Genomic DNA, 115,080 nt, shown 5'->3' on the forward strand with positions numbered 1-115,080 from the left:
TGGGACAATAAGACCTCGACGGCCTTGTTCGTCTTTGACAGGGTGGTCAGTTTACGTTTCTCACTGAATTGCAGAATGTACTGATCCCGCATCGCCAGAAGAGAAGGGCAAGCCTGCACTTGAGCGGGGAAGTTCAATTGTGTGGGCGGTGTGTCCTTTGCTTGTTTGCCAATACCTCGAAGTTCATCAAGGATCTGCTCAACCCGTGAACCTGAACGTACTGGTTTAAGCTGATCGCGCAGCTTGTACCATTCCAACGCTATGGCATCCCTGAATAGACGCGCCTGACGAATATCGCGAGTCGCAGTTGACCTCATGAAGTATGTTTTATTGCCAAAGTGTGCCGCCATGTATGCCGGGACAGCTATGCGTACCATGTACACACCGCACGGATCGAGAATCAGATAACGATCGCGTTTGTCCTTCGGCTTTGCCCTCTTGTGATCCATGTAAACCCCTGCTATTTTGCTGGGGCAATCTGTTGGCGAAATTGGCTGTACGAACCGTAGGTGCGTAACAAGTTAGTGATGATAATCAATGACTTGTTAGACGCAGTTGATTCAAAATCAACCGTAGAAATACGTGCCGGTTCGAGTCCGGCCTTCGGCACCATAAGATGTGAAAAAAGTCGCTTAAGGCGGCTTTTTTTGTGTCTATTTTTCATGAGTAAATTCCGTGAGCAACATATTGTTAACGGGATTTTTCGCTTAGTGAACGCAATGATAATAGATTTGTGATGTGAGATGGTGTAGAAATAGTCCTGCGAAATGTTGAGTATCGGTAATGAACGAACTATCGAAGAGGACTAAGAACAGCGGTAAAGACGAACGCTGCCAATAAAGATATGATTGGTATAATCAAATGGCTAATAGCCTATTGATTTGAAAACATAACTTCTGGTGCAGTTTTCTAGTTTAAGGTCGCTTTCACTATCTGTTCGCAACATTTTCCTCATGGTTATTTTTTAATTTTGTACTTGTATAAAAATATCACTATTTTATATTTTAAAACAAGGGTTGCGGCTAATAATTTATATTTATAATAAAGGTTTTATTTATGCAGCTTGAAACTTATAATAAACATTTCTATATGTCCTTGTGTGGTAAGGATGAAATTGAACGTATATTTGATGTTAAAAATGAAAAGGATTATCTTTTAAAACTCCGTGCTAATGCGACTATCGAAAATATAAGAATACATAGGGTTTTCCTCGCAAGAATGAGAGAGGGCGAAGATAAGTGGTCTTTCGAGGCAAGTTTTAATTATAATGTTTTTGATAGATATTTAGATAGTATTAGAGATGAAGATAGAGAAAAGGTTGCGAACATAGCTTCTGGCTTAGTGTTTTGTAATGACCCCAACGGTAGGATAATAAGCACACCCTACGGCAATATAATTACGCTATCAGAATCTCTGCGATATTTTTTATATTTTATGAATTTATCTTTTTTAAGCTTTAATAGCGAGGCTGTAATACCGGACAACGTTAGGTACTCTGCTTTAAAAATAGCATTAAGAATAATGTTAAAATCTGAAGCACTTGATTTCGATATTGATCCCAGAGGTATTATACCTGAAGAGATAGATAGGGAATTATCCCGGTACGTTGATGATCAGATGTTATTTCTAATAGCTCATGAATATTCGCATTATTTATTAGGGCATATGGATGATCCAAATTTAATTGATGACACGATGCACCATGCTATAGAAAATATTGATGGTAAGACACCTAAGTATTTCACACATAGCCAACATCAAGAGCTGGATGCAGATATAGATGCAATAAATCGACAAGATTTAACTGATGCTTCATTACATCGTATAGTTACGGCTGCTATCTTTTTCTTTGCTTATATTGATATTCTTAAAAACGTAAGAGAACAGATTTCGCCATCTTTTACACTTATAAAGACGCATCCAGAACCAATTGACAGATTAAATAATCTGATAGAATTCTTTGAAGAAAAATGTGGGCTTGATAAAGAAAATGTTAATATTCTTCTTAAGAGTGTTGAGGTAATTAAAAATATATTACAAGATGATATAGCAACTGACTTTGATAATTGGGAACAATATGGATCTGTATATTTAGGTGAGTGGCGAGGAAAGCCATTAGTTGATAGAATTGATTATTGAAAGCAGTAAGTGTTCGACTAATGCTGATTTGAGCTAATAAAGACTTGGGTCATATACTAACATAATATTCAAGATGAAATAATCAACTATCTAAGATAATATTACTGGGATTACTCCCAGTAATGTTTTTTAGTGAGTTATGCAATTTTCCATAAATGAATCAAGGAATTGATCTGTAATTCCTTGAGGTTTACGGCGTTCGCATAAAGAATATAATTCTTCAACCGCAGAATAAGGAAAGAATTTTGTATCTAACTCTCTGAATTGTGGCATATTTGCGAATTCAATAACTTTTTCACGATATTCATCTGGGGCTACGATTGTCCACCTGATATCTTGAAGGCGAGGTGCATAATCGCAAAAGTTTTTCATTCGAGTTAAACCACTTTTAATACCGGTACTATGCTCAATTTCCAACACAGCAGGCATAAGCCTTCCATTCCTAAACCAGATACAATCTATCATTTTCGCTCCGTTGATTGCATCACTGTAAGAACTTAAAACTTTTTCATTTGAAAGACTATCAATTACTCCATCCATTTGCGCAATCGCTTGACCATTATATATTAAGCCGCGATCATTAGCTGCTACCCAGGTTCTATATCCTAAATAATGGCCGATCTTGACAAGCGCTATTTGTATTTGTGCATGTCTTCTTGTCTCTTCAATTGACATACCTTCAACTGGACGGATAGTGTCAAGATCAATACTCTGATAAACAACCTCAGTATTCATTTCTGAAATAACCATATTGGATTGGTATTCAGACAGGATTCCATTTTCATGTGGTGAATTTGGTAAATAAATAAGGTGTTTGTGACCTTTCCTGATAGTTTGGCGAGTATTTATGACTTCTAAACGATCGAGTTTACACCAGTAGAATTGTGGTGTGTGTGCAAGTAAACTTTCAATCACTGAACGCGTATTATAGCTGGCACCTAACACTCTATCCAAATTTATGGGAGCATCTTCGCGAATTGCATTAGCAAGGCGCCAGAGCATCTGTCTAGAGATGCTCACGGTTTCGGATTTATCGAGCGATTTTCCTTTGACAGGGTTAAATCTTTTGATACGTATAGGTCCTTCAGGCAATGTAATTGAATCGATAACGATCTTTCCTGCGTTACGCTCATTTACATAGTCAAACTGCCTGTTTTTGGGTAGATTTGCTATCGCATTCACAAGATTCATTGCTGTTAAATTCATCTTTTATACCTAAATGCTTTAAAATGGATTTTGCTATACCAAAAGCTGCGAGGTAAGGAACACCATTACCAACTGTTTTAAACATATTTGACAAGGTCATATTTTCTGGCAATTCAAAATTTTTGGGTAAAGATTGGATTGCTAATGCTTCAGCTACTGTTATACGCCGAGGTTTATACGGATGAAGATGTACTTCATTATTACCATATGCTGCCGTAGGTGAGTACCTCCAGCGATGAAGTCTTTTATATGATTTTTTGCTGTCATCGCCTTCTTCTACAGATTGGAACCTAGCCAGACCCGCCCTAGCTGTAAATACATGCTTAGCATTTGCATGATTACTTACGTCATTTTTTTCAAACCAATGCTCAATAGTAAGCTCCATAGGAATGTCTTCTGGACATTCAACGGTTGAATTTTCTTTAACTATGTTTGTCGTAGGCCATGGATACTGAAAAGCTTCCTTGTTAGGAAATACTTGTTCACTCCAGTTGAATGTTTTCGCAAGATTTTTATTAAGAAATCCAACCAAAATAATTCTTTCTCGGTCTTGTGGTGCTCCATACTCGATGGAGTTTATTAGTCTTTCATGCAAAATATATCCAACGGCAGCTAACTCCCGCTTAATTTGCTCAAAAAATGCGCGGTGTTTTAGAGTTCGATACAAACCCTTTACGTTCTCGAAAAGGAAAAAATCAGGCATCATTTCAATTATCATATCCACGTAGCTTTTTGATAATTTACCGTTTTCTCCATCTTTGCCTTTATTTTTACCGGCAATTGAAAAATCAGGGCAAGGTGGGCCACCAATGAAGCCAACAAGACGGCCTTCATTCTTAAGAGTTTCCATACTATGCTTGATTACAGAATGCTCAATATTTTCAATGCTTTTCTGGGCATAGCCAAAACGTGGTGGTTCCTTTCCAAGTTTCTCTCTTGAATATTTATATGCTTCCATAAAAGGAGGATGGAATTCATTGACGAACACCACCTCGTACCCAGCATTTTCGAAACCTAAGTCCAGAAAACCTGATCCTGAAAAGAACGAAAATAAAGCGGGCTTCATTATGGACATTTTATACCTATAAGTTATCTTTAATTTTCAAAAAAAATATCCCGATCGTTGCGGGATATTTTTTTACAGGAACTTTACCTAATTTTCAATCATCTTTTTAGGTATGATCTATAATATTTCTGCATAAACTCAGTTTTATACTATCCTAATACTTTTGAGATTAATTTCATATTATTTATGAGTGAGTCATTAATAAATCCATAATATAATAGGAATAAATATGCCTAATATGAAACTATTTAAGTCGAAGAACACTAAAATTGAAGTGAAAATTAGGAAGCCTTTGTTTGCTAGAGGATTCCGCTACCGATTGCATAACCGTGATTTACCTGGTAAGCCTGACTTGTATTTCCCAAAATACCATGCTGTAATTTTTGTTCATGGTTGTTTTTGGCATGGTCATGATAATTGTCCCATTTCACATATACCTCGTAACAATGCTTCATATTGGATGCAAAAAATAATTAAAAACAAAGAAAGAGATTGTCGGGACCAGAAGATTATCTCGGCGAAAGGTTTACGTATATTGATTATATGGGAATGTGCGATAAAACGAAAGGACATTGATTTTGTGGATTTCATTGACTATATTGATGAGTGGCTTAAAGGTGGTGTGCAGTCGACAGAAATGAGTGCAAATGAACCGATGCCAATTTTTAAATTCACCGTTTAGTATTGATTACAGAATCAATTATATAAAAATTTAATGATTAATTTATTCTATGGGCTTCTTCAATGCTAATAAATAGAATCATCATTGAAAAGTGGTATATATTATACAGATGTAAATTGGTATTCATCTGCCTTGATTGCGAAGGATTGCAGATTATTTCTTTTAATTTAACAACGTTCGGACTTAATTTTCAAATTTTCGTTGTATTGCATTCAGCCATAGCTCATTTCTTGATGGGCGCTTATCTTGTGTAGTCCATAGTTTGTTAAAATTAATGCCCTCTAATCTCTTCACTAATGTTTCCAACCCCTCCTCATCCATATCCGTAAACCTCCGTCCATCAACCTCCCGCTCTCCCTCCCCATACTTAAACGACACATACCAAACCCCACCCGGCTTAAGCGCATCCGCAAGCTTCCGCATCACCTCCGGCAACTCCACAGCCGGAACATGCAACAGCGAAGCACAGCACCAAATCCCATCAAACTCTTCCTTCCAGTCCACATCCGCAAAGGTCATCAGCTGAACCGGCAATCCGGTATACTCCCGCGCCAGCTCAACCATCGCAGAAGACGCATCAAACGCCTCCACCCGATATCCCATTTCCAGAAACGCCTTCGCATCACGCCCTGAACCACACCCCGCATCCAGCACCCGAGCCCCAGGCGCAAGATATTTGGTAAACGTCTCGTAGAGCGAGGACATATCGACATTCACCGTTCCGTCGAAGAAGGTCTGTGCATTGTCCTGATAGTATTTAAGCGTCATTAGAATGTGGCCTCGCCTTCGGCTTTCGGTTCCCAGGTATGGAATAGCCTCACTTTGGCAGCGTTCCAGTTATTTTCAAGAAAGTTTTTCCGCGCGGCGGGTTGCTTTCCGGTCTGCTGGACAATGGTTTCATGCAGCGGAAGTTTGCTCTGGATAAAATACTCGTTGCGGGCATTCAGCCGTTCCAGGAGTCTGCTTCCCGGCAGGCGAGCAGATTTGCCCTCAACGCCGCGATTGCAGCATTTGCAGGCTAGGACCAGATTCCACACGCCATTGATATTGGCGACTTCATCGCGTGCCGCCCATGGAATAAAGTGGTCAACGTCGGCAAGGTCAGGATCGCCCGGTATCAGGCTGATGGGTTTGAAGCAGTAGAAGCAGCGTCCTTTCTGGTAGCCGTTCAAACTGTCGCGACAGCTGGTGATATTTACCCGACGTGCGTTCACATGGCTGAACAGCAACTGATTATCTTCGTCGAACTCAACGCCAACAAGGTTGCGGGACACGCCCATCGCCCAGGCCTGCTCGACAAGGTTCCAGCGCGCAGTGGTTTCAAAAGCCAGGTTCTGGTACTGCTGGCGTTCGCCCAGATGAAAGAAGTTATCCGTCAGGCGGATGCCGTTATGGGTTTTACGCTCATCAATGAAAAAGCGTTTTTCGATCTCGCCGCCATTCACATTGTGAAAGGCATCAATCACGTTGGCAAAACCACGCCGTACCGTGGTTTCAATCAGTTGGTCATGAGAAACCTCGTTGTTATTAAACTGCGCGCAGGTATCCAGAAACTGGCTGCGGCTCGAAGTGATCTGCTTCGGAGCGTGTTTCAGATGTTCGCAAAGATGGCGGCTGAACGGCACGGCGAGTTCGTCGAGGGTGATGATGTCGCTGCCCGTTTTATCAATCTCATACAGGGCATGGGCAAGCGCAAACTTGTACGATGCGACGTTCTTTCCAAAAAGAATCACCCCGCGCCAGTAGTTCTCCAGCGTAGGGTCAGCCTGGTAAAAATCCATCAATGAAATCCTGTTACGGTGGGTGAGGTAGCTAACTACAGAAACCTGTAACAGGATCACACAATAAATGAATGGTGATGTAAACGGTGAATCTATGTATTTGATGAATTTGTGACGTTTTACAGTTGAAGGGCGGACCCCAACATCTTTAATCAGGTGACCAAATTTACTCTGCTATTCCCATCACCTATATTTTAAGGCTCTGCAAGCCGCTCACAGGGAAGGAAAAATGACGCAATACTGGTGGAAAGATTTATTGGATCGGAACAATCGCTGGCAGGGACTGGAGCTGACGGTCCGGGCCGAGCAGCATCCCGGTCATGCCATGGAGATGCTCAGCGGCCACCATGGGCGCATGGCATTGCAGTTTCAGGGCGAGACGCTGTTCTGGGCCACAATGCTGAAAGATCATTCCGGCGTCTGGCTGGTCTTTAACGCCGACCATCCCGGTCAGCAGGCGCTATTACCGTCAGTGACCTCGGCAGAGGTGGAGTCGGTTAAAGCGCAGGGCGCGCAGGCATGGACAGGCGAATGGTGTCGCTACTTTGCCCGGCGGCTGATGGATTCGCCAGCGCCATTGCTGACTGCGGGCCGTTGGCTGTTAAGGCCTATGGCACCGGTAAGTCGCACTGCGCAGCCCTCTGTACCCATCGCAGACTGGCGTTTTGATTCCCCTGCCAGCGCCGGAAACATGGGCTGCAACTGGGTGCTCTATGGCGAGGACTTCCCTGATTTAGCGGACCCGCAAAAAGTCAGGCACGTGGACTGGTGGTGGGGCGGCAATTTGCTGTTGGGACGTTACCCGATAAACACCGATGCGGGGCGGCTGAAATGGTGGCGTAAAAAATGCCGTGAAGGCGCACTGCCGCCGGTGTTGGTCCGGCACATTGCCGGGCTGGCGTCTTTTGTGATCCTTGATGGTCATTATCGTCTGCAGGCGGCAATGGCAGAAGGGATCCCTCCGCAGTTTTTAGTGCTCAGTGAACTGCATGAGAGAGAGTTTCCCTCCGATCCGCAGCATCAGGAGCGTATTGTCCGTGCGCTGGAGCTACAGCAACGTAAAAACCCCGCATGCAGCGTTGAAGGGATAAATCAGACGCTGATTAATCTCTATGATACCCGCTATCTCTATGCTGCTACCCATAGTCGCGCCCTGCTTGGCGACGGAGAAAACTGGGCGCGGGAGATTGAAGCTTATTTGCATAAACATCAGCTTGAGGAATATCTAAGAAGGATCCTTGAACGGGTGGAGGTTTAGAATCTCCGGGAAGGTGCAATCCTGGGCATTGAGCCTCAAAGTGAAATTCCAGAAGAAAAAGCTATCTTCAAATCGAAGACAAAGATTTCCCATCTTGTCGCATACCAGACGGGACAATCATGGTGACACCTGAAAGGGTGTTCGTGGGCGATCATGAAGCGAAGAATACAGGCCTTCACCAGCGGGTGAACGTAGGGTTCAGTGTCGATTATGAAATCACATAACCTTTGCAGGTAGCTGTGCTGAGTCTAAGAGCGCTGGCTCCGGCTTCAGTCCATCAGCAACCTTCAAAAAATGAGGTTATGAGTTTTTCAGGACTTTCGGGCGTGGGATGATATTTAATAAAAGTGTATTAATTATTGGTTTTACGCGAGGCGTTAATTCAGTTCGATTTCCACGCGCTTTGTTTTATATACGCAAGATGCGTCATGCTTAATATCCTCAACTCCGTTTATTAGTAGTTGCCTGACCCAGGCAAAGCCATATCATTCTGCCGATAACAACTCTCAATTCAGGTAATAAAGATGAAAGACGCGTGGCTGGGTACGTGCTCTACCACCATCCAAAACTTCGTGGAGCGTTCTACGAGGCTACAGCCAGATAATCTTGACCTGGAACTGGTCGAAAAAATTGATTTCGACTACCAGATTAACTTAAGTCTCCATTTTCGCATTGAGACGACAGATCACACGCAGGTAGGGAGAGTCAGCGCCGGGAACGGCACCCGCGTTTTCACCAGTACTTTCCAGTACGCCGAGGCGCTTCAGGCTGAAACCAGCGCGGTCTTGTCCCGGGCAGAAACACTCCGTGAAGCACAGGCGCTGGTGCTTTCCCAGCCTTACGGGGCACTTGAAAAAGAGCAGGAAATCTATTCCCACCCAACGCGTCTCTGTTTAACTGAAAACTGCACTAACTGTCATGGCCGCGGACAGGTCAACTGCTCCTGGTGCTATGGTACTGGACGCGTGAGCTGCACAACCTGTGGAGGAAGTGGGCAGGTACTGGAACAGCGCAGCCATTTCGATCACTATACCAATCAGTACCGCACGGAGAGCCACTACCGGATGTGTTACACCTGCACAGGCGGTAAGGTGAACTGCGGCCACTGTAGCGGATCGGGAAACCAGCGCTGTTCACCCTGTGAGGGAACAGGCGAAACAACCCGCATTACCCGGCTTTCCAGCGTTGCCGTGCCCCAATACCAACTGATCTACCATCGTGAGGATGTGCCGAGGTTCATCAAAGATGGTCTCTACAAAGCGGGCATCCCGGAACTGGCGAGTTATGGTGCCGTTGAGCTGGCAGATTCCAGTATTGATGAGGGCTTGCGTAACGTTAATTTTATCTACAACGCCAGCGTACCCTTTGCCCGGTTTACGAGCCAGCTACGCCAGGCTCAGCTTGCTGCGCAGCCTGTTAACTGGATCGTTTACGGTCGTCGTCCGCAGATACTGGATGCGGGACATGTCGTTGAGTTGATGCTGAAAAACGATCTTAACGAGCTTGTCTATCGAACCACCAGAGGGAAGTTGCTGAATCCGCTTGTTGCGGCATGTAGCCGTAAAACGGTGGCCACCTTTATGGAATCGGAAGCCCATCAGGAGATGCTGGATGCGAACCGCAAGGGTAAATCCGGGGAGATGCTCCGCGAAGCGATGAATCGTGGGGTCACGACGACCTATATTGATGAAGCCCTGACCAGCCTGCAAGCCATTACGAAGGCTGTGCAAAACTGGTCGGTGGTGAAGTGGGCAATCTTCAGCGCTGTCATTATTTATCTGTTGATGCCGCTTTATACCGCCTATAGCAACATCTGGTTCAACGACATGACAGGACGGGTTTATCTTACGCCGTTCCTGCGCTGGGATAATCAGCATAATTTACTCGCTTCCCTGGAGGTACTGGCGCGTTACTGTGGCCTGTTTATTGCCATCGCTGCCGTTGTTATCTCTTTCCTGGGGTATTTATGGCGCAGGGGCTGGGTCCGCTGGCGAATGGGCCAGCATCTGGCTAAGTGGGCGGTTAATCAGAAGATTTTACGTAGCGGTTGGTTTATGAGCCTTCTTCTCACCAGCCTGCTTACTGTTTGCCTGTTGCTGTTTTTCCCGATCTGGGTAACAAATGAGGGAGAACTCTTCGGGCACTATTCCTTAATCGAATTACTTCGCTGGATTGCTCAGTTCCTGAGATAATACATTCAGGGCTCCCGGTATGTTTTCAGGGAGCACCTGGCAGCCTTTCGTAACCAATAAAAAAGGCGCCCACCGGCGCCTTTCTCATTCATTCGCTGTCTTAAGCCTTTCGAAGCTTCCCGGAGATCACCCCAACAAAGTCCATCACCTGCTGTTGCTTCTGGTCCGACAGTTGACTCACCTCACGCATCAGCGTCTCTATCTCTGGCTCTCCCTGCCGGGAGGTCAGAATCATGCAGCCCTTCATCACCTTCACATCTACTTTCGTTCCGGTACTGAACCCCGCTTCATTGAGCCACAGGCCTTTCATAATAAACGCCGGGATGCGGGTATAATCTCCATACCGCGTCGCATAACTTACGGTAAATACCCGGTCGTCAGCGGCAAAGACTTCTGGTTGCAGTGATTCTGCAATACAATCGATATCAGTCATGGTTACTATTCTCTTTCAATAGTGATTGTGATGAGCGATACGGGCATGTTGGCGCATGCCCGTATTGCGTTAAATAACACCTGTAAATCTAACCAGTAAATAAAAATAAGTCCAGAGTAATATAAAACGTAATAAGCGTTATTCGGCTGCTTTCGAATATCCATTAAATATATAAATTCGCTGTGATTTATAATTTTACGCATAAGGAAATGATAAGTTATGATCGGGAATATCGAACAACGTATCTATGCGCTTGCCAGACGCTATAACGGCGTGTACCTCATCAATAACGAGAAAAACCAGGAATTACTCAATGCCAGTACAGACCTCGATACGGATATGTTGCTGGATGTCGACGAAGCAGAAGAACTCATGGAGGAATTTTTTAGAGAATTTAACGTTGATAGAGGAAGCTTTAATATAAAGATCTATTATCCCGACGAGTTTTTTTCCTGGAATCCATTTAAGAAAACTGCCCCTGTTCCTGTTCCCGATTTTACGATTAGCATGTTGATCGAATCAGCCAGGGCTGGGAAATGGTTGTTCGACTAATCACAACCCAAAGGTATCGCTAAAGCAAAGAAGTTTTATTGTTCCATAAACGGATTATAATTGCCTTATATGACCTGTTAATGGAACAAAGAGGCCTGTGATGGCAAAACCCTCTACCCGAACTTATTCCCGCCATAGCCGCGACGCTGCACGACTGCTGGGGTTAATGCTTCGTACTGCGCGTATTGAACGTCAACTTACCGTTGAAGAGCTGGCTGAGCGTGCGGGTGTTTCACGCGGGCTTGTTTATCGTGCTGAAGAGGGAGACATGGGGTGTGCAATTGGCGCGGTATTCGAACTGGCGACCATTTTAGGCGTTCCCCTTTTTACCCCTGACCCGGCATCGATGGCATTACATACGGCAAACGCAGAGAAAACCTTATCGCTGATGCCACGTTCAGTGCATCGCTCAAGGAAGGTGATAAATGATGACTTCTGATAACCATCATGACCGGGCATACGTGTGGGCCTGGTTGCCTGGCGCAACAGAGCCAGTTGTTGCAGGCGTGCTAAACCGGGATGGTAAGCGGTATATATTCAACTACGGGCGCAGTTATCTGGAGCGGGAAGATGCGATCCCTCTCTATGAACCGGAACTTCCGCTGATCCGGGGCGCGATTTATCCGGCACCGGGTCTGCAACAGGCGAGTGCATTACGTGATGCAGCGCCGGATGCCTGGGGGCGTAGGGTGATCCTGAACAGGTTGATGGGCGCTCAGGGAAGGGATGTTGATCCGGACAGGCTGGATGAGCTGACCTATTTGCTTGAATCTGGCTCAGACAGAATTGGAGGGCTCGACTTCCAGCTATCAGCCACGGAGTACGTGCCGCGAGCGTCTCAAAGCGCCTCTCTTGAAGAGTTGATGCAGGCGGCATCAATGGTTGAAAGTGGCAGGCCCTTAACCCCGGAGCTGGAACAAGCGTTATTTCATGGGAGTTCCCTGGGAGGAGCGCGGCCAAAGGCAATGATAGAAGCCGGGGAGCGTAAATTTATCGCAAAGTTCTCCTCTTCCACTGATACTTATAACGTTGTTAAAGCTGAATATGTCGCTATGCGCCTGGCTGATTGTGCCGGGTTAAACGTTGCGCCTGTTCTTCTTCGCCACACGACGGGTAAAGACGTCATACTGGTTGAACGCTTCGATCGTATAAGAAGCCATACAGGATGGCAGCGCCGCATGATGGTCTCTGCGCTGACCATTTTTGGTCTTGATGAGATGATGGCAAGATACGCGAGCTATGAGGATCTGACGGATATTATTCGTCAGCGCTTCGATGCACCAAAAGAGACGTTACGGGAATTATTTGGTCGTCTGGTTTTTAATATTATTTGCGGTAACACGGACGATCACGCCCGAAATCATGCCGCTTTTTGGGATGGTAAAACGCTGAGCCTGACGCCAGCTTATGATATTTGCCCGCAGGGTCGTTCTGGTAATGAAGCAACCCAGGCAATGCTGATTAGCGGTGAAAATCGAATGAGCAATCTGGCGGTTTGTCTGTCGGCGGCGGCTAAATTTCTGCTGAGTGAGCAGGAAGCTGTTGAACTGATCACACACTGTATCAGGGCGGTTCGCGAGAACTGGGAAGCGATATGTAAGGAGGCCTCATTGAGTGAAGTGGATCGCAGGTTTTTGTGGGGGCGAGCGTTCCTCAACCCATTTATATTTGAAGGGGCTCCAGAAGCGATCATGGAGATGCGTTGATTCATGTTTTCTGTTGTTGATAGAAAAAGGCCGACATATGGGGCCAGGGCCAATGTTGTAACCCACTAGCCCATCGCCCCCCGAATAATCGGAATCGGCGTCAACAAGTGCTGATACATCAGCTCCCCCGCCTTATCCGCATCGCGCGCCAGCACCGCGTCCATCAGCTTCTGATGCTCCACATTCTTCTCCTCCAGCATCGCAACAGACAAAACAGTCTTCCGCAGCCACACATACCGGTACCGCGCCGCCAGGTCAAACAGCCGCTCCCGCATCTGCATCAAATACCGCGACCCACACCCCGCCACAATGGCGGTATGAAACGCCTGATGCCGCTGGTCCCACTCGTCCAGCATCGTCTCGCTGGCATCGCGGGATTCCAGCTTGTTCAGCAGGTGCACCCGGGCGAGCAGCTCCGCTTCCCACTCTTCGCCACCGCGTTCGATGGCAAGGCGGACCAGCATCGCTTCCATGTTGGCGCGTGCATCAAAGATATCGAGCAGCTCCTGTTCGGACATGGGTGCCACCCGGTAGCCTTTCTGGTTGATGACCGTCACCAGCCCTTCGGCAACCAGCTGCGACAGCGCTTCGCGCAGCGGGCCGACGCCCAGCTCATACCGGGAGGTCAGCAGGCTCATGCGCAGCTTCTCATCCGGGTGATAGACGCCGCGGATAATGTCGTTCTTCAGCCAGCGGTAGCCGTCGATGGCCGTCGCCTGGGAAATGATGGTCATGGTCCTGCTCCTTGAAGACTGCCCGGCCTGCACCGGGCATAAAGATTAACCCTGTTTCGCCTCGTCAAAACACTCGGCGATAATCGCCAGCCCCTGCTGAAGCTGCGCCTCTTCCACGGTCAGCGGCACCAGGATGCGCAGCACGTTATGGTACGGGCCGCAGGAGAGCAGGATCAACCCCTTGTCCCGCGCCCGGGCCACAATCTGCGCCGTCAGCGCAGCGTCCGGTTTATGGTGGTCGCCCTCTTCAAATAGCTCGATAGCGATCATCGCCCCCAGGCCGCGAACGTCGCCGATCTCCCGGTGTTTTTCAGCGATAGCCAGCAGCCCTTCACGCAGGGTGTTGCCCAGCTTATTGGCTTTGCCCAGCAGATCTTCCTGCTCGAACACCTTCATCACCGCCAGCGCGGCGGCGCAGGCGATGGGGCTTCCGGCGTAGGTGCCGCCCAGCCCGCCCGGGGCGATGGCGTCCATCACCTCGGCGCGGCCGGTAACGCCCGCCAGCGGGAAGCCGCCGGCAATCGATTTGGCGAAGGTGGTGATATCCGCCGCCACGCCCATCTGCTCCATGGCGAAGAAGGTGCCGGTGCGGCCTGCGCCGCTCTGCACTTCATCGGCAATCAGCATGATGCCGTGCTCGTCGCACAAGGTGCGCAGACGCTGCATAAAGGCAGGGGAGGTGGCGTAGAAGCCGCCTTCACCCTGGACGGGCTCGATCACGATGGCGGCGATATCTTCCGGGGCGGCATCGTTCTTGAAGATGCGATGGATGCTGGCGATGGCGTCATCATCGCTCACGCCGTGCAGGGCGCAGGGATAGAGGGCGCGATAGACGTGGCCCGGCATCAGCCCCATTCCCGCCGAGTAAGGGTTCACTTTCCCGGTCAGCGACAGGGTATAGTGGGTGCGGCCATGGTAGGCCCCGGTAAAGGCGATGGTGCCGTTGCGCTTCGTGGCGGCGCGGGCGATTTTCACCGCGTTCTCCACCGCTTCGGAGCCGGTGGTCACCAGCAGGGTCTTTTTCGGGAAATCCCCCGGCACTTTCTGGTTCAGGGTTTCGCAAAGCTCCAGATAGGGTTCATAGGCCAGCACCTGGAAGCAGGTGTGCGACAGCTTTTTCAGCTGTTCTTCCACGGCGCTCACCACCTCCGGGTGCAGATGCCCGGTGTTCAGCACCGCAATCCCCCCGGCGAAATCAAGATACTCACGGCCTTCGACGTCCCACACCCGGCAGTTCTCGGCGCGGGCGGCAAAGATCGGGTGGATCTGGCCCACGCCGCGGGGGATGGCATTGCTACGACGCTGCATTAACGCTTTATTGCTGCTCATTGAAATCTCCTGAAAGATTAAAGGCCGATGCACATATATTTGATTTCTAAGTAATCTTCGATGCCGTATTTGGAACCTTCCCGACCCAGGCCAGAGGCTTTAATGCCGCCGAACGGGGCCACTTCGTTAGAGATAATGCCGGTGTTGATCCCGACGATGCCGTACTCCAGCGCCTCGCCGACGCGGAACACGCGGCTTAAATCGCGGGCGTAGAAGTAGGCGGCGAGGCCGAACTCGGTGTCGTTAGCCATATGGATCACGTCCGCCTCATCCTTAAAGCGGAACAGCGGGGCCAGCGGGCCGAAGGTCTCCTCTCTGGCGACTTTCGCATCACCGGACACATCTACAAGAATAGTCGGCTGGAAGAAGTTGCCGCCGAGTTTATGCTGCGATCCGCCGGTGATAATCCGCGCGCCTTTCTCCACCGCGTCGGCAATGTGTTCTTCGACTTTCTCCACCGCCTTGCCGTCAATCAGCGGCCCGATGGTGACGCCCTGGGTCAGGCCGTCGCCAATCTGCATTTTTTCCACCGCCTGCTGGAGTTTTTCGGCAAAGCGATCGTACACGCCCTCCTGCACGTACAGGCGGTTGGCGCAGACGCAGGTCTGCCCGGCGTTGCGGAACTTGGAGGCCAGCGCCCCTTCCACGGCCTTATCCAGGTCGGCATCGTCAAAGACAATAAAGGGGGCGTTGCCGCCCAGCTCCAGCGAGACCTTTTTAATGTCCTTCGCGCACTGGGCCATCAGCTGGCGGCCAATCTCGGTCGAGCCGGTAAAGGAGAGCTTGCGCACCAGCGGGTTGCCGGTCAGCTCGTTGCCGATATCGGATGCCGAACCGGTGACGACGTTAAACACGCCTGTCGGGATCCCGGCCCGGTGCGCCAGTTCGGCCAGCGCCAGGGCGGAGTAGGGGGTCTGGCTGGCGGGTTTGAGGACCATGGTGCAGCCTGCCGCCAGCGCCGGGCCCGCCTTGCGGGTGATCATCGCCGCCGGGAAGTTCCACGGGGTGATGGCGGCAGTGACGCCAATCGGCTGCTTAATCACAATCAACCGCTTGTCCGCCTGATGGCCCGGGATGGTGTCACCGTAAACGCGTTTCCCCTCTTCGGCGAACCACTCTATAAAGGAGGCGGCATAGCCGATCTCGCCTTTCGCTTCCGCCAGCGGTTTGCCCTGTTCGAGCGTCATCAGCTGGGCCAGATCGTCCTGGTTCGCCATCATCAAATCGAACCAGCGGCGCAGAATGTTGGCGCGCGCTTTGGCGGTGAGCGCGCGCCAGGCGGGCAGGGCGCGGTTCGCCGCCTCAATCGCCTCGCGGGTCTCACCGGCGCCCATTTTCGGCACGCTGCCCAGGGTCTGGCCGTTCGCCGGGTTGGTCACGGCAATCGTCTCGCCGCTGTGGGCGTCGCACCACTCTCCTTCTATATATGCCTGCTGGCGGAATAAGCTGGGATCGTTGAGTTGCATGATGGCTTCCTGTCTCAGAATGATTAACGGGTATACGCGGCGTGTAGTGGCTCTGCGCGACTGGCTGCCCGCAGTGAACGCCCGGGGTTGTGCTGGCTGGCGAGCAGGGTGTGCACCTTGCTGACAATATGCGCCCCGATGGGGATCGCCGAGGTCGCCGCCGGTGAGGGCGCATTACAGGTATGGATGGTGCGCGGCGTGGTGACAAATAAAAAGTCGTCGATCAGCTTCCCTTCTGGCGAAACTGCCTGCGCCCTCACACCCGCAGGCCAGGGGTGCAGATCCTTCAGGGTCAGGCTCGGGCAGTATTTTTGCACCTGGCGCAGGTAGCCGCTTCTGCACAGGGAGTTTTTCATCTCGCTTAAACCCGAGAGAAGGTTGTTTTGCAGCACCCGGCGGATGCCCGTTGAACCCAGAATTTCCAGTATATCGGTGAAGGAGAGATCGCTCTTGCGATAGCCTTCGCGCTTAAAGGCGAGCACCGCGTTGGGCCCCACCGTGACGCTGCCGTCGATCATCCGGGTGAGATGCACGCCCAGGAACGGCATGGCCGGATCGGGGATCGGATAGATAAGGTGGTTCACGATCTGATTGTGCTCCGGCGCCAGGCGGAAATATTCTCCGCGGAACGGACAGATAATAAAGCCGGGGTCGATGCCAAGCATTTTCACCAGCCGGTCGGCCATCAGCCCGGCGCAGCCAATCAGGGTAAGGGCTTCAAACTCGCGCCCGTCGCGGGTATGAATGACAACGCCGCTGGCGTGCTCCTTCAGGGCGCTGACCTCGGCGTTGAAAATCACCTCCCCGCCTTGTTGCTGGAAGCGTTTTGCCATCGCCGCTGCCACCTCGCGATAGCTGACGATCCCGCTGGAGGGGACAAAAATCCCGCCCAGCCCGATGATATTGGGTTCGCGCTCGCGCAGTTCGGCACCGCTCAGCCACTCGCGCTCGATCCCGTTGGCGGCGGTGCGATCCCACAGGGCCTGCATCCGTTCCATCTCCAGCGGGGAGGTGGCGACCAGCATCTTGCCGCAGGTGTCATAGCGAATAGCGTTCTCATCGCAGAAGGCTTTGGTGGCCCGGTTCCCCGCCAGGCAGAACTGCGCCTTCAGGCTGCCGGGGGTGTAATAGACCCCGGCGTGGATCACCCCGCTGTTGCGTCCGGTCTGGTGGCAGGCCGGGCCCGCCTCCTTCTCCAGCAGGGCGATGCGGGCATCCGGGTAGAGCGCAATCAGCTGCATGGCGGTCGACATGCCGATAATGCCGCCGCCGGTAATCACGAAGTCATACATCCGCGCCATCCCTACTGATGAGTCTGATAGTGGGTGGTGGCATAGCTGATATACCCGCGCTGACGCATCAGCTCCCGACGCAGATCCGGGTGCGGGGTAAAGCGATCCCGGCCATGCAGCCAGAACATATTGTTAATCAGCAGGAACTTACCCACCGGGACCGGAATGGAGATGATGTGCCTGCTGCTCTCCAGCGCGTCTGAAAGTTCGCTCAGCCAGACGCCCTCTTCAAAATCTTTCGGCTGGACGAACTGGTCGATATAGCGCATCACCGGACGGCCCTGCTGGTCAACATCGAACACCGGGTGGAAGACATCCTGAGAGACGTTTTTGCTCGGCGGCGCCGTCCAGCGCAGCGGGCGACGGGCCAGCGGATGGCTGAAGAATTTATCCAGCGCTTCCCAGTCGTCAAGATGCAGCAGCAGGGAGTTGCCGCCCTGCATGTTCTGCTCGTCGATCTTCATCATCAGCACGTAGTCGGTCACTTCATCCACGAAGGTGCCGTCGTTGTGCAGCTCCAGCACGCGGTGGGGCTGGCGCAGGTAGCTGTCTGAGTTATCGACGTTTTTCACCGTAAAACGGGCGTAGTACTGGCCGCTCATGGCGTCGTAATTGGAGCGTCCGATCAGGTGCGCCACGGCGGTGGCGATCTTCACCATCTCGTCGGCCTGGGCGACGTTATCCACCCCGTCGGCGGAGATCAGCAGGGCACCCTGGTCACGGCTGAGAAGGGTGTTCAGCAGCAGAGGCTGAAGCTGGTTGCCGCACAGGTCGTCGAGGATCTTCGCCACCCGAAAGCGCAGGAAGGATTTGTACTCCAGGGCCTGGATGGGCCACTGCTCCACCTCCCGCAGGAACTGCTGCGTGACCTCCGCGGAGAACGTCAGCTCCAGCAGGCGCGGAGACTGCGCGGAGGGCGCAATGCTAAAACCGGTGATGGTCCGGGCTAACGCCTCGTCGGGCTGTTGTACGGCGGTCAGTGCATTCATCAGAATCAATCCTCTCAGAAAGTATTCAGGGAACGGGGTGTTTCGTAGCCATAAATTAAAAATATCTACGTTTTGGCAAAATGGATTTATTCAGGGGGGATTGTTTGAATTCTGTGATGCAGGCAGGAAAAACAGGCGAAATAGTCGGCAAAAAGCGCGCTCAGGTCGCGATCTCACCGCGCAGGCGTGATGCGCCTCACGGAAAATGCGGGTTAACCATAACAAAAACGTGACATATCCATACAAATCTTAACAAATCGCGAGAGTGGTGCTGTACGGCTTTCAGGCGCTCTTCTATACCTTGATTCGTGTTACCTGCGGCCTAATCACTACACAGAGAAAAACGTATGGAACAGACTTCTGGCAAGAAAAATGAAGCAATTCATAGCGATAATACACAGCAATTTCACCGCTCCATCGGCCTTATCTCTAACTTTTCGCTCGGATTCACCTACCTCTCGCCGCTGACGGCGGTCTACTCCCTCTTTGCCCTGGCGGTGACGCTGGCGGGGCCACCGGCTATCTGGTGGATCCCAATTGTCGCCTGCGGACAGCTGCTGGTGGCGCTGGTATTTGGCGAGGTGGCGTCGCAGTATCCCATTACTGGCGGGCTGTACCCGTGGGCCAGACGCCTGTGGGGCAAAAAATATGCGTGGATCGCCGCCTGGATCTACCTCTGGGCACTGGTGGTGACCATCACCTCGGTAGCGGAATATACCGCCACCTTCGTCGGGTCACTGTTCGGCTTTGCGATCTCCGCCGGCAACATGCTGATCACCTCGGTGGTGCTGCTCCTGATGATGATGGCGGTGAACATGTCGGGCACCAAAAATCTCGCCCGGGTGGCCCGAATTGGCTTCTGGTGCGAGATCGTCAGCGTGATTGCGCTCGGGATCTACCTGCTGATATTCCATCGCGCGCAGCCCTTCTCGGTGGTCTTCGACTCGATGGGCGTGATCGCCAAAGATGGCAGCTACCAGCCGGCGTTTATGGCGGCGGCGCTGATCGGCCTGTTTATGTTCTTCGGCTTTGAAGCCTGCGGCAACGTGGCGGAAGAGGTGAAAAACCCGAGCAAGAAGATCCCGGTGGCGATGATCCTGAGCATCGTCTTTGGTGCCATCTCGGCGCTGATCTCGATCCTCGGCTACCTGCTCGCCTCCCCGAATCTGATGAACATCGTCAACGGCCAGATTGCCGATCCGATCCCGGCGATCCTCAACGAAGCCCTGGGAGAAACCGGCGCCACGGTATTTATCATCATCGCGGTGATCGCCATGCTGTCGTGCATCCTGTCGCTACAGGCCGCGCTGAGCCGCCTGATCTTCTCCTTCTCCCGCGACCAGATGCTACCGGGTAGCGCCTGGATGTCGAAGCTGTCGAAAAACAGCGTCCCGGACAACGCGATGATCGTCAGCTGCCTGCTGCCGGTGCTCATCTGCGTGTGGGTTTACTTCCAGCCGGATAACCTGGCGCGCATCACCGCCTTTGCGGTTATCGGTATCTACATTTCGTTCCAGATGGTGGTGCTGGCGGCGCTGCGCCAGCGGCTGAAAGGCTGGAAACCCGCCGGGGAGTGGAGCGTCGGCGGCTGGGGAATGCTGGTCAATATCCTGGCGCTGGCCTACGGCCTGTGCGGCATCTGGTTGCTGGCCCAGCCTGCCGAGAGCGCAAGTTTTATCGACCGCTGGACGGTGCTGGTGGGGCTGTCGGTGGTGGTGATTTCGGGGCTGGTGTACATGGCGCTGGCCCGACCGTTTGGCCGCTCAAACGCGCCGGAAAACGACGCGATCGAGCACGCAAAACGCCTTAACGCGGGACAATCTCTGTAATTCACTCAGACCATAAAAACAATGGAGTCGGCTATGCAACACAACTTACTGATTAATGGCGAACTGGTTGCGGGTTCAGGTGAGATGCAACCCGTGTACAACCCGGCCACCGGCGAGGTCCTGCTGGAGATAGCCGAAGCCAGCCCGGAGCAGGTGGATGCCGCAGTGCAGGCGGCCGATCGTGCCTTCCGTACCTGGGGCCAGACCACGCCGAAAGCGCGCGCTGAATGTTTGCTGAAGCTGGCGGAGGTGATTGAGCAGAACGCCGACACCTTTGCCCGTCTGGAGTCGCAGAACTGCGGCAAGCCGCTGCACTGCGTGCTGAACGACGAGATCCCGGCCATTGTCGACGTGTTCCGCTTCTTTGCAGGTGCCACCCGCTGCCTGAATGGCCTGGCCGCCGGGGAGTATATGGAGGGGCACACCTCGATGATCCGTCGCGATCCGGTGGGCGTTGTCGCCTCCATCGCCCCGTGGAACTATCCTCTGATGATGGCGGCCTGGAAGCTGGGCCCGGCGCTGGCGGCGGGCAACTGCGTGGTGCTTAAACCCTCTGAGATCACCCCGCTCACCGCCCTGAAGCTGGCCGAGCTGGCAAAAGATATCTTCCCGGCCGGGGTGATTAACGTCCTGTTTGGCCGGGGGAAAACCGTGGGCGACCCGCTGACCGGCCACGACAAGGTGCGCATGGTCTCCCTGACCGGCTCCATCGCCACCGGGGAGCACATTATTTCCCATACCGCGCCGTCGATTAAGCGCACCCATATGGAGCTCGGCGGCAAATCGCCGGTGATCGTCTTTAACGACGCCGATATCGATGCGGTGGTGGAGGGGGTACGCACCTTCGGGTTCTATAACGCCGGGCAGGACTGCACCGCCGCCTGCCGTATCTATGCGCAAAAAGAGGTCTATAACACGCTGGTGGAAAAACTGGGCGTCGCCGTCGCCAGCCTGAAAATGGGCGCCCCGGACGATGAAACCACCGAGCTGGGCCCGGTCAGTTCCGCCGCCCATCTGACCCGCGTCAGCGAGGCGGTAGAGCGCGCCAAAGCCCTGCCGCACATTCACGTGGTCACCGGCGGCAATGTGGCGGGCGGCAGCGGGTATTACTACCAGCCCACCCTGCTGGCCGGTGCGAAACAGGAGGATGAGATCGTCCAGCGCGAGGTCTTCGGCCCGGTGGTGAGCGTGAGCATGTTTGACGACGAAGAGCAGGTGCTGGAGTGGGCCAATGACTCCCGGTATGGCCTGGCCTCATCGGTCTGGACCCAGGACGTGGGTCGCGCGCACCGCATGAGCGCCCGCCTGCAATACGGCTGCACCTGGGTGAACACCCACTTTATGCTGGTCAGCGAGATGCCGCACGGCGGGCAGAAGCTCTCCGGTTACGGCAAGGATATGTCGATGTACGGGCTGGAAGATTACACCGTGGTGCGGCACGTAATGGTGAAGCACTAACCGGCATTGCCCGGCGGCGCTGCGCTTGTACGGGCCTGGGGTGTTGTAGGCCGGGTAAGCGCAGCGCCACCCGGCGTAAATGTGCCCACGCTTGCTTTATGGCTGCGCGCAGTCGTAAGCCAAATCCAGGAGCTGATTTTTTATCGATCGTGCATCCGCCGCCATATCGACTGTCGCAAAATGGATCTTATGCCCTTGGGTGACAATGTATTCATTCATCATGTACCCAACAGCAGGGTGCAACAGCATGCCTGCGGCGTGAAGGGATAACGGATCGGCATCGCTCTCCTGCGTGCGCAGATAGGTATACAGCTGATAAATATAGCCGCTGCGCAGAGTCGTATCACGATGCCAGCCCTTAGTGACGATCGCATTAAATTTAGTATCAATAATGATGCGCTTCGCATTCACCCGATGTTCAAGAATGATATCTGACTGCATCGTCGGGAAGATATCAGCACTGCCTGGGCTTTGATCGCTCAATGCCCATTTCAGCTCTTTCCCGGCAGATACCTGCCAGATCCCTTTTTTGAGGTGGACGCGATAAAAACCGGCAATGCCTTTCTCAAACAGCTTTCGCATCCAGGAGAGATTATCTGAAGGGGCGGGTAACAGATGATGACCTTTATCCTGAGTGGGTAACAGCAACTGAAAGGCCAGTTGCGCAGCATCCACCATCGGTTTATCGGCCGCATCATGGCGGCCAAAGCGTGTCACCGAGGGCAGTTCGCGGTTGTCAGGGAACTCGCCGTTAATGCCCTCACGACGCAGCGCCATTGCCGCATAGCGGCACTCTGCGGCCAGTGCAGGTTTAGTGATGAGCGAGGTGAGGCGTTCTAACGCACAGCGAACGTAGCGATTTCGCGGCGTATCGAGAGTCATCTCCTGGAACTGGCAGGCAACCCGGCCCCGATCCAGCAGCTGATGGCTGGCGGTATGCAGAATATCAATTCTTCCCCGTACCCGGTTCAGACTGGCATGCCGGGTTTGATAGCCCATGCTTAAATTGCGACGGCGGCGCAGCGCAATCTCATGGAGCAGGATCTTCGCCACCAGATCGGGGATCTCATCCGGATTATCTTCCACGGCAACGTAGCTCCGCCCCAGCTCGCGAAACAGATCGGAAGCGTACAGCATCAATAACCAGAGATTGCGCACGGGAATGCGCGACGTCTTAAGTTGCTCTTCGCCGGAAGTCATTGTGCTAATAACACTTTTCTTGCGTCGTTGACTTTGTTCGGGGCATCGAACCAGTATTCGGCGAGCAGCGGACAAATTTCCGTTTCGACAACCTGTTCATACCAGGCAATAGCCTCGCCAATCTGCTGGCCGGCTGCTGGGGTGACATAGCTGTGCCCGACGCAGAACTGCGGCCCCAGGGCGAGGTCATTTGCCAGCATCTCATTCAGTGCCGTCAGACGCGATTCGATTAAATTCAGAACATCCGGATCGACCGCAAATTTTTGGTTCACCCAGTTTTTCCACGCCTCATTAAATACCGGCTTCAGGTCGATAAACGCGAAACGGCGGCGCAGGGCTAAGTCGAGGAGCGCCAGGGAACGGTCGGCAATATTCATGGTGCCGATGATGTATAAGTTCTCGGGGATATAGATTTTTTCATCCGGAGCCGTGCGATAGGAGAGTTCCAGCGCCTCAGTCGGGGTGCGTTTATCAGCTTCCATCAGCGTAAGCGTTTCACCAAAAATTTGCGCCGGATTGCCACGGTTGATCTCTTCAATAATCACCACATATTTCGCGGCGGGGTTATTAAGCGCTTTGTTGATGGCATTTACGAATGGCCCGTCGATAAGCTCTAAACGTCCCTCTTTGCCGGGGCGCCAGCCACGAATAAAGTCTTCATAAGAGAGGTTCGGGTGGAACTGTACCGCGCTGATCCGCTCAGGGGCTTTTTCACCCGTCAGGCAGTAAGCCAGACGGCGCGCCAGCCAGGTTTTGCCGGTGCCGGGGGGGCCCTGAAGGATCAGGTTCTTTTTGTCTTTTAGCCGCTGAAGGATGAAGTGAATCTTCTCTTCATCCAGGAAGCAGCCTTCTTCAATCAGATGGCTAAGAGTGTAAGAGGCGTTATTTTTGCCGGGCACGGCAGCATTATTGAAGTGAATATATTGATATTTTCCATTACCATGGAACGTTAGGGAAGGTGCGAACAAGTTCCTGATATGAGATCATCATATTCATCCGGAGCGCATCCCAGAGGGACATCATGAGCCATCAACTCACCTTCGCCGATAGTGAATTCAGCACTAAGCGCCGTCAGACCCGAAAAGAGATTTTCCTCTCCCGCATGGAGCAGATTCTGCCATGGCAGAATATGACCGCTGTCATCGAGCCGTTTTATCCCAAGGCGGGCAATGGCCGACGGCCCTATCCGCTGGAGACCATGCTGCGTATTCACTGCATGCAGCATTGGTACAACCTGAGCGACGGTGCCATGGAAGATGCCCTGTACGAAATCGCCTCCATGCGCCTGTTTGCCCGATTATCCCTGGATAGCGCCCTGCCGGATCGCACCACCATCATGAATTTCCGCCACCTGCTCGAGCAGCATCAACTGGCCCGTCAATTGTTCAAGACCATCAATCGCTGGCTGGCCGAAGCAGGCGTCATGATGACCCAAGGCACTTTGGTGGATGCCACCATCATTGAGGCACCCAGCTCTACCAAGAACAAAGAGCAGCAACGCGATCCGGAGATGCATCAGACCAAGAAAGGCAATCAGTGGCACTTTGGCATGAAGGCCCACATTGGTGTCGATGCCAAGAGTGGCCTGACCCACAGCCTAGTCACCACCGCGGCCAACGAGCATGACCTCAATCAGCTGGGTAATCTGCTTCATGGAGAGGAGCAATTTGTCTCAGCCGATGCCGGCTACCAAGGAGCGCCACAGCGCGAGGAGCTGGCCGAGGTGGATGTGGACTGGCTGATCGCCGAGCGTCCCGGCAAGGTAAAAACCTTGAAGCAGCATCCGCGCAAGAACAAAACGGCCATCAACATCGAATACATGAAAGCCAGCATCCGTGCCAAGGTGGAGCACCCGTTTCGCATCATCAAGCGGCAGTTCGGCTTCGTGAAAGCCAGATACAAGGGGCTGCTGAAAAACGATAACCAACTGGCGATGTTATTCACCCTGGCCAACCTGTTTCGGGTGGACCAAATGATACGTCAGTGGGAGAGATCTCAGTAAAAACCGGAAATAACGCCAGAAATGGTGGAAAAAATAGCCTAAATAGGCTGATTCGATGTGTTTGCGGGAAAAAAATCGGCCCAGATCCGCGAAATTTTAATCAGCGAGTCAGCTTGGGAAGAAATGACCTGCTTATTCGCACCTTCCTTAGCTCTCCATCCTTACGTAATTTCTGCAGGTAATGAGAAATGGTATGTTCAATCGTATTATTATCAGGATGCTCGGCCTGAATTTCTTCCCGGTAGGTTTCAATAAACTCAGTGCGTGTTAAGTGAGGACTGTTTTTCGCCAGACATAATTTTTTTACTTTGTCCAAAAGGGATACTTTCCACCCCTTTTGTTCCTTATCATCGGCCCTGTTCCATGCCATCAGAGAAAGTTCAGGAAAAGAATGAACAGGGCAGTCTGGTTGACTGAATAGATTATTAATATCGGATCTGATATTCAGGTAGTTTCGCCCACTGCTGCGACCTTTTTTTCCATCCCGTAGAATCGTAATATTGAGCACATTCTGAATATAAGATTTCGACTGGCTATCCAGGGTGGGGTAAAACCACGGGCAACACCAGTACAGCCCGATGGTCAGATTCCAGCCTACATTACGCACACCAGATGCGTTATCGTAGCTATAAATGAAATTTGCCGAATTTGTTGGGTTATCCGCATAATTCAGGGCCTGAGCGAACATCTCCCACAGCTTATCGATGTCAGCGGTATGACGTTTTCCTTCACTACTAAAAAACCATGATTTCTGGTTGTTAAGAACTGGAACTCCGGCAAACGAATCGGGCACGGTTTCGCTAACGCCTATTAATTTCGCCAGATGACCGGCGATATTGCTCCGATTGGCGTCCGTGAGAGTGCGATTGAATAAACCTATTGTCGTAAATGGACAAATATCTTTTAACGGGTAAGGCTCGCCCTGGGCTGGTTTGTCTTGCAGATGAGACATCCCGGCGACCTCGGTGGTGATCTGATGAATGCCTGCGACCAGTTCATCTCGCCTGCTTCGCCATGTTAGTAGCTGTTTGGCAAAAGCCTGATAAAAATTCGCCCACACAAATCTGCCATCTTTTTCAGCCGCGTCCATATGTTCTCCAGTCAAGATTTTCAGTTAGTTATCCTTCTTTTGCTGGCATTTTACGGGAACATCAAGTGCAATGCCTAACTACCTAAAACAAGGATCACCGAAAGGTGTATATACTTTCTATATGGATCATATTTATCTCTCCCTATATACTTTGCATATAGTTTTATAGAGAGGTTAATCATGCCCACCCCAACACGTACTCCTCCGAAAAAATTCCTGTTCCAGCTTCGTTCTGTCGATAACGAATTTGGCGTCAGCGAGGAGACTTTTGCCCGTCTGATGGCGGAGCTCTCGCTGAATCAGACCGAGTTAGTCCATAAGGCGTTACGCAACCTTGCTAAAGAGGTGCTTCCCGCTTACGAACAGGACGACGGCCCGCTGACCGACGCGCAACATGCCGCCGTTAAGAAACTGTCAGGCCTCGACATCTCAGAGGACGATCTGGACTCTCCATTATTTAAATAAGCAGGATGCTTATGGCTAATAATTACAACCCGTTACCTGCAATCGGTGACATTATCTGGTGCAAGTTTCCTCAACATGAGGATCTGGGCCATCCGGGGCCGAAAGCGCGTCCCGGGCTGATTCTGAACGTCTTCCCGGATCTTCATGCCGTCCTGATCGTCTATGGAACCTCACGGACGGACCACGTTTATCAGGGCGAGTTCGTCATCGACGATCAGCTTGATACGGCAGGGCTAAGCTGGCCGACAAAGTTTGATCTTAATCGCCTGCAAAAATTGCCGTTTAATACGGAGTGGTTCGCGGTTGCGCCGGGCGTGGAGATCAATACGCCGTTACCCAAAATGGGGGTAATTCCACCAGTGTTTATTCCTGTGATGCGTGCCGCCTGGGCTAAAAGAGAACAGTAGGCATTGCCCGGCGGCGCTGCGCTTGCACGGGCCTACAACACCGTAAGCCGGGTAAGCGCAGCGCCACCCGGCGTAAAGGTTAATGAGTAGGGAAAATATATTCCATCCCCTTCTTAATTCCAGAACAATTAAGTAATACATTACAATAAATTCCGAATAATTAAGTCTGATATAGACAACGATAAAATATCTTACTTACTATCAGAGCTTTACTCATATAAGGATATATATTGTGAGCTCAAGACAAGATATCAGGGATGGTGCTGACTTCGAACATTCATTAAGAGGGCTTATTTATACCGATGTGCTGGGTTGGATAGATATGGGCCATGCCCGTGGCGATGATGTCGAAGAACTCAGAAGACAGTTTGTGCAGGGTGAGGGAAGTGGGCGGAATTACTATGTCGTTATGTATCGTCAGGATATGAGCGTAGCAAAAGTTAGCTCTCGACTGGGTATTGGACGGTTTGCCAAATGGGAAATCAGACGTGGCCGTGATACGCACGAAATTAATCGTATGATGTTGGCGATGATGATGAGTACCGCATTCAATTTCGAAGATTTACAAAGCCTTCGGCTATTTACCTGGTATACAGATAGCGGCTTTAGCGGAGAAGATTTAGTTTCTGATTTGTTTGGATTCTATCGTGCTATCAGACCCGGCTTCTATGCTGACCTGGTGAAGCCTGTAAGCTATGAATCTGCATTACGGCGATGGGATTATTATGGAGCTATTGGCTCTTTTAAAAATAGTGGCTTTAAACCCATCATTTTTCCTGATCCAGACGACCCTTGTATTAAGCATGAGCCTTACATCGCTGAGCTTCCCATGTTTATGAGATGGTTGTATCCCTGGGATGATTTTACTTCTGGCGTCGTTAATGTTCTTACCGAAAATGGCACAGCATTTGGATATACAGGGGTTAGATGATGCGCTTTACCTTTATCAGATACCTCATTGTTTTTTTCCTCACAGTCTTAATTCTCTGCTCGCTGTTTATCTACCTCATCGCATCTGACATAAACGAGATGACGGTCTACAAAGAAACCGATCGCTATCGTTATTACACTCTCACCTATAATAAAATTCAAAACGCGCCGAGAATTTCCCAAAGTTACTACTTTGAATCTCAACCCGGTGACGGATATCCTCCTTCGAATGCCATCATTTTCAAAGATACGACTAATGCCGAACCGCTTCGGGTCTACCTCGCCGATTTAGGCTATATCAAAGAAAAGCGAACACAGCGTGAAATGGAAATGTGGTGCCAGCCCAAAAAAGCGTGCAAGGATCGCTTCTATTTATACGTCGATAAACATGCTAAAGAAGTGAGGTTAACCTCTATCCAGGAGTGAACCTCATGATCAACGCCCTCAACCACCTGACCCTCGCCGTCAGCAACCTGCCTGCCAGCATCACCTTCTGGCGCGATCTCCTTGGCCTGCGCCTGCACGCCGAATGGCACACCGGGGCGTATCTCACCTGCGGCGATCTCTGGCTCTGTCTGTCCTATGACGATACGCGCAAATTTATTCCGCCGCAGGAGAGCGACTACACCCACTACGCGTTCTCTGTCGCACCAGAACAATTCGGCACCTTCACGCAAAAGCTTAAAGACGCAGGCGTTACCGTCTGGAAAGAGAACAAAAGCGAAGGGGCGTCGTTCTATTTTCTCGACCCGGACGGGCACAAGCTGGAACTGCACGTGGGGGATTTGGCCGCCCGGCTGGCGGCATGTCGGGAGAAGCCTTACGCGGGGATGGTTTTTACCTCAGAAGAAACGTAATCTGCCCGGCGGCGCTGCGCTTGCACGGGCCTACAAACCATGTAGGCCGGGTAAGCGAAGCGCCACCCGGCAACAAACTTAACTCTTACAGCGATTTCACAAACGTCAGCAGGTCTTCATTCAGCTGGTCCTGATGCGTCAGCGCAAAGCCGTGCGGCGCGTTGTCATACACCTTCAGCTGGGCATTGCCGATCAGCTCCGCCGCCACTTTACCGGTGGTTTCAAACGGTACGATCTGGTCGTTGCTGCCGTGGATCACCAGTGTCGGGACGTCGACTTTTGCCATATCCGGGCGGAAGTCGGTCTCGGCAAACGCGGTTACGCAGTCCAGGGTCCCTTTCAGCGAGGCCAGCAGAGCGATGTTCAGGGTCTGGGTCAGGGCGCCCTCAGAGACGGTCTGCCCGGCGTTAAGGCCGTAGAACGGGGTGGCGAAATCGCTGATGAACTGGGCGCGATCTTTCAGCAGGCCGTCACGAATGCCGTCGAAGACCGACTGATCCACACCCTGCGGGTAAGAGTCAGACTTGCCGAAGATCGGCGTTACCGCCCCAAGCAGCGCCAGGCCAGCCACGCGATCGGTGCCGTAGGTGCCGATATAACGGCTCACGTCGCCGCCGCCCATGGAGAAGCCCACCAGGGTCACGTCGCGCAGATCCAGGGCGGTGATCAGGTCGTTGATGTCGGAGGCAAAGGTGTCGTAGTCGTAGCCGTTCCACGGCTGATCCGAACGGCCAAAGCCGCGACGGTCGAAGGCGATAGCGTGAAAGCCGCGCTCGGCCAGATAGTTAAGCTGGTTGTCCCACATGTCGGCATCCAGCGGCCAGCCGTGGCTGAACAGCACCGGCTTACCTGCACCCCAGTCTTTGTAGTAAATCTGCGTGCCGTCTTTCGCTTTGATCGTAGCCATAGTCTCTTCCTCAAAAGGTTGTTTCAGGTTTTAAACCGGCGCCACCAGATAGCGGGTTGCCGGGGGTGCATCGCCCTGATGAAAAGCCAGGACGCGGCTTTGCAGCAGGTGGTCATTCATGGTGTGCCGCTCCTGCAGGCGCAGGTGTTCCACCCACGATCCCAGCAGGAAGGTCTCGATATACAGGCCCGGCCGGTCGATATCTTCATACACCGCCCAGCTCATGGCTCCCGCCCGGCGACGTACCCGGCGCAGCTCGTGTACCGCCTGCAGAAAATCGGGTACCGCTTCGGGATCGACAAGGTACTCGCAGGAGACCAGCACCGGGCCGCGTTCGTTGGGGATGTTCTCCCGGGCGTCGTCGGCGATAAGCCCGCTGGTGTCGAGGTTCAGATTGGGATCTTTCTCCAGCTTCCAGCGCAGCACCGTGGCGCTCGCCAGTAGCATCCCGATCGTCGCCACGCAGAGCGAGGTGGCGGTGTTGACGTGCGAGGCGATCTGCCCCCACAGGGCGCTGCCCGCGGTCATCGAGCCGAAGAAGACCGTCAGATAGACCGCCAGCGCCCGGGCCTTCACCCAGCGTGCGGCGCTGCGTTGCGCCCCCAGGTTGAGGGTGGAGAGCACCGCGATCCACGCAAAGCCGGTGAAAAACTCAAACAGGTTCAGCAGCCAGAAGTGACGCACAAAGGCCAGGGCCAGCATGGTGATGGCGAAGACCAGGCTTGCCGCCACCATCAGTTGGTCTGCATTGAGGCGCTGGCGCAGACGCGGCAGCAGCACCGCCCCGGCAATCGCCCCCAGCCCGATGCAGGCCAGCATGATGCCGTACCCCGCCGGACCGAGGCCCAGCTCCCGGCGCGCCACCAGCGGCAGCAGCGCCCAGCCCGCGCTGGCGAAGAGAAAGAACGCCACGGTGCGGATCAGTACATTACGCAGCACCGGGGCGGCGTGCACATAGCGCACCCCGGCACGTACCGCCGAGAAGAAGTGCTCCGGCGGCAGGCGATGCACCGATGCCGCAGGTTTCCAGCGCCACAGCACCCAGGCCACGCCCAGCACCGACAGGGCGTTGAGCAGGAATACCATCCACGGCCCCGCCAGCGAGAGCAAAAAGCCCCCCAGCGCCGGGCCGATGGCGCGGCTGATGTTGACCCCCAGCGAGTTGAGGGCAATCGCCGGGCCCAGCTCCGCCTTGCTCACCAGATCCGGCACCACCGCCTGGAACGGCGGCGAACTCATGGCGCTGCCCACGCTCAGCAGAAAGGCCGCCACCAGCAGCACCGTCGGGGTCACCTGGCCGGTAAATGACAGCACCGTCAGCCCCGCCGCGGCGATAAACACCCACAGCTGGGAGAAGAGCAGGTACTTGCGCCGGTCGACGATGTCCGCCATCACCCCGGAGGGCAGGGCGAAGAGGAACATCGGCAGGCTGCTTGCCGCCTGCACCAGGGCGATATCCAGCGGATCGGCGCTGAGCGTCAGCATGCTCCAGTTCACGCCGACGTCGCTCATCCACGAGCCGACGTTGGAGACCACCGTGGCGATCCACAGCATGCGGAATACCCGCTGGTGCAGCGGCTGCCACGTTGAGATCGCCGGGGCAGGGGGGTGTTCGATGTGCGCGTCGGTCACCTGGGTCATGCGAATCTCTCCGTAGCACGTGTACGCAGCCGCCAGCCACCGGGGCCGGTGATGGCCAGGGTGGTGAAGATGATCAGCAGCAGCCAGCCAAACTGGCCTTCGGCGATCGACCAGCCCGGATGCACTACCAGCATCGCCACCAGCAGCACGGCGATGATTGGCACGCAGGCCAGCCGGGTCGCCACGCCGAACAGGATCAGGATCGGGCAGATCACTTCCGCCACGATCGCCGGGATCAGGCTGAAGTACGGCCCGAAGCCAAAGGGATCTTCGATCCGCGTCAGCTCTTCGCTGAAGTGCAGCACTTTCGGCAGGCCATGCACGTAGAGCAACAGCAGGCTGCCGGTGATGCGCAGGAAGAACAGCCCCAGGTCAATCCGGGGCAGGTTGGGTTGGGATGAGTTCATCATGATCAGAACGCGAAGCAGCTGCAGCCCAGCGCTCCCCAGAAGGCGTTATCATCGGCCACCGGCATCTCTGCCGTGCGGGCAAAGTCGTGCGAATGGTTGTGCACCCCGCACGGACCGCTACAGTGGTGCGCAGGCTGCATCCCCACGCGGGCGGCCTGCGGTGGCGCGCTGCGGTAGTGACCCGGCACCTTGACCACCGGGGACCACTCCGGCAGGACCGGGATGGCAGGCGGCGCCAGCGGACCGAAGGCACCCGCGGCGTAAACGATATCGCCATCCACCACCGTCAGCACCGACTCGATGCCCTTGATCTCCTCTTCCGGCACGCGGAAGTAGTCTTTGCTCAGCACCGCCAGATCCGCCAGCTGGCCCTTTTTGATCTGGCCTTTCTGGCTCTGCTCGTTGGAGAACCACGCGCTGCCCTGGGTCCAGAGCATCAGGGCAGTGTCGCGATCCAGACGGGCGCTGTGATCGTACATCTGCATTCCGCCGACGGTACGGCCAGAGACCAGCCAGTAGAGGGCGGTCCAGGGGTTGTAGCTCGCCACGTGGGTGGCGTCGGTCCCGAGTCCTACCGGCACGCCGGTCTCAAGCATACGGGTGACCGGCGGAGTGTGGCGCACCGCCTCCATCCCGTAACGCTCGGCAAAGTACTCGCCCTGGAAGGCCATGCGGTGCTGCACAGCGATGCCGCCGCCCAGCGCCTTGATGCGGTCGATGTTGCGCTGGGTCACCGTCTCAGCATGGTCGAAGAACCAGTGCAGGCCGTCGAACGGGATCTCGCGGTTCACCTTCTCAAAGACATCCAGCATCCGGCTGATGGACTCGTCGTAGGTGGCGTGCAGGCGGAACGGCCAGCGGTGCTCCACCAGATGGCGCACCACGCGCTCCAGTTCGTCCTGGTCACCTCCGGCGCGGCGGTGATGTGTGTGCCGATGTTCAAGCAGGCGCGGCTGGTGGGGGTCCTCTACCTGGAGAACCGCCTGATGCCGGAGGTCTTTACCGTCGAGCACTCCCGGGTGGTGAGCCTGCTGGGGGCGCACGCCGCCATCTCGCTGGAGACCGCCCGGCTCTATGCCGAGCTGCTGGAGGAGAACCAGCAGCGGCGTCGGGTGGAGAAAGAGCTGCGGGCCAGCCAGACCTCGCTGATGCTGGGGGAGCAGATCAGCCATACCGGCAGCTGGCGCTGGGAGCTGCAACAGGATCTGATGTTTATGTCGGAGGAGTATGCCCGCATTCTGGGCCTGCCGGAGAAGCAGAAGATGATCTCGATGGCGGAGTTTCTCACCTTTGTGCACCAGGATGACTATCCGCGCATCAGCACTCTGGTGACCGAGAGCGTGCGCGATGGCCTGACCATGCGCGCCGAGTTCCGCATTATCCGCGCCGACGGCGCCGTGCGCACCATTCTGGGGATTGGCGATCCGGTCGGCGTGGGCAGCGAAGTGAACGAGTATTACGGCATCATCACCGACATCACCACCCAGCGGACGGCGGAAGATGCCATGCGGGTGGCGCAGGCCGAGCTGGCCCGCGTCTCCCGGGCGACCACCGTCGGCCAGTTAACCTCGTCCATCGCCCACGAGATCAACCAGCCGCTGATGTCGATTGTCGCGAATGCCGGGGCCAGCCTGCGCTGGCTGAACCGCGATCCGGCCCGGCTGGATAAGGCCAGGCTCGGGCTGGAGGAGATTGTCTCCGAGGGGGAGCGGGCAGGGGAGATCATTCGCAGCCTGCAGTCCCTCACCCGCAAACAGGATCCGGCCTTTGCCCGTATCGATCTGCACTATCTGGTGCGGCACATCATCACTCTTTCGCGCAGCGAGCTGGAGCGGCGGAACATCAGCGTCAGCTATGCCCTGGCGGCGGCGAACAGTTTTATTGTGGCTGATAGCGTACAGATCCAGCAGGTGCTGCTGAATCTGGTGATGAACGCGGTGGAGGCGATGGCCGAGATCAAAACGCGGCCCGGTACGCTGCTACTCTCCACCTCGAACCCGGAAGGGGGCGGGATCACATTTGAAATCGCCGACAGCGGTACCGGCATCGCCCAGGGGCAGACCGAGCGTATCTTTGACTCGTTCTACTCCACTAAAGCCCAGGGGATGGGGGTGGGGCTGACCATCAGCTACAGCATTATCGAGCGCCATCGCGGCAAGCTGACGGCCCGCAACCGCGAGCCGCACGGCTCTGTCTTTGCCTTTACCCTGCCGCTGGCGGAGGGCGAGACGTCACTCTGAGGGCTGGCTTCTGGTCAGGCGCTCCGCGGCCCTGACCAGATCCGCCAGCGAGCGGGCCTGCATCTTCTCCATTACCCGTCGGCGGTGGACTTTGACGGTAATTTCACTTACCCCCAGTTCGGCGGCGATCTGCTTGTTCAGCATCCCGCTGATCGCCAGCTGCAACACCTCCTGCTCCCGCGGCGTCAGCGAGAGATGGCGCTGCTTCAGAGAGTACTGCTCCCGCAACTGCAGGGCGTTCTCTTCCGCCAGCTTCAGCGCGTCGCCAATGGAGTTCAGCAGATCGTTCGACGCCACCGGCTTGGTGAGAAACTCATACGCACCGCCCTTCATCGCCTTCACCGTCATCGGAATGGTGCCGTGGCCGGTAAGATAGATTATCGGGATCTCGCGCCCGCTGGCCTTCAGGGAGTCCGCCACTTCAAACCCGCTGATGGTGGGCATCTGCATATCGAGGATCACGCAGGAGGGCACATCTTCAAAGGTGTGTTGCAGAAAAGATTCTGCCGAGGAGAAGTCGAGGGCGTTCAGCCCGGCAGACTCCAGCAGCCCGACCACGGACCGCCTGACAGCGTGATCATCATCAACGACATAGACAATGTGTTCCATTAATAGCCCCAATGTTTCAGCCTGACAAAGATGAGAGGATTTTCGCTCAGCGTAAAAACCGCCCCCTCTGTTCATGCGTTTCAGGTGGCAGTTTTATGAACATGTCAATTTTAACACATTAATTATCATTATCATTTAACAATATGATAACTATATGAAAGGTGCATAGCGGAATAGGTGAATCTGCGTTTCTTATCGGGTAAGCGTAGGCCAGAATGGATTACATTGTCGTCATGGGACAGCGGGCCAGAGTAGCAATCGATATTTTTTCCAGCTCAGTCACGGTTTTCGGCAGTCCCAGCCTACGGGTTTTGTAGGCCGGGTAAGGCGTAGCCGCCACCCGGCAATGCCTGATGCTCTCTCACGAGGGGTAAAATATTGGCAGATTATTCCCCCACCAGCTCAATACGGTTCCCGTCCGGGTCCGCAATTACCGCTTCATAATAGCCATCTCCCGTCATCCTTGGAGCGCTCAGCAGCGTATTGCTCAACCGCGCCTGCTCCGCCATCCGATCCACATCCGCCCTGCTACCCACGTTCAGGGCAATATGCGCCCAGCCGACAAACTCCGGGTGCGAAGGGCGATCGGGCAGATCCGGCACCGTCATTAGCTCGATAGTCGGTCCGTCGGACAGCGTGATAAAGTGCGATTCAAAGCCCGGACGGTTTTTGCTGAGGTAGCGTTCGTTACGCTGGCCGCCAAAAACCGTCTGCCAGAAGTGGACCTGTGCGTCCAGGTTACGGGTCCAGAGTGCCACATGTGCAATATTCATCTTATCCCTCGCTGCGGGCGGGTTGAGAGGCGGTGACGGTCACGGAGAGCAGGGCGACGACCAGCATCAGCACCATAATGACCATAAACGCCTGGGTTAAAGAGGTGGCGTGCGCCACGAAACCGATAATTGCGGGCCCGGCGAGCACGCCGAGATAGCCCAGGGTGGTGATAGCCGGGACGGCAACTGCCTGCGGCATGCGGGTCTGGCGGCCAACGGCGGAGAACATCACCGGCACGATATTGGCGCAACCGGCGCCCACCAGCACGTAGCCCAGCAATGACAGCTGCCACTGCGGGACAAAGGTCACCAGCGCAAACCCTGCGGCGGCCACGATGGCGCCCCCCACCACGGCGCGCAGGGCACCGGTGCGGGCGATCAGTTTATCGCCGGTTAAGCGGAAAAAGGTCATCGCCACCGAGAAGCAGGTGAAGCCCAGCCCACCCAGGGATTCAGGCACGCCGCGCACCTCGGTCAGGAACACCGCGCTCCAGTCCAGCACCGTGCCTTCGGCGAGAAACACCGCAAAGCAGATGAGGCCGATCAGCAGCACCACGCCGCGCGGCACGGCAAAGGCCGGGCCAGAGGCGGGATTGGCCCAGGGCAGCAGCCCTTTCAGGCTGAAAGCGAGCATGAGCGCGACGCTCAGAATGATGATCAGGCAGGCGATAAAAGCGCTGGCCCCGAGGGTCAGCAGCAGGGTCATCGCCCCCGCGCCGGCAATGCCGCCCACGCTGTACATGCCGTGAAAACCAGACATCACCGGCCCGGGGGCGTCGCGCTCAACGATGATCGCCTGAATATTCATGGCGCAGTCCGTCACGCCGACCCCCACACCAAACAGCAGCAATGCGGCGGCGAGCAGGCGCGGATCCGGGATGATGGCAAGCAGCGGGGTAGTGAGCAGGACGATCGCCATCGCGGTGATAATCACCCGGCGGCAGCCGTAGCGGCTGGTGAGTATCCCGGTAAGTGGCATCGCAATCAGCGCCCCCATCCCCAGACAGAGCAGCAGCGAGCCAAGCGTGGCCTCGTTAACGCCGGTATTGGCTTTGGCGAAAGGCACCAGCACCGCCCAGGTGGCGGTGACATAACCGGCAATGAAAAAGACGATCCGGGTGGCAAGCCGCTGGACGGCTCCGGTGGTCTGAGAGGTCATTTCACATCCTTATCAGGTTTCAGTAACGGGGAGGCAGGCGTCTTGCGCTGCACCTTTTCCCCGGCGCGCGCATCTGCGTTCACAGGTTCAAACAGGAAGCCGTCATGGGGCTGGGTGGCGGGCACCTGCTGGTGGTAATCATCATCGCGCTTCATCGTGACGCTCCGGTTGTGATGGCATGGATTGACAGAGCAGGCGTTCATGCAACATTATGCGCATTGTTGCTCGATTCAAATCCAGAGAAGATAATTTATGCTCGATTATGCAGCTTTCCCGGAACAACGACAAGATCGGATCCGCCAGATCCTGCAAGAAAATGGCCGGGTGATCTGCGCTGACCTGGCGATCCGCATGCAGGTATCGGAACACACGATTCGCCGTGATTTACATGAGCTTAGCAAAGAAGGGTTCTGTAAGAAGGTCTATGGCGGGGCGGTGTTACAGCTGGCCGATGCCGGGAACTTCTACAGCCGCGAGCAGCAAAACCACGCAAAAAAAGTCACGATCGCGCAGAAAGCGGCAACCCTGATCAAGCCGGGTAGCTGTATCTTTATCGATACCGGCACCACCAACCTCGCGCTGGCGAAGGCGCTCCCCCCGGATCTGGCCGTCACTGTGGTGACTAACTCCCCGGCCATCGCCGCAGAGCTGCTGCGTCACCCCCTGTGCGAGGTGATCATCACCGGTGGGCAGATCCAGCGCAGCTCCGGCGGGGCCGTGGGGGCGACGGCGGCCAGCCAGATCCAGGGGATGATTTTCGATCAGGCGTTTATCGGCGGCTGCGCCATGGATCCCGGCATGGGGCTGACCGGTTTCGACTTTGCTGACTGCGAGTTCAAGAAAGCGGTGATCGGCCAGAGTAGCCAGACCATCGTGGCGCTCACCACCGACAAAATCCCCGGCGTGGCGCGCTTTGTGGTGGCGAAAAGCCGCGATATTGACGTGCTGGTGGTGGAGGCGAGCCTGGATCAGGAGGCGATCGCGGCGTTTACGGCAGAGGAGGTGCGGGTTATCAGCGCCTAACGCACCGCAAATACCACCGCCGTCCAGTTAACGCGCGTAGCAGGCGGAAATTCGGGACAGGGCTGGATCGGCGTGCAGGCGCCCGCCCAGATAAAGGTCTCTTCATCAATCCGGTACCAGTGAGGATTGCCCTGCACCGCATCACCCACCACCGCCGCCTGAATGCGAACCACGCTTCCTTCAGGCAGCTCACCGGCCACAGGTGCGAAAACGGATGGGTTCTCCTTACGGGTATATACCCCCATCAGGGTCTTTACGCTGGCGGAAACCGGCAGTTCAATAAACGGGCTCATCGCAGGCCTCATGACAATACGCTCTTAGTGATTAACGATATAAGTCGCTCTGTAACTTGCGCTCACGATAAAGCGTGAAACTGTCACCCTGTGTCATGCGAATGGCTGAATGCGGCAGGTTTTCATTCCCCCTTGACCCACGACAAGGCAGCGCGGCCCCACCTCTTCCTATAATCACACCCGTTTGTCTTTTTAACTGGTGCTAACCATGGCGTATCAACTCAACCTGAACTGGCCGGAATTTTTAGAAAAATACTGGCAAAAGAAACCCGTTGTCCTCAAAAACGCACTGCCAAATTTTGTCGATCCTATCAGCCCCGATGAGCTGGCAGGGCTGGCGATGGAGCCGGAGGTGGACAGTCGCCTGGTGAGCCATAAAGAGGGCAAATGGCACGCCAGCAACGGTCCGTTCGAGCACTTCGATGGCTTAGGCGAAACCGGCTGGTCGCTGCTGGCGCAGGCGGTTAACCACTGGCACGCCCCTGCCGCCGAGCTGGTGCGTCCGTTCCGCGTCCTGCCGGACTGGCGTCTGGACGATCTGATGATCTCCTTCTCGGTGCCGGGCGGCGGCGTGGGTCCGCATATCGATCAGTACGATGTGTTTATCATCCAGGGGATGGGCAGCCGTCGCTGGCGCGTGGGTGACAAACTGCCGATGCGTCAGTTCTGCCCGCATCCGGCGCTGCTTCATGTCGATCCTTTTGAGCCGATCATCGACGAAGATCTGGCCCCGGGCGACATTCTCTATATTCCGCCTGGATTCCCCCACGACGGCTTCACCCACGAGACGGCGCTCAACTACTCCGTAGGTTTCCGCGGGCCGAATGGCCGGGATCTGATCAGCAGCTTTGCCGATTACGCGCTGGAGAACGATCTGGGCGGAGAGCACTACAGCGATCCGGATCTCACCTGCCGCGACCATCCGGGCCGGGTTGAGGCCTATGAGCTTGAGCGCCTGCGCAAGATGATGATCGACATGATCAGCAAACCAGACGATTTTACACAGTGGTTTGGCAGCTTCATCTCCACGCCGCGCCACGAGCTGGATATTGCCCCGGCGGAACCGGAGTACACCCCGGAAGAGGTGCTCGACGCGCTGACGGGCGGCGAAACGCTGACTCGCCTGAGCGGGTTACGGGTCCTGAATGTCGGGGGCAGCTTCTTTATCAACAGCGAGCGGCTGGAGGTGTCGGATGCAAACGCAGCAGATGCACTGTGTCGCTACACCGAGCTTAGCCGTGCGGAGCTGGGCGATGCCCTGCGAAATCCGGCATTTGTGGACGAACTGACCGGGCTGATTAACCAGGGTTACTGGTACTTCGACGAGTGATCGCAAAGGCGGCGCGGGGCACAGGCTCCACGCCGCCACCTTTAAGCGGCAAGGATATGACAGGCTTTCCAGTAATCAAGAAGGCGCTCGTCATCAGGTTCTCGCTCCGCTTTACTTTTCATGGCCCGTGCCAGATTCTCTCTCGACACCTCCTGGCCTTTTTGGACGATATCTAAAACCGCTTCACCAAGAGCCAGGGATATTTCGGTACGATTGGTTTCTACCATATATGCCTCCATGTTGAGTGCGTGAAGATAATTATGCGACATAATAACGTGCCTGGAATATTTCTCAGTCGATTCTTATATATTTCGTGCGAACCTAAAACGCGGCGGGAAATAATGTTTCGAAATGCTAATGAGGCGGTCGAAACGTTATTTATGGACTACAGTTAGTTTCGTGTCACACCCGTAGAAACCAAATGAGGAGAATTAATTATGGTAAACCAGAGTGAAATCAAGGACCATGCTCAGGTAATGGCAAGCTGCGGTACCCACGTTGGCACCGTTGACCATCTTGACGGCAACCGCATTAAGCTCGCAAAAAATGACTCCGAGTCTGGCGGTAAACACCATTATATTCCGCTTGAGTGGGTCGATAAAATCGACGGGAATAATGTGGTTCTGACCAAAGACCATAAAGAAGTGTTTGCTGGCTGGCAAGAAGCGTAATAATCGCCAGCACCAGGCGGATATATTTGAGCTCCGGCATTTTGTCGGAGCTTAATATTTATTAAATTTGCCTGCATTGCCGCCGCGTTAAAGGAGTGATACTGTTTTATTTTTAATATGCTTTTCCAGGCGCAGGTATGTCCGACTCAATGCTCCCTCACCCGGCCCCCACAGCGAAAAAAACCTTTTCCGTTGCTGACTTTAAGGTCTTTGGCGAGCGCTACGGCATTGACTACCGTTTTCCGCTGCTCACTGATACATGCGCCAGCAGCAGCCCGGTTCTGCACGGCGATGTCGAAGAGATGATTCTGCCGTCCGGCATCTCATTAACCCACTCCGATGTCCGCGTTCTGCAACCCTATGAAACCACCTCCCGCCACAGCAGCCCGCTCTATGTGCTGGTGGTGCTGGAAGGCTGCGTGACCCTGACCCTCAGCGGCAACGTTTATGTGGTGCGCCCGGGCATGGCTTTCAGCGCCAGGCTGAGCGAACAGCAGGCGATGTCTGCCCGTCATGACGCTGATATCGCATTGAAAACCCTCTCTTTTGGGGTTTACCCTGACGATGCCCGTCGTGAAAGCCTGCTCGCCTCTCTGCTGGCGCAGTGGGAGAAGCTTAACGCGCCCACCTTTGTCTGGCAGGTACCGGATTTTGTGCTGGCCGGGATCCAGCATGCCCGCCAGCGCGAGCGCAGCAGCCTGTCGCGGCAGCTGCTGCTGGAAGGAGTCATGTATCAACTGCTGGGCCACGGCCTGCACCTGCGGGAGCAGGAGGGCGCGGCGCGGGTAAGCGCTGCCGGCGGTGAGCATGCCCGGCTGGAGCAGATCCGTCATCTGCTGGCGCAGGCTCCGGAGCAGGAGTACACCCTCGCCCAGCTGGCGGCCCGGGCGGCGATGAGCCCGAGCAGTCTGCGCAGCAAATTCCGTCAGGCCTATGGCTGCACGGTATTCGACTACCTGCGCGACTGCCGCCTCGCGCTGGCGCGCCGCTATCTGCTGGAAGGCCACAGCGTGCAGCAGGCGGCGTGGATGTCGGGCTACCAGCACGCCACCAACTTTGCCACCGCCTTTCGCCGTCGCTACGGCATCTGCCCCGGCGCGGTCCGTAACGGCTGCTAATCCGTTTTTTCCCCATCGCCAACGCCATTCGTGCGGTTTGGCATTGCGCATACGTACTCTGGCAGCGCGCATAGCTATCTTCTAAATGAAAAAGGTAATAATTCTCATTAATAATTAGAAATAGCTCTGGAGATTTTCATGTTCGCTAAATCGCGGCTGGCACTGCTGGTGGGATGGGTTACCGGGAGCGTCGCGCTCCCCCTGATGGCGCAGGAGACGCCAAAAACCGAAACGGTTGTTGTCACCTCGCAGATGCAGAGTGGCGCCACCAAGCTGGCGACGCCGGATATCGAGACCCCGCAGGCGGTGTCGATTGTTACCCGCGAGCAGTTTGAGGAGCAGGGCGCCACCAGCGTCCGCCAGGCGGTGAGCTACACCCCGGGCGTCTACAGCAACCAGATCGGCGCCTCGAACCGCTTTGACTACATCGTGCTGCGCGGCTTCTCCGACGGCAGCCTGGATAACGTCTATCTCGACGGCCTGAAGATGATGGGCGACACCAACTCCCACAGCTCGCTGGTGGTTGACCCGTGGTTCCTGGAAAATATCGAAGTGGTGCGCGGCCCGGCCTCGGTGCTGTATGGCCGCTCGTCGCCGGGGGGGATCGTAGCGCTCACCTCGCGCAAACCGTCGTTCGATCCGGGCGGAGAAATTAAGCTGTTCGCCGGGAATAACGATCAGCGCGGGGCGATGTTTGACGTCACCGGCGCGCTGGACGACGACGACCGCGTGGCGGCCCGTCTGAGCGGTATGACCCGCTATGCCGATTCCCAGTTTGATCCACTCAAAGAGGAGCGTTACGCCCTGATGCCGAGCCTGACCTGGCGCATCACCGATAACACGCGCCTGGATCTGATGGCCTACCTGCACCGCGATCCCGAGGGCGGGAGCCACTCCGGCCTGCCCTATGACGGAACCGTGGTGCCGCACAACGGAAAGATGATCTCTAACACCTTCTTCGAAGGCGAGGACGATTATGACAAGTACGATCGCCGCGAGGATATGGTCGGCTATAACATCGAGCACCTGTTCGACAGCGGCTGGTCGGTGCGCCAGAAGCTGCGCTATCTGCACACCAAAGTGGAGCTGAACCAGGTCTATGCCGCGGGTTGGCTGAACGACACCGAACTCAACCGCGGTTACTCCGGCTCGGACGAGAAGATGAACGCCATCACCCTGGACAACCAGATCGACGGCAGCTTTGATACCTGGGCGGTGAACCACCGGGTGCTGATTGGCCTCGATTACCAGGATCGCAGCAACCACACCACCGGCTATTACGGCAGCTTCCCGCCGATTGACGCCTTTAACCCGGTCTACGGTGCCGGGCCGGAGAGCATCACGATGTACAGCAAGGAGAAGCACAAGCTGCGCCAGACCGGTTACTACCTGCAGGATCAGCTCTCCCTGGACCGCTGGCGCCTGACTCTGGGCGGGCGCTATGACCAGGTGAGCGTCTCCAATGTCGACAAGCTGAACGATACCCGCAGCGATCTGGACAAGAATAACTTCAGCAGCCGCGCGGCGCTGCTCTACCTGTTCGATAACGGCATCGCGCCGTATATCAGCTACTCCACCGCCTTTACCCCGACCAGCTTTGCGGATGAGAACGGCGATCTGCTGGACCCGATGAAAGGCAAACAGTGGGAAGCGGGGGTGAAGTTTGAGCCGGAGGGGATGAACAGCCAGTTCAGCGCCTCGGTGTTCCGCATCAACCAGAAAAACATCGCCACCAAAGAGGAGCCGACCGATCCGTACCGCTCCATCGGCGAAATTGAATCGGAAGGGGTGGAGCTGGAAGCGGTAGGGCAACTGACCGACAGCCTGCGCCTGCAGGCGGCGTACACCTATACCGACATCCGCTACAAGAAGAGCAGCCCGGAGGAAGAGGGCAAGCGTGCGGTTTATGCCCCGCGCAATATGGCCAGCGGCTGGCTCAGCTATGACGTGAAAACCGGGCCGCTGGATGGCCTGACGGTGGGCTCCGGGGTGCGTTACGTCAACGGCGTGACCAGTGACCGCATGAATACCCACACCCTGCCGTCATACACCCTGGTGGATCTGGCGGTGGGCTATGACCTGTCGAAGGTGGGGCTGACCGGGGTAAGCGCCCAGCTCAACGTCAACAACCTGACGGACGAAAGCTACGTGGCGGCCTGTAACTCGCTCTCCTACTGCTACTTTGGCGCCGAGCGCAGCATTGTCGGCAGCGTGTCGTGGACGTTCTGATGTGAAAATGCCCGGTGGCGCTGCGCTTACCGGGCCTACAAAAGAGTCGAACCGTAGGCCGGGTCAGGCGCAGCCGCCACCCGGCGAACAGGCCGCACCGCGCTACTCCGCCATCGCAATATTCACCGCTTCCCCCATCTGTTCTACCGCCGCGCGGTGCTTCTCGTTTGGCGGCAGGGCGCAGTTGATCCGCAAACAGTTCCGGTACTTGCCGGAGGCTGAGAAGAGCGATCCGGCGGCGATCTGGATGTTAAACCGCGTCAGCTCCCGCGACACGCAGACCATATCCACATGTTCCGGCAGCTCCACCCACAGCATGTAGCCGCCCATCGGGCGGGTCACACAGATGCCGCAGGGGAAGAACTGCCTGACCCAGCAGGTGTAGGTCTCGATATTCTGCTGGTAGATCTGGCGCATCCGCCGCACGTGGCGGTGGTAATACCCTTCCCGGATAAAGGTAGCCAGTGCCAGCTGGCTGGCAGGCACGTTGGTGCCGCTGGCGGCATACTTCATGTGCATAATCCGGTCGTGATAGCGGCCCGGAGCAATCCACCCCACCCGCAGCCCGGGGGCGACAGTTTTGGTAAAGGAGTTGCACAGCAGCACCCGGCCATCGATGTCCAGCGAGTGAATGGTGGAGGGGCGGGGATACTCGAACGCCAGTTCGCCATAAATATCGTCTTCAAAAATGACGATATCGTGCCGCTGGGCCAGCGCCAGCAGCTGACGTTTGCGAGCTTCGGGCATGATAAACCCCAGCGGGTTATTGCAGTTGGGCACCACAATCACCCCTTTGATCGGCCACTGCTCCAGCGCCAGCTCCAGGGCTTCGACGCTGATCCCCGTCACCGGATCGGTGGGGATCTCGATCGCCTTGATCCCCAGGCCGCGCAGCATCTGCATGGTGCCGTAGAAAGAGGGGGATTCCAGCGCCACGATGTCGCCGGGCTTACAGATGGTCAGCAGCGCCAGAGAGAGGGCGCTGTGGCAGCCGCTGGTGACGATCAGATCGTCGGCGGTGACCACCGATCCGGCGTCCAGCATCAGGCGGGCGATCTGCTCGCGCAGTTCGCGTCGCCCGGCGAGTTCGTCATAGCTGAGCACCTCTTTAACGCTGTGCTGCACCACCCGGCTCAGCTCTTTCCACAGGGGCTTGAGGCTTGGCTGGGTCAGGTCGGGCTGGCCGCCGCCAAAGGCCGTGATGTCGGTTTTATTGCGCCCCTCCATCAGGGTCAGCACCTCATCCCACTGGGTTACCTCCACCGGGCGCTGCACCGGGCGCGACATCGCCGGCACCGGCGGCTGCGCCTTTCGCGGTGCGACAAAATAGCCCGAGCGCGGCTGGGGGGTGATTAGCTGTAAGTTTTCGAGGATCTGATAGGCCTGCTGTATGGTGCTGATGCTGACCCCGTGCTCCTGGCTCAGGGCACGCACCGAGGGTAAACGCTCCCCGCTGCGATAGAGCCCTTGTTCAATGCGTTCCGCCAGAAGATTGGCCAGATGTTGGTAGCGCGTCATGCTGTATCCCTTATTCTCGCCATACAGAAAAGCAAACCGGTACAGATGGCGGTAAAAACTGCCATGCAGTTCCTGTTTTAGACGATCTGTATGTTAAAAAAAAGTAATTTTTGAATCTGTATTGAAAGGTGTGGGATCCGTGATGATAACCCCTCAGACCCCCCGAGGAGAGCATCATGGAATTCCACGAAAATCGAGCCAAACGCCCCTTTGCGATCTTTATCTGGATGGGAAAAGCCCTCGTCCGCTGGTATCGCATCAACCGCACGCGCCGGATTTTGAGCAAGTTAAGTGATGAACATTTAAAAGACATCGGGCTGTCACGGTATGATTTGTAGCCTGCGCAGTTATCGCCGGGTGACGCTGCGCTTACCGGGCCTACAAGGGCACGAACCGTAGGCCGGGTAAGGCGTAGTCGCCACCCGGCGCTTGTCAGCGCAACAGTGCCAGCGTCTGCTGTTTCGGTTTTTCCAGCAAAGCCACCGCCTCCTGATACGACCGCACGTTGTTATACCCCATCACCAGCCCGTAGCGTTTGCCCGACCCGCTGTACCACGCCGACAGGGCGTTCACCTGGAGCTGATGCTGTTGCCAGCAGTGGGCGATCTCCTGGTCACAGCTGCCTTTGGTTAAGAACGCCACGATATGCATTCCCCCATCGTTCTGTTCGGTGAAGAAGCGGTCGCCATAGACTGCGTGCAGGGCGGCAATCATCCAGTCGCGTCGCTGTTGATAGAGGGCGCGCATCTTTTTCAGATGGCGGAAGAAGTGGCCCTCGTTGAGGAAAGTGGTGAGGATCTTTTGCGTCAGCACCGGCTGGCCGCTGGCGAGCAGATCGGCGCAGTCGTTAAAAGCCGTTACCGTGCTGGCGGGCATCACCACATAGCCAAGGCGCAGGGACGGCATCACGGTTTTGCTGAAGGTGCCCATGTAGATCACCCGATCCTGGCGATCGAGGCTTTTCAGCGACGGCAGCACCTTGCGGGTGTAGTGAAACTCGCCGTCATAGTCATCCTCAACGATCCACGCCTCGTTGCGGGTGGCCCAGTCGAGCAGTTGCTGACGGCGCGGCAGCGAGAGAGTGACCGCCAGCGGGCTCTGGTGCGACGGGGTGACGATGGCAAACCGGGCGTCGGCGTGGTGGCGCAGCAGGTAGTCTGTGTCCATCCCCGCGCGATCTACCGGCACCGTATAGAGGCGGGGCACGATGCGCCGCAGCAGTTGCTGGCCCATAAAATAGCCCGGATCTTCAAGCACCACCTTGTCGTTGCGGCTGGCGAGGGTATCGAGGATCAGGCGCAGGCTGCCGCTGTAGCCGCTGGTGATCAGCACCTGATCCGGCGTGCAGGTCAGCCCGCGAGAGATGTTCAGGTAGCGGGCAATCGCCTGGCGCAGGGGAGCCCAGCCCATCACCGGCGGGTTGAGCATCTCCTCCTGGCGCATGGCGCGCACCGCCTGGCCCGCCAGCAGCAGCCATTTTTTGTACGGGAAGCTGTCCAGCGCCGGGATGCCGGGGCGTAAAAAGCCGGCCCGTTCGCGCTGGCTGACCAGGGACTCCGGTAACGTGCCGGTGACAGTATCGTCAGGCGGCGGTGGCGCGGCGGGGAGGTTTAAGTCCGGGTTCACCCGGGTGCCACGCGCCCCCTGGCTCACCAGATACCCCTCGCCGATGAGAATGGCGTAGGCGGTTTCCACCGTTTTGCGCGCGACCTTCAGCTCCTCCGCCAGCACGCGAATGGCGGGCACCTTGTCGCCGGGCTTCAGTATGCCGCGGGTGATATTGTCCCGGTAGCGGGTATAGATCTGGTGATAGCCCGGTTTCATGTCCTACCTCGTTTCGCGGTTTTTGTATCTTTTTACTATGTCATGAACGGCGTAAATTTGCCCCATCGCATGACCTGTACCGCACAAAAGAGGAAAGACCATGAGCACTCGCGTTAACCACCATAAAGCCACACCTGCCCTCGCTAAAGCGCTCTCCGACCTGAGCATGGCGGTGAGCCAGACCTCCATCGACCCGGCGCTGAAGCACCTGATCGACATTCGTGTCTCCCAGCTCAACGGCTGTACCTTCTGTCTGGATATGCACGCGAAAGAGGCGAAAATTGCGGGCGAGCGTGAGCTGCGCCTCTACCATCTGGCCGCATGGCGCGAATCCCCGCTGTTCAGCGCCCGGGAAAAAGCGGCGCTGGCCTTCGCCGAAGCGCTGACGCAGATTGGCCCGCACGGGATCAGCGATGTCCTCTACCGCAGCGTGGCGGAACACTACTCGGAAAAGGAGATTTCAGAGCTGAACTTTGCCATTGTGGCGATCAACGCCTGGAACCGCTTAGGCATCACCTCCCGTATGGAACCGGGCTCCCTCGACGGTGCCTACGGCCTCAACAAGGCTAACCTCGAGTAAGACCCCGCTCGCGGATCATCGCCACCAGCGCCTGCAACCCAGGCGGGACGTGACGATGGCCAGGGTAATAGAGACGCAGTCCGGCAAAGGGCTGCGTCCACTCCTCCAGCACGCTCACCAGTTCCCCGCTTTGCAGCTCCTGTTGAATATAGAGTTCCGGTAAAAATCCTACCCCCAGTCCGGCTTTTACCGCCCGGATCGAGGCAAACAGATCCGAGGTGGCAAAACGGGGCACCACCGCCAGGGCAAGCTGCTCTCCACGCCGCTCCAGCTCCCAGCGGTAGATCCCGCCGTGCGCCATCCGCATGCCGATCCCCTGATGTTGCAGCAGATCGTCCGGCGTAAGCGGAATGCCGTGACGGGCAAAATAGTCCGGTGTGGCGGTGATGAGCTGGCGGATATCGGGGGTAAGCGGCACGGCGATCATATCCTGCGGGACCGATTCTGCGAGGCGGATCCCGGCGTCGTACCCTTCCGCCACGATATCGATCATCCGCGCTTCGCTTACCGCTTCGACGCGCATTTTCGGGTAGCGGATCATGTAGTCGATCAGCAGCGCGTCCAGGAACAGGGCGCCGACGTTGTTCGGCACGTTCAGGCGCAGGATGCCGGCAGGCTCGTCGGGATCGCTGTGGATCTCCAGGCTGGCCTGGCGGATCTCCTGCAAGGCAGGCCCCACGCGCGCGACAAAGCGTTGCCCCGCCTCGGTGAGGGCCACGCTGCGGGTGGTGCGATTGAACAGGCGCGTTTGCAGGCGGCTTTCGAGCCCGGCAATGGCGTTACTCGCGGCGGTGGCCGACATCCCCAGCTCCTGGGCCGCGGCGCGAAAGCTGCCGCGACGCACTACGGCCATGACCACTTCCAGCTCTGTCAGTCCTGAACGGTGCATAGATTATCCTGAAAATCGAAACAACCTTTGCAGCATAGCGTGGATTATCGTAACGGAGAAGGCGTGCCAGACTCGCTTTATCCAGTCTGAGGAGGTCACTATGCATCACATCGAACAGGTTTATATCAACGGGGAGTTTGTCACTCCACACGGCACGGAGCGCTTCGATTTGTATAACCCGGCGAAGGCGCGCGTCATCGGTCAGGTGCGTCTGGCCGATGCGGTGGATGGCGAACGTGCCATTGCCGCGGCCAGAGCCGCGTTTCCGGCGTGGTCGAAAGCCACAAAGCAAATGCGCATTGCCGCCCTGCAACGGATGCAGGCTACGGTGGCCGCCCGCCACGACGATCTGCTGGAGGCGGTGGTTGAGGAGTATGGTGCCCCCGCATCACGCTCGGCCTGGATGGCGAGCTATCCGGCGGAGGTGATTGCCCAGGCCATTGCGGCGCTGGAGGCGTTCGAATTTACGACCGTCGCGGGTGCGGCCAGAGTAGAGATGACCCCGCTGGGCGTCGCCGGGCTTATCACCCCGTGGAACAGCGATGCGGGCTTTATCTGCGGCAAACTGGCGGCGGCGCTGGCCGCAGGCTGCACCGCGGTGATCAAGCCCAGCGAGATGAGCGCCCTGCAGACGCAGATTGTGACCGAGGCGCTGCACGCCGCAGATCTACCGCCGGGGGTGTTTAACATCGTTACCGGGCGCGGCGATACGGTGGGGGAGACGATTAGCCGTCACCCCCATGTGGCAAAAATCTCCTTTACCGGATCGACCCGGACCGGCAAAGCGATCCTGCGCAACGCGGCGGAGAACTTTACCCGCGTCACCCTCGAGTTAGGCGGTAAATCGCCGACGCTGATTCTCGACGATGCCGATATCAAACAGGCGATCCCGCTGGCGGTCCAGGCCGGGCTGATGAACAGCGGCCAGGCGTGTGTGGCCGGTACGCGTATTCTGGTACCGCAGTCGCGTAAGGCTGAATTTGAGCAGGCGCTGGCGCTGGCTGTCGCGGCGGTGGCGTCGGGCGATCCGCGCGATGCGAAGACCGTGGTCGGTCCGATGGTGAGCGAGAGACAGTGGCAGCGGGTGCAGGGCTATATTCAGAAAGGGCTGGCTGAGGGGGCGCGTTTGCTGGCGGGCGGGGTAGGGCGGCCGGAGGGCACCCGGGATGGCTGGTTTGTCCGGCCAACGCTGTTCACCGATGTGCATAACCAGATGGCTATCGCCCGGGATGAGATTTTTGGTCCGGTGCTGTGCGTGATCGCCTACCGCGATGAGGCGGAGGCCATCGCCATTGCCAACGACACCGACTATGGCCTGAGCGCGCTGGTGCTCGGTGGCGACAGCGGGCGTGCCCGCCGCGTGGCGCAGCAGATCCAGGCGGGTCGCGTGCTGGTCAATACCCTCACACACGAGCCCAAAGCGCCGTTTGGCGGATTTAAGCACTCCGGCGTGGGGCGCGAGATGGGAACCTGGGGCATCAGCGCGTTTATGGAGCCGAAGTCGATCCTCAGCTAAAAAACGCCCGGCGGCGCAAGCTTGCCGGGCCTACGGTTCGTGCCTGGGTAGGCCGGGTAAGCGCAGCGCCACCCGGCGGTTCCAGCGCATCGATGCCACAACCGCCATTCCGTAGGCCGGGTAAGCGCAGCGCCACCCGGCAACCCCGGCGCACGAAAGCGACATTTCGCTCTTCACCGAAGCATCACGTTTTTGTTTCCTGCACTCTCTCCTTAACCTCACAACGGAGAGAGATCATGATTGCAGTCCTGTTTGAAGCCAAAGCCGCACCCGCGCACCAGGCGCGTTACCTGCAGCTGGCCGCCGAGCTAAAACCGCTGCTGGCGGATATCGACGGTTTTATCGATATTGAACGTTTTCAGAGCCTGACCACCGAGGGCAAAATCCTCTCCCTCTCCTGGTGGCGGGACGAGGAGGCGATTTGCCGCTGGAGACAAAATCTGTTTCACCAGGCCGCACAGGCCGAAGGGCGGGCGTCGATTTTTACCCACTACCGTATTCGCGTGGCGCAGGTGGTGCGGGAGTACAGTTCAGAAACCGGAGGGCATGCCGATGTATGACGTTCATGTGAGGTTCAACGACACCCCAGGCGAGCTGGCACGTTTTGGTCAACTGCTGGGGCGCAACGGCGTAGGGCTGGAGGGCGGCGGCGTGTTTGGCGTGGAGGCGCATTTCCTGGTGGTGGAGGGCGAAAAAGCCCGGCGCCTCCTCCTTGCCGCGGGTTTTAATGTGAAAGCGGTGCGAAAACCACTGATCCGTAAGCTGAAACAGGCGCGCCCTGGCGAGCTGGGCGAGATTGCCGCCGCGCTGGCCGCACAGGGGGTCTCCATCCTGACCCAGTACAGCGATCATGCGAATCACCTTATTCTGCTGACGGATAATGATAAGCTGGCCGCAGAGATCACCGGGCCGTGGGCTGCCAATGTTAAAGACGCGTTTACCTCCTGATAATAGCGCTGCGCTGGAGCTGGCCGTTGCGGCTGTTGCGGCGGCGATGGCCGATCCGTCACGGGTCAAAATGCTCTGTGCGCTGATGGACGGGCGGGCGTGGACCGCCACGGAGCTCAGCGCGGTGGCGGATGTGGCACCCTCAACCGCCAGCGGCCATCTCGCCCGGCTGGTGGAGGGCAGGCTGATTACCTGCCTTTCTCAGGGGCGGCATCGCTACTATCGTCTGGCGGGGCATGACGTTGCGGAGCTGGTAGAGCAGATGATGGGTCTATCATGGCACCGCATCACGCCGCCGGAAACCACCACACCTGCGTCGATGCGTTATGCCCGCACCTGTTACGACCATCTCGCGGGCACGGTCGCTGTGCAGATCTATGATTTTATGCAGGCCGAAGGCTGGCTGGTGGCAGACGGGTCTGCCCTCACCGGAAAAGGCCGCGAGGCGTTCCTGGCGCTGGGGATCGCGCTTAAGGCTAATACCCGGCGCAAAGCGTGTAGCGCCTGCCTGGACTGGAGCGAACGCCGTTTCCACCTGGGCGGTGAGGCGGGTGCAGCGCTGCTGGTTTTCCTGGAAACCAAAGGCTGGATCCAGCGGGTGGAAGGGTTTCGCGAGGTGACGGTGACGGCATCAGGGCTGCGGGCCATTCAGCAGCGTTTTAGCCGTTGAGGAAACGCCCGGCGGCGCCAGCTTGCCGGGCCTACAAAAAAGCAGCCGCATACTCTGTATGCGGCTTGTTTGTTTTAGAAGTTGAGCGACCAGGTGGCGCTCATTGTCTGATCGGTGTCGTGATGAGAGGCATTCACGTTATAGCCCACGCCGAAGGTCATATTGCCTTTCTGCATTTTCACCCCCAGCTGGCCGTTAAAGGCGGTGTCATCCATGATCTCTGCGCGGAGAGTATCGCTGGCGCTGATGCCCACGGTGTGCAGGGTGTTTTGACTCTCCCGGTCGCCGGTGACAGCAACCACGCCGACATCGGCCTGGGTACTCATCTTCCAGCCGGAATCCAGCGCGAAGGTTTTCGCGACTTTCACCCCTACCGGGAACTGCCAGATGTTCTGCGTGCCTTTATCGGTATGGAAGACGCGTTCATCCTGATCGTTTTTGGTATCAAAGGCCTCGGTCTTGAGCTGGTTATAACGCACACCCGCATGAGGAATGATATCCAGCACATCGGTTTCGATCAGGTACTCGCCCCGCACGCCCGCGCTGAACAGCATCCCGTCGACGTTTGCCTTCAGCTTGTTGCCTGCTTCCATCCAACCCGGCTGTTTCTGGTAAACATCGTTGCTGGTCTGGGTCAGGCTGACGTCGCCCGTCAGGTTCCAGCGATCCTGGTTCCAGTTCTGGTACAGGGTAACGCCCCAGAAGCTGAAATCATTGTGGGTGGCGTTGGTATCGCCGCGTGAATCACTGTCGCCATTACCGGCATGGAACGCCGCGCCGCTGCGCAGGGTGCCGTGTTCGGTCTGCCAGGCTTTGTCTCCTCCCATCATCAGGCCGTAGAATTTGCTGTTCTGGCCGTAGCTCAGATTCCCGGCGCTCAGGTCGCTGCTGCGCGGGTTACCGTACAGGGCGTGAACCCAGACGCTGGCGTCAGTGTCAGCGGGTTGCAGGCCCGCGTTGGCAATGGAGTTACGCTCCAGAACGGCATCCACCGCCGCGTTGCCTGCCGCCCAGGTATTGTGCTGCACGCCGCCCGCAGTGGCGATTTGCGCCGCGCTGTTGATGGTTCTTACTACCTCATCCACGCTCGCCTGTGGCGTATCGATAGCAACCGACAGATAACGTGCGCCCGCCTGGCTGGCAGAGCGTGAGTTCTCTCCGCTGGCGATAAGCTGATCCAGCGCATGGGTAGTGACCACGCCCGGCAGGACGTCCTGTGCCGCACGAGCCTGGGTGGTGACCCGCACCTCGCCGTCACGCTCCTGGGTCGTGGCCGTCAGCAGTTTATTCAGCAGCAGATTCTCGTTCTGCCAGCCGTTTCCAGCGATGTTGACATCCCTAAAGCCCCTGGCAACCGAGTAAGTCTGGTTGGCCTTTGCATCCGCGACGTAAAGTGCGGCGCTGTCCGCTACGTTCAGACTACCCTCGGTCGCATTCAGCGCGGCCTGGCCATTGGTCATCTCCTTCGTGCTGACCATCAGCAAAGAGTGGTCGGCAAAGTCAACGGTATTAAAGGCGGCGTCACGGTCGGCTGAGCTGCCGGTCAGTGAACCGTCGACCCGCAGCCCGCCCTGGGTGGCGTTAAGGTATTGCGGGGTATGGACAGAGACCGCCGCCGTGATGGCGTTTTCACCCCAGGTTAAGCCGCTGTTGGCGAAACGGGCTTCTGCCGCAGCGGTGGAGGTATCACCCAGCACCAGCAGGGCGTTCTGACCCACGGTGACGCGCCCGTTAATCTCACTGCCGCCGCTTGCCACATGGGAGGCGTTAGCCAGCGTCCCGCCATCCGTCCAGGCCGGGTCGATAAACAACCGGGCCCCCTGCAGATCCAAACGTTCTGCGACCAGCGTGCCCGCGGCGGCGATATCGCCGACGGTGATTTGTGCCTCCTGGCTGGCCGAGAGCTGCCCTGCCAGCAGGGAACCGTTAACCGCCATCTGGGCGCTATCCTGAAGCGCGACATCGCTGTGCAGAGTGGCTTGTTGTTCAACCCTGACCAGGCCGCTGCTGACTACCCCGGCAGCAGATCCGCCGGAAACCAGCGTGTGATCGCCTGCCACAATGTTCAGCGCGCCTTCAGGGGCCACGGTGACGGTACCGGTGAGATGACCGGTCACATCCTGCATGGCCGCGATGCCTAAGTTCAGCGTCCCGTTATTGACCGCTACCGCAACAGGCTCATCGGGTGCGCCGGCCACGTCGATCAACGCGCCAGCGGCCCCGGTCAGAGTCAGCGTCTGGCCGCCGACAATATCCACCGCTGGCTGGCCTTCACCTTCAAACCGCAGCTGCGATGCGCCGAAGCCGTTCCGCACGAAAATGGTGTCATCGGTGATCGCATCTTTCTCGCCGATAATGAGCCGGTTTTTGTCAGAGGTAACCTGGGTGTGGGCCAGCACCGCCTGGGTCATGGCGGCTTCGATTACGCTGGCGGTGCCCGCCACGCTATCGGCATTCTGCAGCGTGCCGAGCATCACCAGGCTGTTGCCTTCTGTGGAGCCCAGCAGCTCATTGACCGCCTTCACATAGTCCAGATGGTAGGTGTCATCGGTCAGGATCAGCGTGCTGTCAGTAAAGCCTACGTTCGCCCCGGTCTCGTTATAGCCCTCTGGCAGCAGGGATGAGGCCGCCAGGTTGAACAGCTGGTCAGAACGGGTTTGCAGCTGGCTATGGTTGATCATATTCAACGATGCGCCGCTGCTCAGCGCCAGGGTATCGGCGATAAGTTTGGTGTTATCAAAGGTTAAATTGCCGCTGCTCATCTGCACCGGCGCGGTCACGGTAGTGCCGTTCACTGTCAGGGCGCTGCCCACGTTGGTGTCGGTAAAGCCGTCGGTGAGGACCACATCGTCCGCGATAGCCAGCTTGCCGAAGTTGCTGAACTTCGTCCCGCTAAACTCAGGCATGTTCGCCAGGTGCAGGGTGCTCGCAGCGCCGCTGCCGTACAGATTACCCGCCACCTCAGCGTTATCCAGCCAGATGTCGGAGCGGAGCACTTTGGCACCGTTGAGGTTGATATCCCCGGAGAGGGTGCTGTCGGTCAGATGCAGATCCACGCTGCCCTGGCCGGCGCTGGCATCGACGTTGCCTGTCAGCACGGAGCGGGTGATATCCATGGCAATCTGCGCGGCTTTGTTGGCAATCAGGTTGCCGTTAAGGGAGGAGTCCGCCAGCGAGGCGGTAACGCTCTCCGAGCCGGAAAGCACCGTATGACCGACAATCTCGCTATTATCCAGGCTCAGCTGAGCGGCTTTGCCATTTGACAGGCTAATGGCGTTACCGTTTTTCTGGGTGGTTTTGGTGATGGTGGAATCGGTAACCGACAGCGCGCTGGTGCTGCCTGAGGTAGAGAGGGCCACCGAGCCCGTCAGCTGGCTATGGTCAACTACAATCGTATGCGTTTTATCTGCAGCGGTGAGGTTTGTGATTTCTATCGCATTGGCTGTTTTGGAGACGGCGTTAGTGGTATCGATGAGGCTGTTCTGCACCGTAATGGCGTTATTATTTGTCGCGTTGTACAGCAAAATGCTGCCCGCCTGAATACGGCTGTCCTGCACGGTGACGTCGTGTGTCCCCGCGCCGCCCACGTAGATGCGGCCTGTAATCAAGCTATTGTTCTGGATATCAATATCGGCATCACCGCTGTCAGCGACGTCCAGATGAATGGCGTTTCCGTCAAGATAGTACTTCGAGTTTGGGGCGTTTTTTATATCATAATCTCCCCCCTTAGCGGCACCGTTCAGGGTAGAGTTATCGACAACGATATGGGTATTGGTGTTAGAACTCTTCGCGCCCGCCTCGATGAAGTCCACCGCGGCCTTATTATTCAGGACAACGGTAGCTGAGCCCTCTTTACTGACGTTGATATAATGGCCACTCAGATTCGCGCCATCAACAAGAAGCTGTTGGATATCAGAAGAGGTTCGGGAAGAGGTGCCGCTGGCAAAATAGATATTCTGGGCCCTGGCCGTGCCGTCAATGGCCGCATCCTGGGTTTTCTGAGTGAAATACCACGCGGTAGGCTTTGGCGTTATCGGTGACGTCATGTCATATTGCGTTAATCCGCAGGTTCCGGTAAATGCAGTGCCCGCGCAGGTATTTGCCAGTGCTGGAGACAAAAGAAAACTGCTGCCCAGAATCATGCTCATGCTAATAGCCAGCTGATTCAGGCGAAATGATTTATTCATAAGGTGTCCCTCTCTTATTACGTAATGATTTTATTTCGCGATAGCGAATATAAAAATACATACACCGTTTAATCCTTCGTTACATTTTGCAGCATAACAAAAGAAAATAATATTGAGGGTGGGATTGTTCTTTCCTTGCCTGGAAAAGTCTTAAGTGGTCGGATATCTTGCTGTTATAACTGATTAAACTTTTCTTTAAATATCATTTTTTGTGCGCGATAGCACGAAATGCCGCTAATTACTTGAGAATATTCCTACAATCCCCCGGAAAACTGTTAATTGCAAATTAATACATTCTCACTGATTATTAATAAATCCACAGTGATGGTGAGGTTAAAGGGAATGGTAATAGTTTTAACATCCTGTAGATATTTCCAGCAGGGGTTTGCCATGCTGGTTGAACAGTTAATGTTCGACGCGCCGTCGTTTCAGCAGGTGCATTATCTTGATGACATCAAAAAAGTGACGAAAGAGGATCTTTCTCGCACCAAAGCGATTGTAGTGGATTATGGTGAGTCTGATATCAAAGTTCTGCATGCCCTACTGGATCTAAAAAACCGGTACGAGCAGAGCTATTTTATTTTTATCACCCGGGATGTGTGCTACGAAAGCACGATTGAAAATATTCTCATTAATACTATTGCCGATTATACCATCGACTGTAAAAGTGCCGTGCGAAAGTTAAGCGCATGTCTTGCCCATCTTGCCCAGGAAGATCAGCCGGTCACTATTTTTAAAAATGCCCGCTGGCACCATCTTGAAAAAGAACAACGGTTAACCCGTATGGAAACCATGCTGCTGCCCTATATTGTGTCGGGGAAAAAGAATAAAGAAATTACCCGCTATCTGGACGTAACGGGAAAAACAGTAAGCCATCATCGACGCAATATTTATCGTAAATTCGCTGTGACCAATCTGACCGGGTTGTTTAAAAAATTTGATCAACGTGCTTGATTCTGCAAGCGACCTCTATTGAACGAAGGATGACGGCACAAAAAAGCCTGGAAAAAGCGCTGTTGATTTTGATACCTGCCAGGGGATGAACGCTCTGCCCGCTTTCGCAATTCCTGCGCTTAACACCCTCGTTTCTTGATACTTACCCTGATAACTATTATCTTCTCAGCGTGTGAAGCGAGGACCTCCCATGCGTGAAGAAGATCTGTTCTGCCGCAGGCCGATGGGCATGCGGATGGCAATGATTGTGCGTCAGTGGCGCGCAGTGATTGACGATGCCATTCTCGACACCGGGTTAACCCAGTCGAGCTGGACGGTGATGATGCAGTTAAAGCAGTTGGGGGATAACGTCTCGGTGAGCGAACTGGCGGAGGTGCAGGGCATTGAACTGCCGCCGCTGATGCGCACCCTTTCACAGCTGGAAAAGCAGGGCTACCTGCTGCGCACCACATCGCCTTATGACAAGCGTATCCGGCTGCTGACGCTCACACCCGAGGGTAACGCGGTGCTGAAAACCCTGACCCGGATTATCGAGACGTTCCAGGAGCGGGTATCGCAGAATATCGCCCCGGAACATCTGGAGATTTTCAGCGCCACACTCAATCAAATCGCCTGCAACTTGCGGACTATCCGCGAAGAAGATAACAAGACCGAATAATCATGACCCCTGAACAAAAGTTTGCCCGCTGGGTAAGGGTAAGTATTGCCTCTTTCCTGCTGATGTTTGTCTATTTCATTATCGCCGATATCTGGATCCCGCTGACGCCGGACTCCACGGTGATGCGCGTGGTGACGCCCGTTTCCGCGCGCGTTTCCGGCTATGTGGCGGCGGTGCACGTGCATAACAACAGCCAGGTGAAGCGGGGCGATCTGCTGTTTGAACTCGATCCAACGCCATTCCGTAATAAAGTGGAAGCGGCGCAGATTGCGCTGGAACAGGCGTGTCTCGCCAATCAGCAGCTGGACGCGCAAATTGTGGCGACCCAGGCGAGCCTGAAAACCGCCCAGCTCACCGCCCGTAACGACAAAGTCACCTTCGATCGCTATCAGAAACTCAGCACGTTGCAGAACGTCTCCCGGGCGGATCTGGATAAAGTCCGCACCACCTGGCAGGGCAGCGAGCAGGCGGTGGCGAATCTGGAAGCCACCATTCATCAGCTGCGCATTGAGCGCGGCGAGCGCGACGAAAAGCGTAACGTGACCCTGCAAAAATACCGTAATGCGCTGGACGAGGCGGAACTCAATCTCCGCTGGACGAAAATCTACGCCGGGGCGGATGGGACCGTCAGTAACGTGCAGCTGAGCCCCGGTTTTTATGCCACCTCCGGTTCGGCGGCGCTGGCGCTGGTGAATAACCAGAGCGATATCGTCGCCGATTTCCGGGAAAAGAGCCTGCGCCATACCCGTCAGGGAACCGATGCCGCCGTGGTGTTTGACGCCTTCCCGGGCCACGTTTTCCGCGCCCACGTCACCAGCAGCGACGCCGGTATTCTGGCCGGGCAGGAGGCCGTCAACGGCCAGCTCTCTGAGCCGGAAACCTCCAACCGCTGGGTGCGTGACGCGCAGCGCATGCGCATTCACGTGGCGCTGGACGAGCCGCTGCCAAAGCACCTGCCGACCGGGGCGCGCGCCACCGTGCAGCTCTATAACAGCGAAGGTCCGTTTGCCCGCTTCTTCTCCGGCATGCAGATCCACCTCGTCAGCCTGCTGCACTATGTGTACTGATTATGTCTATTAATACCCTGGCGCGGGTCTTTACCCCGCACGGCAACATTGTCTATACCGCCAACGACTTTCGCCAGACGCTGCGCATCGTCTTTGCCGGGATGATCGCCCTGAGCGTGTCGAGCTTCTACAACACCAGCTATGGCGTCTTCTTCGTCATCTACCCGATTATGCTGCTGTCGTTGGTGCCGGTCTTTAACCGCCACGTGGCAAAACAGTTTGTGTTCAGTTCCGCCCTGAACTGCATTGAAATGGTGTTTATCATCGGTTATCTGGCGCAATGGCCGATGATCATGACCCTGGTGGTGTTTGGCCTCTACGTGATGCGTTTTCGCTTTATGAGCCAGGGGCCGCTGTTCCTCTTTGGCTCGATGGGGGTGGTGTGCCAGAGCACCATGCTCAACTTTATGAGCTACCCCACCACCAACTGGCACACGCTGCTCTTTTCCAACCTCGAAGCCAGCGTGATGGCGGTTTGCTTAAGCGCGCTGATGCACTATCTGCTGCCGGATGTCGAGCCACGCACGCCACCGCCGCGGCTGGAGAAAGATGCCGCCCGCGTGCGCCATGAATCGCTGCTCTCCGGGACCGTGGCGACGCTGATCTTTGTGGTGTTCCAGATAAGCGATCTCAGCGATTCGCTGTCGGCGCTGATGGCGGGCATCCTGATCCTCTTCCCGATGCACTATCGCGGCGCGGTAATGAGCTCCCTGTGGCGCGTGGTGGGGGTGGTGCTCGGCTGCCTCTATATTCTGCTGGTGCAGATGGTGCTCTACGATCACAGCAGCCACATGCTGCTAATGATGCCGCTGATTGGGCTCGGGCTGGCGTTTGGCGCCCGCCTGCACGTGATGGAGAAGGTGGGAGCCGGGGTCGGTTTTGCCAGCATCACCACCATCGGCATCATGTTCGGCCAGAACATGCACCCGGACGGCGACCTGGTGTTCAGCGATCTCTACCGTATTGTCTCGGTGACGGTGGCGCTGGTGGCGACCCTGACGATCGTGTTCCTTATGCACCTGTTTCTTAACTGTTTCGCGCCGACGCGCTATATCATCACGCCGCCCGCCGGGGATAAATGATAATGTGCGGTAGTCTGCACATTACTTCGCCCTTCTGTGGTAGTAATGCCGGTTGGCTAACCGGATGACAAAGGGAAGGGATCTATGTGGCAGACGCGGGCGCTGGAGCTGAATAATCAGGCTTACTGGAACTGGGAAAAGGCTTGCGAACTGGTGGACTGGGCCGTCGCGCATGACTTTAACACCGTGGTTGTCGGGCAGGCGGATCTGTTCGACAAGCTGGTCTCCCCGAAAGGCTACACGCCGCATCTCGACAACGACCGCCTCTCCAGCCAGCAGCGTGCCCGCTGCGTCTACCTCAACCGGCTGGGCCAACTCTGCCAGCAAAAGGGGCTGCGTTTTTACCTGCAGGCCAAAGAGTTCAGCTTCCCTACCGAACTGCTGCTGGCGCACCCGCACCTGTTTGAGCCGGGCCACGGCGTGCGCCTCGACGTTGATTTCTGGTGCGGGTTCCTGACCCGTAAAATCGCCCTGATCTGCCAGCGGATTCCTGCCATTAGCGGCCTGCTGGTCGCTATCTCCAGCACCGACGGCCTGCTGCCCGTGTCGCGCCCTAACTGGGAGTTACAGGCAGAGGGCGAGGTCAATCAGGTCCAGCGCGACGCCCGGAGCCTGGCCATCTATAGCTGCTGCTTTAATGCCATGTCCCGCACCATGCAGGCTGAAAATAAACACCTGGTGCTGCGGGTGTTTCCGGCGGGCAATCACGATCTGCACAACGTGCTGGAGGCGATCCGCCCGCAGCCCCAGAGCGTCAGCGTCTCCATTAAACTCACCCCGGAACGTTTCTGGCCGTCGTTTCCCAATAACCCGGCCCTGCTGGCGGTGGAGGAGCGTGAAGTGTGGGCGGATATCGATCTGGTGGGCGAAGAGGTGGGCTGGGGCGTCTTTCCCTGGCTGCGCATCGACGAACTGCAGGGGCGCCTGCTGTGGTGCCGCTCGAATCCGGCGATCCGCGGCGTGGTGTGCAAAGCCAGTTGGGAAGGGGTGGATAACCACTGGGTGATGGGCACCCTGAGCGAGTGCAATCTGGTGGCCTGTAGCCGGATGTTAGCCAGCGATGGCAGCCACCTTAGCGTGGCGCAACTGCTGAATAGCTGGCTGGATGAGCGCTATGGCTGGCAGCCGGATACCGACACTTTTGCCACCTTCCACGCCCTGCTGGAGCAGGCCGGGCAGGTGCTCTATGGCGCCATCTACGTGCGCGATCACGTTTTTCATCGCCACAGTCAGGTGCCGGAAAGCTATGGCCAGGCAGTGTGGAGCCTTTACGGGCAGCTCAACCGCAACCACTGGCTACCGGGTTCGGAGCGCGATATTTTCTTCAGCGCCAGCGACGTTGAAGCCTCTGCCGCGTCGCTGGCGCGCATTGCCCGCGAAAAAGACGAGGCTTGGGACGCCTCGCAGACCTTACAGGAAGCGGCCCTGCGCTTTACCGACACCGCCGCGTTCCCGTATGCGCTGAAACGCCGCTGGCTGGAGGAGTGGCAGGGCTTTGCCCTCTACTGCCATCTGTTTGTCCATGCCCAGAAGGCGTTCTTTACCCTGCGCTTTGCCCGCGAGGTGGAGAACAGCTGGAGCATGCGCGAAATCTGCCAGATCAACATCCAGGAGCTCTATCGCAGCGCCGCCGAACTGGACGATTTCTGCTTAAAGCACGCCGATGCTTCTCCCGGCATGCACGTGCTGTTCGATGCCTCCCGCGTGCGCGCCCTGGCGGACAGCCTGAGCGAAGAGCTGAAGGCACTAAAGCCTTAGTGTGATCAATATCACGTCAGATGGAGAGGGCTAAAAACCTGACGTGATCGCCCTCATCATTCTCCTTCCTTGCCGGTTACGTGGTGTGATCGGCATCACGCTGCATCGCTGACCGTCGTCCGGTTTGTGAGTTGCCAGGCATATCCCATCAGTCTCCCTCCTGGGCTGCTCGCCCCGCAAGGCCAATCTGCTGATGATAGCGGCGTAATGGACGGGCTGATGAGGAAGATATGTCGCAAGGTGACTGGCAGCTAACACAGGGTGACGCACTCACGCGTTTTCTGGGGTCAGCGGCAAAAGCGGAGCGCTTCGCCGAGTTCTATACCGGTGAAACGACAGAGCCCACCTGTGAGGTGGGACCGGATGCGCCGTCGTTTTGCCGTCGGGTGTTCCTGAAGACCCACGCCCGGCGGCGGGTGGAGCCCGCCCAGGCCCTGCCGTGCCGGGAAGGGGTTTTAGCGGCGACAACAACATTCTCTCTTTTTCGGGCTTTTATCCGCTGGCGTACCATCTGCAGCGCTGGCTGCGGGTGGATCTTTTTGCGCCCCATAGCGGCACCTTTACCTTTCGTCTGACGACCTGCGGCGGCGTGCGGCTCTGGCGTGACGACGAGCCGCTGGTCTGCTTTACGCCCTTCACCCGCAACCGCATGCAGCACACCGAGGTCGCGCTGGCGCTGAGCGCCGGTAAAAACCGCCTGCTGATCCATCTGGATGAACTGTTTGAACGCGATACGACATTTGCCCTGCAAATGGTCTACCTCGACGCGACCCCGCTTGACTATGGGCTGCCGGACGCGTGCCCGCAGCTCATCGCCCCACGGCAGTACACGCCGCCTGCGCACAGTACGACGGCCCACGACGATAGCGGCCAACGCCTGTTGGCGCTGATGGCGCAGCGGGAATATGGCCCGGAACTCGACGCGCTGCTGTACAGCACCCTGACGCGCGTCAGCGCCCGGGAGGCGGGCTCGGTGTTTTCACTCCTGTCGCTGCTCCTCCTCTGGCATCGCCATCGGGGAGAGCACTTCCCGGCGGTGCTGTGGCGGCGGGTAAAATCCACGCTGCTGGGTTATCGCTACTGGCACGATGAGCGGGGCTGCGACGTGATGGCGTTCTGGGGCGAGGAGAATGTGCTCGCCTTCCAGACGGCGCAGTATCTGGCGGGGAAGTTGTTCCCGGATGCGCTGTTTATCGCCTCTGGCCGCCTGGGGCATCAGCAGCAACGCCTGGCGCTCGCGCGTGCCGCCGATACCGGGGCATTACTGGCCCATGCAGAAACATTTGTAGAAGGGGCGACAGCATGAACAGCGCGCAGCAGAGTAAAATACTGGATCGCGTGGTGCGCGGTTTCTGCCGACTGAAAAATCTTGATGAAGTGGGGGCTGGAGACGGGTTCTCCATCAACTTTGAAGAGTGGGAGTGGGAGATTGGTGTCGGGCTGTATGGCTTCTGGCGCTTTGCGGAACACCAGCAGGATGCGGTACTGCAGCAGTCGATTCTGGCGTGGTACGAAACGCAGATTGCGAAAGGGCTGCCGGAGATGCAGATCAACACCACCGCGCCGATGATCGCCCTGGCGCTGGTGGCCGGGCATCATCAGCGTCAGGATCTGCTTAAGACGGTCAACGACTGGGCCGACGCCCTGCTGCGCGATCTGCCAAAAACCGAAGAGGGCGGATTCCAGCACGTGGTGAAAGAGCAGGCGAACACCGGCCAGCTGTGGGATGACACGCTGTTTATGACCTGTCTGTTCCTCGGCGTGGCGGGGATCGTGCTCAAACGCCGGGATCTGATCGACGAGGCGAGCTACCAGTTCCTGCTCCATACCCGCTATCTCAGCGATCCGGTAAGCGGGCTGTGGTATCACGGCTGGACCTTTGTCGATAAGCACCATTTCGCCGGGGCGTTCTGGGCGCGTGGCAACGCATGGATCACCGTCGCCATTCCGGAATTTATCGCGCTGATGGGCGAGCATCTGGACGCCAGCGTGCGTCGCTATCTGGCGCAGGTGGTGACGCGTCAGGTGCGCACGCTGTGCGAGCTACAGGCGGAGAATGGCATGTGGCACACGGTGCTGGACGATCCGCTCTCGCCCCAGGAGTCCTCCGCCACGGCGGGTATCGCCTGGGGGATGCTGCGCGGCGTGCGGATGGGGATTCTGGATGCGTCGGTGAGCAGGCATGCCCTGCGGGCGTTCGACGCGGTGATAGCGCGCATTGACGAGGAGGGGATTGTGCGGGAAGCCTCCCGCGGCACCATGCTGGGCTGGGATATTCAGTATTACTGCGATATCGCGATGGCCCCGGTGCCCTACGCCCAGGCGTTAACCATCCTGCTGCTGCTGGAGATCGATCAGGGCGGCTGGCTGGAATAATGCGCAGAAGGCCGGCGATCCGGCCTTTTTTAGCGGCCCAGCAGCGGCAGGAGTTCCGGCAGTTGCGAGAGTAAAAACAAAATCAGCCCAATCGTGCCGCCCACCAGCGTGCCGTTGACGCGGATAAACTGTAAGTCCTTGCCGATGTTGAGCTCAATCTGGCGGGACATATCTTTGGCATCCCAGCCTTTTACCGTGTCGCTGATATGGCGGGTGAGGAAGCGGGCAAAATCGGGCGCCACGCGATGTGCGGCCTGCTCCAGATGTTCGTTCAGCGAGGCGCGCAGGTTGCTGTCTGCCACCAGGGTTTCACCAAACCACAGCCCGGCATTGGCGAGACGCTGCTTCACGCGGGAGTCGTCGCGCTGCATATCGGCCTTCAGCCACTGGCGCAGGTCGGCCCACATTTCGCCCAGATAGCGGTTAAACGCCTCGTCATTCTTCAGATACGTTTTGATGTTCTCGGCTTTGGCCGCGGTTTCCGGGTCGTTTTTCAGGTTATCGACCAGCTTATGCACCGCGCGGTCGAAGGCCTGGCGGATCTGATGGGTACGATCGTGGCTGACGTCATCCAGGATGGCGTTCACCGCGTTTGAAACCACCTCGGCGCTCTGATCCCCCAGCCACTCGGTGGGTAGCACCATCGATTTGCGCGGATGTTCGGTCTTCAGCCAGTGGACGATCTGCGCGGCGATAAAATCGCGCGTGCTGTCGCGCTGCAGCAGGGTAATCAGGCGATTAATCACCGCGTCCAGCAGCACTTGGTGACGCCCGTTTTTCGTCATGCTCTCCAGCATGGCGGCGCTGGTTTCGCTGAAATCGACCTTATCCAGCGCTTTATGCACCGCCCGCTTCAGCATCCGTTGAATGCGCCCGTCGTCGGTCAACTCCAGAAAACCGCTCATCACCTGCATGATATGCTGCCCGACGCGCTCGGCGTTGTCCGGCTTGCTGAACCAGTTGCCGATAAGCAGCGCCGGTTCATGCTTGCGGATGAGCGCCACCAGCGATTGAGTATCGAGGAATTTCTCCTGCACGAACTGGCCGAGATTGTCGCCAATCCGGTCCTTATTACGCGGGATAATCGCCGTATGCTTCGAAATAAAGGGGATCGGCACCCGGCGAAACAGGGCCACCACGGCAAACCAGTCCGCCAGCGCGCCAACCATCGCCGCTTCGGCAATGGCTTTTACGCCGCGCACCCAGAAGGTTTGTGGCAGAAAGAGGGTAGCGATAAAGGTCGCGGCGGCAATCAGCAGCAGCGATAGCGCCAGCAGCTTGGCGCGTTTGAGTTCAGCGAGTTTTTCCATAGGGTTAAGGATAGAGGGAGAAAAGGCGAAGGGGCAAGGGAGCGGGCATTTTCCCCGGTGGCGCTGCGCTTACCGGGGCTACGAGGAGTGCGCGGGGGGGGGTGTAGGCCTGATAAGCGTAGCGCCATCAGGCGTTTTCTCTGCATTCACAAGGGTAAGAAGAATCGCCATAAAATCCCTGTGCCAAACGCAATCAGCACCATCCCCGCCACGCGCTCCATCTTCCAGATGTGGTCGCTCAGCCGACGTTGAACGGCGGGCAGGGCGATGAACGACACCACCGCCAGATCCCACGCCAGCACCACCGTGACCATCCAGATGCCGCTCACCGACTGCTGGAGCAGCGTCACATTCGGCCCGAGCAGGGCGGTCATCAGCGCCAGATAAAAGAGGGCATTTTTCGGATTTAATACCGCCGACCCCAGGCCGAGCAGAAGCTGCCTGCGCCAGCCGGGGCGTTCCGGCTCCGCATTATCCAGCTTCAGGGTGCGGGCGCGACTGTGGAGCAGATGCCAGCCTATCCACAGCAGATACAGCCCGCCCAGGAGTTCAATGGCGTTAAACAATAGCGTGTACTGGCGCAGCGCGCTGGCGCCAACGATCACCAGCAGGATATAAAGCCCGTTGCCCAGGGCTATCCCCACGCACAGCCCGGCGCTGCCGCGCAGGCGATGACGGGCGGCGAAACCCATCAGCAAAAAGAAATCCGGACCGGGGCTGAGCAGGGCGACGAAGTGCGCCAGCGCGAGCGCCAGAAAAGCGGGCGGGAAGAGAGCGGGAGTCAGTTCCATAGTGACCTCATCAACAAAACTGAGGTCAGGCTACAGGGGATGGCGCGCTAATTATTGTCGGATATTGATCGCCCGGTGGCGTACTGGCGCGGCGTAGCGGCGGTGTAGCTGACGAAGGTTTTATGGAAGTGGCTCTGATCGGCAAAGCCGCTCTGGTAGCTGACGTCGGCGATGTTGTCCCCGGCGCGCAGGCGGGCTTTGGCGAACTCTACCCTTGAGATGGCCAGAAAGGTGCCGGGCGTCAGGCCGGTATCCTGCTTAAAGGTTCTGATTAACGTCTCTTTGCGCAGTGAAAAGCGTTGGGCTAAGACATCCAGCGAGGGCGGTGCCTGCAGGCTGTGGCGTAAGGTCTGTAACAGTGCAAGGCTGGAGGGGCGTAGCGTTTCAGGCGGAGAGGGGTTTTCTTTCAACGCTGCCAGTAGGGCATCGATAGCTTCGGGCGACAGCGTGTCAACCACAGCCAGATACTGGCGGAAAAGCGCTTCGCTGCGGATCACCTGCATGGCGGGCTGAAGGTCAGTCTCCAGATAGAGCATGTGGTAGCTGCGGGGTTGTCCCGCAACGGGGTTACAGCTGTGCGGCAGATGCGCGGGGATGACAATCAGGTCGCCAGGATAAAGCGTAAACGGCTCGCCGTTGCAGGTGCAGCAGGTTTGCCCCTCGAGGATGGCGCCAATGGAGAGCTGAGCATGGCTGTGACGCTTATAGGCTTGGGTGCTCTGCCAGGTGCTGCGCAGCTCAATACCGGGCTGGCGTATGAAGGTCTGATTGACTTGGCGGGTATGGGGCATAGCGGTCACCGGTGTGAGGGATAAAGGGGGTTCGGTGCTTATAGCATGAGCGGACAAAGGTGTCGCCTGGAATAATTTGGGAGAGGTCGTTATGTGATTAGAATAGTGGTATAAAATTCAGGGTTAAATAAAATAGCGACGACGCATCATGGACTTATAGGTGAAATTATCAAAGGAATGAATATATGGCCGTTATACCATTATTACCCAAAGAGGGTTTGGATCTTATTCATAAGAATATGCGCGAGGCGCGTATAAATGGAATGTCGAGAAATATGGCCTTGCCGCAAACTTATTACTGGTTCTATCAAAAAGTCCGGAATCGAGGGCCCTGGGATTACAAACAGCAAGACAGAAAACTGGCAAATTTTGGCAATTTTAATTATGGTGCAACAGGATTTGCCGCGGGTATACCTGAGAAAACGCTCTATATGGGAGCGGGTTTTGCGCAGTCACATGCTAAGACGTCGCGTCCACAATGGGGTGCATGGCATGGCGAATTTCCCTATGGTGACGACCCGCGCGATCAGTTTTGGATTAAACAGGGAATAAACTATGCACGTCAGCACGGCTATTAAATGGTTACATCGGCTGATCACCATCCTGTTACTTATTATCGTTGCAGGCTATTTTTCTTATGAATACTTCATGGAGAGTCGAAGCGACGATCGTTTAGTGATGCAAAAGGAGATTTCAGAAAACGTGACGCTTTACGTCACGCAGTATGGGGGTGGGGCAACCGTGCCTGATGTCTATCGTTATTACCTGGATAAAAAAAATCAGACGATAGAGCAGCTCAGGGAAAGTGAGCCTTTTCTTGTTTCAGATAATGGCAGTGCCATAATTAGCGGCTACGGAAATACTATCAATGTTAAGTTATCAGGGCGTATCTACTCTTTCAGTAATCTTACAATGTTCTACGCTCAGGAAAATCTGGTTATCCCTGTGATTAATCTTACTGCTACAGGAGTACGTTAATTCATATGGACATGAAAAAGCATGCAGTGGTGAGACTCAAACGCGATGATATGCCACTACATATTATCCTGCATACTAATGAACTGTTAGCATTGGCAGAAAAGTCTGATAAGGAAATCGATTATAGCGATATTCCAGAAACTACCGATGAACAGTGGGGTAATGCGGTTCGCGGGAAATTTTAGTGATCTAAAATAACAGATGCCACCTGAAGGTGGCGCGCTCGATATAATTGGCTTCACCCTCGTAAAACCCTTTGTGGAAGCGGTTTTTATAGCAAGCCAACGATGGTGGCTCTATTTAGAAAAATAGAAATCGTGACAGTAAATTAAATGAAAAATAGCAATTTTTTCTCCTGTATGTATAAGCATATTTTAAAGGCTTTGATATTCTTGACGGTTCAGATCTGGAGTTTGTTTGAAGCCGTATTATTTGTAGGCGGGTTTATAGTTTGCCTTATGTTGCCTGTCGTGTGGCCAATGAAGTTCGTTTATGCCGCGTTATGGCTTGTTGTATTCTACGTATGTTTAAACGTTATTGGTGTATTAGAAAAATCTCTTGCCAGAAAAAAAAGCGAATAGGAAAAGATTGTCTTCAAAGACAGCTGGAACGAACGCTGCGTCGCCTGAATGGAGCAATTATATCTCACGCCACCCGCCGGGTGGCACACCCTGTATACCTAACTTTACCTGCGAAACCAGCTATTTTGACTACTCTTAATACCCCAAGCGGTAAAAAAGGAGGCAACAATGGCCTATCAGACAGTGAATCCTGCCAACAACAAACTCATCAAAGAATATCCTTCTCATACTGATGCTGACGTCGAAGCGGCGCTGAATACGGCTGATGCGCTCTACCATTCCGACTGGTCAAAGGGCAGTATCGACAAGCGCCTGGCGGTGCTGCATAAGCTGGCGGACCTTATTGATTCCCGCACTGAAGAGCTGGCAAAAATCGCCAGCGAGGAGATGGGTAAACTCATAGCCCAGAGCCGTGGCGAGGTAAAACTCTGCGCCCAGATAGCCCGCTACTACGCTGACAATGCGAAGCAGTTTCTTGCGCCGGTGAAGTATCCGTCGGAGCTTGGCGAAGCGTGGGTGGAGCATCACCCCATCGGCGTGGTGATGGCCGTAGAGCCGTGGAACTTCCCTTACTATCAGCTGATGCGCGTGCTGGCGCCGAACCTCGCGGCGGGTAACCCGGTTATCGCCAAACATGCCAGCATCGTGCCGCACTGTGCCGAGGCTTTCGCCCATCTGGTGCGTGAAGCCGGTGCCCCGGATGGGGCATGGACCAACCTGTTTATCTCTTCAGATCAGGTGGCCAATATCATCGCTGACGATCGTGTGCAGGGCGCGGCGCTGACCGGGTCTGAGAAGGCCGGTAGCGTTGTGGCGGCCCAGGCGGCGAAGCACATCAAAAAATCGACCCTTGAGCTGGGCGGTAACGACGTCTTTGTGGTGCTGGACGATGCCGATCTGGAGAAGGCGGTAAAAATTGGCGTCAATGCGCGCCTGGCCAATGCCGGACAGGTCTGTACCGCAGCCAAACGCTTTATTATCCACGAGAAAGTGGCGGAGGAGTTCCTGGCGAAGTACACCGAAGCCTTTAAGCAGGTGAAGATTGGCGATCCGCTGGACGAGAGCACCACGCTTGGGCCGCTCTCCTCTAAAGACGCGCTGGAAACCCTGACAAAGCAGGTCGATGAGGCGGTGAAAAATGGTGCCACGCTGCATTACGGCGGCAAACCGGTGCAACGCGAGGGCAGCTTCTTTGAGCCGACCATCCTGACCAATATCACCCGCGATAACCCTGCGTACTTCGAAGAGTTCTTCGGCCCGGTGGCGCAGATTTATGTGGTGAAAAATGATGAGGAGGCGGTAAAGCTCGCCAACGACTCGCACTACGGTCTGGGCGGCGCGATCTTCAGTAAAGATACCGATCGTGCCAGAAAGATGGCCTCGAAGATCGAAACCGGGATGGTGTGGATCAACTGGCTCACCGATACCGCGGCAGAGCTGCCGTTTGGCGGGGTGAAGCGTTCTGGTTACGGGCGTGAGCTGTCGGATCTGGGGATCAAAGAGTTTGTGAACCAGAAGCTGGTGGTGATCCGCCGGTAAAAGTCTTTACCGGAACAAAGGCGGCAGCGGATGCCGCCTTTTTTATGCTTCGGCCTGGAGCAATATCCGCATGGCGGCGCTGCTACAGGCCTGGCTTTATCAGAAGGTGACGCCGCCGCCAACGTAGGCGCCGTCAATCAGGGTGTGGCCCGGACGGCCATCTTTGCCGTCAACGCTGACGTGACGGTAACCCACCTTCAGGGTTACGGGGGTAACCGGCGTCCAGCTCACGCCGCCGTTGGCTTCAACGTAGTTTTTCACGCTGTTATTCAGTCCTTCCGGCGCGACATAGCCTTCACCGTAAACGTGGATGCTGTCGGTCAGGGCCAGGTTGACGCCACCACCGATAGGGAATGCCACGCCGTTATCGCCTTTCTTCGGTCCGAGGTAGATGGCTTTCGCACCGGCATTGAGCATCACCGGCCCCACTTCCAGGTTATAACCCGCGCCAACACCGCCGGTCTGGGTGCCGTCATCGGTGTTTTTCAGCCAGTTACCTTCGGCATACAGACCTGAGGAGGATTTACCCATCTCAAGGTTCAGATTGGTGAAGTTTTTGCTCTGCTCAATGCTGCCGCCCATGGCCATCGCGGAGCCAGAAATCGCGGTCAGTGCACCAAGGATGAAGATATTAAGCTTTTTCATGTTTTATGCCTCGTCATCTAATTTGTCTGCGCACACCCTAACAGGCGAGGTTTATGGCTGCAAATGTGCTCATGAGCGCGGTTTTATGCTGATTTTGTTTGAAATTTGTTCGATTGATGTGGGCGAAAAGTTTAAATAGCGTCGGGTCAATCGTTAAATTTTTCACGTTGAGCGGAGGTTTAGATGAGCGCCTAAACAGAAACTGAACGGGGCGGGAAAAGTAATTAGTTAAGTATTAATTGAGTTTCTTATAATTTCCGAAAATGTTTCTGAAGTAACAGATAAAAACGTGGATTTACATTTTACATGAGCGGAACCTGATAAAAGATGATGCCCATAATGCTGATATGAGCATCATCCGGACTGTTACTTCCGTAATCCCGCAAACCCTGCGCGAATCTCTTCTTCCGGCAGCTCAATGCCAATAAACACCATCACGCTGTGCGGCTGCTCGTCGCCCCAGGGGCGATCCCAGTCGGCGCTGTAGAGACGCTGTACGCCCTGGAACAGCAGGCGGTTCGGTTCGCCGTCGATCCAGAGCATCCCTTTGTAGCGCAGCAGTTTGTCGGCAAACGACAGCAGCAGGTTCTCCATTACCCGGGAGACTTCGCTGATATCCACCGGGTAATCCAGCTCCACCACAATCGACGCCACGTCGTTCTGCTTGTCCGCCATAAAGTGGAAGCGCGGTTTAGTGGTGACATTCTCTTCCAGCATAAAGCCGTTGGTGTTGAACAGCTGAGACAGGTCGATATCGCCATGGGTGACGGTATAGATGGGGGCCCGGGAGTTGATGCGCATCAGGCGCTCGCGCAGTTTTTCACTCTCGCCCGCCACATCGGTTTTGGTCAGCAGGATGCGGTCGGCGTAGCCCACCTGTGACTGGGCGATGGTGAACTGGTTCATCTGGTCGTCGGCGTGGACCGCATCGACCAGGGCGATCACGCCGTCCAGCAGATAGCGCTGGCAGAGGATCTCATGGGAGAAAAAGGTCTGAATAATCGGGCCGGGGTCGGCCATGCCGGTGCACTCAATCACCAGGCGGTCGAAGTCGATCTCACCCCGATCGCGGCTGTCGAGCAGGTCGAGCAGGGCATCTTCGAGTTCGTTGGAGCGGGTGCAGCAGATGCAGCCATTGGTCAGGGTTTTGATCTGTGTGGCGCGATCGCCAATCAGCTGGTCGTCCACCGAGACTTCACCGAACTCATTTTCGATGACGGCGATTTTAAAGCCGTGCTGTTCGTTAAGGATGTGACGCAGCAGGGTGGTTTTGCCCGCGCCGAGAAAGCCGGTGAGTAGGGTAACTGCAATCGGTGTCATGGTTTCTCCTTCAGCAGCAGCGTACGCCGCCTTCTCCTCCTCCGCCATAGCGCGCTTCCTGACGCTCGCGGAAGAATTCGTTGTAGGTCATGTACGGCTTATCCGGATGGTTGGTCTTCATATGCTCAACGTAGTTGTCATAGTCCGGAATGCCAATCAGCATTTTCGCTGCCTGACCGAGATATTTTTTTGCTTCGCCTAAGTTACCAAACATTGTGCCATCCAGATAGAAAAAGCCCGGTGGCGCGCAGCGATCCGGGCCTACAGTACCGTTGTAGGGCGGGTCAGCGCAGCGCCACCCGCCATTGTTTTAGTGGTGTGAAGAGGTCTTCACGCCGCCTTCCGGCACCGGTACGTACGGCGTCTCTTTATCGGTACGACCCTCGGCGTTACGCACTTTTATCCAGGTTTTGATGCCGTAGAAGATGATGCTGTAGACCACCACCAGGAACAGAATGCTCAGACCCGCGTTGGTGTAGTTGTTCACCACGATATGGTTCATGTTGGCAATCTGCTGGGCAGTCAGCTCACCGCCGCCTGCGGCAATCTTCTCTTTGTACTGGTTCGCCATAAAGAAGAAGCCTTCCAGCTGCGGGTTGGAGCTGAACAGTTTCAGACCCAGCGCCCAGGTGGTGCAGAGCAGCAGCCACAGAGCAGGTACCACGGTCACCCAGATATATTTGGTGCGCTTCATCTTCACCAGCACCACGGTGCCGAGCACCAGGGCGACAGCCGCCAGCATCTGGTTAGAGATACCGAACAGCGGCCACAGGCTCTTCACGCCGCCCAGGGGGTCGACTACGCCCTGATACAGCAGATAGCCCCACAGACCTACGCAGCCCGCGGTACCCAGGATGCCCGCCACCAGCGAGTCGGTCTTCTTCAGGAACGGCACGAAGTTACCCAGCAGATCCTGGAGCATAAAGCGGCCTGCACGGGTACCGGCATCCAGCGCGGTAAGGATGAACAGCGCTTCGAACAGAATACCGAAGTGGTACCAGAAGCCCATGTCCGCCCACGGCAGCACTTTGTGGAACACGTGGGCGATACCGACCGCCAGGGTTGGTGCGCCACCGGCACGGTTCAGCACCGACGGTTCGCCGATGTCTTTGGCTGTCTGCATGATCTGCTCAGGGGAGATCACAAAGCCCCAGGAGCTGACGGTCGCCGCCGCGTGGGCGCTTACGTCTTTCAGCTGCGCCATGATCAGCGCCGCGTTGTCACCGCCCATCTCATGCAGGTTCGGCATGGTAATGCCCAGGCCCGCAGGTGGGGTGTTCATCGCGAAGTAGAGACCCGGCTCGATGATGGAGGCCGCCACCAGGGCCATGACCGCCACGAAGGACTCCATCAGCATCGCGCCGTAACCGATAAAGCGCGCGTCGGTTTCGTTCGCCAGCAGTTTCGGCGTAGTGCCGGAGGCGATCAGGGCGTGGAAGCCAGAGACCGCACCACAGGCAATGGTGATAAACAGGAACGGGAACAGCGCGCCTTTCCACAGTGGACCGGTACCGTCGATGTACTGGGTCACCGCAGGCATTTTCAGCTCAGGGTTGATGATCACGATGCCGATCGCCAGACCGACGATCACGCCGATTTTCAGGAAGGTCGCCAGGTAATCGCGTGGCGCCAGAATCAGCCATACCGGCAGCAGGGCGGAGATAAAGGCGTAACCAATCAGCGCAAAGGTGATGGTGGTGTCTTTAAAGGTCAGCGCCGGGCCCCAGTACGGGTCGTGGGCAATCACGCCGCCGAAGTAGATGGAGGCCACCAGCAGCACGATACCAATCACCGACACTTCACCCACGCGGCCCGGACGCAGGAATCGCATATAGATCCCCATGAACAGCGCAATCGGCACGGTAGAGCAGACGGTGAAGACGCCCCACGGACTTTCCGCCAGCGCTTTCACCACGATCAGCGCCAGCACCGCAAGGATGATGATCATGATCAGGAAGCAGCCGAACAGGGCGATGGTGCCTGGGACGCGGCCCATCTCTTCTTTGATCATCTCACCCAGAGAAGCGCCGTTACGGCGAGAAGAGATAAACAGCACCATAAAGTCCTGCACCGCACCCGCCAGCACCACGCCCGCCAGCAGCCACAGGGTACCCGGCAGGTAGCCCATCTGCGCCGCCAGGACCGGCCCAACCAGCGGACCCGCGCCTGCGATAGCCGCAAAGTGGTGACCAAACAGCACGTAGCGGTTGGTTGGCACGTAGTTCAGGCCGTCATTGTTAATGACCGCCGGGGTGGCGCGCGTCGGGTCGAGCTTCATGACCTTTTGCGCGATGTAGAGGCTGTAGTAGCGGTACGCCACCAGATAGACCGACACGGAGGCCACGACGATCCACAGGGCGCTGATGTGCTCGCCGCGACGCAGGGCGACGACGGCAAGGCAACATGCCCCGAGTATCCCAAGCAGCAGCCAGGGGACGTGCTTAAGTAGTTTTTTGATATCCATAATAAGACCTGGTTTTTAGATGAAAAAAGCGTCAGGGTTCGCTGTAGAGAGAGTGATTAATGCTACGGCGATCTTGCCAGAGCCTTGCGCGTGTAAAGGAAGGTAAATCGGTGAGTGGTTGTATGGCGGGATGAGCGGTCAACTGCGAGGGCGAGTGGTTCAGGCTCGCCGTCAGAGGAGGGAATTGTGTGAAGGGGATCACGATGTCAGGGGCGGATCACTCCACGTCAGCCAGATAGTTCTCCAGGATGGCAACGAACTTCTGCTTCAGCCATGCCGGTTCCAGCACCTCGATGTTAGGCAGCCAGTAGAAGAGCAGCGGCAGGATCTGGTTTTCATGTGCGGCATGGCAGCGCAGGGTGATGCCGTTTTTATCTTCCGCCAGAATTTCCTGGCCGGGCAGCAGATCGCGGCGTTTAAAATAGTGCGCAATGGTGGCGGGAATAAGCACATCCACTTCGAATGTCTCTTCGCTGACCCACGGGTCGGGATTTTTTTCCAGCAATTCGAGGGTGTCATTATCTGGCGAGAAGGTTTCGCTGCGAATATCCAGCCACTGAATAAGGCTTAAAGAAAACGATTTCAATCTGCCATCTTCGGTGGCTTGTAAATACCATATATTTTTTTTGTTAATTATTTTATAAGGGTTAACCTGGCGCGATTTTCCTTTATAGAGGATCTGGCAAATCTGCTGGCCCTTAATCGCCTTCTCAAAGGCCGCAAGCTGCGCGTGAATATCCCATTTTTCTTTCCGCTCGGCCTCGTTACCGAGGATCATAATATGGTTTTCCTCCACCCGTGACTCCAGTTTCTGCCAGAATTCACGCCCTTTATCAGGAAAATAGTCATCCACATTCAGGAAGTTAGCAATGACGTGATGCAGCCCCGGTCCGGTGTGTCCTTGCGGGGAATGAATAAGCCGGTACAGCCCGTTTCCGGTGTACTCCACAATTGGCGAGAGTGCATTCAGATCGCGATAGACGGTGCGCTCAGTAATATTAAATTTATGCATCAATGCCTGGCGGTTAACCACGCCGTGTAAATGAAGCTCCAGCAGAATATCTACCAACCTTTCAGCCGAGCGACTCCTAGTCGGAATTGTCATATAGCTTTCCCGTGATTTAAAACATTGCTGTGAATTACGCCGGTGCGTGCTGACAAAATATGTCAGTGCAAAAAGCGGCGTGAAAATTTGTCTTAGGTTATAACGGCCAGATTAGGGGTAAACATTAGTTATTTTTACAACGAGGGGATAAAAGCGAGGGGCAGATCGGATCCGCCGGGGCAATCTCCCCGGCGTAGGGGTGAATTAGCGTTCGAGTTCGGAATCGGTAATGGAACCCGGCAGGGGGAGTTCGGTCGGAACGTTAAGCCAGTCGGACTTACCGTAAAACACGGCGTTGATCTGCGTGTTGTAGAGCAGGTGGGTACGAAAACGCTGGAACAGCTGCTTGTCAGGCGCGAAATCCGCTCGCCAGAACTGGTTCAACGGCCCCTGCCAGGTTAAGCCTTCGATGTCGTACAGCGCTTTGCCCATCACCTTGAGCGGCTTGTTGTGGATAAGCGCCGACAGCCCCGCAGTGCTGTTAACGGTGATCACCCCCCGGGTGTGGGTAAGCAGGGCGGGCAGGGAGAGATCGTGGATATAGATCACCCGGTCAGCCGTAATGCCGTACTTCTCGCACAGCGTATTAATCAGCACGCCATAATAGCGATGACCGCGATCCATCGGGTGATGCTTGAACACCAGATGATGTTCTTTCGGCGCATGGCGGGCGAACGAGCGGATCACGGTTTCGATATAGTCACGCACGTCTTTATACGGGCTGTGATGAATGATCTGGCTGTCGTTGTAGACCTGCAAAATCGCCAGGTAGTAAGCGTTGTCCAGCGTTTCGGTGATATGCCGCAGCATGTGGCGCTGCTTCCAGCGATACCACAGCTTACGGCGGCCGGCACGGAACCAGCAGCGCATCTCATACCACGGGGAGAACGACTTGTGGTGGCGGTAGCCGCGATAGCGATGGCGACCAAACCAGCCCGCCGCGTAGTAGAGCATGGCGTGGGCGGCACGGTTAAAGGCGCTGGGCTTCCACGGCGTCGGGGTTTTCAGCTCCGGCAGCGGCTGCTCGCGATAATATTTCGCATCGATGGGCATTGAGGAGAAGGCGTTCACGCCCCCTTTTTCCAGGGTGATATAAAATGGCCGGAAATACCCCTCCTCAAAGGCGAGAAAGTCGATGGCTTTGCCGCGCGCCCACTTCTTCGCTTCGACATGCATCGGGCGGCAATCCCCGAAGCAGACGATGGTGTCGAAGGGGTAGGTTTTATGCAGGTCGCGCAGCCAGAAGGCAAAATTTTTCACCGGACCGGTGTAGTGCAGCGACGTCTCTTTCGCGGCATACCAGGCGTCTCCGGCGTTAAAGCAGACCTGCTTTACTTCGCGGTGGCTGTGCTGCAGCCAGATCGCCAGACGTGAAAAGCAGGGGCCCATCGGTCCTTGTAGTAAAAGATATCGACGGCCATTTAGCAGGTGGCGGATAGCTTGCTCTTCCATTATTTTTCCCAGATCGGTCCGTTGATGAAGAGTGAGTAACGGCTTGATGACCGCTTTTCTTTAGTAAATCAGGATAAATAGTTTGCTAGCGAAGTGTCTGAACGAGATAGCTCAGTTTGAGCTGCCAGCGCTGCCAGCGGCTGGCTTTTTGCGATGAGGAGTGCCCCTGCGCGGCCAGCTGGCGGATCAACTGCTCCGGGCTCATCCACAGCCCGCTCTGCCAGTCGATATAGCGCGGGTAGGCCACCAGCGTCAGATAGACCAGCGCCGCCAGCGAAAGAGGGCGCTGACGACGCGGGGCGGGATGTCTGTCTTCGGTGAGCCCCCAGCCGCTGTAGAACGGCTGGCCCCAGGTGGTGACCTTCACCCCCTGCACCAGTGCTTCAAAGCCGCTCAGCGACGTCATGGTGTGCAGCTCATCCACATGGGGATAGAGACTGGTGAGGCCCAGATCCAGCACCTGGCTGTCGACGCAGCTTGCCAGACATTCGGCAGAGATAGCCCCGGCCCGGTTGCCCGCCACCACGTCCGGGTGCGGTTTAAACAGGATATGCGCCTCTGGTCTGGCGTCACGTACCGCCCACAGCAGCGCTTCGTTGCTGCGGATGACCGGGCTGCCGGTGAGGATCGAGGCATCGCCATCCACCTGGCCCACCACCAGCACCAGAGAACGGCCATCACCGGGTGGGGTGAAGGGCTGTACGGTGCCGACGTTATATTTGCTCACCCCGTGCTGGCGGAGCAGATCCACCAGCGTCTCGCCGCGAGCCAGCTCCTGGTCGGTAAGCTCATGCTGATTTAGCAACTGCTCCAGCCCGCTTGGACGGCGACTGTCGAAGTAGATCCCCACCGGGTCGATGGAGAGCGACGAAGGGCGGCACAGATTCGAGCCCAGCCCCCGGGAGCGGATAAAACCATCTTCCACCCGGATGGCGCTGTTGAGTTCAGGATGACGGCTGCCCCACACCAGCACCTGTTCGTCGGCGGCCAGCGTTTCAGGCAGTTTGCGTACAAAGCGCAGCTCTTCGGCCAGCGGCTGGCAGAAGGCGCGCATAAAGGCGCGCTTCCACAGCGAGAAGCCCACCATATAGAGACGGCGATAGCGCGGGGCGGGATTCTGCTGACCGGCAATAATGTCGAGTACCTGCTCCACTTCGCAGCGCTGGCCCAGGATCGGGTCCAGATAGCGCGGGTAGAGGATCAGCGCCGCCGCCACCAGCTGGGGCAGGGCGATCGGCCCCTGGCGACGCGGGCAGGTTTTGCTGTCGTGGGTCAGCCCCCAGCCCGCATAAAACGGCATGCCGAAGCAGTAGACCGTTTTCCCGAGCAGCAGCGCTTCAAAGCCCATCTGGGAGGAGACAGTATAAACCGCCTCTACGCTGTTCAGCAGGGCATGGGGATGGCAGTGTTCGGCCACCACCTCCACATCGTCCAGCGCCAGCCGCGCCAGCACGCCGCTTTTTTTACCCAGCCGGGTATCCGGGTGGGTGCGCAGCAGCAGGCGGGCATCGGGGTGATTACGTCGGGCCGCCGCCACCATTGCGACAAAATCGTCTTCGCTTGCCAGCGCACCCGGGATGGAGAGATCCCCCGCCACCTGGTCAATCAGCAGCACTTTCGGGCGCGGGTCGCTATGCAGACGGGTCGCCAGCGTATCCGGCAGGCCGCTGCCTGCGGCATAGCAGTTGTACTTGGTGATGCCAAGACGCAGCAGTTCAGCTGTGAGCGCTTCGGCACGCGCCAGCATCTTGTCATCGCAGGGGGTCGCGATCAGCTCTTCAAGGCGGCTCGGCTGGCGGGCATCGTAGTAAATTCCCACAGGATCGGCGATCAGGGAGACGGCTTTGCCCCCCCTGGCGGGATGGCCAATATACCCGATAAAGCCATCCTCAAGCTGCCAGTACGGCAGGCCTAGATCGTGGGCTTTTTGTCTGATTTGGCGGGTATTGGTTTTTTGGCCCCAGCCGACCAGGACATCGTCTTGCGCCAGTGCTGTGTTGGTTTTAAAGGCGTGTAACGGGTGGCCCAGCATCGGCTCAAGCTGCGCTTTTCGCGCCAGGATCCCGGCTGAACCTGTATAGAATGTCATGTGCGCTCTGTGCATCAGAAAACGCCCCGCGTCACTGCGGGGCGTGGGACTCAGAAGTACTCTGCGTCAGGGAAGGATTTGGCAACGCTGTCTTTGGCGGAGGTGAGGATCTCGCTGTCGATTTCTGGCCAGGTAATACCAATGGTCTCATCGTTCCAGCGGATGCCGCGGTCGCTCTCCGGCGCGTAGTAGTTGGTGGTTTTATACAGGAACTCTGCGGTGTCGCTCAGGGTCATAAAGCCGTGGGCGAAACCTTCCGGGATCCACAGCTGGCGCTTGTTCTCGCCAGACAGATGCACACCCACCCACTGACCGAAGGTCGGGGAGCTTTTACGGATATCCACCGCCACGTCGAAGACTTCACCCGCCACGCAACGCACCAGTTTGCCCTGCGCATGTGGCGCCAGCTGGTAGTGCAGGCCACGCAGAACGCCTTTTGAGGATTTAGAGTGGTTGTCCTGCACGAAGTTGACGCTGCGGCCAATGGCAGCTTCGAACTGCTGGTGGTTAAAGCTTTCGAAGAAAAAGCCACGGTCATCGCCAAACACTTTTGGCTCAAAGATAAAGACGTCGGGGATTGCGGTCTGAATTACGTTCATGATTACGGCCTGATTGATAAATGGGGCATGACGCCCCAGGTGTTAATGGTGACTACTTGAGCATTTTCAGCAGATATTGCCCGTAAGCATTCTTCGCCAGCGGTGCAGCTAACTTGCGCACCTGGTCGGCATCGATAAACTTCAGACGGTAGGCAATCTCTTCAGGACAGGCCACTTTCAGCCCCTGACGGGTTTCAATGGTCTGGATGAAGTTGCTGGCCTCAATCAGGCTCTCGTGGGTGCCGGTATCAAGCCAGGCATAACCACGACCCATCATGGCGACCGACAGATCGCCCTGCTCAAGGTAGATACGGTTCACGTCAGTGATTTCCAGCTCGCCGCGTGGGGATGGTTTCAGGCTTTTGGCAATCTCAACCACGCGGTTGTCATAGAAGTAGAGACCCGTTACCGCATAGTTGCTCTTCGGTTCCAGCGGTTTCTCTTCCAGAGAGATGGCGGTGCCCTCATGGTCGAACTCCACCACGCCATAACGCTCAGGATCGTGTACATGATAGGCAAAGACGGTAGCGCCCGCAGGTTTGGCGGCGGCGGCTTCCAGCTGTTTTTGCAGGTCGTGGCCGTAGAAGATGTTGTCGCCCAGCACCAGCGCGCAGTCGTCGCCGCCGATAAACTCTTCGCCGAGGATAAAGGCCTGCGCCAGGCCGTCCGGGCTTGGCTGCACTTTGTACTGCAGGTTCAGGCCCCACTGGCTGCCGTCGCCCAGCAGCTGCTCAAAGCGCGGTGTATCCTGCGGGGTGCTGATGATCAGGATGTCGCGGATACCGGCCAGCATCAGGGTGCTCAGCGGGTAGTAGATCATCGGCTTGTCGTAGATTGGCAGCAGCTGTTTGCTCACCGCCATGGTGACCGGATAGAGGCGAGTCCCTGACCCACCGGCCAGAATAATACCTTTACGCTTGTTCATAATCCTTCATTTCTTCTGTTTTGCTCGGGAGGGCGGCGAACCGCCATCCGGCATCTGTTTGATTGCTGTAGAGGGAGCTAAACGAGCCGCTCCCTGACAAAGGTCCGTGTCGATAAAACAAGGCATGCATAGCATACCCTGTTGCATTTACTTTCCAAGAATTTCGGCAAGCATGCGATCGACGCCGAGGGTCCAGTCCGGCAGCGTCAGCCCGAAGGTGCGCTGGAACTTGCTGGTATCGAGGCGTGAGTTATGCGGACGTTTTGCCGGCGTCGGGAACGCGCTGGTCGGCACTGCGTTCACCTGGGTGACCGCCAGCTCAACGCCTGCCGCCCGTGCAGTCGCAAAGACCCGCTGGGCATACTCGAACCAGGTGGTGGTGCCGGAGGCGATCAGGTGATAAAGGCCGGCGACCTCCGGCTTATCCTGCGCAATACGGATCGCATGCGCCGTGCAGTCGGCCAGCAGCTCTGCCCCGGTCGGCGCGCCAAACTGATCGTTGATCACCGACATTTCGCTGCGCTCTTTGCCAAAGCGCAGCATGGTTTTGGCGAAGTTAGCGCCACGGGCGGCATAGACCCAGCTGGTGCGGAACACCAGATGACGGGAGCAGAGCGCAGCAGCCTGCTCGCCCGCCAGCTTGGTTTCACCGTAGACGTTCAGCGGTGCAGTCTGGTCTGTCTCGACCCAGGGTTTTTCACCGCTGCCATCGAAGACGTAGTCGGTGGAGTAGTGCACCAGCCAGGCGCCCAGCGCCTCGGCTTCTTTAGCGATGGCGGCTACGCTTGTGGCGTTGAGCAGCTCGGCAAAGTCGCGCTCGCTCTCGGCTTTATCCACCGCGGTATGGGCGGCGGCATTGACGATCACGTCCGGCTTCAGCAGACGCACGGTCTCAGCCACGCCTTCAGGGTTACTGAAGTCGCCGCAGTAGTCGGTGGAGTCAAAATCCACCGCGGTGATGCGACCCAGCGGCAACAGCGCGCGCTGCAGCTCCCAGCCCACCTGGCCATTTTTGCCGAACAGCAGAATATGCATCAGTTACGCTCCTGATAGTTCTTCGCGATCCAGTCCTGATAACTGCCGCTTTTCACGTTGTTGACCCACTGCTGGTTATCCAGGTACCACTGCACGGTTTTACGGATGCCGGACTCGAAAGTCTCCTGCGGCTGCCAGTTCAGCTCATGGCTCATTTTGCTGGCATCGATGGCGTAGCGACGGTCGTGGCCCGGGCGGTCAGTCACGTAGGTGATCTGGTCGCGGTAGGAACCGGTTTTCGGCACCATCTCGTCAAGCAGATCGCAGATGGTGTGGACCACCTCCAGGTTCTGCTTCTCGTTGTGGCCGCCGATGTTGTAAGTCTCGCCCACCACGCCGGTAGTGACCACGGTGTAGAGCGCACGGGCGTGATCTTCCACATACAGCCAGTCGCGGATCTGATCGCCTTTGCCGTAGATGGGCAGCGCTTTGCCATCCAGCGCATTGAGGATCACCAGCGGGATCAGCTTCTCAGGGAAGTGATACGGGCCGTAGTTGTTGGAGCAGTTGGTGACGATGGTCGGCAAACCATAGGTACGACGCCACGCGCGCACCAGGTGATCGCTGGAGGCTTTCGACGCGGAGTACGGGCTGCTTGGCGCGTACGGCGTGGTCTCGGTAAAGAGCGGCAGCTCACTACCTGCGCTCACTTCATCCGGGTGCGGCAGGTCGCCATACACTTCGTCGGTGGAGATGTGGTGGAAACGGAACGCCTGCTTGCGGGATTCATCCAGCTCGCTCCAGTAAGCGCGAGCCGCTTCCAGCAGCGTGTAAGTGCCAACGATATTGGTTTCGATAAAATCAGCCGGGCCGGTAATGGAGCGATCCACATGGCTCTCGGCGGCCAGATGCATCACCGCATCCGGTTGATGGGTGGCAAAGACCCGATCCAGCTCTGCACGATTGCAGATATCCACCTGTTCGAAGGCGTAACGGTCGCTCGCTGTGACCTCGGCCAGCGATTCCAGATTGCCCGCGTAGGTAAGCTTATCAAGGTTGATCACCGCATCCTGCGTATCCCGGATGATATGGCGAACAACAGCAGAACCGATAAAACCGGCTCCACCGGTTACAAGGATTTTCATAAGCGATTTTTACTTTTCTATTGAATGAAATGGTCACCAGAACACAATCTCTGCTATCCGTTCAGACCGTGTTTTAGCGGCAGGCAGTCTGAAATACAACGCCTGTTACAGGGTGGAAATCATTATTTCCCTTGCCGTCCCGTTTTTAACTGATTAACGAGTACGAGTATTCCTTCGCATTTTTCGCCAGCGTCTGACGTTTTTGCCCGGAATTCACCAGCAGTGCCAGGGTATCGATCCACTTCTGCGGATCGTTATTCAGCAGCACGCCATTGATATTTTGCTCTATAAAGTCACTGTAGGGCGCGCAGTTGCTGTAAACCCCCACTGCGCCCATGCGAACGAAATCATAAAATTTTACTGGCCCGCGCGCCATATTAAATTCTGACGCCAGTAACGGCGCCAGACCAATATCGATTCGGTGATGCTGGGTGTAATCCAGATAGTTCTGCCAGCTCATGGGATGCAGTACCGTCACGCGCGGCAGATCGCGATAGAGCTTATAGATTTCGTGTTCGCCAAAGATTTCGAAGCTGGCCTGCGGGCACTGGGCCAGCACCCCGTCCATCACCTCACGCAGCCAGTACTTTTCGGCCTGGTGCGAGCTGGAGCCGTGGTAAGCAATTTTTACCGGTTGCTTAACGGCCAGCAGCAGCGGCGTGGGCTGCGCGGGCACCACATCGGGGTTGAGGTGGGCATATTTACTGGCAAGGTAGGGCGTCGACACCCAGATACTGTCGCAGTGCGAGGTGATCCAGCGATGCTGGGCCGCAGAACGACGAATGATCTTCGTCCGGTAGGCTTTGGGAAGTGCGCCTAACGCGGACGGGTCAAACAGATCGTCATCCATGAAGTAGACCACCTGGGAGAGATCGTCGATGTTGCGCGCAATTTCGCGCTGCCACTCGGCGGAGATAAAGCGGATAACCACAATGGCCGCCCCTTTATCCACGTCGATAGTGGGCGTGGTTAAGGTATCCACCAGCTGACAGACCGCGCCGGGAAAGCGACGCCGGATGGCCGCTTCAAAATAGGCCAGCGTCGGTGAATTCCCTTCATGCAGAATCAACAGAGAGCGGCACTCCCAGTTGTCAGCAGGCGTCTCGCTGCTTTGCTTATTCAACTTCAGATATGGTTTAAAGAGTGCCTTTCTGATTAGTTCGTCCATGGCAGCACCACATTAGGAGCATGACTTAATGAGAAATCGGGTCGGTCATAGCTCAGGTTGGGATTGTATGCGGGATCGTGTGTGAGCCGCTGCACCCAGCGTTTTTTCATATAGCGCAGCTCACCCTGGGAGCGCGCCAGCTGTTCTGGCGTGACATCTTTGCCGCGGGAGACCGACTCGTGGTGATACAGCTCGGCAAAGGGCGTCCAGACGATACGCCAGCCAGCCTCGCCGACCCGCAGACAATAATCCACATCGTTAAAGGCCACCGGCAGGTTAACTTCATCTAAGCCGTTAAGGGACAAAAAGAGCTGGCGATGGGTGAGCAGACAGGCCGCCGTTACGGCGGAGAGCTCCTGGGCACTCACCGCCCTGCGCTGGTAGCCGGGTTCATCGGCGGCCAGCCCACTGTGAAAATGGTCGGCGCAGCCACCCGGCCCGACGGCATCGCCCGCATGCTGGACCCGGCCATCGCCGTAGAAGAGCCTTGCCCCCACGATGCCGACGCCCGGGCGCAGCAGGTGGGAGACCATCTCATCCAGCCACTGCGGGTTAATCACCTCGGTGTCGTTATTAAGCAGGCAGATAAGCTCGCCCGTGGCCTCGCGCACCCCCGCATTGTTGATCGCAGAGTAGTTAAACGGATGATCCCACGCGATAACCCGCACCCCGTACTCCCGGGTAATGTAGCCAAAATAGGCCAGCGTGTCGGGATCGTCGCTCTGGTTATCCATCACCATGATTTCGATATTCGGGTAGCGGGTGTGCTGCACCAGGCTTTCGATACACGGCCTGAGATGCGCCAGTCCGTTGCGGGTGGGGATGATCACCGACACCCGGGGAAGCTGTTCCGGCAGCGGCCAGCGCCAGCGGCAGATGCCGTGCGGAGCTGACTCCAGCGTTACCCCGACGGGTAAATCTTGCAGCTGGTTTGCCAGGGTTTCGTAGCCATCGTGCTGCACCAGCGCGTCCGGGACGTGCATCAGCAGGGCGGGGATGTGCGCGATATCTTTGGGCGCGAGCTGCCGGGCCAGCTGCAACCAGCCGCGGTAGTTTTCACCCCCGTCCTGCGGGATGGCGAAGGTACCCTGTTCCCGCCAGAGGCCACTCCAGCCGACATAGTTCTGGCTGTGCAGCAGGGTTTCGTTCCAGTCCGGTTTGAAGTCCGGCGAGTGGCGTTTTCCTTTTTCATCCAGCAGATCGTGATCGCCGTAGATCCATTTTGCCTCTGGCGTCTGGCGCAGCTGGTGCGCCAGCCACACTAATGCGGCCGGAGCGAGTTCCGTCCCAACCGGAATGGCCCACTGCCATTCTCCCTCTGGCCTGACACTGTCAGAGGGGTGCTCCAGCACTGTGATATGCGTGGCCGGGTAACAGAGTGTCGCGATGCTGTCGAGCGTGCGCTGGCGTCCTGTCTCATCGCCGCCGTTCACCAGATGCAGGCAGACCCGGGGCAGGTTGCCCCAGCGGGCCAGCAGGCGATCGATCAGGCGGCGTTCACCGGGCTGCACGATATCGAAATTCGCCAGCCAGTGTTCATAGGCGTGCAGCGGCCTGTCGTCGCGGATTTTGCCCACCAGCGTGTAAGCCTGCTGTAAATCGGTAAACCACAGGTGCCACGACAGCCCCAGACGTTTGCGCTTTTGCGCATTCAGGCGCTGATAAAAAGGCCACACCCGGCGCAGACGGCGCCAGAGGCTGTTTGCTGCCGACACTTGGGCAAAACGGGCAATGTTAAGCTCACATTCCGCCCCTTCGCTGCTGGCGAGCAGCCCCACCTGAGTGACGCCCACCGGCAACCAGACTAGCTCCTGTAGGGTACCGCGGCGGGTGATGGGCAGGATCTGCTCATGCCAGATGCCCTGACACTGCCAGCGCAGGCGGGTTTCACCCCGCGGCTGACGGGCACGCAGGGTGCCCTGGATCAGGAACCAGCCCGCACGGGATAAAGAAGAATCTGGCAGCGCCAGAGGGTGCCAATGGTAATCGCTTTGCATGAGTGGATTCACTACCCGGAAGCGGGTGAAGCCCGCTTCTGACTCCTGTCGAAATAAAAAACGTAGATTAGCCGATTAACTTTTTGACGCGGGTCGCCAGCCAGGAGTCGCTTTTCTGTGGACTCTCTTCTGCGGGCAAGGCATCCAGCTGCGCCTGTATTGCTGCCATTTCGGCTTTGACTTTAGAGGCCAGAGCCGCCGCCAGCAGGCAGGTTTCGTCGTTGCGATCGTGGGCTTTGAAGTAGGCTTTGTGTTTGACGCGATTTGCTGTAGCAGCGCTGCCACGTAGATGCTTACCGAGCAGGAACTCTTCCAGTGATTTGACCACATAGTGGTTAACCCGCATCTCTCCCCAGATGACTTCCTCGCTGACGCCGCTGCCATGTTTTGGATGTAAGACCAGATCGTTGCCCAGCGTATCGATATAGCGGCCATTGCGCAGTTCGGCGTGATGAGGATTGTTAAAGTGAATCGCGCTGTTGGGCCTGACGATGCTCTTGAAATTCTTATTGGCATTAAATTGCTGAGGGGCACGCTGGGTGAAGCGTTCGGTCACTAAACCCTCTTCAGCAAAAAGTTCCCCGTTTGAGCCAAAGTTCGACCAGTTCAGAGCGACAGCAGTGACAGAGGGATCGCTAAACCATTTGTCCAGACTGGCGGCAATGCTTTGTTCAGGATCGAGTGGTACCAGGAATTCGTCGGCATCGATAAAGGCCAGTAAATCGATATCTGTACTGCAAGTGCGTAAAATACGTTCGTAAGCGGGTAACTGCGGCTTTTGCCCTACGACATCAGGAAAATCCAGCACGGTTACGATGCCCAGTCTTTCCAGCCCATCAAGAAAAGCACGCGAACCATCATTACTGCCATTATCCGCAATAATAAATCCGCTTACCCCTACGACCCTGTGGTATGCAATCCACTCAAGCAGGGCATCCATTTCGTTTTTAATAATTGCGGCGACAAATAATTTCAAAATGCATTCTCAGTCAAATAACGGGAACAGTATTGCCTGTGTCCATTGCTAATAAAGAGGGGATTACCCCTCTTTCCTTGTGCATTTTAATCTGAACCAAACAGATCGCGTGTGTAGACTTTGTCTTCCACATCCGCTAGCTCGCGAGCCATCCGATTGCAAAGAATCACATCGCTGATGGCCTTAAATTCACCGAGGTCACGAATAACCCGGGAATGAAAGAAGCTATCCTCTTTGATGGTTGGCTCAAAGACGACGACTTCGATCCCTTTAGCTTTAATCCGCTTCATGATCCCCTGGATCGCGGAGGAGCGGAAGTTATCAGAGCCTGCTTTCATCACCAGGCGGTGAATACCAACAACCTTAGGCTTGCGGGCAATCACGCTGTCGGCAATAAAATCCTTACGGGTGGTATTCGCATCGACGATAGCGCGGATCAGGTTGTTTGGCACCTCCTGATAGTTGGCTAACAGCTGTTTGGTGTCTTTAGGCAGACAGTAACCGCCATAGCCAAACGAAGGATTGTTATAGTGCGTGCCAATACGCGGGTCCAGACCAATGCCTTCGATAATCTGACGGCTGTCTAACCCATGCGACTGAGCGTAGGTATCCAGCTCGTTGAAATAGGCAACGCGCATGGCGAGATAGGTATTGGCAAACAGCTTGATCGCCTCGGCTTCGGTACTGCCGGTTAACAGCACCTGCACATCCTGCTTAATGGCACCTTCTTTCAGCAGATCGGCAAAACGTTGCGCACGTTCGCTGCACTCACCCACGACAATACGTGATGGATACAGGTTGTCATAAAGCGCACGCCCTTCGCGCAGGAACTCCGGGGAGAAGATCAGGTTCTCGGTGCCAAACTCCTGGCGCATGCGTTCGGTAAAACCCACCGGAATGGTGGACTTGATGACCATAACCGCATGCGGGTTAATGCTGATCACATCGCGAATGACGGCTTCGACGGTACTGGTATTGAAGTAATTCGTCTTAGGATCGTAATCAGTTGGCGTGGCGATAATGACAAACTCGGCGTCCTGATAAGCTTCGACTTTGTCCAGCGTGGCCCGCAGATTTAGAGGCTTGTTGGCTAAGTAGTCTTCAAGTTCTTTATCGGTGATGGGGGACTGGCGTTTGTTAATTTGTTCAACTTTCTCGGTTATTACGTCTAATGCTATTACTTTATGATGCTGTGCCAGTAACACTGCGTTAGAAATTCCAACATATCCTGTTCCGGCAATAGCGATGTTCATAATCTCAATATTCCCTTTTAAATTATGCATTCATTCACATATAAATGAAGTAATTTTGATTATCTGTTTATTTAAAATCTTATTGTGACAACTTTATTCAACTAATATTTTTATTTTAAGTTAAGAGAGGAAAAGAAATTATTATTTTGCATAAACTTAGATTGATAGATAAGCATCGCTTAGTCTGTTCTGAAATGCTTCTGGATTAAAGCGTGAAAAAGCAATCATTTGCCCATGACTTCCTAATTTTTCTATAAGTTCTGGGTGATTACAAAGATAATTCAAGCGGTTAACAACGCCTTCAATATCCCCCAAATGAACCAAAAAACCATTGCTGCCATTTTCAATAAGTTCTGGTAACGCCCCCCATCGATAGCAAATAACCGGTTTGCCAGCGAGCATGGCTTCAGCGACAGTGCGCCCAAAAGACTCTTGAAAATGAGAAAGATTTAGTAATATATCCAAATGTATAAATGCTTGCTCAGGAGTATCGCAATAATCTAATATTGTGATGTTGTCAGGACTTTCTTTTTGTAAGGCTTGTACATAATCATTGATGGGTCCAATGAGAACAAATTGTAAAGGCAAATTAAGCTTTTTGGCTGCATAAGCTATAGCAAAAAAATCTTCTAGTCCTTTTTTAGGAAGATTGCTACTTACCATTCCGACACGAATTAATTCATCTTTAATGAATCCACGTGCTCGCCACACTCCTTTGAGTTCAACAGTATTAGCTATTGTCGTAAGCTTACCCTTGAAACCATTATCAAGAATACATTTTGCTGTATATACTGAGTTTGCTAATACTAAGTCTGCAGATATTAGCTGTGATAGATCTGTACTACAATCCATGGAATGGCGAAGTGCTGTATCCCAAGCTAGTAACTCACGCACATGGAGTATTGATTTAGTTCCTTGTCGGCGAGCTGCCAGTAAAGGAATTCGATTAACTAAAGTATTAACATGTACAATTTCTATTTTGAAGAGTAATAAAAGTTTGGAGTATGCATCAAGTGCTATTGGCCAAATCTCTGCATCCTGTTGCCATGGACTAGGCAGTAAAATAATATTGCTACAGAAAGGCTTGAGGTGGTTAATATATGAATCATTACGTTGTGGTAAGGTTATTATCAAGCGATAACCTAATTGTGAAATAGCCTGGGCTAGATCCAGTAAGCTACGTTCTGCTCCAAAATTTTGAGTGCTAGACGCATGTCCACATAATAATATACAAGGTTTATTACCTGCTACCGATTGATGTCCAAGAATGTGAGGCCATACTCTTTCACCTAATTCTACTACTGAACGATCAATCAGTTCTGGGACAGGGAATGGTCTTTTTAGAGGTGAAAAAGGCATATACCAATCGTTTCTTTTTGCACATTCTTTATGCCATTCATGCGCAGCATCCATGTAATCTTTGCGCACTCCGCCAAATTGGGTTTTCCAATGGGTTTGTGGCTGCATAGTCAAACTACCCGCATGGCGCCTACCAAGTGCTAATGGTACTCCAGGCAATACTTCAACGATACTTTCAGGACCATAGGCAGCCAAAATTCGGTAGTAATATTCAGTGTCGGCATTAACGGATACTCTATCCCAATATCCTAATTTCTCAATTACTTCACGACGGACCATTAATGATGAAACGTTGCGATGAACAATGGTTCCATCAGGCCTGATTTCAAAATCCAAATCCGAAGTACAGCGCGCCCAGTGAGAAACGCTCGCGACAGCATGAGGGTTTTCTAGAAGAGCTTTTACCTGTGATTGAATTTTTTCTGGATGAGACCAATCGTCACTGTCATGGAAAGTAATAAAGTCGCCTGAGGCAGATTTTACCCCAGTGTTTCTAGCACCATAAGCTCCAAGATTTATAATGTTATAGGCTATAGGGTAAGCGGAATTAGTGCCAATACTTTTTTTGTCATAGTGCGAATCATTGATTAATAACAACTCAAGGTTTGCATAACTTTGGTTTTGTATACTGCGTATTGCAGTGTCGAGACTTCCATTTTTATCCAAAAAGGAAATGATAACTGAGACCTTGACGTTATAATCTATTCTATTTGAACATTGAATATCAATGTTGTCAATAGAAGAGAACTGTTTAAAATAATCGATTTCAATGTGCATTGTTATTTAAAAAGCTCAACTCTTGCTCTCGTTGAAAAGGTTGAACAAAAACCTTGGCTAAAAATAGGATGAGTTGTTACTCCAATTCTATAACCCATCGTAGATAACCAATGTATTATTTTTCCATCAATATGTTCATTGTGCAATTTTTGGTCGAATTTATTCAATATGTCTTCTGCGCACTTTTTCTTTACAAAATAGCCATCAAAACCTGAAGCGCGGCCCTCAAACTCAAATTTTATTATTTTTTCGAAGTTATAGCATTTCATATCTGTTTTAAAGTGTCTATTAGCACATAGAACAAAATCATACTCATCAATAATAGCTTCCTCGATTAAGTTAATATCAAAGCCTCTACTCAAAAAAGAATCTGATTCTGTAACTAATGCAAAGGAATCATTGCCTGTAGCAATATCCTCAAGTATTTTCATATGAGAAAGTGATGCTCCAATTATACCTCTCTTAGTTTCATCACCCACAAGACTTGCTGCACCTTTGGTAAGGCGGTCAGAAGATATTCCTAATGATGGGATAATATCTAACCCATTTGCGTTGAAGTTTTTCAGTTGCAAATTAAGTTGGTTGATAGTGTAGTAATTAAATAATGAATATACTTTAAATGCTATACCATTTGGTCTTGAAGATATACTCTCGCTATATTCTGCTAATTTATAAAGGTAATCGTTGTTAAGACCTTTACTTATTGTTTTTAAAAGTTTCCATTGATTAAGTTGCCAGTAAACACTTTGAGCAAAATCAATATTATTGTTTTGAGAAACATAAAGTAATTCATTCGTAAGATTTATCGCTTCGCTAATATGACCTAATGCAATTAAGCATTTTATTTTTGCTCTTTCTACCCAACCATAAGAGTTTTTCCTGATAGTTTCTAAGCATGAAAGTTGTGAAGCGTATTCACCAACCGTTAAATAAACATAAGATGCAATTTCAACATATAACAGGTTTTCGATCTCATTTGCATGATGATGAAGTTTATTTATTGTTATTATATACCCATCTTTAGCAAGCATTATTTTAAAGTAACAATAAACAAATACATTATCTCTTTTTAATGCATCTGAAATATCCATGCGATATATGGTTTTAATGAGTTCGTCTGTTGAGTGTTTAATCCATATAATGTCAGAATTTTTTAGTTCAATTAATTTTTCATCAATCACTGTTAATAATTTCCATCAACTTTAACTCTGATTTAAAATCTAGTTTAGAATATCCAGCAATTTCTAAGGATTCATGCGTGACATGTGGAGGCCATTTTTTCGTGAATCCTTCATATATAGTTTCATCTGTGTCCACTTCTTTCATCCATTCTTTATTTCTGGTAACACAAATCATTGGAAAAAAGTTTCTTTTAGCATGTACTGCGAACCTCAAATCAACATACTTTTGTGAACCTCTCATAAAATCTAAAGTTGGTGTCTGCCACCCTTTACAATGAATTGTTCCTGTTCCAAGTTGGTTTACGATTTTATCTTTATTAAGTCCAAGTCTAAAAGTAAAGACATTGCGTAGGCTTTGATCGCCATCGAATAAATCAGAATAAATAACTCCATGATATCCAATTATTGGATTTAATGATTTATATTTTTGATATTTATCTAAGCTTTTAGGGTGATGCTGCCAACTTACTGATTTAGTGTATGATGGTGTTTTTGAGGTGCTCCAGTGGCTTCTGTTTCTATCAGCTGTCCCTCCTGTTCAGCTACTGACGGGGTGGTGCGTAACGGCAAAAGCACTGCCGGACATCAGCGCTATCTCTGCTCTCACTGCCGTAAAACATGGCAACTGCAGTTCACTTACACCGCTTCTCAACCCGGTACGCACCAGAAAATCATTGATATGGCCATGAATGGCGTTGGATGCCGGGCAACCGCCCGCATTATGGGCGTTGGCCTCAACACGATTTTCCGCCATTTAAAAAACTCAGGCCGCAGTTGGTAACCTCGCGCATACAGCCGGGCAGTGACGTCATCGTCTGCGCGGAAATGGACGAACAGTGGGGATACGTCGGGGCTAAATCGCGCCAGCGCTGGCTGTTTTACGCGTATGACAGGCTCCGGAAGACGGTTGTTGCGCACGTATTCGGTGAACGCACTATGGCGACGCTGGGGCGTCTTATGAGCCTGCTGTCACCCTTTGACGTGGTGATATGGATGACGGATGGCTGGCCGCTGTATGAATCCCGCCTGAAGGGAAAGCTGCACGTAATCAGCAAGCGATATACGCAGCGAATTGAGCGGCATAACCTGAATCTGAGGCAGCACCTGGCACGGCTGGGACGGAAGTCGCTGTCGTTCTCAAAATCGGTGGAGCTGCATGACAAAGTCATCGGGCATTATCTGAACATAAAACACTATCAATAAGTTGGAGTCATTACCAGCTTTTAGTTATGTAATTATCTGGATAAATTATGTCATCATCAACATAAAAAACATCATCATTATCTTGATGCTTTAAAATGAATTTTCCAACATCTTTAAAGTCTTCATTAGGGACAATTGGCTCAACATTGGGTATTTCATTTAAAAAGTTAGGAATGGATGTAAATTCATTAAGACAAATAGTCAATTTGTCGACCTGTTTTGCTATTTGTGGTACTGTTGTTTCGATAATTGATTTTCTGGCAGGATATGTTGCCATATTGGCGACGATCATAATCAATATTCCTTTATCATAGTTTTATTCATGTAAATATTAAGCTCTTTCAATTTATCATCTACAATTTTATCCGTGATAATATTTTGCCCTAATAAACGTTGCTTTCCAGATATCTCAGAGTACAACATTCTCCTTGGTGCGATATATCCTGAATGTTCTGCATTAAGGTTGGACATTTTCGTCAAAGAACTGCTGCTCCACAATCCAAAAATTAATGTTGAATCAACGTGTACAATTTGAGAAGAAGGTAGGGAATTTTTGCAATATTCATAAAATTCAGTATCGGCAGCAACAAGAGAGGATCTAAACTCAGCTATGCTTCTGATATATTCAGATGTGATCATTGCAGAGACAACACAGAATCTTTTAAGAATTCCATCAATAAAAAATACAAATTGACCTTCAGGCGTTACTCTTATCCATTTCGTAAAACATATAGTTGATTTATTTTTTTTTAATTCATCAATCTGTTTTTGTAATCTAGTGGGTAGAGCATAATCATCAGAATCTTGAAAGGTAATATATTTACCTTTTGCTTTTTCAATCATATGATTACGAATATTATATGTGCCCTGATTATTATTAGAACTGAAAACCCTGATTCTTTTATCGTGCTTTTCCAGCTTCCTTATTATCTCTAAGGTCCGGTCATTACTATTATCATCGCAAACTAAAATTTCAATATTTTTATAAGTTTGCTGTAATAATGAACATACTGCGTATTCAATAGTTGATTCTGAATTGTAAGCAGACATTATGATGGATATCATGCCATGATCAATCCAGTCTTTATCATTTGTACTGATTTTTATATTTTTTAAGACATTATCATTGAAGCTGTCTATTTTAATACTATAATTGCTATTTTCTTTCTGTAAATACGTTTTAATGATGTTCTCATATGATTTGCAGTTTTGTTGACGTGCAAAAGCATTGGCAAAGAGCATGTTTAGCTCATGGTTCTTTGCTAATATCTCAGGTTTTTGTATAAGTAAATCAATAATGTCATCACTATTTTGTAGATCATATATACAATTATTATCAATTTCTTGATAGTTTTGAGATATAGAGTGCAGTTCAAAAATTTTTTTTAATTTAGATTTTGGTAAGTTCAAGTTAAGTAATAAATCTATTCTTTCCTCTTTAAGAAAATTCGTAAGCTCAGAATCTTCAGTTAACAAAATGACATTTTTAACATGAGATAAAAGAACTTTTTGTAATCTTCCAATGAATTGATCATAATGAAGTATTAAGTATTTTACTATCCCAGTGTAACTTTCTAGACATCCTGATTTTCTTAGGAATGCTGCATAATTCAATAAATAACCTAGTTCATCTTTTTTGATTTTCGTAGCATAATCGTTATGTAAATTAGCTAACTCAGTTTTGATTGGAGTAGTATCTGCAAGGTCTCGACTGGATTTTATCTTTCTACCTTCTTTGTGTCCATTTTGAATATAGTGAATTAGTGGGTTAATATCGCAACTTTGTACATCATTGTTGCTTTTTAAATAAAAATTAGTATCAAAATATTCTGATGGGTTTCTTCCCATCCGCCATCCGTAATCGAGGAAATGCTCTAATGCATTAAGATTACTTTTATTGACATCTGGGTATTGTTCTAGATACCAATCACCATCAAACAATCCACTGTTTTGAATAGCTTTGATTAAATTTTGCATATTTGTAGTAAACATTCTCAGATTTCAATAAGTTAGACGCGTTTGAACAAACGATTTTCTTTTTTACCAAATTTAAGGTAATGAAATAATGGATTCATGCTCACATTATATACATCCTTATTCGTTTGTAGATACCAATTACTATTAAATAAAGGTGAAGGGTTTGTACGTAACTCAAAACCTTTTTCTAAATAATGACCTGCTGCACCATATGGATGGTTTTTAGCATCAGGGTATTGTTCGGAATACCAAACTTCATCAAACAACTCTGAATTTTGGATAAGCTCTACATTTTTTTTAAATTGCCGAATTTTTGCTCGGTTTTTTTTTGTAGTTAGGAATTTATCTTTAATCTTATCAGTAAGTGTCGATTTATTAAGTGTTGATATTTCAATGGGCGAAGGTTGAATTTCTGTAAAATGTGTTTTATCCTGATTTTCTTTGTCGTGCAATAATTTTGTAAGTATGGCTAACTCGTCGAATCTTTTGTTTAATGATTGTTGTAAGCTTGATTCTGCATGAGTCAATTTTGAAATTTTAAGCGTAGCTACTTCCTGATCTCTTTCTAGCATAAGATTTATATTTTTCAGTTCTTGAACTTCACTTCTGAGCTTGGTAATTTCATCCTGCTGCTTTTGGAAATCTTTTTCATACAATTTTTTTTCTACTTTGAAAGCTTCAATTTCTTCTTCGGATATTATTATTTGTTTTTTAGCTTGCTCGAAGGATTGTTGAAACATGTTTTTTTCGTTAATGGTTTCATTTAATTGGGTAGAGATTTCTTTCATACGAGAGTGATAGTTATCTTTTTCAGATTGACAGTTTATCAGTTGAACTTTGATTACTTCCATATCCTCAAGTAATTGTTTAATTTTTTTTTCTTGAGATGAACGGTACCATGAATCTTCACACGCAACACCTAAGCGAGTATAGATATTTTGAATTAAACGTTTTCCACTCAACTCTTGACTTTGTGTGATAAGAGCACCTAACCGAGGAGGAACATTTTTCCCAAGGCATAACATCAATAATCCCGAGCCTTGGTTCCATTCGAAAAAAGTGTATCGAGATTTTAATTCTTTAATTATTTCTCGCTTTGATTCATATGATGAGTCGTGAATTAGAACTATACCATTATTGCTCATATAATGATGTAAACTAGTTATTTCTGATTTGCTACTTAATAATATACTATCATTGCTTAATACTAGAAGATCAATGCTTTGATTGCGGAATTCTTGAAGGAATTGCTTTTCATTTTTGCTTGTTAAACTTGAAAATTCTTGATAATGCTCATGATTATATGTGTTAATCCGAACATCATCACCGTGCTCTCCATAAGAACCATATATTAGGCCATCTTGATTAAGTTTATCTATTGCCTGACAAATTGCGAAGTAACTCACGCCGGTATGGATATTAGGGTGAACTACTACTTTAGGATGTAATACTTCTATCAACCAGAAGTAGAATGGGATATGTTGTAACCATTGAGACTGTTCTACATATCGAGGCCGCCAGAACATTACCTTTGATGATATTGATGGAGCTGATTGTTCAAGTAGTGTTATTTTATTTTCATCGGAGCTTTTAATTTCAAGATCTAAAGTGATATCTTCGATACTTTCTGGTTTTGTGTGTGTGTGAAGAATACTGTGTTTGTTAGTTAGCAATTTTTGTTTGTATTTTTTATTTCTAGCCATTTTATCAATATCCGTTAATATAACCTTGATTCTCTGCAATATTAAAATATTGAGATGTTTTGTGTAAGCAATATTTAATTAAGAAGTCTAACTAATATTGCCTGTAATCGTGTGTTATTCAATGGTTGTCTAATAATGCTTAGTGTTAATGACGATGGCCATTATATGAATTTTTAAAGTTTGGAGTATCATTTTAGTCTTGATGTTCCCGCAAAGTTGCTAAACCCATTACTAACAATCCATAAAACAGGCAAAGTAGTACACCTATAGTCGCTAAGTTATAAAGACGGCGCGGGTATTCTGCTACTTCGGCTTGCGTTGGTTGACTAATAATGAGTAAATGCTTCAGCTTACGATAAACCTCAACTCGTGCTTGTTCCAAACTGATAAGACCTGTTTTATAAATATCTGCAGCCAATGCTGCTTGGGTTTGAATATCCATATACCGAGCATTAATTTCATTCATGGCATCCTTATCTGTACCAGTCAATCGGTTCTTTTCCTGAACAAGTTGCTGAGTTAAAGCGTCTACTTTTGCTTGGACAGAAACAACAGCTGGAGCTGTTGTTTTCATATAGCTTTGCATTTGTTTTAATTGAGCTTGCCGTTGTACTAGTTCAGCTTCAATTTGGCTTACGACACTTAAACGTGCTGTACTTGTTGCTTCTGGACTAAGCAAGTGATAAGTGTTTTGAAATTGTAGGACTTTTGCTTTTTCGTCCTGAACTCGTTGATATGCTCGATTAACTTCTTTCTCTACAAATGATAACTGTTCGAGCGCAACTTGATGTCCCAATTTATTAATAAAACCCTCAGATTCTTTTAACATCAAATTAACTACTTGTTGACCATACGCAGGTTCAAACGCTTGTAATTCAATTGTCAGCACTCCTGAAAGCTCATCCAGATGTAATGTCATATGATCTCGATAATATTCAAGAAAATCTTCTTGACTTACGTTCTCCGATAAACGAGAAAAGTAGTCAACGCTGCGGCTTTGATAATGACTTTTAAGACTCAGCTCTTTATCTATTTTCTTTAACAAATCTAGCGATCTTAAATAATCTTGAATTAACAGTACATCCTCATGGTTGCTGCCCCCTATCCCCAGCATTGATAGAGCATCAGGCAACATTTTTATTTGATCAGCTTGTTTTATTACTATTTCCGCTCGACTAACGTAGCGATCAGATGCAATTAAGGTAAAGTAAAATGCGGCAATTGAAAATAATGCAACTACCCATAAAAAACTCCCAAGTTTGAGGCTTTGTTTCCAGGAACGCTGAACAATCCTAAATCCACTTGAGTCAATTATGAATGTTTTGGGTTTAGTTTTTAATTTTCTCAATTTTCGCATCAAACTCGAAGGTTCTTTTAAATAGCTTGGCTCTGTCATAATTTCATTAATTTATTAAAGGTTCTGATAAATGTTAATAGCATCATTTATATTATCGAATATTTCCAATTTACTATCGCGCAGCAATATACCCATATCACATTGTTGACGAAGGTTTTTCATATCGTGTGATACCATTATTAAGCTGGCTGTTTTACGTTTTTGGTTAAATATATCGATACATTTTTGTTTAAATCTAGCATCCCCTACTGACATTATTTCATCAGTGAGATATATATCAAAATCAAATGCCATACTCACAGCAAATGAAAATTTTGACTTCATTCCACTTGAGTATCCTTTGATAGGTAATTCGAAATGTTGACCGATTTCTGAAAACTCTTTAACCCACTCTTCAATCCCTAAGGTGTTGTGAACTCCATGAATGCGACAAACGAAGCGAGTATTTTCCCGCCCAGTCATACTTCCTTGAAACCCCCCCCAAGAGCAAGGGGCCATGAGACTCGACAGAGACGTGTTAATTTACCTTTACTGGGCATATCCATTCCCCCCAGCAGACGCAAAAGGGTAGATTTGCCAGCACCATTAGTGCCCAAAATACCTATGTTTCGATTGCGTGGTAATGTAATGCTAATATCTCGAAGGACATAATTTCGGCCAAATTTTGTGGGGTAATACTTTGATACATTATCAAGGATGATCATGCTTATTTCACTTTAGCTGGCGATCATTCGACGATTAGTTAATCGATAGCAACTCATCGCAAACGTTAGCAGTACCAATGTTAAACCAGAAAAATATGTCCAACTCACATTTGGACTGACATATCCGGAGATCCAACCGCATCTTACAAGCTCAACGGCATGTACCAAAGGATTCCATAAAAACCAGTGTTGATACTGGGCAGGTATTGTCGCTAGCGGATACATTACGCATGAAATGAACATTAATGGCATCATTATTAATCCAAGGAATTTATCTGCTTCCTTAAATAAATTACTTAATACGCAAAAAATAATGCCAAGGGAGAATGAAAATATCATCAATAATGAATAAATGATTATAACTAGTAAAGGGTCATTGGGTATGGCATTAATTCCGCACCATAAAAGCCCTAGCACCAATATACAACCAACTACTAGTCCAATTATAACTTCTAGTATAAATCTAGCTATAAAAGTAGCAAATGGAGTTACCTGCCGATAACAAAATAATCCCATATTAGCGGTAACGGCCGATTGCATTTTGCTTACAACATTTCTGAAAAATAAAAAAGGTAGATAACTGGCAGTAATAAATAATGGTGCAGGAACTCCTCCAAACCCACCAGAACTACGCATACCAAATATCAAACTAAATGCGCCAATCATCAACAACGGATCCAGCAGCGCCCAGGAATACCCCAGCCGGTAACTCCCAAATCTCGTTTTCAGTTCACGGATAAGCAGGCCAAACGTCACATCCCTCAGCACCTGGAACGAGCTGCGGGGCGTTTGGTTGAGAACAGGTTTAAGCATAAGAAGGCCGATATCACAGAACGGGCCCGCGAGGGGGCGAGCCCGCATTGAGGGTTAGTTCAGGACCACGTTGGCCGCCACAGCAACCTGATAGATGACCTGGGTGATGTCCTTGATGGACTGCATCATTTTGCTGTCCACTTTCGGCATGACCAGAATCTGATCGCCCGGCATCACATCGCCACCGTCTTTAAACTCCATCAGCCCGTTGGCATGCACCACGGCAATGCGCTTGTCGTCCGCACGGTCGGTATAGCCGCCCGCCCAGGCTACGTAGTCTTCCAGACTGGCGTTTTTGTTGTAGACCACCGCCTGCGGCATCATCACTTCGCCACCCACCTGAATCAGGTCGGTTTTGTTCGGGATCACAATCTGGTCGCCCTGTTCCAGCAGGATGTTGGCGATCACGCCTTTATCCGACACCACCACTTTACCCAGCGGCTGGATCTTGCGGGCTTTTTCCACAAAGCGCATCACCAGTTCGGCCTCTTTGGTGCGAATGGAGGCCTCGCCGTCAGAGCTGGCAGGCGCGGTAAAGACGCTGCGCTCCAGACGGTTGAGGGAGTCTTCCAGCATCTCTTTCTGCCGCGCGGCCACGCTCTTACGCATGATGTAGATCGAGCCGTAATCCGCCATGTTCGGGTCAATCGGGATGTGGTTCAGCAGATCGTGCAGACGGGTCTCTTTACGCACGGTGAAGTAGGATGGCCCGCGATAGCTGCCCATCACCTGCACATCGTACACCTGCGCATGCATGTCGTCGTTGAACAGCACTTTATCGCCGTCGCTCAGCTGAATGCGGTCGAAATCTTTATAGGGCATATAGACCGAGAACGGGCCACTGGCGCGATCGCCAATCACGCCCACGTGGCTCACCTTGGCGAGGGGCAGGGCGTAGTCGATCAGCTCTGAGCCGAGCGCGGTGCTGTTCTTCAGCTCGAAGCGGAATGGGTTACGCACTTTACCCGCCACGTTGATCATCGGCCCCTGGGGTTCAACCAGAATCACATCCTGATCTTTGAGGGACAGCTTCGGCATTTTGCCCTGCTGCATAAACTCATACAGGTCGATCTGCTGGATCACGCGGTTCTGGCGCAATACTTTAATATGACGATAGCTGCCGCGGTCGGAGTCGATGCCGCCAGCGCGTTTCAGGAAATATAAAACGCTGTCGGAAGATTGTCCGGCATATTGTCCCGGACGAATGACGGGTCCGGTGACATATACACTGACCGGCGTCGCGGTAAGTAAATTAACGTAAACATTAACGTTATTGGTGAAAACTTCGCTGATATGGCTGGTAACCAGGTTATTAACCTTACTGGCCGCCACATTCTTGACATTAATCGGCCCGACATCGGGAATAAAAATATTGCCCTGATTATCGACGGTCACGACGTTGGAAAAATTGACTGCGCCCCAGATCCAGATATTCAGCTTATCGCCGGGGGCGATCAGGTAATTATCGTTTAAGCCGTCGCTGCGCTCGGTTTCATAACCACCGGCAAACAGGTTGGCACCGTATGGAGGGGGGAGGCCGGACTCGGACTGCGGCAGTAATTTACGCACATCAGACTCGCCCGGCAGTAACATGCCCTGGCGGTTTTGCTGTGCGAAAGTCCCGGTGGTGGAGGAGGTGTTTGCCTGGCCGCTCATCGCTTGCTCGCCGCCAAGCTGCAGTCGGCCATCGCCGTTGTCTGCCGGGGTGTTCATCCCAAATGCCTGGGCTTCTTGCTGGGTGGGGGCGGCGAAAGAGGCGCAGGAGACGCAGGCCAGTAACAGGACGGCACTCAATTGCCGAAAATTCGTTATCTTCACAACATTTCTCTTCAAAATTATTGCACGGCAAGCAGGTTACTGGCGGAAGCCTGTTCCAGCTGTGGTACCAGATACCAGGTATCACCGTTCTTACAGGTCACACCGTGCTGCGACTGGTTGTAGTTGCGATTACGCAGCAGTTCTATGCATTCCAGCCCCAGGGCGGAGACATAACGCTGGCCCAGAATATAGGTATTGCCATTGGCGCTGAGCGCGGCGCCCTGCGGCAGGGTGTTCAGAGGTTGTTGCAGATTGGCTGCCATAGCCTGGAGGTCGGTAGAAGCAGTCTGATTCACAAGCGGTCGGGATGCTTCAACCTGCTTCGGGGAATATGCACAGCCGCTCAACATGAGGGCGAGCGAAATCACCAGAAGGCGAGTTGCGTTCTTCATAGATCAATATTTTCCAACAATGCAATAACTGGAATGTGAAATAAAACTTTGATGGTATTTAACTGATTTTAATAGCGAAGCAGTTGAGAAATCTTGCAGGTGCAGGAGCAACAAAAACGCAGGTGTTAAGTAAGAAAATCCAAAAAAAGGGTAGGCTACCGCACGGAAATAGACAATTCCGGTTAAAATGTGCGCGATTTGCTTTAGGGCGCTGCCATAAAAAAACTATTCAGTAAACAACTAAATCGTTTTTTATTATTCATGAAAGTGTTTTTATGTGGCGAAGATTACATAAGTTTGCAGTTTGTGTCATTTCAAATTTAAGAATTTTGCCCGGAAAAAGGGGAAAAGTCTGAAAGCCTATTAACTCTGGTGGGTTGATCCAAAACTTATATTCAGCATTAGTTTCTGGCAGTGATTGTTTCATATTTCAGTGAATAGAAACAAATAAGCGCCAGCCGGTAGTTCGGCTGGCGAAGGGGATTAAACGGTCATTTCTTGTTCAATTAACACCGGATGAAATCTGCGCTTAAAGTAAATCAGGCCGTGTCCCTCCTGGCTCAGGTGGATATTCTTAATCTCCACCAGGTAGACCAGATGGGTGCCGATGGCCTGTACCTGGCTGATCTCACCTTCCAGGCTTGCCAGCGCCTCTTTTAATACCGGCTGGGCCAGCACACCTTTTTGCCAGCAGGAGAGGGTGAACCGCTCCTCCATGCTCATGCCGGTCATGCCGGCAAAATGGCGCGCCATCAGCTCCTGTTCGTGATTGAGTACGTTGATGCACAGCTTGCCGTTACCCTGGAAAACCGGGTTCATGGCGCTGCTGGCATTCAGGCAGACCATCACCGAGGGGGGCGTATCCGTTACCGAGCAGACTGCGGTAGCAGTGATGCCGCAGCGTCCGGCTTCGCCATCGGTGGTAATCACATTGACCGCCGCAGAGAGGCTGGCCATCGCGTCGCGAAAACGCAGGCGTTGTTCATCATGTTGCATCTTGAGCTCCCGCTGCCCTATTTCAGCAGCTTGTCCAGCAGGTTGATATCGGTGTTGTTGTGCAGGTGCGGAACCGTCCAGCCGTTCTGGTCATATTCAGACAGGCAGCGGTCGACCATCGCCATCATCTTGTCCATGTTGCCGGAGGTCTGCGCCTGGCGCAGGCACTGCAGGCGGATTTCATCCTGGCTACCGGAGTAGTTGATCTCGTACAGCTCATGGCGACCACCAAACTCGCTGCCGATGGCATCCCACATCAGTTTTAAAATCTTGATGCGCTCAACATGATCCATGCCGTTGGAGCCGCGCACATATTTCGCCAGGTATTTGTCGATCTGCGGGTTGTTCAGGTCGCGGGCGCTGGACGGCAGGTAGATCAGGCCGCTGGTGACGTTGCGCTCGATGATGTTTTTGATCTTCGCGTAGGCCATTGGCGCCATCACGCGGTAGGTTTGCAGCGCCGCATGATCCGGCAGGTACGCGCCATTCACCCACGGTGTGGCCTCCGAGCACATGGAGTCGCTCAGCGCCCAGAACATGTTGCGCCAGGCCACCACTTCCCCGAGGTCGGCCTGCACGCCGCGGAACTCGGCGGTGCCGGTACATTCAAGCGACTTTTTCAGCAGCCCGGTGATGAAGTCGAGCTTCACCGCCAGACGCACGCACGCCTGCAGCGGATACATGCGGGCGAAACCGCCTTCCATGGTCCAGCGACGGCAGCGGTCAAAGTCGCGGTAGATGAGCACGTTTTCCCACGGGATCAGCACATTATCCATCACCAGGATCGCATCGTTCTCGTCGAAACGGCTGGTGAGCGGGTAGTCATAAGGGGAGCCGGTCGCGCCTGCCACCAGTTCATAAGATGCACGGGAGATCAGCTTCACCCCTTCGGCATCCATCGGGGCGACAAACATCAGGGCAAAGCCGGGGTTATCCCCCATCACCTGGGCCGAGCCAAAACCGATCATGTTGTAGTGGGTCAGCGCCGAGTTGGTGGCAACCACCTTCGCGCCGCTGACAATGATCCCGGCGTCGGTCTCTTTCTCCAGCTTGATGTAGACATCTTTCACTTCGTCCGCCGGTTTGTGGCGATCGATCGGTGGGTTGACGATGGCGTGGTTAAAGTAGAGGCCGGTTTCCTGAATACGGGTGTACCAGTTGCGGGCGTTCTGTTCGAATTGACCATAAAACGCCGGGTTCGCCCCCAGCGCGCAGCCGAAGGCGGCTTTATAGTCCGGGGTGCGTCCCATCCAGCCGTAGCTCAGGCGCGACCACTCGGCAATGGCGTCGCGCTGCTGGCGCAGGTCGCTGGCACTTTTCGCCACGCGGAAAAACTTATGGGTGTATCCGCCGCTGCCGGTATCGGTATTCCAGCAGAGCGTGTCCTGCATGTCAGGTTTGTGCAGCGCATCGTAGAGCTGCGCGACCGAGGCCGCCGCATTGCGAAACGCCGGATGGGTGGTCACATCTTTCACGCGCTCGCCATAGATGTAGATCTCACGGCCATCCTGCAGGCTTTTCAGATACTCTTCGCCGGTTAACGGACGCTGGGTGCTTGCGCGGAAATCTTCAGGTTTCATAGGGACCTCGTATCGGAAGATGATTGTTAAATTTATGTGTTGTTTTTGTTGTTTAATTGAAGCGTGAGAGAGGCGGGTCGTGAAGGGACGAATGGGTCAACGACGGGTACTTTTCAGACAGGTGCGAGAATTGTGATCGGGATGGGGTTTGCCGGGTGGCGCTAACGCTTACCCGGCCTACAATCCGTAGCCCCGGTAAGCGCAGCGCAAGCGGGAGAAGGCGCTTAATAAATTAGCTTATCCACTTTTCCAGAACCCTTTCCAGTTTCTTCAGTGACTGAGCGCGTTTTTCTTCTGACATCCTGCTGATATTGCGCAATTTCCATTGAACGGCTGGCAAATGTTGAATTGGGCTTTCAGGCGCTAAATTCCAGTCAGGAGCACCACGTTTAAAGGACATAAGAAAATCGAAATCCTGATGAGTGAAATGTTCTTTCAACGCGTTTAACATTCTTTCCGGAACGTTAACCAGCTCCTTAAGGGATACATCCTGAATAGTCATGCCGTTAAATTCGTTTTGAAAGGGCCCGGTAATATCCTTCCAGCGCGGGCTAAGAACCTCGGATAGAGGACGATTATGGCTGAGCAGGTAAGCGATAAAACCATTGAAAATAGCGCGGTCGATACCTTGTGTATCAAGAAGCATTTTTACATCGTAAAAGTCTCTGGGATGCTGACGATCCAGCGCGGCGCATAACTTGCCGCCATACAAATCAGGGAGTGAGACGACCGGGATCGCGGCAAACCCAAATTCATCTTCTACGGTTTCCACGACATCCCGTTCTTGCGGGGGATACAACGTTCCCCGGGCGACAGGTGAAACTTCAATTTTAATTTGTGCATCGTCAGTGGTGACAATGATGCGCATCTCGTCGGGATTATTCGTTTGCAGCACTGCGCTGATCCCCGATTGAGCCTCCAGTTCATTAGCGATGCGGGTGAGTGCATCGCGTACATTGGGCAGAGCCACCTCCCTGCTTTCCAGGGGTATGTAGGCAAGATCGATATCAACTGACAATCGGGGAAAATTGTGAATAAACAGATTGATCGCAGTTCCACCTTTGAGCGCAAAACAGGACTCGTTGGCAACATAGGGTAGTGCGCGCACCAGCAAAGCGACCTGGCGGTGGTAGGGGGAGGTTCTATCCATAGTTTCTTCCCTTCAGATTGAAATTTTCGGGTACGGTGATCTGGTATTGCGTGTTCAGCTTGCCATTGGCAACGATTTGTCGGTTGCCCGATCCCAGGTCAATTTTGCTGATATCAATGCGTTTGAGCCAAGCATGCTCATAGAAACTGGCGAAAAATAGATACAGACGCTTGGTTTGAACTGCCTGGCTGAGCACAAGCAAACTCTCTATTTTACGTGGGTTAAGATTAACCAGCCCCTGAAAAAGCTCGGCTGCGTGTTCAAATGAGATGTCCTGAGGCACTGCGCTTAACAGTTCGTAAGTTGCTAGTTCTGGCCCGCTGGCTGTTAATTTTTTTCCTTTTATCTCAAGCTCAGTACGGTACTTTTCGTCCAGTTGAGGAAGCTTCAGACCTGATACCACTCGCCAGTCAACATCGGGAAATTCTTTGAACCATTTTGGAAGCAGCGTTTTGTTTTCAGCGCTAAGCCAGCATTGACTCTGGTTAAGCTGTAGATAATGAGAACGGCCTTGCCAGGACAAGCTGGTTAGTCCGGCCAGATAAACAGGGGCAGCAAGCTGGTTCTGTAGACATTCCAGTGCATCGCTCCAGTCCGGTTCACGCCCCGCGCGTGCATAAACGCCGGCACGCAGTTTATTTAACCAACCATTTTGCGCATATTTGAATGCCAGAGAGGGTGAGATGTCGTTTCGTGTCAGCCAGGACTGCAAAACCAGGCTGCCAGGAGAGGTGTTTTGCAGTAGCCAGTTTAATTTTGATGACATAGATTCACTCAGGGTGTCACTATAATAAAAAAAGTAAACTACCCGCTGCGTGAGATGTCAAGGCCATCTGTTTTCAACCTCCACCGTCCCCCTGGCAAAACTCACGACACTGGCACTTTCTGTGCCCGATACTTGCTTGGCGAACACCCTACTAAGCGGTTAAAAAACCGCGCGAAATAGGCCGGGTCTTTGAATCCCAGCTGCCAGGCAATCTCATTCACGGCGCTGTCGGAGAAGACCAGCAGCCGCCTGGCTTCGCGCAGCTGGCGGTCGAAGATGAGCCGTTTCGGCGGTCGGTTGGCGAAGCGGCGGCAGATGTCGGTCAGCCGCGATTCTGTGAGGTGCAGTTCGCTGGCATATTCCGGCACCGTCCAGTGCTGGTGGAAGTGCGCGTCAACCAGCTGAGTAAAGCGCTGAAACAGTTTCAGTTCGCCGCGCATGCCGAAGGCCTCGTGATCGTCGAGCTTTGCGTTGCGCAGCAGCAGGGTGAATACCGCCTGCGCCAGCAGTGCCAGGGTGTGCTCCCGCCCGGGAAGCTGGGCGGTGGATTCGCGTTCAATCAGCCGCCAGTAATGAGAAAGCGCCGCCAGCTCATCGGGTTTATCGGCCAGCGACAGGCAGATGCCCGGCAGCCCGAAGGTCTCCCGGGTGCCGGGGTAGAGCACTTCCAGCAGCGGCCAGATCAGATCTTCATGCACCGTCAGTACGTGCCCGTCACTGTCTGATTCGGTAAAAAACGCGTGCGGCACCGAGGGCGGCGTCAGGACAAACAGCGGGGCCTGCACCGAGTAACGGTGATCGTCCAGCTGCAGCTCAATCTGCCCGGTATCCAGAAAGTGCATCTGAAAATAGCGGTCGTGGCGATGGGCCTGCATATCGCGGCCAAAGAAGGCCGCCATACGCGCAAAGGACTGGTAATGCACATCGTCCGTTCCCAGGCTCTCGTCGTACTCTTTGCTGATGTCGATATTGGCAATCGGGCTCTGGCACATAACCGCTCCTCAATGGATCTTCTGCGTCGCCATGTCCGGCACGTTTGCACGGCTCTCCTGCCGGGTCATCGGAATACGCGTCAGCACCAGCGCACCCACCACCAGCAACCCGGCCACGAACCACAGCCCGGAGCTGAAGCTGCCGGTGGCATCGCGCAGAATGCCAATCAGCAGCGGACTGACGGCGGAGCCGACGTTGCCGATGGCGTTGATCACCGCCAGCGCCACCGCCCGGGAGTGCAGGCTAATAACCTGATCTGGCGTGGTCCAGAAGATCGCCATGGCGGTAAACGATCCGGTTGAGGCCATGATGATGCCAAGCAGCTGGATCAGGCTGTGATCGGTCGCCGACGCCAGCAGCCATCCCGCCGCCGCAAAAAGGTACGGCAGGATGGTGTGCTTTTTTCGTTCTTTCAGCCTGTCGGAGCGACGGCTCCACCAGATCATCCCGAGGATGGTGCAAAACTGCGGGATCGCCGCCAGCAGGCCGATCACGATATTGCTGCTACCGGTGTTGAAGCTTTGCAGGATCTGCGGCGTCCAGATGTTGATGGCGCTCAGCGTATTGGTCAGGCAGAAGTAGGCCAGGGTGTAGAGCAGCACCGCCGGGGTCAGCACTTCGCGCAGCGTCGAGCGCGGCGTGGCGGCATGGGCAATGGCGTTCTCCTGCTCGCGGGCGATCATCGTTTTCAGGGTCTGCTTCTCTTCGTCGTCCAGCCAGGTGGCCTGATCCGGCGTGTCGTTCAGGAAGAACCAGGTCACCACCCCAAGCACCACCGACGGCAGACCTTCCAGCAGGAACAGCCACTGCCAGCCCTTCAGGTTCCACAGGCCGTCCATCGCCAGAATGTAGCCGGAGAGGATTGAGCCGAGCATCATGGTTACCGGCATGGCGATCATAAAGAGCGCGTTGGCGCGGGCGCGGTGATAGGCCGGGAACCACCAGGTGAGATAGACCAGAATCCCCGGCAGGAAACCGGCTTCGGCAATGCCCACCAGCATGCGCAGGACATAGAGGGTTTCGGGGCTGGTGGCGAACATGGTGCAGGTGGAGGCGATCCCCCACACCACCATGATCCCGGCGATCCAGCGCCGGGCGCCGATCTTCGCCAGCATGATATTGCTCGGGATCCCGCACAGCACGTAGGTGACGTAAAAGAGCGTCGCGGCCAGGCCAAACATGGTGGAGGTGAGGCCCAGATCTTTGCCCATCGTCAGCCCGGCAAAGCCGATATTGATGCGATCGAGAAACGAGAAGACAAAGAGAATAAAGAGAAACACGATCAAACGACGGAACAGCTTATTAATGACGCGATGTTCAACGGCTTTATTATCTTGCAGGGTAGAGGTCGTCATGGTGCGCTCCAGATCGTTCAGTAGACGGATTTATTGTTATTAACTGACGTAACCGGGTTATCGATAAAGCGTGCCGCCAGCGCTTCGGCGCTGCGGGCGAGCAGGGTGGTGTCGACGCCGACGGCGACAAACAGCGCCCCGAGTTCGAGATAGCGTTTGGCCAGCTGTTCATTCGCCATCAGGATGCCGGGCGCTTTGCCCGCCGCCCGGATCTGCGCGATGGCCTGTTCAATGGCGGCCTGTACTTCCGGATGCTGCGGATTACCGGCAAAGCCCATGTCGGCGCTGAGATCCGCCGGGCCGATAAACACCCCGTCGACGCCCTCCACATCCAGGATCTGCGGCAGGTTTTTTAGCGCTTCGCGGGTTTCAATCTGTACCAGCACGCACATAGCGTCGTTGGCCTGGTGCAGGTAATCCGGGATGCGGTTCCAGCGTGATGCCCGGGCCAGGGCGCTGCCGACGCCGCGAATACCCGCAGGCGGGTAGCGGGTTGCGCGCACCGCTAGCCGCGCCTCGTCGGCGTTTTGTACCATCGGCACCAGCAGGGTTTGCGCCCCCACATCCAGCAGCTGTTTGATCTGCACCGGATCGTTCCACGATGGGCGCACCACCGGCTGGCTGGGGTAGGGGGCGATGGCCTGGAGCTGGGCGAGAACGGTCTGCACGCTGTTAGGGGCGTGCTCACCGTCGATCAGCAGCCAGTCGAAGCCTGCCCCCGCCAGCAGTTCGGCGCTGTAGCTGCTGGTCAGCCCCAGCCATAAGCCGATCTGGGGTTTGCCCGCTTGCAGTGCCGCTTTGAATGCGTTTTGCATGGTTATCTCCTCACACAAAGCGGCAGCTGATGGAGCCCATGTTGCCGTAGTCCACGTGGAAGGTATCGCCTCTGCTGGCGGGCACCGGACGGGTAAACGAACCGCCGAGGATGATCTGGCCGGGTTCCAGCTGCACGTCGTAGGGGGCCAGCTTGTTCGCCAGCCATGCCACGCCGTTGGCCGGGTGGTTGAGCACGCCCGCGGCAACGCCGGTCTCTTCGATCACGCCGTTGCGATAGAGCAGGGCAGAGATCCAGCGCAGATCCAGCTCGTCCGGGCGGATCGGGCGCCCGCCGAGGATCACGCCCGCGTTGGCGGCGTTATCGGAGATGGTGTCGAACACTTTGCGCGGGCGCTGGGTTTCCGGATCGATGTTGTGGCAGCGGGCGTCGATCAGCTCCAGCGCGGGGATGACGTAATCCGTGGCGTTGTAGACATCGAACATCGTGCAGTTCGGGCCGCGCAGCGGTTTCGCCAGCACGAAGGCCAGCTCCACCTCAATGCGCGGAACGATAAAGCGATCGGTGGGGATATCGCTGCCGTCATGGAAGAACATGTCGTCCAGCAGGGCGCCGTAGTCTGGCTCGCTGATCTGCGAGCTGGCCTGCATCGCCTTCGAAGTAAGGCCGATCTTGTGGCCTTTCAGGGTGCGGCCTTCGGCGATTTTCAGGCTTACCCATTCGCGCTGGACGGCGTAGGCGTCGTCAATGGTGATCTGCGGGTAATCCAGCGAGATCGCACGGATCTGCTCCCGGGTCTGTTCCGCCTGATGCAGGCGATGGGCAATCAGGGTGTGGGTCTGTTTGTCGAGCATGGCGATATCCTGTGGCATTGCATTGCCGGGTGGCGCTACGCTTACCCGGCCTACGGTTGATGCTGCTGTTTGCCGGGTGGCGCTGTGCTTACCCGGCCTACGATTGATGCTGCTGTTTGCCGGGTGGCGCTGCGCTTACCCGGCCTACGTTCGGGGCCGTTGTAGGCCCGGTAAGCGCAGCGCCACCGGGCGAGAAGACGGCTACGTAAACAACGCGTGTACGTTGTTTTGTTTGTAATTGAGCGTCGGGTGCAGTTCATCGAGCTCAAACGACAGCGCCAGATAGCGGGCGGCCATGAGGTCGGCAAAATGCGCTTTGATCAGCGCAAACAGCATTTCACCCACCTCTTCCCGGCTTTCCAGGCTGCGCCCGGCGCCAATCTTCAGCGTCATATGCACAAAGGCGTAATCCTGCTTGCCGTCGGCCATCTGCCAGGTATCCAGCCAGTGGGCGCGGCTGCGGATCCCGCCGAGGGGGAAGATGCCCGTAGCGGCCAGCGCCTCGTTGACTTTGGCGAACAGCCCCGGCAGGTCGGCCTGGTCGCGGATGTTGTCGGTGCATTCAGCAATAAAGTGCGGCATGGGACATCCTTATGCGGGCAGAGGAAAAACGGCGTTAACCTGACCGGTGCCGGAGCTGGGGAATAGCTCGGTGAGAAACTCCACCTTGCCGTCGTATCTGTCCCAGCCGAGCATGCCCAGCAGCATTACCGTGTCGTGCATATTGCCTTCGCCGTAGCAGTAGTCGGCGTACTCCGGCAGCATGCTGCAGAACTCTTTGAACTGGCCTTCGCGCCACAGCTTCACCACCCGCTCATCCATCTGGCGATCAAACTCGCGGGTGTAGCTGTTCATCCCCTCTTCGGCGCGCTGGTCGTCAATAAAGCGGTGCGACAGCGAGCCGCTGGCAAGCACCGCCACGGTGCCGTCATACTTTTCGATGGCGCTCAGGATGGCCTCGCCCAGCCTGCGGCTGTCGGCGAAGTCGTGAACCGTGCAGAACGCCGAGATGGAGACCACTTTGAAGTGCTTGTCCGCGTTCATGTAGCGCATCGGCACCAGGGTGCCGTACTCCAGCTTCAGGCTCGGGATGTTGTGCGCTTTGGCGCGCACGCCAAGCTTCACCGCCTCGTCGGCGATCAACTGCCCGAGCTCCGGGTTGCCGTCGTAGTCGTAGGTCATGTCGCGGATAAAGTGCGGCAGCTCATTGCTGGTGTAGACGCCCGAAAAATGGTCCGCACAGTTGATGTGATAGGCGCTGTTCACCAGCCAGTGGGTGTCGAAGACGATAATGGTATCGACGCCCATCTCGCGGCAGCGTCTGCCGATCTCTTTATGCCCCTCGATGGCCCCCTGACGGCAGCCAAAGTTTTTACCGGGGATCTCAGAGAGATACATCGACGGAACGTGGGTGATTTTTGCTGCTAACGCTAACTTGCCCATTTCATACTCCCCACTTCGGGATCGGATGGTCGCCCATCGAGATACAGACGTTTTTCATCTCGGCGAAGACTTCAAAGCTGTACTCGCCGCCTTCGCGTCCGGTGCCGGAGGCCTTCACGCCGCCAAACGGCTGGCGCAGGTCGCGCACGTTCTGGGTGTTCACAAACACCATGCCCGCCTCGATATTGCGCGCCAGACGCAGCACCTTGCTGACGTCCTGGGTCCAGATGTAGGACGCCAGGCCGTACTCCACGTCGTTCGCCAGGCGCAGCCCTTCCGCTTCGTCCTTAAACGGCAGCAGGCAGGCCACCGGGCCGAAGATCTCCTCCTGCGCCACGCGCATGCGGTTGTCGACATCCGCCAGCACCGTTGGGCGCAGGAAGTTGCCGCCTTTCAGATGGACAGGCAGATCCGCCGGTTTATCCGGGCCGCCCGCCAGCAGGGTCGCCCCCTCTTCAATGCCCAGGCGGATATAGCCGGAGACTTTCTCCCAGTGCTGTTGGCTGATAAGGGCCCCGATCTGGGTATTCGGATCGGTCGGATCGCCCACCCGCAGGCGGTTGGCGCGCTCGGCGAAGCGTTTGACGAATTCCGGGTAGATGCTCTGCTGGATGAAGATGCGCGAGCCCGCGGTGCAGCGTTCGCCGTTGATGGAGAAGATGGTGAACAGGGCGGCATCCAGGGCGCGTTCGATATCGGCATCTTCAAACACCAGCACCGGCGATTTGCCCCCCAGCTCCATGGAGTATTTTTTCAGCCCGGCGCTCTGCATGATGCGCCGTCCGGTGGCGGTGCCGCCGGTAAAGGAGACGGCCCGCACGTCGTGATGACGCACCAGCGCGTCGCCCGCCGTGGCGCCATAACCCTGCACCACGTTCAGCACCCCCGCCGGAATACCCGCCTCCAGCGCCAGCTCGCCTAAGCGGTCGGCGGTGAGCGGCGACAGCTCGGACATCTTCAGCACCGCGGTGTTACCCAGCGCCAGGCAGGGGGCGACCTTCCAGGTGGCGGTCATAAACGGCACGTTCCATGGCGAGACCAGGGCGCAGACCCCCACCGGTTGCACCAGGGTGTAGTTCAGCATCTTGTCGTCGACCGGATAGGTCTTGCCGTTCATCTGCTGGCACACTTCGGCGAAGAACTCGAAGTTGTGCGAAGCGCGCGGGATCAGCACGTTTTTGGTCTGGTGGATCGGCAGACCGGTGTCCGCGGTCTCCATCGCGGCGATCTCCGGCACGTTCTGGTCAATCAGCTCGCCCAGGCGACGCATCAGGCGCGCGCGCTCTTTCATCGGCAGGTTGGCCCATTTCGGGAACGCCGCTTTAGCTGCTTCGACGGCCTGGTTGATCTCATCTGCGCCGCCGGAAGCCACCTCCGCCAGCACCTCGCCGGTAGCCGGGTTGGTAGTGTGGAAGGTGTCGCTACCCGCCACGTTTTTACCGTTGATCCAGTGGTTAATCTTTTTCATTATTTGGCCTCCTCGCTGACAATCCGGTTGACCAGACGGCCAACGCCTTCCACTTCCACGACCACTTCATCTCCCGGGCGCACGTCGGCGAGCCCTTTCGGCGTGCCGGTGGCGATCATGTCCCCCGGTTGCAGGGTCATAAATTCACTTAAGTAAGCAATCAGGAACGGGATGCTGAAGATCAGATCCGCCGTGGTCCCTTCCTGACGTAATTCACCGTTGACGAAAGTGCGCAGGGTGAGGTTATGCGGATCAGGAATGGCTGCTTTTGGCACGATGTTGGGGCTGATGGGGGTTAACCCGTCGCGGCTTTTGACCCGCAGATTCGGGCGGTAGTAGTTTTCGAGATAGTCGCGGATGGCGTAGTCGTTACAGACCGTGTAGCCCGCAACAAAATCCATCGCCTCGGCTTCGCTGACTTTACGCGCGGTTTTGCCGATCACCACCACCAGCTCCGCTTCGTAGTGCATGTACTCAACGTTGTCCGGGCGTACCGAGGTCTGGTTGTCGCCGTTGAAGGTATTGGGCGCTTTGATAAAGACCAGCGGCTCGGTCGGTGGCGTGAATGCCAGCTCGCTGGCGTGATCGGCGTAGTTCAGGCCGAGGGCGAACAGCGTGGGGTGAGGATTTGCACCCCGAGCGATGGCGACGTCGCGTTCATCGACAACCGGGTTTTCCAGCGCCGGAAAGCCTTCTGCCAGAATGCGCACGCGGTCGCCTGGCTGGAGCGGCACGCGCGAGTGCGGGGTGCCGAGCAGAATCGCGTCGCCGGGGTTGAGCGTTGCAAACTCACTCAGGGCGCTCAGCAGTTCAGCGGCGTTACGCTGCAAATCGGCGGTGTTCCAGTGGTCTGCTTCGCGACCGTTGATCTCGGTGATGATGTTCAGGTTATCCACGTTGTCGACGGCGGCGAGTTCACCCAGCGGGCAAAATCCATCCCGGCATTTGGCTTTGATTGCCGGGCGGTAGAAGCTCTCTTCCGGCAGGCTCACCTCGTTTGCCAGCGCGTACCCGGCAATGTAGTCGGCGGCCTCTTCCGGGCTGACTTTGCTCGCGGTTTTGCCGACAATCAGCGCCACCGTGGCGCCGCTCAGCACCTGTTCCCCTTCAGGATGCGGAATAGCATCGCCGGCGCGGATCAGAGTGTTGCGCGGTTTAATAAACCAGACGGCGGTTTTCGGTGGCGTGTTGTACGGGGGCTGGTTAAACGCGTCGCGCCAGGCGTCGACCTGGCTGCGGTGATTGAGTGCCACCGCAAAAACAGTACCTTTCATTACTTTCTCCTCGGGCCCGGGTCGCGGGTTTTGAGTTCATTAATATGTTAATGATTAGTTTTTAGTCCCTCGCTGTCTGTTTGGCAAACAAAAGTGAATATTTTGTGATAGTGATAACAATAAATTTACATTTACCTAAAATTAATGATATATATCAGTAGTTTAATATTTTAATGTGATATCTGTTAGACTTTTCAGTCGCGCCGCTGGTGCGCAGAGAGAGCGTTATACATTGATTGTTTCGTTATTAATGATGTTGAGGTGGGAGCGCCATGCACGATTCGTTAACTATCGCACTACTCCAGGCGCGGGAAACCGCGATGACCTTTTTTCGCCCGATTATCAAGCAGCAGAATCTGACGGAGCAGCAGTGGCGGATCGTGCGCGTGCTGGCGGAGCATCCGTCGATGGATTTTCATGACCTGGCCTTCCGCACCTGTATTCTGCGCCCGAGCCTGACCGGGATCCTGACGCGTATGGAGCGCGACGGGCTGGTGCTGCGCTTAAAGCCGCTCAACGACCAGCGCAAGCTCTATGTCTCCCTCACCAAAGAGGGGAACGCCCTGTATGAACGCGCCCAGGCGCAGGTGGAAGAGGCCTATCAGCAGATTGAGGCGCGGTACACGCCGGAAAAAATGCAGCAGCTGACGGCGCTGCTACAGGAGTTTATTGCGCTGGGCGATGGGCAGGTTAACAGCCAGGAAGAGGAGTAGATCGCTTCGGTCATCAACACAATTTCCGTAAAGTTTTCCCATTCCAGGCCGAAAATTCTGTACCTGTCTGGTGGAATGAGAAATCATGTTAAATCGTATCAAGATTGTTACCAGCTTATTGCTGGTTTTGGTTATTTTTGGCCTATTACAGCTCACATCCGGTGGTCTTTTCTTTAATGCCCTGAAGCATGACAAAGAAAACTTCACCGTCCTGCAAACCATTCGTCAGCAACAATCCACGCTTAACAGCAGCTGGGTAGCGTTGCTGCAAACCCGTAACACCCTGAACCGCGCGGGCATCCGCTACATGATGGATCAGAACAACATCGGTAGCGGTGCCACCGTGAACGATCTGATGCAGATTGCTGCTGCTTCACTGAAGCAGGCGGAAAAAAGCTGGGCGGAGTACGAAGCCCTGCCGCGTGACCCGCGTCAGAGTGAAGGCGCCGCGCTGGAAATCAAACGTAACTACGATATCTATCATGGTGCGCTGGCCGAACTGATCCAGCTGCTGGGCGCAGGCAAGATCAATGAGTTCTTCGATCAGCCGACCCAGAGCTACCAGGATGGCTTTGAGAAGCAGTACGTTAACTATCTGCAGCAGAACGATCATCTGTATCAGACCGCCGTGGACGACAGCAACAGCTCTTACAGCCAGGCCCTCTGGATCCTGCTCAGCGTGCTGATCCTGGTGCTGGTGGTGATTGTCGGCGTGTGGCTGGGTATCCGTCACTCTCTGATCTCTCCGCTGAACCGTCTGACTGACAGCATTCGTCATATCGCCGGCGGCGATCTGGTGAAACGCATCGAAGTGGAAGGTTCTAACGAGATGG

At 54.3% G+C, this 115,080-nt stretch carries 108 protein-coding genes and 3 pseudogenes (2 of these 111 cut by a window edge); 42 read left to right on the forward strand and 69 right to left on the reverse strand.

Features of this window, described 5'->3' with window-relative positions:
- Positions 1-449, reverse strand: the 5' end (the start) of a protein-coding gene (locus C2U54_RS07455; RefSeq protein WP_071557277.1) for a site-specific integrase. 796 nt of this gene lie to the left of the window's left edge; 449 of the gene's 1,245 nt are visible here — the first part of the coding sequence; it begins with the start codon at positions 447-449; its stop codon lies off the left edge, out of view.
- 607 nt (positions 450-1,056) lie between these two features.
- On the opposite strand from C2U54_RS07455, the gene C2U54_RS07465 reads away from it, so the two are divergent.
- Positions 1,057-2,139: a hypothetical protein gene (locus tag C2U54_RS07465; RefSeq protein WP_103178057.1), complete on the forward strand. Its 1,083-nt coding sequence runs from the start codon at positions 1,057-1,059 to the stop codon at positions 2,137-2,139.
- Between the two features lie 129 nt (positions 2,140-2,268).
- On the opposite strand, the gene C2U54_RS07470 is transcribed toward C2U54_RS07465, so the two are convergent.
- Both C2U54_RS07470 and C2U54_RS07475 read right to left on the reverse strand, forming a co-directional pair.
- Positions 2,269-3,345 carry a restriction endonuclease gene (locus C2U54_RS07470; RefSeq protein WP_233210511.1) on the reverse strand — a complete coding sequence of 359 codons (1,077 nt, stop codon included), beginning with the start codon at positions 3,343-3,345 and terminating at the stop codon, positions 2,269-2,271.
- Positions 3,281-4,420 (reverse strand): DNA cytosine methyltransferase, encoded by a 1,140-nt coding sequence (locus C2U54_RS07475; protein ID WP_103178059.1) that lies wholly within the window; start codon positions 4,418-4,420, stop codon positions 3,281-3,283. The genes C2U54_RS07470 and C2U54_RS07475 overlap by 65 nt, the downstream gene beginning before the upstream one ends.
- 220 nt (positions 4,421-4,640) lie before the next feature.
- On the opposite strand from C2U54_RS07475, the gene C2U54_RS07480 reads away from it, so the two are divergent.
- On the forward strand, positions 4,641-5,093 hold the full coding sequence (locus tag C2U54_RS07480; RefSeq protein WP_103178060.1) for a very short patch repair endonuclease: 453 nt from the start codon (positions 4,641-4,643) through the stop codon (positions 5,091-5,093).
- Between the two features lie 183 nt (positions 5,094-5,276).
- On the opposite strand, the gene C2U54_RS07485 is transcribed toward C2U54_RS07480, so the two are convergent.
- Together C2U54_RS07485 and C2U54_RS07490 are read right to left on the reverse strand one after the other, a co-directional pair.
- The gene (locus tag C2U54_RS07485) at positions 5,277-5,861 is read right to left on the reverse strand and encodes a class I SAM-dependent methyltransferase (RefSeq protein WP_103178061.1); all 585 of its coding nucleotides are present in this window, start codon (positions 5,859-5,861) and stop codon (positions 5,277-5,279) included.
- Entirely contained in the window at positions 5,861-6,874 is a 1,014-nt protein-coding gene (locus C2U54_RS07490) for an HNH endonuclease domain-containing protein (RefSeq protein ID WP_103178062.1), read from the reverse strand. The genes C2U54_RS07485 and C2U54_RS07490 overlap by 1 nt, the downstream gene beginning before the upstream one ends.
- A 229-nt stretch (positions 6,875-7,103) precedes the next feature.
- Between C2U54_RS07490 and C2U54_RS07495 the strand changes: the two genes are divergently transcribed.
- The gene (locus tag C2U54_RS07495) at positions 7,104-8,132 is read left to right on the forward strand and encodes a hypothetical protein (protein ID WP_103178063.1); all 1,029 of its coding nucleotides are present in this window, start codon (positions 7,104-7,106) and stop codon (positions 8,130-8,132) included.
- Positions 8,133-8,656: 524 nt separating this feature from the next.
- A complete protein-coding gene (locus tag C2U54_RS07500) occupies positions 8,657-10,324 on the forward strand; it encodes a DnaJ-like cysteine-rich domain-containing protein (RefSeq protein WP_103178064.1) in 1,668 nt (555 codons plus the stop codon).
- A 100-nt stretch (positions 10,325-10,424) separates the two neighbouring features.
- Here the strand turns inward: C2U54_RS07500 and symE are convergent, their stop codons facing one another.
- Positions 10,425-10,757, reverse strand: a complete 333-nt coding sequence (symE, locus tag C2U54_RS07505; protein WP_103178065.1) for an endoribonuclease SymE — start codon at positions 10,755-10,757, stop codon at positions 10,425-10,427.
- Positions 10,758-10,976: 219 nt separating this feature from the next.
- Between symE and C2U54_RS07510 the strand changes: the two genes are divergently transcribed.
- The 3 genes from C2U54_RS07510 (at position 10,977) to C2U54_RS07520 (ending at position 13,015) form a co-directional block, all read left to right on the forward strand.
- On the forward strand, positions 10,977-11,309 hold the full coding sequence (locus C2U54_RS07510; protein ID WP_103178066.1) for a DUF1493 family protein: 333 nt from the start codon (positions 10,977-10,979) through the stop codon (positions 11,307-11,309).
- 100 nt (positions 11,310-11,409) lie between these two features.
- Positions 11,410-11,748 carry a helix-turn-helix domain-containing protein gene (locus tag C2U54_RS07515; protein ID WP_103178067.1) on the forward strand — a complete coding sequence of 113 codons (339 nt, stop codon included), beginning with the start codon at positions 11,410-11,412 and terminating at the stop codon, positions 11,746-11,748.
- The gene (locus C2U54_RS07520) at positions 11,738-13,015 is read left to right on the forward strand and encodes a type II toxin-antitoxin system HipA family toxin (protein ID WP_103181017.1); all 1,278 of its coding nucleotides are present in this window, start codon (positions 11,738-11,740) and stop codon (positions 13,013-13,015) included. The genes C2U54_RS07515 and C2U54_RS07520 overlap by 11 nt, the downstream gene beginning before the upstream one ends.
- A 65-nt stretch (positions 13,016-13,080) precedes the next feature.
- On the opposite strand, the gene csiR is transcribed toward C2U54_RS07520, so the two are convergent.
- Genes csiR through glaH form a run of 5 tightly spaced genes read right to left on the reverse strand, consistent with a single transcriptional unit; the run spans position 13,081 to position 18,825 of the window.
- The gene (csiR, locus tag C2U54_RS07525) at positions 13,081-13,749 is read right to left on the reverse strand and encodes a DNA-binding transcriptional regulator CsiR (protein WP_103178068.1); all 669 of its coding nucleotides are present in this window, start codon (positions 13,747-13,749) and stop codon (positions 13,081-13,083) included.
- 45 nt (positions 13,750-13,794) lie between these two features.
- Entirely contained in the window at positions 13,795-15,078 is a 1,284-nt protein-coding gene (gene gabT, locus C2U54_RS07530) for a 4-aminobutyrate--2-oxoglutarate transaminase (protein ID WP_103178069.1), read from the reverse strand.
- A 17-nt stretch (positions 15,079-15,095) separates the two neighbouring features.
- Complete coding sequence (gene gabD, locus C2U54_RS07535; RefSeq protein ID WP_103178070.1) at positions 15,096-16,544, reverse strand: NADP-dependent succinate-semialdehyde dehydrogenase; 1,449 nt, start codon at positions 16,542-16,544, stop codon at positions 15,096-15,098.
- 23 nt (positions 16,545-16,567) lie between these two features.
- Complete coding sequence (lhgO, locus tag C2U54_RS07540) at positions 16,568-17,836, reverse strand: L-2-hydroxyglutarate oxidase (RefSeq protein WP_103181018.1); 1,269 nt, start codon at positions 17,834-17,836, stop codon at positions 16,568-16,570.
- Positions 17,837-17,847: 11 nt separating this feature from the next.
- A complete protein-coding gene (gene glaH / locus C2U54_RS07545) occupies positions 17,848-18,825 on the reverse strand; it encodes a glutarate dioxygenase GlaH (RefSeq protein WP_103178071.1) in 978 nt (325 codons plus the stop codon).
- Between the two features lie 347 nt (positions 18,826-19,172).
- Between glaH and C2U54_RS07550 the strand changes: the two genes are divergently transcribed.
- Both C2U54_RS07550 and patD read left to right on the forward strand, forming a co-directional pair.
- The gene (locus C2U54_RS07550) at positions 19,173-20,654 is read left to right on the forward strand and encodes an APC family permease (protein WP_103178072.1); all 1,482 of its coding nucleotides are present in this window, start codon (positions 19,173-19,175) and stop codon (positions 20,652-20,654) included.
- A gap of 33 nt (positions 20,655-20,687) precedes the next feature.
- The gene (patD, locus tag C2U54_RS07555; protein ID WP_103178073.1) at positions 20,688-22,112 is read left to right on the forward strand and encodes an aminobutyraldehyde dehydrogenase; all 1,425 of its coding nucleotides are present in this window, start codon (positions 20,688-20,690) and stop codon (positions 22,110-22,112) included.
- Positions 22,113-22,208: 96 nt separating this feature from the next.
- Here patD and mcrC read toward each other — a convergent pair whose 3' ends face one another.
- Together mcrC and C2U54_RS07565 are read right to left on the reverse strand one after the other, a co-directional pair.
- Positions 22,209-23,312 carry a 5-methylcytosine-specific restriction endonuclease system specificity protein McrC gene (gene mcrC, locus C2U54_RS07560; protein ID WP_103178074.1) on the reverse strand — a complete coding sequence of 368 codons (1,104 nt, stop codon included), beginning with the start codon at positions 23,310-23,312 and terminating at the stop codon, positions 22,209-22,211.
- A pseudogene (locus C2U54_RS07565) lies at positions 23,309-24,187 on the reverse strand (AAA family ATPase); the annotation flags it as partial. The pseudogene C2U54_RS07565 and the gene mcrC, both read right to left, overlap by 4 nt.
- 146 nt (positions 24,188-24,333) lie before the next feature.
- Between C2U54_RS07565 and C2U54_RS07570 the strand changes: the two are divergent.
- Together C2U54_RS07570 and C2U54_RS27955 are read left to right on the forward strand one after the other, a co-directional pair.
- Positions 24,334-25,314: an IS5-like element ISKpn26 family transposase gene (locus C2U54_RS07570; RefSeq protein WP_000019441.1), complete on the forward strand. Its 981-nt coding sequence runs from the start codon at positions 24,334-24,336 to the stop codon at positions 25,312-25,314.
- A complete protein-coding gene (locus C2U54_RS27955) occupies positions 25,296-25,496 on the forward strand; it encodes a hypothetical protein (protein WP_327059513.1) in 201 nt (66 codons plus the stop codon). Before C2U54_RS07570 ends, C2U54_RS27955 begins: the two co-directional genes overlap by 19 nt.
- On the opposite strand, the gene C2U54_RS27435 is transcribed toward C2U54_RS27955, so the two are convergent.
- Positions 25,415-26,404: a hypothetical protein gene (locus C2U54_RS27435; RefSeq protein WP_103178075.1), complete on the reverse strand. Its 990-nt coding sequence runs from the start codon at positions 26,402-26,404 to the stop codon at positions 25,415-25,417. The two genes, C2U54_RS27955 and C2U54_RS27435, sit on opposite strands and share 82 nt — an antisense overlap.
- A 180-nt stretch (positions 26,405-26,584) precedes the next feature.
- Between C2U54_RS27435 and C2U54_RS07585 the strand changes: the two genes are divergently transcribed.
- From C2U54_RS07585 to C2U54_RS07610, 5 genes are all read left to right on the forward strand, one after another.
- A complete protein-coding gene (locus tag C2U54_RS07585; RefSeq protein WP_103178076.1) occupies positions 26,585-26,869 on the forward strand; it encodes a hypothetical protein in 285 nt (94 codons plus the stop codon).
- Positions 26,870-26,880: 11 nt separating this feature from the next.
- Complete coding sequence (locus C2U54_RS07590; protein WP_103178077.1) at positions 26,881-27,276, forward strand: hypothetical protein; 396 nt, start codon at positions 26,881-26,883, stop codon at positions 27,274-27,276.
- 232 nt (positions 27,277-27,508) lie between these two features.
- Entirely contained in the window at positions 27,509-28,207 is a 699-nt protein-coding gene (locus tag C2U54_RS07600; RefSeq protein ID WP_103178078.1) for a hypothetical protein, read from the forward strand.
- Complete coding sequence (locus tag C2U54_RS07605; protein ID WP_233210514.1) at positions 28,204-28,632, forward strand: hypothetical protein; 429 nt, start codon at positions 28,204-28,206, stop codon at positions 28,630-28,632. Before C2U54_RS07600 ends, C2U54_RS07605 begins: the two co-directional genes overlap by 4 nt.
- Positions 28,633-28,637: 5 nt before the next feature.
- Positions 28,638-29,063: a FosA8 family fosfomycin resistance glutathione transferase gene (locus C2U54_RS07610; RefSeq protein ID WP_103178080.1), complete on the forward strand. Its 426-nt coding sequence runs from the start codon at positions 28,638-28,640 to the stop codon at positions 29,061-29,063.
- A gap of 85 nt (positions 29,064-29,148) precedes the next feature.
- Here the strand turns inward: C2U54_RS07610 and C2U54_RS07615 are convergent, their stop codons facing one another.
- From C2U54_RS07615 to C2U54_RS07630, 4 genes and pseudogenes are all read right to left on the reverse strand, one after another.
- Positions 29,149-29,970, reverse strand: a complete 822-nt coding sequence (locus C2U54_RS07615) for an alpha/beta fold hydrolase (protein WP_103178081.1) — start codon at positions 29,968-29,970, stop codon at positions 29,149-29,151.
- Between the two features lie 30 nt (positions 29,971-30,000).
- Positions 30,001-31,611, reverse strand: coding sequence for an MFS transporter (locus C2U54_RS07620; protein ID WP_103178082.1), 1,611 nt, complete (start codon positions 31,609-31,611; stop codon positions 30,001-30,003).
- A complete protein-coding gene (locus tag C2U54_RS07625; RefSeq protein ID WP_103181020.1) occupies positions 31,608-32,018 on the reverse strand; it encodes a DoxX family protein in 411 nt (136 codons plus the stop codon). Before C2U54_RS07625 ends, C2U54_RS07620 begins: the two co-directional genes overlap by 4 nt.
- A 5-nt stretch (positions 32,019-32,023) precedes the next feature.
- Positions 32,024-32,935: pseudogene (locus C2U54_RS07630) on the reverse strand (amidohydrolase family protein); the annotation flags it as partial.
- On the opposite strand from C2U54_RS07630, the pseudogene C2U54_RS07635 reads away from it, so the two are divergent.
- Positions 32,921-34,261: pseudogene (locus tag C2U54_RS07635) on the forward strand (GAF domain-containing sensor histidine kinase); the annotation flags it as partial. The pseudogenes C2U54_RS07630 and C2U54_RS07635 overlap by 15 nt on opposite strands.
- Here the strand turns inward: C2U54_RS07635 and C2U54_RS07640 are convergent.
- From C2U54_RS07640 to C2U54_RS27440, 4 genes are all read right to left on the reverse strand, one after another.
- Positions 34,253-34,870: a response regulator transcription factor gene (locus tag C2U54_RS07640; RefSeq protein ID WP_039030554.1), complete on the reverse strand. Its 618-nt coding sequence runs from the start codon at positions 34,868-34,870 to the stop codon at positions 34,253-34,255. The pseudogene C2U54_RS07635 and the gene C2U54_RS07640 sit on opposite strands and share 9 nt — an antisense overlap.
- Positions 34,871-35,256: 386 nt before the next feature.
- On the reverse strand, positions 35,257-35,643 hold the full coding sequence (locus C2U54_RS07645; RefSeq protein ID WP_103178083.1) for a VOC family protein: 387 nt from the start codon (positions 35,641-35,643) through the stop codon (positions 35,257-35,259).
- A gap of 1 nt (position 35,644) precedes the next feature.
- Entirely contained in the window at positions 35,645-36,802 is a 1,158-nt protein-coding gene (locus C2U54_RS07650) for an MFS transporter (RefSeq protein WP_103178084.1), read from the reverse strand.
- Positions 36,799-36,957, reverse strand: a complete 159-nt coding sequence (locus tag C2U54_RS27440) for a hypothetical protein (RefSeq protein WP_158251045.1) — start codon at positions 36,955-36,957, stop codon at positions 36,799-36,801. Before C2U54_RS27440 ends, C2U54_RS07650 begins: the two co-directional genes overlap by 4 nt.
- Before the next feature lie 97 nt (positions 36,958-37,054).
- Between C2U54_RS27440 and C2U54_RS07655 the strand changes: the two genes are divergently transcribed.
- A complete protein-coding gene (locus C2U54_RS07655) occupies positions 37,055-37,825 on the forward strand; it encodes a DeoR/GlpR family DNA-binding transcription regulator (RefSeq protein WP_103178085.1) in 771 nt (256 codons plus the stop codon).
- Here C2U54_RS07655 and C2U54_RS07660 read toward each other — a convergent pair.
- Complete coding sequence (locus tag C2U54_RS07660) at positions 37,822-38,118, reverse strand: hypothetical protein (protein WP_103178086.1); 297 nt, start codon at positions 38,116-38,118, stop codon at positions 37,822-37,824. The two genes, C2U54_RS07655 and C2U54_RS07660, sit on opposite strands and share 4 nt — an antisense overlap.
- 208 nt (positions 38,119-38,326) lie before the next feature.
- On the opposite strand from C2U54_RS07660, the gene C2U54_RS07665 reads away from it, so the two are divergent.
- Positions 38,327-39,448 (forward strand): ribosomal protein uL16 3-hydroxylase, encoded by a 1,122-nt coding sequence (locus C2U54_RS07665; protein ID WP_103178087.1) that lies wholly within the window; start codon positions 38,327-38,329, stop codon positions 39,446-39,448.
- Positions 39,449-39,489: 41 nt separating this feature from the next.
- Here the strand turns inward: C2U54_RS07665 and C2U54_RS07670 are convergent, their stop codons facing one another.
- Positions 39,490-39,675: a DUF2767 domain-containing protein gene (locus C2U54_RS07670; RefSeq protein ID WP_103181021.1), complete on the reverse strand. Its 186-nt coding sequence runs from the start codon at positions 39,673-39,675 to the stop codon at positions 39,490-39,492.
- A gap of 210 nt (positions 39,676-39,885) precedes the next feature.
- Here C2U54_RS07670 and C2U54_RS07675 point away from each other — a divergent pair, with 210 nt between their 5' ends.
- The 3 genes from C2U54_RS07675 (at position 39,886) to foxA (ending at position 43,466) form a co-directional block, all read left to right on the forward strand.
- Entirely contained in the window at positions 39,886-40,119 is a 234-nt protein-coding gene (locus tag C2U54_RS07675) for a DUF2171 domain-containing protein (RefSeq protein WP_103178088.1), read from the forward strand.
- 137 nt (positions 40,120-40,256) lie between these two features.
- Complete coding sequence (locus C2U54_RS07680) at positions 40,257-41,237, forward strand: helix-turn-helix domain-containing protein (protein ID WP_103178089.1); 981 nt, start codon at positions 40,257-40,259, stop codon at positions 41,235-41,237.
- A gap of 120 nt (positions 41,238-41,357) precedes the next feature.
- A complete protein-coding gene (foxA, locus tag C2U54_RS07685; RefSeq protein WP_103178090.1) occupies positions 41,358-43,466 on the forward strand; it encodes a ferrioxamine B receptor FoxA in 2,109 nt (702 codons plus the stop codon).
- Positions 43,467-43,568: 102 nt separating this feature from the next.
- Here foxA and C2U54_RS07690 read toward each other — a convergent pair whose 3' ends face one another.
- Positions 43,569-44,984: an aminotransferase-like domain-containing protein gene (locus C2U54_RS07690; RefSeq protein ID WP_103178091.1), complete on the reverse strand. Its 1,416-nt coding sequence runs from the start codon at positions 44,982-44,984 to the stop codon at positions 43,569-43,571.
- Positions 44,985-45,160: 176 nt separating this feature from the next.
- Here C2U54_RS07690 and C2U54_RS07695 point away from each other — a divergent pair, with 176 nt between their 5' ends.
- Positions 45,161-45,322, forward strand: coding sequence for a DUF1127 domain-containing protein (locus tag C2U54_RS07695; RefSeq protein ID WP_103178092.1), 162 nt, complete (start codon positions 45,161-45,163; stop codon positions 45,320-45,322).
- 94 nt (positions 45,323-45,416) lie between these two features.
- Here C2U54_RS07695 and pdxR read toward each other — a convergent pair whose 3' ends face one another.
- On the reverse strand, positions 45,417-46,808 hold the full coding sequence (gene pdxR, locus C2U54_RS07700; protein ID WP_103178093.1) for a MocR-like pyridoxine biosynthesis transcription factor PdxR: 1,392 nt from the start codon (positions 46,806-46,808) through the stop codon (positions 45,417-45,419).
- 100 nt (positions 46,809-46,908) lie between these two features.
- Between pdxR and C2U54_RS07705 the strand changes: the two genes are divergently transcribed.
- On the forward strand, positions 46,909-47,388 hold the full coding sequence (locus C2U54_RS07705) for a carboxymuconolactone decarboxylase family protein (protein ID WP_103178094.1): 480 nt from the start codon (positions 46,909-46,911) through the stop codon (positions 47,386-47,388).
- Here the strand turns inward: C2U54_RS07705 and C2U54_RS07710 are convergent.
- Positions 47,375-48,277 carry a LysR family transcriptional regulator gene (locus C2U54_RS07710; RefSeq protein ID WP_103178095.1) on the reverse strand — a complete coding sequence of 301 codons (903 nt, stop codon included), beginning with the start codon at positions 48,275-48,277 and terminating at the stop codon, positions 47,375-47,377. The genes C2U54_RS07705 and C2U54_RS07710 overlap by 14 nt on opposite strands.
- Positions 48,278-48,377: 100 nt before the next feature.
- Between C2U54_RS07710 and C2U54_RS07715 the strand changes: the two genes are divergently transcribed.
- From C2U54_RS07715 to C2U54_RS07730, 4 genes are all read left to right on the forward strand, one after another.
- Positions 48,378-49,793 carry an aldehyde dehydrogenase family protein gene (locus tag C2U54_RS07715; protein WP_103178096.1) on the forward strand — a complete coding sequence of 472 codons (1,416 nt, stop codon included), beginning with the start codon at positions 48,378-48,380 and terminating at the stop codon, positions 49,791-49,793.
- Between the two features lie 236 nt (positions 49,794-50,029).
- Positions 50,030-50,353, forward strand: a complete 324-nt coding sequence (locus tag C2U54_RS07720) for an antibiotic biosynthesis monooxygenase family protein (protein WP_103178097.1) — start codon at positions 50,030-50,032, stop codon at positions 50,351-50,353.
- Entirely contained in the window at positions 50,346-50,741 is a 396-nt protein-coding gene (locus C2U54_RS07725) for an amino acid-binding protein (protein ID WP_103178098.1), read from the forward strand. The genes C2U54_RS07720 and C2U54_RS07725 overlap by 8 nt, the downstream gene beginning before the upstream one ends.
- Positions 50,716-51,411, forward strand: a complete 696-nt coding sequence (locus tag C2U54_RS07730; protein WP_103178099.1) for an ArsR/SmtB family transcription factor — start codon at positions 50,716-50,718, stop codon at positions 51,409-51,411. The genes C2U54_RS07725 and C2U54_RS07730 overlap by 26 nt, the downstream gene beginning before the upstream one ends.
- Before the next feature lie 74 nt (positions 51,412-51,485).
- Here the strand turns inward: C2U54_RS07730 and C2U54_RS07735 are convergent, their stop codons facing one another.
- Positions 51,486-55,598, reverse strand: coding sequence for an autotransporter outer membrane beta-barrel domain-containing protein (locus tag C2U54_RS07735; protein WP_103178100.1), 4,113 nt, complete (start codon positions 55,596-55,598; stop codon positions 51,486-51,488).
- A 390-nt stretch (positions 55,599-55,988) separates the two neighbouring features.
- Here C2U54_RS07735 and C2U54_RS07740 point away from each other — a divergent pair, with 390 nt between their 5' ends.
- The 7 genes from C2U54_RS07740 to bglB all read left to right on the forward strand — a co-directional run bounded on the left by C2U54_RS07740 (position 55,989) and on the right by bglB (position 63,493).
- Positions 55,989-56,552 carry a helix-turn-helix transcriptional regulator gene (locus tag C2U54_RS07740; protein WP_158251046.1) on the forward strand — a complete coding sequence of 188 codons (564 nt, stop codon included), beginning with the start codon at positions 55,989-55,991 and terminating at the stop codon, positions 56,550-56,552.
- Between the two features lie 190 nt (positions 56,553-56,742).
- Positions 56,743-57,210, forward strand: coding sequence for a MarR family winged helix-turn-helix transcriptional regulator (locus C2U54_RS07745; RefSeq protein WP_103178102.1), 468 nt, complete (start codon positions 56,743-56,745; stop codon positions 57,208-57,210).
- Complete coding sequence (locus C2U54_RS07750; RefSeq protein WP_103178103.1) at positions 57,210-58,277, forward strand: HlyD family secretion protein; 1,068 nt, start codon at positions 57,210-57,212, stop codon at positions 58,275-58,277. The genes C2U54_RS07745 and C2U54_RS07750 overlap by 1 nt, the downstream gene beginning before the upstream one ends.
- 2 nt (positions 58,278-58,279) lie before the next feature.
- Complete coding sequence (locus C2U54_RS07755; RefSeq protein WP_103178104.1) at positions 58,280-59,359, forward strand: DUF2955 domain-containing protein; 1,080 nt, start codon at positions 58,280-58,282, stop codon at positions 59,357-59,359.
- A gap of 84 nt (positions 59,360-59,443) precedes the next feature.
- Positions 59,444-61,117, forward strand: a complete 1,674-nt coding sequence (locus C2U54_RS07760) for a hypothetical protein (RefSeq protein WP_103178105.1) — start codon at positions 59,444-59,446, stop codon at positions 61,115-61,117.
- Between the two features lie 439 nt (positions 61,118-61,556).
- Entirely contained in the window at positions 61,557-62,423 is an 867-nt protein-coding gene (locus C2U54_RS07765; RefSeq protein ID WP_103178106.1) for a hypothetical protein, read from the forward strand.
- Entirely contained in the window at positions 62,420-63,493 is a 1,074-nt protein-coding gene (gene bglB, locus C2U54_RS07770; RefSeq protein ID WP_103178107.1) for a beta-galactosidase BglB, read from the forward strand. Before C2U54_RS07765 ends, bglB begins: the two co-directional genes overlap by 4 nt.
- Positions 63,494-63,522: 29 nt before the next feature.
- On the opposite strand, the gene C2U54_RS07775 is transcribed toward bglB, so the two are convergent.
- The 3 genes from C2U54_RS07775 to C2U54_RS07785 all read right to left on the reverse strand — a co-directional run bounded on the left by C2U54_RS07775 (position 63,523) and on the right by C2U54_RS07785 (position 66,385).
- Positions 63,523-64,803 (reverse strand): DUF445 domain-containing protein, encoded by a 1,281-nt coding sequence (locus tag C2U54_RS07775; RefSeq protein WP_103178108.1) that lies wholly within the window; start codon positions 64,801-64,803, stop codon positions 63,523-63,525.
- Positions 64,804-64,949: 146 nt separating this feature from the next.
- Positions 64,950-65,594, reverse strand: a complete 645-nt coding sequence (locus C2U54_RS07780) for a LysE family translocator (RefSeq protein ID WP_103178109.1) — start codon at positions 65,592-65,594, stop codon at positions 64,950-64,952.
- Positions 65,595-65,641: 47 nt separating this feature from the next.
- Positions 65,642-66,385, reverse strand: coding sequence for a helix-turn-helix transcriptional regulator (locus C2U54_RS07785; RefSeq protein WP_103178110.1), 744 nt, complete (start codon positions 66,383-66,385; stop codon positions 65,642-65,644).
- A 185-nt stretch (positions 66,386-66,570) separates the two neighbouring features.
- Here C2U54_RS07785 and C2U54_RS07790 point away from each other — a divergent pair, with 185 nt between their 5' ends.
- From C2U54_RS07790 to C2U54_RS07810, 4 genes are all read left to right on the forward strand, one after another.
- Entirely contained in the window at positions 66,571-66,963 is a 393-nt protein-coding gene (locus tag C2U54_RS07790) for a polymorphic toxin type 44 domain-containing protein (protein WP_103178111.1), read from the forward strand.
- Complete coding sequence (locus C2U54_RS07795; RefSeq protein WP_103178112.1) at positions 66,941-67,363, forward strand: hypothetical protein; 423 nt, start codon at positions 66,941-66,943, stop codon at positions 67,361-67,363. Before C2U54_RS07790 ends, C2U54_RS07795 begins: the two co-directional genes overlap by 23 nt.
- Before the next feature lie 5 nt (positions 67,364-67,368).
- Positions 67,369-67,548, forward strand: a complete 180-nt coding sequence (locus C2U54_RS07800) for a hypothetical protein (protein WP_103178113.1) — start codon at positions 67,369-67,371, stop codon at positions 67,546-67,548.
- A 564-nt stretch (positions 67,549-68,112) separates the two neighbouring features.
- Entirely contained in the window at positions 68,113-69,483 is a 1,371-nt protein-coding gene (locus C2U54_RS07810; RefSeq protein ID WP_103178115.1) for an NAD-dependent succinate-semialdehyde dehydrogenase, read from the forward strand.
- 99 nt (positions 69,484-69,582) lie between these two features.
- On the opposite strand, the gene C2U54_RS07815 is transcribed toward C2U54_RS07810, so the two are convergent.
- The 17 genes from C2U54_RS07815 to C2U54_RS07895 form a co-directional block, all read right to left on the reverse strand.
- A complete protein-coding gene (locus C2U54_RS07815) occupies positions 69,583-70,128 on the reverse strand; it encodes a YfaZ family outer membrane protein (protein ID WP_103178116.1) in 546 nt (181 codons plus the stop codon).
- 366 nt (positions 70,129-70,494) lie between these two features.
- Positions 70,495-71,448 (reverse strand): GTPase, encoded by a 954-nt coding sequence (yjiA, locus tag C2U54_RS07820; protein ID WP_103178117.1) that lies wholly within the window; start codon positions 71,446-71,448, stop codon positions 70,495-70,497.
- Positions 71,449-71,458: 10 nt separating this feature from the next.
- A complete protein-coding gene (locus C2U54_RS07825) occupies positions 71,459-71,662 on the reverse strand; it encodes a YbdD/YjiX family protein (RefSeq protein WP_032616354.1) in 204 nt (67 codons plus the stop codon).
- 96 nt (positions 71,663-71,758) lie between these two features.
- A complete protein-coding gene (locus tag C2U54_RS07830; protein WP_103178118.1) occupies positions 71,759-73,912 on the reverse strand; it encodes a carbon starvation CstA family protein in 2,154 nt (717 codons plus the stop codon).
- 217 nt (positions 73,913-74,129) lie between these two features.
- Positions 74,130-75,017 carry a helix-turn-helix transcriptional regulator gene (locus C2U54_RS07835; protein WP_103178119.1) on the reverse strand — a complete coding sequence of 296 codons (888 nt, stop codon included), beginning with the start codon at positions 75,015-75,017 and terminating at the stop codon, positions 74,130-74,132.
- A 204-nt stretch (positions 75,018-75,221) separates the two neighbouring features.
- Positions 75,222-76,469 carry a capsule biosynthesis protein gene (locus C2U54_RS07840; RefSeq protein ID WP_103178120.1) on the reverse strand — a complete coding sequence of 416 codons (1,248 nt, stop codon included), beginning with the start codon at positions 76,467-76,469 and terminating at the stop codon, positions 75,222-75,224.
- Between the two features lie 85 nt (positions 76,470-76,554).
- Positions 76,555-78,558, reverse strand: coding sequence for a capsular polysaccharide biosynthesis protein (locus C2U54_RS07845; protein ID WP_103178121.1), 2,004 nt, complete (start codon positions 78,556-78,558; stop codon positions 76,555-76,557).
- A 50-nt stretch (positions 78,559-78,608) separates the two neighbouring features.
- Positions 78,609-79,157: a dTDP-4-dehydrorhamnose 3,5-epimerase gene (gene rfbC / locus C2U54_RS07850; RefSeq protein ID WP_016236887.1), complete on the reverse strand. Its 549-nt coding sequence runs from the start codon at positions 79,155-79,157 to the stop codon at positions 78,609-78,611.
- 52 nt (positions 79,158-79,209) lie between these two features.
- A complete protein-coding gene (gene rfbA, locus C2U54_RS07855; RefSeq protein ID WP_059308801.1) occupies positions 79,210-80,082 on the reverse strand; it encodes a glucose-1-phosphate thymidylyltransferase RfbA in 873 nt (290 codons plus the stop codon).
- 147 nt (positions 80,083-80,229) lie between these two features.
- Entirely contained in the window at positions 80,230-81,117 is an 888-nt protein-coding gene (gene rfbD / locus C2U54_RS07860) for a dTDP-4-dehydrorhamnose reductase (protein ID WP_103178122.1), read from the reverse strand.
- Positions 81,117-82,202 (reverse strand): dTDP-glucose 4,6-dehydratase, encoded by a 1,086-nt coding sequence (gene rfbB, locus C2U54_RS07865; RefSeq protein WP_103178123.1) that lies wholly within the window; start codon positions 82,200-82,202, stop codon positions 81,117-81,119. Before rfbB ends, rfbD begins: the two co-directional genes overlap by 1 nt.
- 145 nt (positions 82,203-82,347) lie before the next feature.
- Positions 82,348-83,370 carry a glycosyl transferase group 1 family protein gene (locus C2U54_RS07870; protein WP_103178124.1) on the reverse strand — a complete coding sequence of 341 codons (1,023 nt, stop codon included), beginning with the start codon at positions 83,368-83,370 and terminating at the stop codon, positions 82,348-82,350.
- The gene (locus tag C2U54_RS07875) at positions 83,358-85,367 is read right to left on the reverse strand and encodes a glycosyltransferase family 2 protein (protein WP_103178125.1); all 2,010 of its coding nucleotides are present in this window, start codon (positions 85,365-85,367) and stop codon (positions 83,358-83,360) included. The genes C2U54_RS07870 and C2U54_RS07875 overlap by 13 nt, the downstream gene beginning before the upstream one ends.
- 67 nt (positions 85,368-85,434) lie before the next feature.
- Entirely contained in the window at positions 85,435-86,343 is a 909-nt protein-coding gene (locus tag C2U54_RS07880) for a glycosyltransferase family 2 protein (protein WP_103178126.1), read from the reverse strand.
- An 86-nt stretch (positions 86,344-86,429) separates the two neighbouring features.
- Positions 86,430-87,596 (reverse strand): nucleotide sugar dehydrogenase, encoded by a 1,167-nt coding sequence (locus C2U54_RS07885; RefSeq protein ID WP_103181022.1) that lies wholly within the window; start codon positions 87,594-87,596, stop codon positions 86,430-86,432.
- Between the two features lie 156 nt (positions 87,597-87,752).
- The gene (locus C2U54_RS07890; protein ID WP_103178127.1) at positions 87,753-89,732 is read right to left on the reverse strand and encodes a glycosyltransferase; all 1,980 of its coding nucleotides are present in this window, start codon (positions 89,730-89,732) and stop codon (positions 87,753-87,755) included.
- 2 nt (positions 89,733-89,734) lie between these two features.
- Positions 89,735-90,913, reverse strand: coding sequence for a hypothetical protein (locus tag C2U54_RS07895; protein ID WP_103178128.1), 1,179 nt, complete (start codon positions 90,911-90,913; stop codon positions 89,735-89,737).
- Positions 90,914-91,418: 505 nt separating this feature from the next.
- On the opposite strand from C2U54_RS07895, the gene C2U54_RS07910 reads away from it, so the two are divergent.
- A protein-coding gene (locus C2U54_RS07910) for an IS1-like element IS1B family transposase (RefSeq protein WP_103178130.1) occupies positions 91,419-92,116 on the forward strand; the annotation gives its coding sequence in 2 pieces (ribosomal slippage) (positions 91,419-91,668 and positions 91,668-92,116; 699 coding nt in all).
- A 10-nt stretch (positions 92,117-92,126) separates the two neighbouring features.
- Here C2U54_RS07910 and C2U54_RS07915 read toward each other — a convergent pair.
- The 21 genes from C2U54_RS07915 to hpaG all read right to left on the reverse strand — a co-directional run bounded on the left by C2U54_RS07915 (position 92,127) and on the right by hpaG (position 113,534).
- Positions 92,127-92,408: a hypothetical protein gene (locus tag C2U54_RS07915; protein ID WP_103178131.1), complete on the reverse strand. Its 282-nt coding sequence runs from the start codon at positions 92,406-92,408 to the stop codon at positions 92,127-92,129.
- A gap of 2 nt (positions 92,409-92,410) precedes the next feature.
- Entirely contained in the window at positions 92,411-94,108 is a 1,698-nt protein-coding gene (locus tag C2U54_RS07920; protein ID WP_103178132.1) for a glycosyltransferase family 2 protein, read from the reverse strand.
- 17 nt (positions 94,109-94,125) lie between these two features.
- The gene (locus tag C2U54_RS27445) at positions 94,126-95,796 is read right to left on the reverse strand and encodes a hypothetical protein (protein WP_158251039.1); all 1,671 of its coding nucleotides are present in this window, start codon (positions 95,794-95,796) and stop codon (positions 94,126-94,128) included.
- A 193-nt stretch (positions 95,797-95,989) separates the two neighbouring features.
- Entirely contained in the window at positions 95,990-97,192 is a 1,203-nt protein-coding gene (locus C2U54_RS07930) for a sugar transporter (protein WP_103178134.1), read from the reverse strand.
- Between the two features lie 15 nt (positions 97,193-97,207).
- Positions 97,208-97,615: an ABC transporter ATP-binding protein gene (locus C2U54_RS27960; RefSeq protein ID WP_327059514.1), complete on the reverse strand. Its 408-nt coding sequence runs from the start codon at positions 97,613-97,615 to the stop codon at positions 97,208-97,210.
- Positions 97,612-97,857: an ATP-binding cassette domain-containing protein gene (locus C2U54_RS27965; protein WP_327059515.1), complete on the reverse strand. Its 246-nt coding sequence runs from the start codon at positions 97,855-97,857 to the stop codon at positions 97,612-97,614. The genes C2U54_RS27960 and C2U54_RS27965 overlap by 4 nt, the downstream gene beginning before the upstream one ends.
- A 12-nt stretch (positions 97,858-97,869) precedes the next feature.
- Positions 97,870-98,613, reverse strand: a complete 744-nt coding sequence (locus C2U54_RS07940; protein WP_233210490.1) for an ABC transporter permease — start codon at positions 98,611-98,613, stop codon at positions 97,870-97,872.
- 111 nt (positions 98,614-98,724) lie between these two features.
- Positions 98,725-100,488 carry a polysaccharide biosynthesis/export family protein gene (locus C2U54_RS07945; protein ID WP_103178135.1) on the reverse strand — a complete coding sequence of 588 codons (1,764 nt, stop codon included), beginning with the start codon at positions 100,486-100,488 and terminating at the stop codon, positions 98,725-98,727.
- Positions 100,489-100,505: 17 nt separating this feature from the next.
- Entirely contained in the window at positions 100,506-100,880 is a 375-nt protein-coding gene (locus tag C2U54_RS07950; protein ID WP_032180729.1) for a hypothetical protein, read from the reverse strand.
- A 483-nt stretch (positions 100,881-101,363) separates the two neighbouring features.
- Positions 101,364-101,876 carry a 4-hydroxyphenylacetate 3-monooxygenase reductase subunit gene (locus C2U54_RS07955; RefSeq protein WP_103178136.1) on the reverse strand — a complete coding sequence of 171 codons (513 nt, stop codon included), beginning with the start codon at positions 101,874-101,876 and terminating at the stop codon, positions 101,364-101,366.
- Between the two features lie 17 nt (positions 101,877-101,893).
- A complete protein-coding gene (gene hpaB, locus C2U54_RS07960; RefSeq protein WP_103178137.1) occupies positions 101,894-103,456 on the reverse strand; it encodes a 4-hydroxyphenylacetate 3-monooxygenase, oxygenase component in 1,563 nt (520 codons plus the stop codon).
- 232 nt (positions 103,457-103,688) lie between these two features.
- Positions 103,689-104,606 (reverse strand): nucleotidyl transferase AbiEii/AbiGii toxin family protein, encoded by a 918-nt coding sequence (locus C2U54_RS07965; protein ID WP_103178138.1) that lies wholly within the window; start codon positions 104,604-104,606, stop codon positions 103,689-103,691.
- Positions 104,599-105,372, reverse strand: a complete 774-nt coding sequence (locus tag C2U54_RS07970) for a type IV toxin-antitoxin system AbiEi family antitoxin (RefSeq protein WP_103178139.1) — start codon at positions 105,370-105,372, stop codon at positions 104,599-104,601. The genes C2U54_RS07965 and C2U54_RS07970 overlap by 8 nt, the downstream gene beginning before the upstream one ends.
- A 101-nt stretch (positions 105,373-105,473) precedes the next feature.
- Entirely contained in the window at positions 105,474-106,364 is an 891-nt protein-coding gene (gene hpaA, locus C2U54_RS07975) for a 4-hydroxyphenylacetate catabolism regulatory protein HpaA (protein WP_103178140.1), read from the reverse strand.
- A 9-nt stretch (positions 106,365-106,373) separates the two neighbouring features.
- Complete coding sequence (gene hpaX / locus C2U54_RS07980; RefSeq protein ID WP_103178141.1) at positions 106,374-107,720, reverse strand: 4-hydroxyphenylacetate permease; 1,347 nt, start codon at positions 107,718-107,720, stop codon at positions 106,374-106,376.
- 17 nt (positions 107,721-107,737) lie between these two features.
- Positions 107,738-108,535: a 4-hydroxy-2-oxoheptanedioate aldolase gene (hpaI, locus tag C2U54_RS07985; protein WP_103178142.1), complete on the reverse strand. Its 798-nt coding sequence runs from the start codon at positions 108,533-108,535 to the stop codon at positions 107,738-107,740.
- Between the two features lie 10 nt (positions 108,536-108,545).
- Positions 108,546-109,349, reverse strand: a complete 804-nt coding sequence (hpaH, locus tag C2U54_RS07990; RefSeq protein WP_103178143.1) for a 2-oxo-hept-4-ene-1,7-dioate hydratase — start codon at positions 109,347-109,349, stop codon at positions 108,546-108,548.
- A gap of 201 nt (positions 109,350-109,550) precedes the next feature.
- On the reverse strand, positions 109,551-109,931 hold the full coding sequence (locus tag C2U54_RS07995; RefSeq protein ID WP_103178144.1) for a 5-carboxymethyl-2-hydroxymuconate Delta-isomerase: 381 nt from the start codon (positions 109,929-109,931) through the stop codon (positions 109,551-109,553).
- A 9-nt stretch (positions 109,932-109,940) separates the two neighbouring features.
- Positions 109,941-110,792: a 3,4-dihydroxyphenylacetate 2,3-dioxygenase gene (gene hpaD, locus C2U54_RS08000; protein ID WP_103178145.1), complete on the reverse strand. Its 852-nt coding sequence runs from the start codon at positions 110,790-110,792 to the stop codon at positions 109,941-109,943.
- 1 nt (position 110,793) lies between these two features.
- Positions 110,794-112,260: a 5-carboxymethyl-2-hydroxymuconate semialdehyde dehydrogenase gene (hpaE, locus tag C2U54_RS08005; RefSeq protein WP_103178146.1), complete on the reverse strand. Its 1,467-nt coding sequence runs from the start codon at positions 112,258-112,260 to the stop codon at positions 110,794-110,796.
- A complete protein-coding gene (gene hpaG / locus C2U54_RS08010; RefSeq protein ID WP_103178147.1) occupies positions 112,260-113,534 on the reverse strand; it encodes a 4-hydroxyphenylacetate degradation bifunctional isomerase/decarboxylase in 1,275 nt (424 codons plus the stop codon). Before hpaG ends, hpaE begins: the two co-directional genes overlap by 1 nt.
- Before the next feature lie 272 nt (positions 113,535-113,806).
- Between hpaG and hpaR the strand changes: the two genes are divergently transcribed.
- Positions 113,807-114,247 carry a homoprotocatechuate degradation operon regulator HpaR gene (hpaR, locus tag C2U54_RS08015; protein ID WP_103178148.1) on the forward strand — a complete coding sequence of 147 codons (441 nt, stop codon included), beginning with the start codon at positions 113,807-113,809 and terminating at the stop codon, positions 114,245-114,247.
- 85 nt (positions 114,248-114,332) lie between these two features.
- Positions 114,333-115,080 carry the 5' end (the start) of a methyl-accepting chemotaxis protein gene (tsr, locus tag C2U54_RS08020; protein WP_103178149.1) on the forward strand. It continues 917 nt past the right edge of the window, so 748 of the gene's 1,665 nt are visible here — the first part of the coding sequence; its start codon is at positions 114,333-114,335; its stop codon lies beyond the right edge, outside the window.

Origin of the sequence: Leclercia sp. LSNIH1 (assembly GCF_002902985.1) — a bacterium.
In the GTDB taxonomy this organism is placed as follows: Bacteria; Pseudomonadota; Gammaproteobacteria; order Enterobacterales; family Enterobacteriaceae; genus Enterobacter.

Bases quoted from the DNA above. Each gene is read 5' to 3' on its own strand.
- C2U54_RS07465 (WP_103178057.1), top strand. From the start codon at position 1,057: ATGCAGCTTGAAACTTATAATAAACATTTCTATATGTCCTTGTGTGGT.
- C2U54_RS07470 (WP_233210511.1), bottom strand. From the start codon at position 3,345: ATGAATTTAACAGCAATGAATCTTGTGAATGCGATAGCAAATCTACCC.
- C2U54_RS07475 (WP_103178059.1), bottom strand. From the start codon at position 4,420: ATGTCCATAATGAAGCCCGCTTTATTTTCGTTCTTTTCAGGATCAGGT.
- C2U54_RS07480 (WP_103178060.1), top strand. From the start codon at position 4,641: ATGCCTAATATGAAACTATTTAAGTCGAAGAACACTAAAATTGAAGTG.
- C2U54_RS07485 (WP_103178061.1), bottom strand. From the start codon at position 5,861: ATGACGCTTAAATACTATCAGGACAATGCACAGACCTTCTTCGACGGA.
- C2U54_RS07490 (WP_103178062.1), bottom strand. From the start codon at position 6,874: ATGGATTTTTACCAGGCTGACCCTACGCTGGAGAACTACTGGCGCGGG.
- C2U54_RS07495 (WP_103178063.1), top strand. From the start codon at position 7,104: ATGACGCAATACTGGTGGAAAGATTTATTGGATCGGAACAATCGCTGG.
- C2U54_RS07500 (WP_103178064.1), top strand. From the start codon at position 8,657: ATGAAAGACGCGTGGCTGGGTACGTGCTCTACCACCATCCAAAACTTC.
- symE (WP_103178065.1), bottom strand. From the start codon at position 10,757: ATGACTGATATCGATTGTATTGCAGAATCACTGCAACCAGAAGTCTTT.
- C2U54_RS07510 (WP_103178066.1), top strand. From the start codon at position 10,977: ATGATCGGGAATATCGAACAACGTATCTATGCGCTTGCCAGACGCTAT.
- C2U54_RS07515 (WP_103178067.1), top strand. From the start codon at position 11,410: ATGGCAAAACCCTCTACCCGAACTTATTCCCGCCATAGCCGCGACGCT.
- C2U54_RS07520 (WP_103181017.1), top strand. From the start codon at position 11,738: ATGACTTCTGATAACCATCATGACCGGGCATACGTGTGGGCCTGGTTG.
- csiR (WP_103178068.1), bottom strand. From the start codon at position 13,749: ATGACCATCATTTCCCAGGCGACGGCCATCGACGGCTACCGCTGGCTG.
- gabT (WP_103178069.1), bottom strand. From the start codon at position 15,078: ATGAGCAGCAATAAAGCGTTAATGCAGCGTCGTAGCAATGCCATCCCC.
- gabD (WP_103178070.1), bottom strand. From the start codon at position 16,544: ATGCAACTCAACGATCCCAGCTTATTCCGCCAGCAGGCATATATAGAA.
- lhgO (WP_103181018.1), bottom strand. From the start codon at position 17,836: ATGTATGACTTCGTGATTACCGGCGGCGGCATTATCGGCATGTCGACC.
- glaH (WP_103178071.1), bottom strand. From the start codon at position 18,825: ATGAATGCACTGACCGCCGTACAACAGCCCGACGAGGCGTTAGCCCGG.
- C2U54_RS07550 (WP_103178072.1), top strand. From the start codon at position 19,173: ATGGAACAGACTTCTGGCAAGAAAAATGAAGCAATTCATAGCGATAAT.
- patD (WP_103178073.1), top strand. From the start codon at position 20,688: ATGCAACACAACTTACTGATTAATGGCGAACTGGTTGCGGGTTCAGGT.
- mcrC (WP_103178074.1), bottom strand. From the start codon at position 23,312: ATGACTTCCGGCGAAGAGCAACTTAAGACGTCGCGCATTCCCGTGCGC.
- C2U54_RS07570 (WP_000019441.1), top strand. From the start codon at position 24,334: ATGAGCCATCAACTCACCTTCGCCGATAGTGAATTCAGCACTAAGCGC.
- C2U54_RS27435 (WP_103178075.1), bottom strand. From the start codon at position 26,404: ATGGACGCGGCTGAAAAAGATGGCAGATTTGTGTGGGCGAATTTTTAT.
- C2U54_RS07585 (WP_103178076.1), top strand. From the start codon at position 26,585: ATGCCCACCCCAACACGTACTCCTCCGAAAAAATTCCTGTTCCAGCTT.
- C2U54_RS07590 (WP_103178077.1), top strand. From the start codon at position 26,881: ATGGCTAATAATTACAACCCGTTACCTGCAATCGGTGACATTATCTGG.
- C2U54_RS07605 (WP_233210514.1), top strand. From the start codon at position 28,204: ATGATGCGCTTTACCTTTATCAGATACCTCATTGTTTTTTTCCTCACA.
- C2U54_RS07610 (WP_103178080.1), top strand. From the start codon at position 28,638: ATGATCAACGCCCTCAACCACCTGACCCTCGCCGTCAGCAACCTGCCT.
- C2U54_RS07615 (WP_103178081.1), bottom strand. From the start codon at position 29,970: ATGGCTACGATCAAAGCGAAAGACGGCACGCAGATTTACTACAAAGAC.
- C2U54_RS07620 (WP_103178082.1), bottom strand. From the start codon at position 31,611: ATGACCCAGGTGACCGACGCGCACATCGAACACCCCCCTGCCCCGGCG.
- C2U54_RS07625 (WP_103181020.1), bottom strand. From the start codon at position 32,018: ATGAACTCATCCCAACCCAACCTGCCCCGGATTGACCTGGGGCTGTTC.
- C2U54_RS07640 (WP_039030554.1), bottom strand. From the start codon at position 34,870: ATGGAACACATTGTCTATGTCGTTGATGATGATCACGCTGTCAGGCGG.
- C2U54_RS07645 (WP_103178083.1), bottom strand. From the start codon at position 35,643: ATGAATATTGCACATGTGGCACTCTGGACCCGTAACCTGGACGCACAG.
- C2U54_RS07650 (WP_103178084.1), bottom strand. From the start codon at position 36,802: ATGACCTCTCAGACCACCGGAGCCGTCCAGCGGCTTGCCACCCGGATC.
- C2U54_RS27440 (WP_158251045.1), bottom strand. From the start codon at position 36,957: ATGAAGCGCGATGATGATTACCACCAGCAGGTGCCCGCCACCCAGCCC.
- C2U54_RS07655 (WP_103178085.1), top strand. From the start codon at position 37,055: ATGCTCGATTATGCAGCTTTCCCGGAACAACGACAAGATCGGATCCGC.
- C2U54_RS07660 (WP_103178086.1), bottom strand. From the start codon at position 38,118: ATGAGCCCGTTTATTGAACTGCCGGTTTCCGCCAGCGTAAAGACCCTG.
- C2U54_RS07665 (WP_103178087.1), top strand. From the start codon at position 38,327: ATGGCGTATCAACTCAACCTGAACTGGCCGGAATTTTTAGAAAAATAC.
- C2U54_RS07670 (WP_103181021.1), bottom strand. From the start codon at position 39,675: ATGGTAGAAACCAATCGTACCGAAATATCCCTGGCTCTTGGTGAAGCG.
- C2U54_RS07675 (WP_103178088.1), top strand. From the start codon at position 39,886: ATGGTAAACCAGAGTGAAATCAAGGACCATGCTCAGGTAATGGCAAGC.
- C2U54_RS07680 (WP_103178089.1), top strand. From the start codon at position 40,257: ATGTCCGACTCAATGCTCCCTCACCCGGCCCCCACAGCGAAAAAAACC.
- C2U54_RS07690 (WP_103178091.1), bottom strand. From the start codon at position 44,984: ATGACGCGCTACCAACATCTGGCCAATCTTCTGGCGGAACGCATTGAA.
- C2U54_RS07695 (WP_103178092.1), top strand. From the start codon at position 45,161: ATGGAATTCCACGAAAATCGAGCCAAACGCCCCTTTGCGATCTTTATC.
- pdxR (WP_103178093.1), bottom strand. From the start codon at position 46,808: ATGAAACCGGGCTATCACCAGATCTATACCCGCTACCGGGACAATATC.
- C2U54_RS07705 (WP_103178094.1), top strand. From the start codon at position 46,909: ATGAGCACTCGCGTTAACCACCATAAAGCCACACCTGCCCTCGCTAAA.
- C2U54_RS07710 (WP_103178095.1), bottom strand. From the start codon at position 48,277: ATGCACCGTTCAGGACTGACAGAGCTGGAAGTGGTCATGGCCGTAGTG.
- C2U54_RS07715 (WP_103178096.1), top strand. From the start codon at position 48,378: ATGCATCACATCGAACAGGTTTATATCAACGGGGAGTTTGTCACTCCA.
- C2U54_RS07720 (WP_103178097.1), top strand. From the start codon at position 50,030: ATGATTGCAGTCCTGTTTGAAGCCAAAGCCGCACCCGCGCACCAGGCG.
- C2U54_RS07725 (WP_103178098.1), top strand. From the start codon at position 50,346: ATGTATGACGTTCATGTGAGGTTCAACGACACCCCAGGCGAGCTGGCA.
- C2U54_RS07730 (WP_103178099.1), top strand. From the start codon at position 50,716: ATGTTAAAGACGCGTTTACCTCCTGATAATAGCGCTGCGCTGGAGCTG.
- C2U54_RS07735 (WP_103178100.1), bottom strand. From the start codon at position 55,598: ATGAATAAATCATTTCGCCTGAATCAGCTGGCTATTAGCATGAGCATG.
- C2U54_RS07740 (WP_158251046.1), top strand. From the start codon at position 55,989: ATGCTGGTTGAACAGTTAATGTTCGACGCGCCGTCGTTTCAGCAGGTG.
- C2U54_RS07745 (WP_103178102.1), top strand. From the start codon at position 56,743: ATGCGTGAAGAAGATCTGTTCTGCCGCAGGCCGATGGGCATGCGGATG.
- C2U54_RS07755 (WP_103178104.1), top strand. From the start codon at position 58,280: ATGTCTATTAATACCCTGGCGCGGGTCTTTACCCCGCACGGCAACATT.
- C2U54_RS07760 (WP_103178105.1), top strand. From the start codon at position 59,444: ATGTGGCAGACGCGGGCGCTGGAGCTGAATAATCAGGCTTACTGGAAC.
- bglB (WP_103178107.1), top strand. From the start codon at position 62,420: ATGAACAGCGCGCAGCAGAGTAAAATACTGGATCGCGTGGTGCGCGGT.
- C2U54_RS07775 (WP_103178108.1), bottom strand. From the start codon at position 64,803: ATGGAAAAACTCGCTGAACTCAAACGCGCCAAGCTGCTGGCGCTATCG.
- C2U54_RS07780 (WP_103178109.1), bottom strand. From the start codon at position 65,594: ATGGAACTGACTCCCGCTCTCTTCCCGCCCGCTTTTCTGGCGCTCGCG.
- C2U54_RS07785 (WP_103178110.1), bottom strand. From the start codon at position 66,385: ATGCCCCATACCCGCCAAGTCAATCAGACCTTCATACGCCAGCCCGGT.
- C2U54_RS07790 (WP_103178111.1), top strand. From the start codon at position 66,571: ATGGCCGTTATACCATTATTACCCAAAGAGGGTTTGGATCTTATTCAT.
- C2U54_RS07795 (WP_103178112.1), top strand. From the start codon at position 66,941: ATGCACGTCAGCACGGCTATTAAATGGTTACATCGGCTGATCACCATC.
- C2U54_RS07800 (WP_103178113.1), top strand. From the start codon at position 67,369: ATGGACATGAAAAAGCATGCAGTGGTGAGACTCAAACGCGATGATATG.
- C2U54_RS07810 (WP_103178115.1), top strand. From the start codon at position 68,113: ATGGCCTATCAGACAGTGAATCCTGCCAACAACAAACTCATCAAAGAA.
- C2U54_RS07815 (WP_103178116.1), bottom strand. From the start codon at position 70,128: ATGAAAAAGCTTAATATCTTCATCCTTGGTGCACTGACCGCGATTTCT.
- yjiA (WP_103178117.1), bottom strand. From the start codon at position 71,448: ATGACACCGATTGCAGTTACCCTACTCACCGGCTTTCTCGGCGCGGGC.
- C2U54_RS07825 (WP_032616354.1), bottom strand. From the start codon at position 71,662: ATGTTTGGTAACTTAGGCGAAGCAAAAAAATATCTCGGTCAGGCAGCG.
- C2U54_RS07830 (WP_103178118.1), bottom strand. From the start codon at position 73,912: ATGGATATCAAAAAACTACTTAAGCACGTCCCCTGGCTGCTGCTTGGG.
- C2U54_RS07835 (WP_103178119.1), bottom strand. From the start codon at position 75,017: ATGACAATTCCGACTAGGAGTCGCTCGGCTGAAAGGTTGGTAGATATT.
- C2U54_RS07840 (WP_103178120.1), bottom strand. From the start codon at position 76,469: ATGGAAGAGCAAGCTATCCGCCACCTGCTAAATGGCCGTCGATATCTT.
- C2U54_RS07845 (WP_103178121.1), bottom strand. From the start codon at position 78,558: ATGACATTCTATACAGGTTCAGCCGGGATCCTGGCGCGAAAAGCGCAG.
- rfbC (WP_016236887.1), bottom strand. From the start codon at position 79,157: ATGAACGTAATTCAGACCGCAATCCCCGACGTCTTTATCTTTGAGCCA.
- rfbA (WP_059308801.1), bottom strand. From the start codon at position 80,082: ATGAACAAGCGTAAAGGTATTATTCTGGCCGGTGGGTCAGGGACTCGC.
- rfbD (WP_103178122.1), bottom strand. From the start codon at position 81,117: ATGCATATTCTGCTGTTCGGCAAAAATGGCCAGGTGGGCTGGGAGCTG.
- rfbB (WP_103178123.1), bottom strand. From the start codon at position 82,202: ATGAAAATCCTTGTAACCGGTGGAGCCGGTTTTATCGGTTCTGCTGTT.
- C2U54_RS07870 (WP_103178124.1), bottom strand. From the start codon at position 83,370: ATGGACGAACTAATCAGAAAGGCACTCTTTAAACCATATCTGAAGTTG.
- C2U54_RS07875 (WP_103178125.1), bottom strand. From the start codon at position 85,367: ATGCAAAGCGATTACCATTGGCACCCTCTGGCGCTGCCAGATTCTTCT.
- C2U54_RS07885 (WP_103181022.1), bottom strand. From the start codon at position 87,596: ATGAACATCGCTATTGCCGGAACAGGATATGTTGGAATTTCTAACGCA.
- C2U54_RS07890 (WP_103178127.1), bottom strand. From the start codon at position 89,732: ATGCACATTGAAATCGATTATTTTAAACAGTTCTCTTCTATTGACAAC.
- C2U54_RS07915 (WP_103178131.1), bottom strand. From the start codon at position 92,408: ATGATCGTCGCCAATATGGCAACATATCCTGCCAGAAAATCAATTATC.
- C2U54_RS07920 (WP_103178132.1), bottom strand. From the start codon at position 94,108: ATGTTTACTACAAATATGCAAAATTTAATCAAAGCTATTCAAAACAGT.
- C2U54_RS27445 (WP_158251039.1), bottom strand. From the start codon at position 95,796: ATGGCTAGAAATAAAAAATACAAACAAAAATTGCTAACTAACAAACAC.
- C2U54_RS07930 (WP_103178134.1), bottom strand. From the start codon at position 97,192: ATGACAGAGCCAAGCTATTTAAAAGAACCTTCGAGTTTGATGCGAAAA.
- C2U54_RS27960 (WP_327059514.1), bottom strand. From the start codon at position 97,615: ATGACTGGGCGGGAAAATACTCGCTTCGTTTGTCGCATTCATGGAGTT.
- C2U54_RS27965 (WP_327059515.1), bottom strand. From the start codon at position 97,857: ATGATCATCCTTGATAATGTATCAAAGTATTACCCCACAAAATTTGGC.
- C2U54_RS07950 (WP_032180729.1), bottom strand. From the start codon at position 100,880: ATGAAGAACGCAACTCGCCTTCTGGTGATTTCGCTCGCCCTCATGTTG.
- C2U54_RS07955 (WP_103178136.1), bottom strand. From the start codon at position 101,876: ATGCAACATGATGAACAACGCCTGCGTTTTCGCGACGCGATGGCCAGC.
- hpaB (WP_103178137.1), bottom strand. From the start codon at position 103,456: ATGAAACCTGAAGATTTCCGCGCAAGCACCCAGCGTCCGTTAACCGGC.
- C2U54_RS07965 (WP_103178138.1), bottom strand. From the start codon at position 104,606: ATGGATAGAACCTCCCCCTACCACCGCCAGGTCGCTTTGCTGGTGCGC.
- C2U54_RS07970 (WP_103178139.1), bottom strand. From the start codon at position 105,372: ATGTCATCAAAATTAAACTGGCTACTGCAAAACACCTCTCCTGGCAGC.
- hpaA (WP_103178140.1), bottom strand. From the start codon at position 106,364: ATGTGCCAGAGCCCGATTGCCAATATCGACATCAGCAAAGAGTACGAC.
- hpaX (WP_103178141.1), bottom strand. From the start codon at position 107,720: ATGACGACCTCTACCCTGCAAGATAATAAAGCCGTTGAACATCGCGTC.
- hpaI (WP_103178142.1), bottom strand. From the start codon at position 108,535: ATGCAAAACGCATTCAAAGCGGCACTGCAAGCGGGCAAACCCCAGATC.
- hpaH (WP_103178143.1), bottom strand. From the start codon at position 109,349: ATGCTCGACAAACAGACCCACACCCTGATTGCCCATCGCCTGCATCAG.
- C2U54_RS07995 (WP_103178144.1), bottom strand. From the start codon at position 109,931: ATGCCGCACTTTATTGCTGAATGCACCGACAACATCCGCGACCAGGCC.
- hpaD (WP_103178145.1), bottom strand. From the start codon at position 110,792: ATGGGCAAGTTAGCGTTAGCAGCAAAAATCACCCACGTTCCGTCGATG.
- hpaE (WP_103178146.1), bottom strand. From the start codon at position 112,260: ATGAAAAAGATTAACCACTGGATCAACGGTAAAAACGTGGCGGGTAGC.
- hpaG (WP_103178147.1), bottom strand. From the start codon at position 113,534: ATGAAAGGTACTGTTTTTGCGGTGGCACTCAATCACCGCAGCCAGGTC.
- hpaR (WP_103178148.1), top strand. From the start codon at position 113,807: ATGCACGATTCGTTAACTATCGCACTACTCCAGGCGCGGGAAACCGCG.